This window comes from Pseudomonas putida (assembly GCA_041879295.1).
GTDB classification, from domain to species: Bacteria; Pseudomonadota; Gammaproteobacteria; order Pseudomonadales; family Pseudomonadaceae; genus Aquipseudomonas; species Aquipseudomonas putida_Y.
In genome coordinates this window covers 110,438-221,798 of sequence record CP047153.1, presented here as the reverse complement: position 1 = coordinate 221,798, position 111,361 = coordinate 110,438, and the positions used below count along the sequence as shown (strand labels likewise).

At 56.1% G+C, this 111,361-nt stretch carries 123 protein-coding genes and 2 pseudogenes (1 of these 125 only partly in view); 38 read left to right on the top strand and 87 right to left on the bottom strand.

Annotation, left to right across the window (positions count from 1 at the left end; translation table 11 throughout):
* Window positions 1–8: 8 nt before the first annotated feature.
* The 10 genes and pseudogenes from GST84_27620 to GST84_27575 form a co-directional block, all read right to left on the bottom strand.
* A complete protein-coding gene (locus tag GST84_27620) occupies window positions 9–1,130 on the bottom strand; it encodes a DUF3150 domain-containing protein (GenBank protein ID XGB16070.1) in 1,122 nt (373 codons plus the stop codon).
* Window positions 1,131–1,245: 115 nt separating this feature from the next.
* Window positions 1,246–2,310: an AAA domain-containing protein gene (locus GST84_27615; GenBank protein XGB16069.1), complete on the bottom strand. Its 1,065-nt coding sequence runs from the start codon at window positions 2,308–2,310 to the stop codon at window positions 1,246–1,248.
* A gap of 125 nt (window positions 2,311–2,435) precedes the next feature.
* Window positions 2,436–4,169, bottom strand: coding sequence for a hypothetical protein (locus GST84_27610; GenBank protein ID XGB16068.1), 1,734 nt, complete (start codon window positions 4,167–4,169; stop codon window positions 2,436–2,438).
* A gap of 80 nt (window positions 4,170–4,249) precedes the next feature.
* A complete protein-coding gene (locus tag GST84_27605; protein ID XGB16067.1) occupies window positions 4,250–4,891 on the bottom strand; it encodes a hypothetical protein in 642 nt (213 codons plus the stop codon).
* 14 nt (window positions 4,892–4,905) lie between these two features.
* The gene (locus GST84_27600; GenBank protein ID XGB16066.1) at window positions 4,906–6,837 is read right to left on the bottom strand and encodes a DEAD/DEAH box helicase; all 1,932 of its coding nucleotides are present in this window, start codon (window positions 6,835–6,837) and stop codon (window positions 4,906–4,908) included.
* A gap of 141 nt (window positions 6,838–6,978) precedes the next feature.
* Window positions 6,979–7,443: a hypothetical protein gene (locus GST84_27595; protein ID XGB16065.1), complete on the bottom strand. Its 465-nt coding sequence runs from the start codon at window positions 7,441–7,443 to the stop codon at window positions 6,979–6,981.
* A gap of 306 nt (window positions 7,444–7,749) precedes the next feature.
* Window positions 7,750–9,303 (bottom strand): conjugal transfer protein TraN, encoded by a 1,554-nt coding sequence (locus tag GST84_27590; protein ID XGB16097.1) that lies wholly within the window; start codon window positions 9,301–9,303, stop codon window positions 7,750–7,752.
* 51 nt (window positions 9,304–9,354) lie between these two features.
* Entirely contained in the window at window positions 9,355–10,362 is a 1,008-nt protein-coding gene (locus GST84_27585; protein XGB16096.1) for a hypothetical protein, read from the bottom strand.
* Between the two features lie 149 nt (window positions 10,363–10,511).
* A complete protein-coding gene (locus GST84_27580; protein XGB16064.1) occupies window positions 10,512–10,928 on the bottom strand; it encodes a hypothetical protein in 417 nt (138 codons plus the stop codon).
* 800 nt (window positions 10,929–11,728) lie between these two features.
* Window positions 11,729–12,205 (bottom strand): annotated as a pseudogene (locus GST84_27575) (hypothetical protein).
* Between the two features lie 563 nt (window positions 12,206–12,768).
* Between GST84_27575 and GST84_27570 the strand changes: the two are divergent.
* Window positions 12,769–12,987 (top strand): hypothetical protein, encoded by a 219-nt coding sequence (locus GST84_27570; protein ID XGB16063.1) that lies wholly within the window; start codon window positions 12,769–12,771, stop codon window positions 12,985–12,987.
* Between the two features lie 152 nt (window positions 12,988–13,139).
* On the opposite strand, the gene merR is transcribed toward GST84_27570, so the two are convergent.
* Entirely contained in the window at window positions 13,140–13,559 is a 420-nt protein-coding gene (gene merR / locus GST84_27565; GenBank protein XGB16062.1) for an Hg(II)-responsive transcriptional regulator, read from the bottom strand.
* A 71-nt stretch (window positions 13,560–13,630) separates the two neighbouring features.
* Here merR and merT point away from each other — a divergent pair, with 71 nt between their 5' ends.
* The 8 genes from merT (at window position 13,631) to GST84_27525 (ending at window position 17,776) form a co-directional block, all read left to right on the top strand.
* Window positions 13,631–13,981 (top strand): mercuric ion transporter MerT, encoded by a 351-nt coding sequence (gene merT, locus GST84_27560; protein XGB16061.1) that lies wholly within the window; start codon window positions 13,631–13,633, stop codon window positions 13,979–13,981.
* 13 nt (window positions 13,982–13,994) lie between these two features.
* Window positions 13,995–14,273, top strand: coding sequence for a mercury resistance system periplasmic binding protein MerP (merP, locus tag GST84_27555; GenBank protein ID XGB16060.1), 279 nt, complete (start codon window positions 13,995–13,997; stop codon window positions 14,271–14,273).
* A gap of 12 nt (window positions 14,274–14,285) precedes the next feature.
* Window positions 14,286–14,717 carry an organomercurial transporter MerC gene (merC, locus tag GST84_27550; GenBank protein ID XGB16059.1) on the top strand — a complete coding sequence of 144 codons (432 nt, stop codon included), beginning with the start codon at window positions 14,286–14,288 and terminating at the stop codon, window positions 14,715–14,717.
* A gap of 12 nt (window positions 14,718–14,729) precedes the next feature.
* On the top strand, window positions 14,730–16,412 hold the full coding sequence (merA, locus tag GST84_27545; protein XGB16058.1) for a mercury(II) reductase: 1,683 nt from the start codon (window positions 14,730–14,732) through the stop codon (window positions 16,410–16,412).
* 20 nt (window positions 16,413–16,432) lie between these two features.
* Entirely contained in the window at window positions 16,433–16,849 is a 417-nt protein-coding gene (locus GST84_27540; GenBank protein XGB16057.1) for a hypothetical protein, read from the top strand.
* Entirely contained in the window at window positions 16,849–17,211 is a 363-nt protein-coding gene (merD, locus tag GST84_27535) for a mercuric resistance transcriptional repressor protein MerD (GenBank protein ID XGB16056.1), read from the top strand. Before GST84_27540 ends, merD begins: the two co-directional genes overlap by 1 nt.
* A complete protein-coding gene (merE, locus tag GST84_27530) occupies window positions 17,204–17,440 on the top strand; it encodes a broad-spectrum mercury transporter MerE (GenBank protein XGB16055.1) in 237 nt (78 codons plus the stop codon). Before merD ends, merE begins: the two co-directional genes overlap by 8 nt.
* Window positions 17,441–17,563: 123 nt before the next feature.
* Window positions 17,564–17,776, top strand: a complete 213-nt coding sequence (locus GST84_27525) for a DUF3330 domain-containing protein (protein XGB16054.1) — start codon at window positions 17,564–17,566, stop codon at window positions 17,774–17,776.
* 137 nt (window positions 17,777–17,913) lie between these two features.
* Here GST84_27525 and GST84_27520 read toward each other — a convergent pair whose 3' ends face one another.
* The 3 genes from GST84_27520 to GST84_27510 are packed head-to-tail and all read right to left on the bottom strand — an operon-like array spanning window position 17,914 to window position 21,563.
* Window positions 17,914–20,910: a Tn3 family transposase gene (locus tag GST84_27520; protein XGB16053.1), complete on the bottom strand. Its 2,997-nt coding sequence runs from the start codon at window positions 20,908–20,910 to the stop codon at window positions 17,914–17,916.
* A gap of 3 nt (window positions 20,911–20,913) precedes the next feature.
* Entirely contained in the window at window positions 20,914–21,324 is a 411-nt protein-coding gene (locus tag GST84_27515) for a putative toxin-antitoxin system toxin component, PIN family (protein ID XGB16052.1), read from the bottom strand.
* The gene (locus tag GST84_27510) at window positions 21,324–21,563 is read right to left on the bottom strand and encodes a methionine repressor-like protein (GenBank protein ID XGB16051.1); all 240 of its coding nucleotides are present in this window, start codon (window positions 21,561–21,563) and stop codon (window positions 21,324–21,326) included. Before GST84_27510 ends, GST84_27515 begins: the two co-directional genes overlap by 1 nt.
* Before the next feature lie 201 nt (window positions 21,564–21,764).
* Here GST84_27510 and GST84_27505 point away from each other — a divergent pair, with 201 nt between their 5' ends.
* A complete protein-coding gene (locus GST84_27505) occupies window positions 21,765–22,691 on the top strand; it encodes a recombinase family protein (protein XGB16050.1) in 927 nt (308 codons plus the stop codon).
* Between the two features lie 617 nt (window positions 22,692–23,308).
* Here the strand turns inward: GST84_27505 and GST84_27500 are convergent.
* Entirely contained in the window at window positions 23,309–24,271 is a 963-nt protein-coding gene (locus GST84_27500) for a sel1 repeat family protein (GenBank protein XGB16049.1), read from the bottom strand.
* Window positions 24,272–24,319: 48 nt separating this feature from the next.
* On the opposite strand from GST84_27500, the gene GST84_27495 reads away from it, so the two are divergent.
* From GST84_27495 to GST84_27480, 4 genes are read left to right on the top strand one after another with little or no spacing between them, the layout of a single operon-like run.
* On the top strand, window positions 24,320–24,751 hold the full coding sequence (locus GST84_27495; GenBank protein ID XGB16048.1) for a transglycosylase SLT domain-containing protein: 432 nt from the start codon (window positions 24,320–24,322) through the stop codon (window positions 24,749–24,751).
* Window positions 24,752–25,030, top strand: coding sequence for a hypothetical protein (locus GST84_27490; protein XGB16047.1), 279 nt, complete (start codon window positions 24,752–24,754; stop codon window positions 25,028–25,030).
* 9 nt (window positions 25,031–25,039) lie between these two features.
* The gene (locus GST84_27485; protein XGB16046.1) at window positions 25,040–26,674 is read left to right on the top strand and encodes a type II/IV secretion system protein; all 1,635 of its coding nucleotides are present in this window, start codon (window positions 25,040–25,042) and stop codon (window positions 26,672–26,674) included.
* Entirely contained in the window at window positions 26,607–27,200 is a 594-nt protein-coding gene (locus GST84_27480; GenBank protein XGB16095.1) for a thioredoxin domain-containing protein, read from the top strand. The genes GST84_27485 and GST84_27480 overlap by 68 nt, the downstream gene beginning before the upstream one ends.
* A 192-nt stretch (window positions 27,201–27,392) precedes the next feature.
* On the opposite strand, the gene GST84_27475 is transcribed toward GST84_27480, so the two are convergent.
* From GST84_27475 to GST84_27415, 13 genes are all read right to left on the bottom strand, one after another.
* Window positions 27,393–31,589 (bottom strand): conjugal transfer protein TraG, encoded by a 4,197-nt coding sequence (locus GST84_27475; protein XGB16045.1) that lies wholly within the window; start codon window positions 31,587–31,589, stop codon window positions 27,393–27,395.
* Window positions 31,590–31,598: 9 nt separating this feature from the next.
* A complete protein-coding gene (locus tag GST84_27470; protein XGB16044.1) occupies window positions 31,599–33,050 on the bottom strand; it encodes a conjugal transfer protein in 1,452 nt (483 codons plus the stop codon).
* Window positions 33,050–34,021: a conjugal transfer protein TraF gene (locus GST84_27465; GenBank protein XGB16043.1), complete on the bottom strand. Its 972-nt coding sequence runs from the start codon at window positions 34,019–34,021 to the stop codon at window positions 33,050–33,052. Before GST84_27465 ends, GST84_27470 begins: the two co-directional genes overlap by 1 nt.
* A gap of 29 nt (window positions 34,022–34,050) precedes the next feature.
* Window positions 34,051–34,614 (bottom strand): pilus assembly protein, encoded by a 564-nt coding sequence (locus tag GST84_27460; GenBank protein ID XGB16042.1) that lies wholly within the window; start codon window positions 34,612–34,614, stop codon window positions 34,051–34,053.
* A gap of 4 nt (window positions 34,615–34,618) precedes the next feature.
* Entirely contained in the window at window positions 34,619–35,083 is a 465-nt protein-coding gene (locus tag GST84_27455; GenBank protein XGB16041.1) for a hypothetical protein, read from the bottom strand.
* Between the two features lie 180 nt (window positions 35,084–35,263).
* A complete protein-coding gene (gene traC, locus GST84_27450; GenBank protein ID XGB16040.1) occupies window positions 35,264–37,696 on the bottom strand; it encodes a type IV secretion system protein TraC in 2,433 nt (810 codons plus the stop codon).
* Window positions 37,697–37,808: 112 nt separating this feature from the next.
* A complete protein-coding gene (locus tag GST84_27445; GenBank protein XGB16039.1) occupies window positions 37,809–38,150 on the bottom strand; it encodes a hypothetical protein in 342 nt (113 codons plus the stop codon).
* A gap of 19 nt (window positions 38,151–38,169) precedes the next feature.
* Entirely contained in the window at window positions 38,170–38,778 is a 609-nt protein-coding gene (gene traV, locus GST84_27440) for a type IV conjugative transfer system lipoprotein TraV (GenBank protein XGB16038.1), read from the bottom strand.
* Between the two features lie 14 nt (window positions 38,779–38,792).
* Window positions 38,793–39,995: a conjugal transfer protein TraB gene (locus tag GST84_27435; GenBank protein XGB16037.1), complete on the bottom strand. Its 1,203-nt coding sequence runs from the start codon at window positions 39,993–39,995 to the stop codon at window positions 38,793–38,795.
* A gap of 2 nt (window positions 39,996–39,997) precedes the next feature.
* Window positions 39,998–40,843 (bottom strand): conjugal transfer protein TraK, encoded by an 846-nt coding sequence (locus GST84_27430; protein ID XGB16036.1) that lies wholly within the window; start codon window positions 40,841–40,843, stop codon window positions 39,998–40,000.
* The gene (locus tag GST84_27425) at window positions 40,840–41,472 is read right to left on the bottom strand and encodes a hypothetical protein (protein XGB16035.1); all 633 of its coding nucleotides are present in this window, start codon (window positions 41,470–41,472) and stop codon (window positions 40,840–40,842) included. The genes GST84_27430 and GST84_27425 overlap by 4 nt, the downstream gene beginning before the upstream one ends.
* A gap of 58 nt (window positions 41,473–41,530) precedes the next feature.
* Window positions 41,531–41,815, bottom strand: a complete 285-nt coding sequence (gene traL, locus GST84_27420; protein ID XGB16034.1) for a type IV conjugative transfer system protein TraL — start codon at window positions 41,813–41,815, stop codon at window positions 41,531–41,533.
* Window positions 41,812–42,423 carry an OmpA family protein gene (locus tag GST84_27415; protein ID XGB16033.1) on the bottom strand — a complete coding sequence of 204 codons (612 nt, stop codon included), beginning with the start codon at window positions 42,421–42,423 and terminating at the stop codon, window positions 41,812–41,814. The genes traL and GST84_27415 overlap by 4 nt, the downstream gene beginning before the upstream one ends.
* A gap of 222 nt (window positions 42,424–42,645) precedes the next feature.
* Here GST84_27415 and GST84_27410 point away from each other — a divergent pair, with 222 nt between their 5' ends.
* The 4 genes from GST84_27410 (at window position 42,646) to GST84_27395 (ending at window position 47,528) form a co-directional block, all read left to right on the top strand.
* Window positions 42,646–43,518, top strand: a complete 873-nt coding sequence (locus GST84_27410) for a hypothetical protein (protein XGB16032.1) — start codon at window positions 42,646–42,648, stop codon at window positions 43,516–43,518.
* Between the two features lie 65 nt (window positions 43,519–43,583).
* Entirely contained in the window at window positions 43,584–45,344 is a 1,761-nt protein-coding gene (locus GST84_27405) for a type IV secretion system DNA-binding domain-containing protein (GenBank protein ID XGB16031.1), read from the top strand.
* On the top strand, window positions 45,337–46,611 hold the full coding sequence (locus GST84_27400) for a hypothetical protein (protein XGB16030.1): 1,275 nt from the start codon (window positions 45,337–45,339) through the stop codon (window positions 46,609–46,611). Before GST84_27405 ends, GST84_27400 begins: the two co-directional genes overlap by 8 nt.
* An 11-nt stretch (window positions 46,612–46,622) precedes the next feature.
* A complete protein-coding gene (locus tag GST84_27395) occupies window positions 46,623–47,528 on the top strand; it encodes a hypothetical protein (GenBank protein XGB16029.1) in 906 nt (301 codons plus the stop codon).
* Window positions 47,529–47,574: 46 nt separating this feature from the next.
* Here the strand turns inward: GST84_27395 and GST84_27390 are convergent, their stop codons facing one another.
* From GST84_27390 to ligA, 3 genes are all read right to left on the bottom strand, one after another.
* The gene (locus GST84_27390; protein XGB16028.1) at window positions 47,575–48,114 is read right to left on the bottom strand and encodes a DUF882 domain-containing protein; all 540 of its coding nucleotides are present in this window, start codon (window positions 48,112–48,114) and stop codon (window positions 47,575–47,577) included.
* Between the two features lie 139 nt (window positions 48,115–48,253).
* Window positions 48,254–49,321 carry a toprim domain-containing protein gene (locus tag GST84_27385; protein ID XGB16027.1) on the bottom strand — a complete coding sequence of 356 codons (1,068 nt, stop codon included), beginning with the start codon at window positions 49,319–49,321 and terminating at the stop codon, window positions 48,254–48,256.
* Between the two features lie 60 nt (window positions 49,322–49,381).
* On the bottom strand, window positions 49,382–51,388 hold the full coding sequence (gene ligA, locus GST84_27380) for an NAD-dependent DNA ligase LigA (GenBank protein XGB16026.1): 2,007 nt from the start codon (window positions 51,386–51,388) through the stop codon (window positions 49,382–49,384).
* 122 nt (window positions 51,389–51,510) lie between these two features.
* Between ligA and GST84_27375 the strand changes: the two genes are divergently transcribed.
* Window positions 51,511–52,407, top strand: coding sequence for a recombination-associated protein RdgC (locus GST84_27375; protein ID XGB16025.1), 897 nt, complete (start codon window positions 51,511–51,513; stop codon window positions 52,405–52,407).
* An 80-nt stretch (window positions 52,408–52,487) separates the two neighbouring features.
* Entirely contained in the window at window positions 52,488–52,868 is a 381-nt protein-coding gene (locus GST84_27370; protein ID XGB16024.1) for a hypothetical protein, read from the top strand.
* A 41-nt stretch (window positions 52,869–52,909) separates the two neighbouring features.
* On the opposite strand, the gene GST84_27365 is transcribed toward GST84_27370, so the two are convergent.
* Genes GST84_27365 through GST84_27345 form a run of 5 tightly spaced genes read right to left on the bottom strand, consistent with a single transcriptional unit; the run spans window position 52,910 to window position 56,599 of the window.
* The gene (locus GST84_27365; GenBank protein XGB16023.1) at window positions 52,910–53,305 is read right to left on the bottom strand and encodes a hypothetical protein; all 396 of its coding nucleotides are present in this window, start codon (window positions 53,303–53,305) and stop codon (window positions 52,910–52,912) included.
* A gap of 41 nt (window positions 53,306–53,346) precedes the next feature.
* Window positions 53,347–53,988, bottom strand: coding sequence for a type-F conjugative transfer system pilin assembly protein TrbC (gene trbC, locus GST84_27360; protein ID XGB16094.1), 642 nt, complete (start codon window positions 53,986–53,988; stop codon window positions 53,347–53,349).
* A gap of 37 nt (window positions 53,989–54,025) precedes the next feature.
* Entirely contained in the window at window positions 54,026–55,063 is a 1,038-nt protein-coding gene (locus GST84_27355) for a conjugal transfer protein TraU (protein ID XGB16022.1), read from the bottom strand.
* Window positions 55,060–55,758, bottom strand: a complete 699-nt coding sequence (traW, locus tag GST84_27350) for a type-F conjugative transfer system protein TraW (protein XGB16021.1) — start codon at window positions 55,756–55,758, stop codon at window positions 55,060–55,062. The genes GST84_27355 and traW overlap by 4 nt, the downstream gene beginning before the upstream one ends.
* A gap of 37 nt (window positions 55,759–55,795) precedes the next feature.
* A complete protein-coding gene (locus GST84_27345; protein ID XGB16020.1) occupies window positions 55,796–56,599 on the bottom strand; it encodes a thioredoxin fold domain-containing protein in 804 nt (267 codons plus the stop codon).
* 110 nt (window positions 56,600–56,709) lie between these two features.
* Between GST84_27345 and GST84_27340 the strand changes: the two genes are divergently transcribed.
* Entirely contained in the window at window positions 56,710–57,438 is a 729-nt protein-coding gene (locus GST84_27340) for a hypothetical protein (protein ID XGB16019.1), read from the top strand.
* A 78-nt stretch (window positions 57,439–57,516) separates the two neighbouring features.
* Here the strand turns inward: GST84_27340 and GST84_27335 are convergent, their stop codons facing one another.
* The 4 genes from GST84_27335 to GST84_27320 all read right to left on the bottom strand — a co-directional run bounded on the left by GST84_27335 (window position 57,517) and on the right by GST84_27320 (window position 58,702).
* Complete coding sequence (locus GST84_27335; GenBank protein XGB16018.1) at window positions 57,517–57,780, bottom strand: hypothetical protein; 264 nt, start codon at window positions 57,778–57,780, stop codon at window positions 57,517–57,519.
* A gap of 34 nt (window positions 57,781–57,814) precedes the next feature.
* On the bottom strand, window positions 57,815–58,039 hold the full coding sequence (locus GST84_27330) for a hypothetical protein (GenBank protein ID XGB16017.1): 225 nt from the start codon (window positions 58,037–58,039) through the stop codon (window positions 57,815–57,817).
* A gap of 139 nt (window positions 58,040–58,178) precedes the next feature.
* A complete protein-coding gene (locus tag GST84_27325; protein ID XGB16016.1) occupies window positions 58,179–58,427 on the bottom strand; it encodes a hypothetical protein in 249 nt (82 codons plus the stop codon).
* Window positions 58,428–58,438: 11 nt separating this feature from the next.
* Window positions 58,439–58,702, bottom strand: a complete 264-nt coding sequence (locus tag GST84_27320) for a hypothetical protein (GenBank protein XGB16015.1) — start codon at window positions 58,700–58,702, stop codon at window positions 58,439–58,441.
* 203 nt (window positions 58,703–58,905) lie between these two features.
* Here GST84_27320 and GST84_27315 point away from each other — a divergent pair, with 203 nt between their 5' ends.
* On the top strand, window positions 58,906–59,604 hold the full coding sequence (locus tag GST84_27315) for a hypothetical protein (GenBank protein XGB16014.1): 699 nt from the start codon (window positions 58,906–58,908) through the stop codon (window positions 59,602–59,604).
* A 38-nt stretch (window positions 59,605–59,642) separates the two neighbouring features.
* Here GST84_27315 and GST84_27310 read toward each other — a convergent pair whose 3' ends face one another.
* Window positions 59,643–60,104 (bottom strand): hypothetical protein, encoded by a 462-nt coding sequence (locus GST84_27310; protein ID XGB16013.1) that lies wholly within the window; start codon window positions 60,102–60,104, stop codon window positions 59,643–59,645.
* Window positions 60,105–60,123: 19 nt separating this feature from the next.
* Window positions 60,124–60,987, bottom strand: a complete 864-nt coding sequence (locus GST84_27305; GenBank protein ID XGB16012.1) for a hypothetical protein — start codon at window positions 60,985–60,987, stop codon at window positions 60,124–60,126.
* A gap of 533 nt (window positions 60,988–61,520) precedes the next feature.
* Here GST84_27305 and GST84_27300 point away from each other — a divergent pair.
* Window positions 61,521–62,018: a hypothetical protein gene (locus GST84_27300; protein ID XGB16011.1), complete on the top strand. Its 498-nt coding sequence runs from the start codon at window positions 61,521–61,523 to the stop codon at window positions 62,016–62,018.
* Between the two features lie 49 nt (window positions 62,019–62,067).
* On the opposite strand, the gene GST84_27295 is transcribed toward GST84_27300, so the two are convergent.
* Window positions 62,068–63,126, bottom strand: a complete 1,059-nt coding sequence (locus GST84_27295; protein ID XGB16010.1) for a tyrosine-type recombinase/integrase — start codon at window positions 63,124–63,126, stop codon at window positions 62,068–62,070.
* Between the two features lie 253 nt (window positions 63,127–63,379).
* Between GST84_27295 and GST84_27290 the strand changes: the two genes are divergently transcribed.
* Window positions 63,380–64,237, top strand: a complete 858-nt coding sequence (locus GST84_27290; GenBank protein XGB16009.1) for a hypothetical protein — start codon at window positions 63,380–63,382, stop codon at window positions 64,235–64,237.
* Between the two features lie 95 nt (window positions 64,238–64,332).
* Here the strand turns inward: GST84_27290 and GST84_27285 are convergent, their stop codons facing one another.
* The 5 genes from GST84_27285 to GST84_27265 all read right to left on the bottom strand — a co-directional run bounded on the left by GST84_27285 (window position 64,333) and on the right by GST84_27265 (window position 67,083).
* Window positions 64,333–64,992, bottom strand: a complete 660-nt coding sequence (locus GST84_27285; GenBank protein ID XGB16008.1) for a hypothetical protein — start codon at window positions 64,990–64,992, stop codon at window positions 64,333–64,335.
* 159 nt (window positions 64,993–65,151) lie between these two features.
* Window positions 65,152–65,442 (bottom strand): hypothetical protein, encoded by a 291-nt coding sequence (locus GST84_27280; protein XGB16007.1) that lies wholly within the window; start codon window positions 65,440–65,442, stop codon window positions 65,152–65,154.
* 58 nt (window positions 65,443–65,500) lie between these two features.
* Window positions 65,501–66,016, bottom strand: coding sequence for a hypothetical protein (locus tag GST84_27275; GenBank protein XGB16006.1), 516 nt, complete (start codon window positions 66,014–66,016; stop codon window positions 65,501–65,503).
* Entirely contained in the window at window positions 66,013–66,420 is a 408-nt protein-coding gene (locus GST84_27270; protein ID XGB16005.1) for a hypothetical protein, read from the bottom strand. The genes GST84_27275 and GST84_27270 overlap by 4 nt, the downstream gene beginning before the upstream one ends.
* 201 nt (window positions 66,421–66,621) lie before the next feature.
* Window positions 66,622–67,083: a hypothetical protein gene (locus tag GST84_27265; protein XGB16004.1), complete on the bottom strand. Its 462-nt coding sequence runs from the start codon at window positions 67,081–67,083 to the stop codon at window positions 66,622–66,624.
* 127 nt (window positions 67,084–67,210) lie between these two features.
* Here GST84_27265 and GST84_27260 point away from each other — a divergent pair, with 127 nt between their 5' ends.
* Window positions 67,211–67,786, top strand: coding sequence for a hypothetical protein (locus GST84_27260; GenBank protein ID XGB16003.1), 576 nt, complete (start codon window positions 67,211–67,213; stop codon window positions 67,784–67,786).
* A gap of 96 nt (window positions 67,787–67,882) precedes the next feature.
* Here the strand turns inward: GST84_27260 and GST84_27255 are convergent, their stop codons facing one another.
* The 8 genes from GST84_27255 to GST84_27220 all read right to left on the bottom strand — a co-directional run bounded on the left by GST84_27255 (window position 67,883) and on the right by GST84_27220 (window position 73,536).
* Complete coding sequence (locus tag GST84_27255; protein ID XGB16002.1) at window positions 67,883–68,677, bottom strand: hypothetical protein; 795 nt, start codon at window positions 68,675–68,677, stop codon at window positions 67,883–67,885.
* Between the two features lie 84 nt (window positions 68,678–68,761).
* A complete protein-coding gene (locus GST84_27250; protein XGB16001.1) occupies window positions 68,762–69,271 on the bottom strand; it encodes a hypothetical protein in 510 nt (169 codons plus the stop codon).
* Window positions 69,272–69,877: 606 nt separating this feature from the next.
* A complete protein-coding gene (locus tag GST84_27245) occupies window positions 69,878–70,285 on the bottom strand; it encodes a hypothetical protein (protein XGB16000.1) in 408 nt (135 codons plus the stop codon).
* A gap of 36 nt (window positions 70,286–70,321) precedes the next feature.
* The gene (locus tag GST84_27240) at window positions 70,322–71,014 is read right to left on the bottom strand and encodes a hypothetical protein (protein XGB15999.1); all 693 of its coding nucleotides are present in this window, start codon (window positions 71,012–71,014) and stop codon (window positions 70,322–70,324) included.
* A 1,056-nt stretch (window positions 71,015–72,070) separates the two neighbouring features.
* Window positions 72,071–72,253 (bottom strand): hypothetical protein, encoded by a 183-nt coding sequence (locus tag GST84_27235; GenBank protein ID XGB15998.1) that lies wholly within the window; start codon window positions 72,251–72,253, stop codon window positions 72,071–72,073.
* Between the two features lie 20 nt (window positions 72,254–72,273).
* On the bottom strand, window positions 72,274–72,855 hold the full coding sequence (locus GST84_27230) for a hypothetical protein (GenBank protein XGB15997.1): 582 nt from the start codon (window positions 72,853–72,855) through the stop codon (window positions 72,274–72,276).
* Between the two features lie 137 nt (window positions 72,856–72,992).
* A complete protein-coding gene (locus GST84_27225; protein XGB15996.1) occupies window positions 72,993–73,259 on the bottom strand; it encodes a hypothetical protein in 267 nt (88 codons plus the stop codon).
* A 1-nt stretch (window position 73,260) separates the two neighbouring features.
* Window positions 73,261–73,536, bottom strand: a complete 276-nt coding sequence (locus tag GST84_27220) for a hypothetical protein (GenBank protein XGB15995.1) — start codon at window positions 73,534–73,536, stop codon at window positions 73,261–73,263.
* Between the two features lie 422 nt (window positions 73,537–73,958).
* On the opposite strand from GST84_27220, the gene GST84_27215 reads away from it, so the two are divergent.
* Window positions 73,959–74,396 carry a hypothetical protein gene (locus GST84_27215; protein ID XGB15994.1) on the top strand — a complete coding sequence of 146 codons (438 nt, stop codon included), beginning with the start codon at window positions 73,959–73,961 and terminating at the stop codon, window positions 74,394–74,396.
* Between the two features lie 128 nt (window positions 74,397–74,524).
* On the opposite strand, the gene GST84_27210 is transcribed toward GST84_27215, so the two are convergent.
* The 6 genes from GST84_27210 to GST84_27185 all read right to left on the bottom strand — a co-directional run bounded on the left by GST84_27210 (window position 74,525) and on the right by GST84_27185 (window position 78,276).
* Window positions 74,525–74,782 carry a hypothetical protein gene (locus tag GST84_27210; protein ID XGB16093.1) on the bottom strand — a complete coding sequence of 86 codons (258 nt, stop codon included), beginning with the start codon at window positions 74,780–74,782 and terminating at the stop codon, window positions 74,525–74,527.
* 529 nt (window positions 74,783–75,311) lie between these two features.
* On the bottom strand, window positions 75,312–75,800 hold the full coding sequence (locus tag GST84_27205; GenBank protein ID XGB15993.1) for a hypothetical protein: 489 nt from the start codon (window positions 75,798–75,800) through the stop codon (window positions 75,312–75,314).
* Window positions 75,797–76,489 carry an N-6 DNA methylase gene (locus tag GST84_27200; protein ID XGB15992.1) on the bottom strand — a complete coding sequence of 231 codons (693 nt, stop codon included), beginning with the start codon at window positions 76,487–76,489 and terminating at the stop codon, window positions 75,797–75,799. The genes GST84_27205 and GST84_27200 overlap by 4 nt, the downstream gene beginning before the upstream one ends.
* Before the next feature lie 115 nt (window positions 76,490–76,604).
* Complete coding sequence (locus GST84_27195) at window positions 76,605–77,459, bottom strand: hypothetical protein (GenBank protein XGB15991.1); 855 nt, start codon at window positions 77,457–77,459, stop codon at window positions 76,605–76,607.
* Window positions 77,460–77,564: 105 nt separating this feature from the next.
* Window positions 77,565–77,864: a hypothetical protein gene (locus GST84_27190; GenBank protein XGB15990.1), complete on the bottom strand. Its 300-nt coding sequence runs from the start codon at window positions 77,862–77,864 to the stop codon at window positions 77,565–77,567.
* A gap of 13 nt (window positions 77,865–77,877) precedes the next feature.
* Entirely contained in the window at window positions 77,878–78,276 is a 399-nt protein-coding gene (locus GST84_27185) for a hypothetical protein (GenBank protein XGB15989.1), read from the bottom strand.
* A gap of 210 nt (window positions 78,277–78,486) precedes the next feature.
* Between GST84_27185 and GST84_27180 the strand changes: the two genes are divergently transcribed.
* Window positions 78,487–80,829: an autotransporter domain-containing protein gene (locus GST84_27180; protein ID XGB15988.1), complete on the top strand. Its 2,343-nt coding sequence runs from the start codon at window positions 78,487–78,489 to the stop codon at window positions 80,827–80,829.
* A 112-nt stretch (window positions 80,830–80,941) separates the two neighbouring features.
* Here GST84_27180 and GST84_27175 read toward each other — a convergent pair whose 3' ends face one another.
* Window positions 80,942–81,598, bottom strand: a complete 657-nt coding sequence (locus GST84_27175) for a hypothetical protein (protein XGB15987.1) — start codon at window positions 81,596–81,598, stop codon at window positions 80,942–80,944.
* A gap of 25 nt (window positions 81,599–81,623) precedes the next feature.
* Complete coding sequence (locus tag GST84_27170) at window positions 81,624–81,872, bottom strand: hypothetical protein (protein ID XGB15986.1); 249 nt, start codon at window positions 81,870–81,872, stop codon at window positions 81,624–81,626.
* A gap of 163 nt (window positions 81,873–82,035) precedes the next feature.
* Between GST84_27170 and GST84_27165 the strand changes: the two genes are divergently transcribed.
* From GST84_27165 to GST84_27150, 4 genes are all read left to right on the top strand, one after another.
* Window positions 82,036–82,578, top strand: coding sequence for a peptidase M50 (locus GST84_27165; protein ID XGB16092.1), 543 nt, complete (start codon window positions 82,036–82,038; stop codon window positions 82,576–82,578).
* A 59-nt stretch (window positions 82,579–82,637) separates the two neighbouring features.
* Window positions 82,638–83,051 carry a hypothetical protein gene (locus GST84_27160; GenBank protein XGB15985.1) on the top strand — a complete coding sequence of 138 codons (414 nt, stop codon included), beginning with the start codon at window positions 82,638–82,640 and terminating at the stop codon, window positions 83,049–83,051.
* Between the two features lie 123 nt (window positions 83,052–83,174).
* Window positions 83,175–83,987 carry a hypothetical protein gene (locus GST84_27155; protein ID XGB15984.1) on the top strand — a complete coding sequence of 271 codons (813 nt, stop codon included), beginning with the start codon at window positions 83,175–83,177 and terminating at the stop codon, window positions 83,985–83,987.
* Between the two features lie 152 nt (window positions 83,988–84,139).
* Window positions 84,140–85,126, top strand: coding sequence for a hypothetical protein (locus GST84_27150; GenBank protein XGB15983.1), 987 nt, complete (start codon window positions 84,140–84,142; stop codon window positions 85,124–85,126).
* Between the two features lie 416 nt (window positions 85,127–85,542).
* On the opposite strand, the gene GST84_27145 is transcribed toward GST84_27150, so the two are convergent.
* The 17 genes from GST84_27145 to GST84_27065 form a co-directional block, all read right to left on the bottom strand.
* Window positions 85,543–86,184 (bottom strand): helix-turn-helix domain-containing protein, encoded by a 642-nt coding sequence (locus GST84_27145; GenBank protein ID XGB15982.1) that lies wholly within the window; start codon window positions 86,182–86,184, stop codon window positions 85,543–85,545.
* Window positions 86,185–86,189: 5 nt separating this feature from the next.
* Window positions 86,190–86,984 carry a hypothetical protein gene (locus tag GST84_27140; GenBank protein XGB15981.1) on the bottom strand — a complete coding sequence of 265 codons (795 nt, stop codon included), beginning with the start codon at window positions 86,982–86,984 and terminating at the stop codon, window positions 86,190–86,192.
* Window positions 86,985–87,328: 344 nt separating this feature from the next.
* Entirely contained in the window at window positions 87,329–87,733 is a 405-nt protein-coding gene (locus tag GST84_27135; GenBank protein XGB15980.1) for a hypothetical protein, read from the bottom strand.
* A gap of 10 nt (window positions 87,734–87,743) precedes the next feature.
* Window positions 87,744–87,965 carry a hypothetical protein gene (locus GST84_27130; protein ID XGB16091.1) on the bottom strand — a complete coding sequence of 74 codons (222 nt, stop codon included), beginning with the start codon at window positions 87,963–87,965 and terminating at the stop codon, window positions 87,744–87,746.
* A 479-nt stretch (window positions 87,966–88,444) separates the two neighbouring features.
* A complete protein-coding gene (locus tag GST84_27125; GenBank protein XGB15979.1) occupies window positions 88,445–89,077 on the bottom strand; it encodes a hypothetical protein in 633 nt (210 codons plus the stop codon).
* A gap of 105 nt (window positions 89,078–89,182) precedes the next feature.
* The gene (locus GST84_27120) at window positions 89,183–89,803 is read right to left on the bottom strand and encodes a hypothetical protein (protein XGB15978.1); all 621 of its coding nucleotides are present in this window, start codon (window positions 89,801–89,803) and stop codon (window positions 89,183–89,185) included.
* Complete coding sequence (locus GST84_27115; GenBank protein XGB15977.1) at window positions 89,804–90,049, bottom strand: hypothetical protein; 246 nt, start codon at window positions 90,047–90,049, stop codon at window positions 89,804–89,806. It lies immediately after the preceding gene.
* Between the two features lie 141 nt (window positions 90,050–90,190).
* A complete protein-coding gene (locus GST84_27110) occupies window positions 90,191–90,721 on the bottom strand; it encodes a hypothetical protein (protein XGB15976.1) in 531 nt (176 codons plus the stop codon).
* A gap of 115 nt (window positions 90,722–90,836) precedes the next feature.
* Window positions 90,837–91,778, bottom strand: a complete 942-nt coding sequence (lepB, locus tag GST84_27105; GenBank protein ID XGB15975.1) for a signal peptidase I — start codon at window positions 91,776–91,778, stop codon at window positions 90,837–90,839.
* Window positions 91,775–92,035, bottom strand: a complete 261-nt coding sequence (locus tag GST84_27100) for a hypothetical protein (GenBank protein XGB15974.1) — start codon at window positions 92,033–92,035, stop codon at window positions 91,775–91,777. Before GST84_27100 ends, lepB begins: the two co-directional genes overlap by 4 nt.
* Window positions 92,036–92,037: 2 nt before the next feature.
* Window positions 92,038–92,694, bottom strand: a complete 657-nt coding sequence (locus GST84_27095; protein ID XGB16090.1) for a hypothetical protein — start codon at window positions 92,692–92,694, stop codon at window positions 92,038–92,040.
* A 92-nt stretch (window positions 92,695–92,786) separates the two neighbouring features.
* Window positions 92,787–93,026: a hypothetical protein gene (locus GST84_27090; protein ID XGB15973.1), complete on the bottom strand. Its 240-nt coding sequence runs from the start codon at window positions 93,024–93,026 to the stop codon at window positions 92,787–92,789.
* A 148-nt stretch (window positions 93,027–93,174) separates the two neighbouring features.
* A complete protein-coding gene (locus tag GST84_27085; protein ID XGB15972.1) occupies window positions 93,175–93,423 on the bottom strand; it encodes a hypothetical protein in 249 nt (82 codons plus the stop codon).
* Window positions 93,424–93,743: 320 nt separating this feature from the next.
* Window positions 93,744–94,220 carry a hypothetical protein gene (locus tag GST84_27080; protein XGB15971.1) on the bottom strand — a complete coding sequence of 159 codons (477 nt, stop codon included), beginning with the start codon at window positions 94,218–94,220 and terminating at the stop codon, window positions 93,744–93,746.
* 382 nt (window positions 94,221–94,602) lie between these two features.
* Complete coding sequence (locus tag GST84_27075) at window positions 94,603–94,872, bottom strand: hypothetical protein (protein ID XGB15970.1); 270 nt, start codon at window positions 94,870–94,872, stop codon at window positions 94,603–94,605.
* Window positions 94,873–95,030: 158 nt separating this feature from the next.
* On the bottom strand, window positions 95,031–95,354 hold the full coding sequence (locus GST84_27070; GenBank protein XGB15969.1) for a hypothetical protein: 324 nt from the start codon (window positions 95,352–95,354) through the stop codon (window positions 95,031–95,033).
* Window positions 95,355–95,456: 102 nt separating this feature from the next.
* Window positions 95,457–95,615, bottom strand: a complete 159-nt coding sequence (locus GST84_27065) for a hypothetical protein (GenBank protein XGB15968.1) — start codon at window positions 95,613–95,615, stop codon at window positions 95,457–95,459.
* Window positions 95,616–96,148: 533 nt separating this feature from the next.
* On the opposite strand from GST84_27065, the gene GST84_27060 reads away from it, so the two are divergent.
* The 6 genes from GST84_27060 (at window position 96,149) to GST84_27035 (ending at window position 103,132) form a co-directional block, all read left to right on the top strand.
* On the top strand, window positions 96,149–97,345 hold the full coding sequence (locus tag GST84_27060) for a tyrosine-type recombinase/integrase (GenBank protein ID XGB15967.1): 1,197 nt from the start codon (window positions 96,149–96,151) through the stop codon (window positions 97,343–97,345).
* Window positions 97,335–98,942: a site-specific integrase gene (locus tag GST84_27055; GenBank protein XGB16089.1), complete on the top strand. Its 1,608-nt coding sequence runs from the start codon at window positions 97,335–97,337 to the stop codon at window positions 98,940–98,942. Before GST84_27060 ends, GST84_27055 begins: the two co-directional genes overlap by 11 nt.
* A complete protein-coding gene (locus GST84_27050; protein XGB15966.1) occupies window positions 98,939–101,350 on the top strand; it encodes a hypothetical protein in 2,412 nt (803 codons plus the stop codon). Before GST84_27055 ends, GST84_27050 begins: the two co-directional genes overlap by 4 nt.
* Window positions 101,337–101,696 carry a hypothetical protein gene (locus tag GST84_27045; protein XGB15965.1) on the top strand — a complete coding sequence of 120 codons (360 nt, stop codon included), beginning with the start codon at window positions 101,337–101,339 and terminating at the stop codon, window positions 101,694–101,696. The genes GST84_27050 and GST84_27045 overlap by 14 nt, the downstream gene beginning before the upstream one ends.
* A 514-nt stretch (window positions 101,697–102,210) precedes the next feature.
* Window positions 102,211–102,525, top strand: a complete 315-nt coding sequence (locus GST84_27040; GenBank protein XGB15964.1) for a helix-turn-helix domain-containing protein — start codon at window positions 102,211–102,213, stop codon at window positions 102,523–102,525.
* Between the two features lie 400 nt (window positions 102,526–102,925).
* Window positions 102,926–103,132 (top strand): hypothetical protein, encoded by a 207-nt coding sequence (locus GST84_27035; GenBank protein ID XGB15963.1) that lies wholly within the window; start codon window positions 102,926–102,928, stop codon window positions 103,130–103,132.
* A gap of 41 nt (window positions 103,133–103,173) precedes the next feature.
* Here GST84_27035 and GST84_27030 read toward each other — a convergent pair.
* A protein-coding gene (locus GST84_27030) for an IS3 family transposase (GenBank protein ID XGB15962.1) occupies window positions 103,174–104,324 on the bottom strand; the annotation gives its coding sequence in 2 pieces (ribosomal slippage) (window positions 103,174–104,090 and window positions 104,090–104,324; 1,152 coding nt in all).
* Window positions 104,325–104,474: 150 nt separating this feature from the next.
* Here GST84_27030 and GST84_27025 point away from each other — a divergent pair.
* Window positions 104,475–107,174 (top strand): hypothetical protein, encoded by a 2,700-nt coding sequence (locus GST84_27025; GenBank protein XGB15961.1) that lies wholly within the window; start codon window positions 104,475–104,477, stop codon window positions 107,172–107,174.
* Here the strand turns inward: GST84_27025 and GST84_27020 are convergent.
* The 5 genes and pseudogenes from GST84_27020 to GST84_27000 form a co-directional block, all read right to left on the bottom strand.
* On the bottom strand, window positions 107,107–107,862 hold the full coding sequence (locus tag GST84_27020) for an ATP-binding protein (GenBank protein XGB15960.1): 756 nt from the start codon (window positions 107,860–107,862) through the stop codon (window positions 107,107–107,109). The two genes, GST84_27025 and GST84_27020, sit on opposite strands and share 68 nt — an antisense overlap.
* A 17-nt stretch (window positions 107,863–107,879) precedes the next feature.
* Window positions 107,880–109,396: pseudogene (locus GST84_27015) on the bottom strand (IS21-like element IS1491 family transposase).
* A 222-nt stretch (window positions 109,397–109,618) separates the two neighbouring features.
* Window positions 109,619–110,125, bottom strand: coding sequence for a hypothetical protein (locus GST84_27010; protein ID XGB15959.1), 507 nt, complete (start codon window positions 110,123–110,125; stop codon window positions 109,619–109,621).
* A gap of 112 nt (window positions 110,126–110,237) precedes the next feature.
* Window positions 110,238–110,738, bottom strand: a complete 501-nt coding sequence (locus GST84_27005; GenBank protein XGB16088.1) for a hypothetical protein — start codon at window positions 110,736–110,738, stop codon at window positions 110,238–110,240.
* 55 nt (window positions 110,739–110,793) lie between these two features.
* A protein-coding gene (locus GST84_27000) for a hypothetical protein (protein XGB16087.1) crosses the window boundary here: on the bottom strand, window positions 110,794–111,361 show its 3' portion. 176 nt of this gene lie beyond the right edge of the window; 568 of the gene's 744 nt are visible here — the last part of the coding sequence; the start codon falls outside the window, past its right edge — the gene reads right to left on this strand; it ends in the stop codon at window positions 110,794–110,796.

Here is a 111,361-nt window from a genome sequence, read left to right as displayed (position 1 = left end):
TTTTTGGGTTAGAAGATGAACGGAGCCGATGGTGGCTGCGAGGTGGTGTCCGATGGCACAACCTTTTCAGGCTCTACCAGGGTTTTTTCAGGTTCAGCCGCAAAGAAGAGGTTCTCCTCTGTCTTGCGACCAGTTGGAAGTGGCGGAATCACAGAGACCTCAGGAACGATGGTAACTTCATTTTGTTCTGCTTGAGGATGAATAGTTGCAGATGCTGAGCTACTGAAGAAGACGTTATCGTCAGCAACAGCCGGCGCTGAATCAGAAGCCGATACATTCAAAGGATCAAACTCGGTGGCATGTTCTCCAAGGATTTTTTCAGGATCCATGCAGAAGGACAACAAGCCAGATACTTGGATGTAAGCAACCCCTTCAATGCTCGGTCCGCTCGGAACAGCAGCCAACACCGATGCACACATTTTCTCCAAGTTAGAGAATTTGCTTGAAAGAACGCTCATAGCTTCAGCTTTGTCCTGAACCCGACGGATCAAACCCAGGATTCTCGACGTCGTTTTGCCGTTGCCCTTGCGAGTCCAGGAGCGATTTACATCTTCCGCGATCTCCAAAGCGGCCTGGCCGACTAAGCCTTTAACTTCCGTTTGAAGTGCATCTTCTTCGCCAAAGTAGCTGGTGTTGCTGATACGAATCGCCGAAGTGTCAAAGGTCAACAGTCTTTCGAGCACTTGTGCCTGTGGAGCATGCTGGCGGATCAAATCTGCACGGGATTTACCACCTGGTGTTGTAACCGCGTTTGCAGGAGAGCTAGCCCACTTCTCCACCAGGTCCGGTAAAGTGTTTAGGAAGGAAGCCTTTTCAACCAGATATTTTCCTTTGATCGCATGCAGCACTTTTGCAAGCTCGTCTGCGTGTTGGTTGGGTACAAAGTATCCGCGGATACGATTGTTTACCTTTCGAGAAACCCCTACTTTAAGGATTTCTCGCTTGGCTTCCGATCGGTATTTGTTAACCCAAGCGAATGCGCCCGACGGCAGCATGCGCCCGACCTCGCGGATGAAGTCATCCCCATCTACAGTTTTCTCACCGGTGCTTCCACCAATGATGACGTCAAAAAGCACTACATCCTGAAGGATGCTGATGCCCAATTCATCGGTTTGCTTGGTAGTGCTCATGGTGGTTCTCCTGAAATTGAAAGAGCGGGTCCCTTGCGAAAGACCCAGTGACAGGAGATGCCTCACAGGCACCCATAAACGAAAAAACCCCGGCGAGCCGGGGTATGGTGAAGCGTTAGACTTTTCCGACGATCGTCGACCAGGTGCTCAGGATCGCAGCAGCCTCATCGTGCGGTGCGAAGTCCAGAACTGTCACTTGCAGAGCAAGCTTCTGGCTTTCTTCAGTCGTTTTGCCCATCTGCATGAGGAGCTTGTAGTTCATCGCCCAGTTCAGCACATTACGGGTTGTAATGGTGAAGTTGAAGGCCATCCCCCCTGCCCCAGCATCCTCGTTGAGAGCGATGAAGTTCGCCCGAACTTTGGCTGCCAGGGTTGCCATGGATTTTGCAACCAGTGGATCAGTATTCGTCTGGTCTACAATGAGGTTGGCTTCACGACCCTCCTCCATGTAGGTGCAGAACATCGAATTGAAGCGGTCCATCGTCGCGATGTTCATTTTCTTGGTACCCCTGTAGCCAGTAGCGCTACCGCCTTTGCCGCCAGCAGACCCTTGGCCGTTTGTGTTGCCAGTAGCAGCGATCAAGCATCCAGGAGCAATCGGGATCACTTCGTTGGTCTGATCAAGAAAGATCGGCTTGCCATCCAGAATACCGTTGAGACCCATCTGGATCTGTGGTGGTAACTGATCGAACTCATCCAAGAGCAGGATGGAGTTGGGGGTTTTAGCCCATTGGCACACCTTCCCATAGATCCACTTCATGCCTTCGGGGCCGCACAATTTCCAACTGCCGAAGAGGTCAGAAAGAGTGGTTTCCTCGGAACATTGAACGGTGAAAACCGACCTGCCCGTACGGGACGCAAAGGCCTCGACTAACGTGGTTTTGCCGGCGCCGGTTGGCCCGTAGATGTAGGTCGCTTTCTTGATGGATGCCTTGAAAAAGTCCTGTGGAAGTCCTGCTGAAGCTGCCCAAAGGATCAGGCGCGTAAGCAATTCATCGTCGAAGCTGTAAGGTACGATTTTTGGTGTGAAGCGTGTTTCAGCAAAGATCTTGGTCTGCATTCCATTGAAAAATGGTGCTGTTGTACCGAAAACCTCTGGTGCTAAACGGACTTCAATTGGATTGAGGGTGTCGATTCCAGCGTCGAGTTGCGGGTCGTTGATGTGTTGGAAAGCAGTCATGGTCAAATCCCCAGTAGGCAATGGATGGCCTCTTGCGAAGGCCTGGTACAAGGGGATGCCTAACACGCGAGTAGAAACATAAAAAACCGGACTCCAAGGAGTCCGGCTGGTCTTTCGTTTTGGCTCTATACGATACCCTGCTTCAACGCTGCAAAAACGGCTGTCGCGAGGTCTTTGTCGGATTGTGCCACTCCACAGGCCAAACCCAGGTCAGCGTAGCGTTTATGGTACCCATCACCGATCAGGACGAAGCGTACTTCGATGCCCATCAGCATTGCTTCATCAACGGCTGAACGCAGCACATCGCTATTCCCAGGATCCCCGTCAGTAACCACAATCAGAATTCTGCGGGCCTCCGGTCGATCGATGAGTTTCTTGAGCGCCCAGACCACAGCAAGGTGAGTTTTCGTACCATTTTTGGGCTCAGGGCTGTACCGTTGCAATGTACCGGCCCAGCTCTCTTCAAACCCATGCCATTCACGAACTACTGTGTTGTAGGTAGCAATTCCAAATGGAATGGCCGAGTTATTCAAAACTTCACCTACTGCCACCGAAACCCGGTTGCAAGCTTCCTGTGCTGAGATCCGATCGTCACTCTCATCCTTCTTTGGAATTGGTCCAAATTTATTGTCCATGGAAGAGCTTTCGTCACCCAAAAGGTAGAAACAGGTGTCAATCTCCTCCGCTTGCTTTCTTCTGGTGCAGATTAGGTCGTCTCCCACTGCGTATCGCCAAAGTTTTCGAGTGTTGAGCCTTCCTTCACTTGCAGCCCATACTTCATTTTGGGTGATTGTTTCTATGAGTTCCTCGAAAGTCGCTGAGAGTATTGCAGCTGTCTTCTGAGCGCCAGCCCGAAGAAGGCTACGATTTTCAAATGAGCCACCAGACTTTGAAAGACTCAATTCCTTCATCTCGTTTGAGGCGTCTGGCTGATAGCCTCCCAACCGATTCTGACTCACGCCAGGCAGGCTGGAACAGATGACATCTTCTAACCCTTTTGCATAGCTTCCACAATCAATCTGGCTCGCGTTCAGCACTTGGTTTATGGCGTCGGAGATGTTACCGGGAGTACTGGGTTGGCCATTACTACCTGGTTGCCCCGGAGAACCAGGTTCACCTTGCGGGTTGTGGCTACCAGATCCTTGTTGCGGGGGGCTTTTCTGTTGGTCCTTAGTCAGTTGGAGTAGATCCACAATCTCATTCGCGGCAAGGTTCGCACCCTGAGTGTCTGATGCATTGCAGCCCTTTACAGCAATCGCCTTCACTTGCTCAACCAAAGGTGCACCGAACGTTGCAATAGCCAGTGCGCGATACGCGATAGCGAAGTCCTTCAGGCAGGTTTGTTCAAGGAGCTCACTACGAAGCTCAGTGACCAACCAGGCAACGAGAATTGACTGAGGTGTTTCTTGGCCAGCGACTGGACCGTGAAAAACTCCTCTTTTCACCAGGATCTTTAAGGTGTTGTGAATGTTGGCGTTGGCACCACGAAAGCGGGGCTTTGCCAATAGCTCGCCGCGGGGATCCTCTAGAACGTTCAGCAATGTTCCGGAGATATCTGGCTTCATCACAACAGAAAAGTCCGTGTGCAGGCCGTGACAGAGAATTTCATGGTCGAGTAGACCTTGGATCAGTTCGAGATCTTCATCAGTACCCATGGCAGCGGTCAGAGGCAAGGTCAGGAGTAACCCACCAGCAGCCTTTTGATCCGGGCCAATCGAAGCAGTTTTAATGTTGGCCCAGATGACACGCACCCGTCGCCCCAGCTTGTTCGCTTCCGCGATCAGCAGATGGGTATAGAGGTAAATGTGACGCATCGAGACTTTGGACGTTGCAGGAAGTTGCGCTTGAGCGAGACCCATGGATATCCCCTTCTATTGAATGACGGCATCGGCGATGCTTTTGCCTTACGAAGGGGAATGCTTGACACGTGACTAGAAAATCAATCGTCACCCTGTGGCAGCTCGATACCATGCTTCTGCAATTGGTCACGAAGAGCGCCCTGCAGGTCCTTCATGAGAGCTTTGCCATCGAGGGCTGGGGCTGCAGGCTCAACTGGCGCCGGCGTCTGTGATTGGTGGACCAAGGTGGGTGGTAGGGGCCGGCCGTTGGCTTTGTACCGGGCAATGTAGTCCTCAACAATGTCACGTAGGAGTGCCGACGATGTAAGGCCTGGGTGGGATGACTGCGACATCTCAGCTACGATCGCTTGAAAATCTTCTTCAGTTGTACGGCTTACGCGGGTCGACAATGGCTGATCAGCGCTCTCCCGGCTTGCGAAGTTGATTTTCTCAGCCTGGCCCAGGTAGGGCTCCAGGATCGGGGCCATCAGGTCTCGTACTACCTCGTCATCCACATACTGGTAGCACTGGATTTTAACGGTGCGGCTTAAGAAGCCCACCAGGATGGGAGAGCTCTCGACCGCTTCAAGCAGGCGCAGCTCCGCAACCGCATCATTAGCGTACTTCAAAACGGTTGGCATACTGATGACATACATGCGGCCGACGTCGCGGGCTATGTCCCCGGAGAGTAGTCGCTGGTAAATCGCTACCTTGACAGCGAGCGGTGTTGATTTCGCGGCCAATTTGTCCCCCTGTCCTATTCCTGAGCCGGTATGAGGCCCGCTTTGACTGCGCCAGCCATGATTTCACCATGACTTAGCCGTAAACCGAAGAACAACGGTCGATTGGCACCAGATTGCTTTTCACCCTCTAGGCTCAGATCACCATAGCCGCGACTCTCCGCATCTTTCTCGGCGAGCACGAACCCATCATTGCAGGCTGTCAAAAGTCGCAAGCGCGATGACGCTGACTGTTTGATGGGGCTCGGCAGATACATGATGAAAAACCCACGCCCCCCCTTACGAGCTACCCGACCACGGAGCTGGTGCAACTGAGCCACACCAAAGTGCTCGGGGCTCACTGCAACTAGCAAAGTCAGACCGGGGAAGGTAACGCCTACCTCGATCACAGTGGAGGCGACCAAAAGTTTCAGTTGCCCGGCCTTCATCTTGTTTATGACGTCAGTCTTTTCGTCATCCGTCATTCCCCCATGGACCCGGCCTACGTCGTCTCCCAAGCTCCTCCTGAATCGCTCGTAGGCGGCTTCCACGGCATTGCGAGTTTCAGCCTCACCATTGACGACGGGATAGACGAACGCTGCTTGTCCGCCCTGCTTGATGATCTGCATAACGAGATCATGCAACTTCTGCCTAGCGTTGTGCGTGATGATCCTTGTTACGATCTCCCGCGGTACCGGCGTGGTCCTCAGAATTGAGATTGGCAGGCCTCCGAGCTTGACCAGTGCAACCGTTCTGGGAATCGCGGTTGCCGTTGATTCAAGGAAGTTGGTATGGGGCGCGATGAGCTTCTGCCGTTGCGCCACAGAGAATCGTTGCTGCTCGTCAGCGATGACCAGGTCGAAGACTATCCCCGCTTTTTTGGCGGCAGAAAGCACAGCAGTGGTGCCGACAACGATTCCCGCAGACAGGTCAATATTGGTCTTGCCCACCGGACCGACAACAGTGACAACGGGGATTTCGTAGAAGAGGCTGCTCAACTCGGCCGCCAGTTGCTGCGCCAAGATTTGCCCGGGCGCGATGATGGCAACCTTTGCCCCCGCGAGGTAGCTTGCCGCAGCTGGAACCATGAACGTGAATGACTTGCCCGTACTGACATCACCCGACAGGACACGCTGCATCGGATAGGGCGACCTGAGGTCTGACACGATCTCGTCGATGGCTTGAAGCTGGTCGGCAGACGGCGAGAAAGGAGCACGCCTGATTAAATCAGCAACCTGGACTCGGTCGATTCGGAGGAGGGCTCCTTTCACTGCTGGTCGGTTGCGATGAGCCTCAACGCGATTAACAAGCGCCTGTATGCATACGGCCTTGGCAATCCTCACCGCCTCGTCTCCCTCACGCACTGACAAAGGCGTGTGCAGGTTACGCAGCAAGTCAGCAGGGTCGACAAGGCCTGTCAGCTTCCGGAAGTCATCTTCGTGCATCAGGGCCTGTTCTAGGAGCAGGCAGGCTGCCTCGTTGATGTGTGCCATCGCTGCGGTGATGGCCTCACCAAGAACTTCAGCACTCACCTGATTCTGCTTTCCCTGATAGACGGGCATCACCCGTCCAATCATCGCAGGGGGTATGACCATTGGGTTGGACATGGAGGGACGGCCCTCATAGGTGACCACCTCGCCGTAGGTGTGCACCGTCGCGCCAAAGTCGTACGCCATCCAGGGTTCGATCGAAGGCTTACCAATCAAGCTGATGTGCAGACGCTGACCTCGCCCGTCGACCACTTTGACGAATCCGCGGAACGCCCCTTTGGCCTCTTGCAAGGGCGCACCGGTGCGATCGTAGATCGATCGCTCGATTAGGGTGAGCGCCATGTACGAGGCTTCGCCAGTGTCAGGCAAGGGAAGCACCACAATGGGGTCGTGAAAATCCCTGTATTCCTTCGGTACCGTCAGAAGGCACTCGGGCAGCGATGTGAACCCCAGGCGTGTGAGGCGGCCTATGTCATGCATAATCTGATTTCGCGGTTGATGATCGAATATGAATAGTCACGCGTAACTATAACTCAAGAGAATCAAATAGCACTCGCTTGGTTCCGGTGCCGGCACAAAAAAGCCCTAGACGAATGATGTCGTCTAGGGCTGGGTGGAACATTAGTGGCTGACCCGAGAGTCGCCGGTTTGGCCTGTGATCAAGCGAACCGAATCACCAGGGGCGAAGGTTTCAGCTGGATCTTTTGCCTGGGTGACCGCCTGCAAGCTACCGTCACTGGTCATTTTAACGGTGATCTCGACCCCATCAGCATCGTGGGCTTTTTTGTCGACCGCAGCACCAATGGCGGCGCCAACTGCACCTGCGACGACCATCACGGCCAGTTGTCCCAGACCACCACCGCCATTGCTGCCGGCGATAGCGCCCAAGGCACCACCAGCCATGCCGCCGATTGGCGAGGGCTTCCCATTGATTTTGACATCACGAACAGAGTCGACGACACCGAGTTCAACCTTCATCTTCTGCATGGCAGTTGCTTGGGAGTAATCCCGGTTCGTCATGTTCGAGGCGCAACCAGACATTGCAGCAGTAGTGACGATCAGCAGAGATGCGATAATTTTATTCATAATTTTTATCCTTAAGTCAGTTGTTCGCTTTAATAGTGCGAATTAGAAAGAGCACAGGACGGCGACGGCCGAGACGGTGTGATCCAATCCTGAATGGGTCTTGGGTTAGCTTTACACTCACGGGATGTGCCACACGGGTTTGTAAACGGCGGCGAAAAAAACTGATTGGCAGTTATAGGTCCGTGTAAATCATCTCTTAAGCCCCATTCTCTTTTCCTTCACAAGGCCGTGTATTAATCGGTTGCCCGGACACACCCAGCCAAAAAAAAGCCCCGCTAATTTGCGGGGCTCTAGAGGGTTTCCGTTTTAGTTGTATGTGTTGTCGCTGGCTTTTTGTGAGATGTCATCCTGAATGTTTTTGACCTCAGGAAGAACGGTTGCATTCATGACATCATCTACGAACTCGGAGAGGTCGAGTGCTGAGAAGTCAATTTGCTGGAACTCCTCCACTGTAAATCCGCCACAACTAGGGCTTTCGGGTGTTCCCCAGCCCTTCCCTATCTGTGGCTTGCCCTGTTCGTTGATGATTTTTGCAAGCACAGAGTTGTAGCAGCAGTACGCCTCAGTGGTTTCGAGGCATGCACCAAAGACTTTTTTAGAGCAGTAGCTACCGACCAGGTGACACAGGTTTGCGCCACGATGCATCCCAAGTTGCTGCTCCTCTGGCTCGCAGGACTTGAGCTCCATTACTACTTGAATTGCGACAGCAATCGCAAAGCTGTACGGGTCGAAGTAAAAGCCGCCGCCAAGGCCATAAACAGGGCCACCAAGCATACCTGTGGCAGGGATGGTTCCACCGACGGCATAGCTCAAGCCGTAGACACTGAAGCTAAGTGTTGGCGCAGATGGCGCCGCCGCCCCCAAAGCAGAAGCACCTTGTTTTACCCACTCGACGTTGTTGTACGCAAAGTCATACATGTATTTCGAGCCATAGCTAGCTAGGCCTCCTCCGACAGTAGAGACTGCCTGGCCCATAATGGAGAAGTTGGTTTCAGCTCCGCTACTTTTACCGCAGCAGTTTTTAATACCACCGTACCCTTTTCGGCAGGATTCATCTTCACCGCCAAACAGTTCGCCGTCCGAACCATACACACCGGCTTCACGAGCTGCCTCTTTAGCTGCAACAGCTTTGGCGAAATCGCTATCAGATGGATAGCTGGTGTCCCAGCAGACACCCTCGTAGCAGGAGACTTTCGTGCTGCAATCCTCGGTGGTGGTCGTCTCACCCTTTTTGGTAATACAACTATAGGTGATCTGGGACATAACGCAGCCGATCGGATCGGTACTCTCGATGCACGTCTGGTCGATTTTCTTACAGCCCTTGTCCTCGTATTGCTGGCAGTCGTTCTTTTTGTCAGGGTTGATGCAGGAATAGTCGTCCTTGTATTTCCAGCATGCCTTATAGACCGGCAACCCGTTGATGACCCGGGTTTCCGGTCCCTCAACGCACGTGTGCGACGCGATATAGCACAGCGGGTTTGTAGCGAGTGGGTCGCACTGGCTGGTGTCGAGCTCGTCGCGGATAATCGTATGGGTGTCGTCCAACTGTATGGTGTCGGACGGCTTTGGTGTGGCCGGATTGTCGCAACGATAAGTTCGCTGCTCGACCAGGCACGTGCCGTTCCAAGCGGTGGAAATGCAGGATGTTGAGGTTTGATAACAGCCAGCGACCTTCGAAATGGCGGCACAATAATCAACAGAGTCAGGCTTCACGCATTCGTATGTAGATCTATATCGCCAACAAGCCTTGTAGATTAAGTTGCCCGCAATATTTCGGGTTTCGGCGCCCTCTACGCATGTTTCCCCTGTTTTACGGCAGTCAGCCGCATGGGAGAAGGTTGCAAAAAAAACTAACACCATTAGCGGAATCAGTTTCTTCCAAACGTTTCTAATACTCATCCGTTATAACCCCTACTGAGCGCGAGCATTCAGCGCGCTACATTGATCAGTCCATGTTTCGGTGCAGGGGCCGTTGCACAGCATCCGAGCGTACATTGTGATGTAAGTTTCGCCTCCGCCACCTACAGCTGTGATCGTTTCAAGCTTGTTGACACCAGCCACCAGGTAAGGAATCAGATTGATGTTTGGTTTCGCCCCCCAGCTTTTACCAAGCTCCCGGTTGCGCTGTACTCCATCACCGATGTTAACTTTGCCGTTGCTGAAAAGGGACAGCTCAGTACCGCCATAAGGACCACTGAACAAATAAGTACCGTTGATTTTGATCAGGATGTAGTCGTCGTAGTACACGGATGCGAGCGTAAACTCGGTGAGCATTGTCGGGTCTTTGACTTCGAACTCAAGCGAACGCGGATAAATACCATCGCGCCAGTAGTTGTCACCGATGGAGCCGAACTGAAGCGCATAGGTACCGTTAGAGTTGGCCAGCTTCCAGGAAGTGTACATGTCGGATTGTGTGGTTCCTGGCACAATACCTCCGTTGTCGCATCCTACAATAGGCGGCTCGCAGGCCATGGTGAGGTAACGGTCACACGTGACGTTCTCGATAGCGTTGTGTGTCACATTGCACTGAAAATTTGCCTTTGTGTCGACATCAACGACTTGACCCATTGAGCAATATTTTGCTTCGCTCAAGTTGTACTCGTTGCATACCTCCGTCGAGTAGATGTCCGGGGTGGTTGTGGTTTTGGTACCGCAGTTTTCAGTGATATCGCCTGGCTTGGCATTGTTGATGATTTCACCGATCCCGCTGATGATCGGGTCGTTCTCGTCGACATCAACTTTGACTCGTTCGTAGGGATTCTTTGCCAAGAAGTTGACAGCATCGCATTCTTGGTTCGCGATCTGGTCGGGGCCGTCTGGCTCTGTCTTGCACGTGTTTATCCGTGCGGTACCGACGTTGAATAGTGATGTGCTGCCGAACTGTGAAGACTGCGATGGCGTGTCTGTGTAGAAAGGCATCGCCTTCGCATTGGATGAGCTCACGTTGGAGGAAAGTTTACTGAGGTTTGCCTTGCCGAGCTCTGTCCCCTCAGAGTGTGGATCAGCCACAACTGTGGTTGACAGCACGAGAGCCGCGGCCAAGGTCAGCAGGCCATTGATTCTGGATTTCATTTGGACTGGACCTTGTTGACCTTGGTCGCCGATTGCGGTTCTTGAGTGAACAAACTCGGGTCTGCCGGTGGAGCTCCGTCCTCACAGACGTTCATCCCCCAGCCAACTTCAAGTGGTCCGGACCCCCCATTGACTTTCGGTACCATCTGCTGGGTGAACTGAATGGCTACGCGAGCACAGCCTGGCTGCTTCAACTGCTCTACGACTTTGGCTTCCACCATGATCGGTTCACGGGAATGGGTTTGAGCCATCCAGACGTCAGCCTGGTCACCGGTTAGCTCAGCGGATGCATGTCCGGATTTCACAGCTTCGATCAGAATTTCTTTTGAGGTGTCGGCGTGCGCTGCGAATGGGGCGGCGGCGAGGACGATGAAGGAGGTGCACAGGGACAACAGCTTGGCTCTGAAATGCATTTCGGCTTCCCGGATACTGACAGTATTTTACACGTAAATGTAAGGCACTTTGGTATCGAAATCAATCTGGCAGATTGGATGCCGGCTGAACGCCACTAGCCATCGGGAACGTATCCGCAAGTGATCTGGCGCCGGTTACGCTCAAAGAAGCCCTCAGTTCAGATGATCTGCGGGCTTCTGATTCATAAGCATACGTTTGGTCGGGTTACATGCGCTGATACGCGGGGTAGTTCAGTGGTGAGGGTTTATAGCGAACGTTGTTCATACGATGAGCACTGATCAACCCAAGTTTCCTCGCATTCTGGAGGGCACTGTTGGTGCGCTGTGATATAAACCATCCCATAGCCTGGGCCTTTACCATTGAGAACTTTAATATTTATAACGTTCGAGCCTTCTCGCAAATATGGAATCAAGTCGATATGCTCGCTTGTTTTGAGATTATTGCCAGTCTCTGCTTTGTAGTGGTCGGCGGGATTGTCACTCCACCGAGCATGAGGAGGGCTGTAATTGGTGTCTTGAACCAGCTTAGTGGCATTCGCGTTCCAGCCTCCAAATGCACGGCCGTGTACACCAATAAAGATGCCATTGACTGCAATGCCTACATAGTTGTCGGAATGTATGGCGTTGATGAAGAACTCATCGACACGGTCAAGCCCTGCGATGGAAAAGTTAAAGTCTGCTTCTGTCACTTCATTGATGGCCGTGACGTTATTGACGATCGTCAGGGCAGAGCCGACCAGAGTAAACTGATAGGCGCCATTACTGATCGTTGCGGAGTTTACGGCGATGCCTGATCCTGTGCAGCCTGCGATTGGGGGTTGGCAGGACAGCACAAGGTACTTGTCGCACGATACCGTTTCTAGTGCGTTCTGGGTGACATTGCATTGGAAGTTGGCCTTTGTGTCAACGTCCACAACCTGGCCCATTGAACAGATTTTTTGATCGCTGAGGTTGTACTCGTTGCACACTTCTGTTGAGTAAATGTCTGGCGTAGTAGTCGTCTTCGTGCCGCAGCTCTCAGTGATCTCATCGGGTTTTGCATTATTGATGATTTCGCCAATGCCACTGATTATCGGATCATTTTCGTCGACATCAACTTTAACGCGTTCATATGGGTTCTTTGCTAGGAAGTTTACTGCATCACACTCTTGATTCGCGATCGCATCAGGGCCGTCAGCTTCAGTTTTACAACTATTGATGCGGCTTGTACCAACAGTGAAAAGTGAGCTGCTGCCAAATTGAGAGGATTGCGATGGTGTGTCAGTGTAAAAAGGCATCGATTTAGCGTTAGCTGAAGTCACATTAGAGGAGAGTTTACCTAAAGTTGATTTTCCAAGTTCGGTACCTTCCGAGTGCGGGTCGGCTAAAGCACCAACGGCTACGGCCAATAACCCCGCCAGAGTTAGCACCCGTTGTTTTCCTTTTTTCATCCCATTCACCTTGCTATCGGATGCTGGATGGTGAGGACTTCCTTTCCAGCATGACTGCGACAATGCGGACCCAACAGGCCATCTCGTACCAATCCGCTACCCCTGCCCACGGCCCGGTTGAGATTGCTTGGCCTCTTCATGTACCGCACTTGATTCAATGTCAGATCGGCCTGAGCATTGTCGAAATTTAGAAACGCCGATCGCATGACACATGGTTGCGTACATCGTCTGCGCATGACACATAAGCATAATAGGGGTTTGGGGAGCAACGGAACAGAAAGTGCACTTAAGCCCTGCCATTTCCTCTCAGCGCCATAATCCAGGACCTTCATCTCCATCTCTCCTTGATTCCGTACTTAACTACGGAGATAGAGTCGGCTCGTGGGTAGAAAACCCGAGAGGAGGCTGTTATGAAATACCTAAGACTACTGCTGATAGTTGGTGCGACTCTGCTGTCATCCACCGTATGGGCCGAGAGCGGGAGCGACCGTTCAATCGAGCGAATCGCCGCTATGCGCGACAAGGCTGAGGCGGCCTTGGTGGCGGAAACCGCCAAGAAGATTGAGCAACTGGGGGCCACGGCGGCTGGCCGGGTCGAGGCGCAGCCCGGCTGTCCGCCTGCAAAGTAGAACATGAGCTGCTGATGCAGTACTAACCTGTGGCCTATGCAAGTGCTCCTTTGGCCATTCAGCGGCGCTCAATGAGCGCCGCTGTTTTGCCAAGCGCAAGCCGACCCCGGAGGTGCCTCACGCATCGGGAAATCCTCGGTTAACGCGCGGAGTCAGCGCAGTTCCTTTTCCCCCTGCAGCGAAACGATCAGCGGACAGGAAACCGTCCCGTGGCTCGCACAACAATCGTGAACCAGCCGCGCCAACACCGACTCGATCCGCCGCAGATCCGCGAGTTTCCCCCGCACATCCTCGAGCTTCTGCTCGGCGAGCACGCGCGCTTCGTCGCAGTGAGCGCCGTCATCCAATCGCAACAGCCCGGCCACCTCATCGAGGCTGAAGCCCAGTCGTTGCGCGGATTTGACGAATTTCACCCGGGCCACGTCCGCCTCGCCGTAGCGGCGAATGCTGCCGTAGGGCTTGTCCGGTTCGGGCAACAGCCCCTTGCGTTGATAGAACCGGATGGTTTCCACGTTGACCCCGGCCGCCTTGGCGAAGGCGCCGATGGTCAGGCTTTCCACAGTGTTTTCCATACTGCTTGACTCCGTACTTGACTACGGAAGTAACCTTAAACCATCGCTCACATGCTCGAAAGGAGAAATGCATGTCTGAACCATCAAACGGGCGCGCCCCTCTTGTCGCCGGGGGGCTTGCGGCGATTCTCGCCTCGACTTGCTGTCTTGGGCCGCTGGTTCTGATCGCACTGGGATTCAGCGGGGCCTGGATCGGCAACCTGACCGTGCTGGAACCTTACCGCCCGCTCTTCATCGGTGCGGCGTTAGTCGCGCTGTTCTTCGCCTGGCGACGCATTTTCCGCCCGGCTCAAGTCTGCAAACCGGGTGAGGTCTGCGCCGTGCCCCAGGTACGCACCACCTACAAGCTGCTGTTCGGGCTGGTAACGGCCTTGGTGCTGGTCGCGCTCGGCTTCCCCTACATCCTTCCCTTGTTCTACTGATCAGGAGTCCGCCATGAAAAAACTGCTTGCATCCTTCGCCCTCGCCACCCTAGTCGCCGCACCTGCCTGGGCGGCCACGCAGACCGTCACTCTGGCGGTGCCGGGCATGACCTGCGCCGCTTGCCCGATCACGGTGAAGAAGGCGCTGACCAAGGTCGAGGGCGTGACCAAGGCCGAGGTGAGCTATGAGAACCGCGAGGCCATCGTCACCTTCGATGATGCCAAGACCAATGTCCAGGCGCTGACTAAGGCGACCGAGGACGCCGGCTACCCGTCCAGCGTCAAGCAGTAGGCGGGCATTCCGATGGCAAACCCTTTCAATTTGTTCACGCGGATCGGTGACAAAGCCGGGTCCGTTGGCGTGCTGATTTCTGCCATAGGCTGTGCCTCGTGTTTCCCCGCCCTTGCCGGTCTGGGGGCCGCGATCGGTCTGGGCTTTCTGAGCCAGTGGGAAGGCCTGTTCATCACCACGCTGCTGCCGTTATTTGCCGGGCTGGCCCTGCTCGTCAATGCCCTCGGCGGGTTCAGTCACCGGCAGTGGCGACGCGCTGCGCCTGGCCTGATCGGCCCGGCCCTGGTGCTGATAGCGGTGTATTTGATGCTGGCTCACGGCTGGCGGAGCGGCTGGCTGCTCTATATCGGCCTGGCCCTCATGTTTGGGGTGTCCATCTGGGATCTCGTGTCGCCCGCCCACCGCCGTTGCTCCCCGACGTCCTGTCCGACTCCGCCAAAATGAAGGAATAACACTATGACCAAACTACAAATCGTCGGCATGACCTGCGCCTCCTGTGTCGAGCATGTGAAAGAGGCCTTGGAGAAGATCCCCGGCGTGCATCGGGCGGATGTTTCCTACGCCAGCGGGAAGGCCGAACTGAAGGTCGACGAGGGCGTAAGCCGTGAACAGATGCAGGCCGCCGTCGAGGCCCTGGGGTATCGAGCGGCGTTCGAAGACGCCACGGCACCTACCCGCTCAGGCCTGCTCGACAAGGCGCGGGGCTGGTTGAGCGGCAGCATTGGCGCCGGGAAAGATGGCGACAGGCTCCACGTGGCGGTCATCGGCAGCGGTGGCGCCGCCATGGCGGCCGCGCTCAAGGCGGTGGAAGGCGGTGCGCGCGTCACCCTGATCGAGCGCGGCATCATCGGCGGCACCTGCGTCAACGTTGGCTGCGTGCCCTCCAAGATCATGATTCGCGCCGCGCATGTGGCCCATCTGCGGCGCGAGAGCCCGTTCGACGCCGGACTGTCCACCACGAGCCTGACCGTCCTGCGCGAGCGGTTGCTCGCCCAGCAACAGGGTCGTGTCGACGAACTGCGCCACGCCAAGTACGAAGGCATTCTGGAGAGCACGCCGGCGATCACCCTGGTACGCGGCACCGCCCGTTTCCAGGACGGCCGCACGCTCAGCGTGGAACTGGCCGAGGGCGGCGAGCGCATCGTCGCCTTCGACCGCTGCCTGATCGCCACCGGCGCGAGCCCGGCCGTTCTACCGATTCCCGGACTCAAGGACACCCCGTACTGGACCTCGGACGAGGCGCTGGCGAGCGACACCATTCCTAAGCGGCTCGCCGTGATCGGCTCCTCGGTGGTGGCGGTGGAACTGGCGCAGGCCTTTGCCCGGCTGGGCAGCAAGGTCACGGTCCTGGCACGCAGCACGTTGTTCTTCCGCGAAGATCCGGCCATCGGTGAAGCGCTGACGGCAGCCTTCCGTATGGAGGGCATCGAAGTGCTGGAACACACGCAAGCCAGCCAGGTGTCCCACGTCGACGGCGAGTTCATCCTGAGCACCAATCATGGCGAGCTGCATGCCGACCGACTACTCGTCGCCACCGGCCGCACGCCCAACACCCAAGGCATGAATCTGCAAGGCGCCGGCGTGAAGCTGGACGAACGCGGTGCCATCCAGATCGACTCGGGCATGCGCACCAGTGCCCCGGATATCTATGCGGCCGGCGACTGTACCGACCAGCCGCAGTTCGTCTACGTGGCGGCGGCCGCAGGCACCCGTGCGGCGCTCAACATGACCGGCGGCGAGGCGAAGCTCAATCTCGACGCCATGCCGGCCGTGGTGTTCACCGATCCGCAGGTGGCCACCGTGGGCTACAGCGAAGCGGAGGCGCACCACGCCGGCATCGAGACCGACAGCCGCACCTTGACCCTGGATAACGTGCCACGCGCACTGGCCAACTTCGACACGCGGGGTTTCATCAAGCTGGTCATCGAGGAAGGTAGCGGACGGCTCATCGGCGTGCAGGCGGTGGCCCCGGAGGCGGGCGAACTGATCCAGACCGCCGCCATCGCCATCCGGGCGCGGATGACGGTGCAGGAACTGGCCGACCAGTTGTTCCCCTACCTGACGATGGTCGAGGGGCTGAAGCTCGCGGCGCAAACCTTCGCCAAGGACGTCAAGCAGCTGTCCTGCTGCGCCGGGTAATGAGCGCGCGAGGTTGAAGCATGAACGACACGGCAAGCGATCTCGGCAGTCGCGACAGCCTGCGCAAGACCTGGCAGGTAATCAGCTTATGGGGGCTGCCTGCCGTCGTGGCGACCATAGCGCTTGTTCTGGCGGATCGACGCCCTGCGTTGTTCCTGGCAGCGAGCGCCGCGCTACTCGTGATGGGCGGCGCCTGCCTGGTCAACGCCGCGCGCTGTCGCCGCCTTCACTGCTACATCACCGGGCCGTATTTCCTGATGCTCGCGCTGGGTGCGCTGCTGGCTTATGGGTTTGCCCCAAACGGCGAGTATCACTCCCGGCTGTGGTTGCTCCTGGCACTAGGGGTTACGCCATTGCTCATCTGGCTACCTGAACGCCTAGCCGGAAGGAAATATCTGAGCGCCCTAGTTTGCGGGGAAGACCGGGAGTGTCGGTGATGAATGCCTACACCATATCCAGACTGGCCGAGGACGCGGGCGTCAGCGTGCATGTGGTGCGCGACTATGTGCTGCGTGGCTTGCTGCACCCCGCGCGGCGCACGGAGAGCGGTTACGGCATTTTCGATGAGCGGTCCCTGGCGCGTCTGCGCTTCGTGCGCGCCGCCTTCGAGTCTGGTATCGGGCTCGACGAATTGGCACGGCTCTGCCGGGCGCTCGATGCGGACGATGGCGCCGACTTGATCGGCTGCGTCGAGTGCCTGCTCCGGCTAGTCACGGCACGGCAGGCGGCCTTAGCCGCAGTGGCAACCCAGCTGGCCGGGCTGACTCATTGCGCCGGCGAAGGTTCTGCCTATGCGTAACGCCGATCACGTTGAGTCAAGCAAGGTCTTCCGCTGGCGTGCTTACACCTGGGGCGTGCTCGCCGCGCTCACCTGCCCTTGCCATCTGCCGGTGCTGGCATTGCTGCTTTCGGGGACAGCGGCCGGCGCGTTCGTCAGCGAGCAGTGGAGCCTCGCGACGCTCGTGCTGGCGGTTTTCTTCATCCTCTTCCTGCGAGCGGCATTGCAGGCCTTTCGGAAGCGACCGTGACCCGCTCGGAGCACGGCGCGACCACCACTGCCGAGTTGGGCAGGGAGGCTGCAGGTCGATCGGCGCTCAGTCACGGGGGGAAAGCGTTGCTAGGTTTTCTTGGACGATGGAGGAACCCCCATCATGAACACAAACAACACCTCCACCATCAGCTGCTGCGAATGCTGCAAGGACATTCCCCTTGACGCCGCACTGACGCCGGAAGGTTCCGAGTATGTCGTGCACTTCTGTGGCCTGGAGTGCTATCAGCGTTTCATGTCGCGAGCAGATAAGAGGGCGGCATCCGAGCCTGATCACCCCTGCACACAAAAGGTCAGTACCCGTCAGGACGGCTAATTCGCGCTGCACCGGAAAAGTGGCTCTTGCTGGTCGCAGAAAGCGTGAGCCCGAGGACTCCGTCAGTCGCAATCCGTCTGAGCTGGAAGTGGCATCGAGTGCGGTGCCCGGCCGATTTCGAACCCAGGCCGTTACACCTACTGGTCGTCGTCCGGATTGCGCAGCGGCCGCAGTTCGCCGCGGGTAACCTCTTCCGGCACCGCGAAGGAGTAACGGCCCAGCATGTTGATGTGCTCGTGGATCAGTGGCGAGAGCCGCGCGACATCCTCCTCCAGCACCGGGTAGCCGTGCTGCCTGAGCCGTTCTACGGCCGCCGTCATGTAGAGGGTGTTCCACAGCACGATGATGTTCACCACCAGGCCGAGGGCGCCGAGCTGGTCCTCCTGGCCTTCGCGGTAGCGCTGGCGCAGCTCGCCGCGTTTGCCGTGGAACACGGCGCGGGCCAGGCTGTGGCGGCCTTCGCCCCGGTTCAGCTGGGTCAGGGTGGCGCGGCGCTTGGACTCGTCGTCGATGTAGGTCAGGGTGTGCAAGGTCTTCTCGATGCGACCGAACTCAGCCAGCGCCTGGGCCAGGCGGGTGGGACGATCCCCTGTTTGCAGGGTGCGCATGATGCCGGTGGCCGGCACTCGGCCGAGCTTGAGCGAGCCGGCCAGGCGTAGCAGGTCGTCCCAGTGCTCGGCGATCAGATCGAGCTTGACCGACTGCCGGGCCAGGCCGTTGAGTTTGCCGTAATCCGCCTCCGGGCGCGTGCGCCAGAAACGGGTACCGCCGACGTCGGCCAGGCGCGGGCTGAAGTGGTAGCCGAGCAGGCGGAACAGCCCAAACACCACATCGCTGTAGGCCCCGGTGTCGGTCATGATCTGCGTCGGCTGCAACTCGGTCTGCTGTTCCAGCACCACGGCCAGCAGCACCAGGCTGTCGCGCAGGGTGCCGGGCACGGTGATGGCGTTGAGGCCGGAGAACTGATCGGAAATCAAGTTGTACCAGGTGACGCCCCGGCCGGTGCCGAAATACTTCGGGTTGGGGCCAGCATGCACGGTGCGCACCGGTACCACGAAGCGCATGCCATCGGCGGAGGCGACCTCGCCGCCGCCCCAGACCTGGGCCAGCTCCAGTTGGCTCTGCGCCCCCACCAGAATGGCGTTTGCCACTGACAGCGTGTCGTCACGGATATAGTTCTGGCTGACCCAGGACAGCCGGTCGCGGCGTAGCGCCTGATTGTCGGTGCGGATCAGCGGCTCCAGGCCGGTGTTGCAGGCCCCACCCAGCAGCACCGCGCAGAGGCTGGTGACCAGGTTGTCGGCCCGCGCATTGCGCTCGGACACATGGGTGAAGGCCTCGGCGAAGCCGGTGCGAGCGGCGATTTCCAAGAGGATTTCCGGCAGATCGACACGCGGCATCAGATCAGCCACGGCTGCTCGCAGTTGCAGCAGCGAGTTCGGCTCCTCCAGCTTGTCCAGTGTGCCGAGCGAGAGCTCGGTCTTGCCCTCGGCGTTCTCGCTCAGCTGGATCGCGGGGTTGTCGGGTAGGCGGGCCGCGACCGCCTGCCAGGTCGCATCCAACTCGGCGCTCAGCGCATCCAAGGTGGTGCCGGCGTCAATGGTCAGGCCCAGCGAGCGGCAGATGATCGGCCGCGCCGCCAGCCATTCGGCACCGTCGAGCAGGCCGAGACGCGGGTCGGCATAGCGCCAACTGGGCGAGACGAACACGTCGCGCCGGCGCAGGGCCGTGCGCAGCGCATCGAGCGTGCAGAACACATAGGCGCCCATGTCGAGGGAGCCATCCTCGCGGGTAATGTGCTTCTGCCAAGCCTTGGCCACGATCTCCTGCGGCGCGTCATCCTCCGGTTTCCGGCGGGGCAGGTTCAGCTGCAACCAATCCAGGCCGGCGACCACGCCTTTGCCGGCCGGGCTGAAGCCGAAGCGGATGTGCTTGAGCAGGTCGGGCAGGAAACGGCGCACACTGCGGTAGCGCGCCTCCAGGGCGAGAAAATACACATCGTCAACCGGGCGGATCAGCGCATTGACATCTTCCAGGGCTTTCTCCAGCGAGGCCCTCGGCAGGTCGTTGAACAGCCGGGCGCGCACGTTGTCATCGCTGATTGAGCTGTCCAGCACGACCTTGCACGCGGCGGCGAGCGTCGCCGCCGAGCGATCCAGGTCTTTCAGGCTGCGCATGCGGGCTTTCTTGTCGGCCTTCTCCGCGTTGCTGAACAGGTCGCGTAACAGCGCTTCCAGGACCTCCAGGGCGTCGTCGTGCGCGGTGGCCTCCAGGCACAGGGCGAACGCCACCAGTGTCGCCATCCGCCGCGACGCCGGCAGCCGGTTGATCGCCGTGACCTTGGCGGTGTTGGCGAAGCGAGCCAGGGCCGCGATACGGCTGGGCGGGATGTGCGCCGCCGCTGGCAAGGCGATGCCGATGCCGCGCACGTCATCAAGCCGGCGCAGCGCCCGAATCAGTGCGGGGCCACTGACCATCACCGGGCCGGAGCGCAGTTGATCCAGCCGGGAACTGCGGTTGCCTTCGGCGACCAGCAGCAAGTCCTGTAGCTGCTGCCGTTGCGCCTCGCTCACACTGCGGCCAAGGGTTAGCCAGAGGCGTTCTTCGACCCGGCTGCGCAGTTGGGCGATGAACCGTTCCAGAACGGTGACGCCGGGCAGTAAAACCTTGTGCGTCAGCAACCAGGTCGTCGCCCGATTGAACAACTCGCCAGGACGATCTGTCCCTGTCCAACAGAGCGCATACAGCCAGCGGGCAAGTCGAAAGCCGACGCTGGAATCAGCAAACACCCGATAGCCGTAACGCTCCTGAATCTCGGCGGCATGACGTTGACGTTGGCGGGTTTCGGCATAGGCCAGGATACAAGTTGGATCGGTAATGCCTAACTGGCGACTGAGCGCTTGCAGCACCTCTTGGGGGACGGCTGAAAAGTCGTCGGGAAAAGTGCCCAGGTAGCGGATGCTGGTCAGTTGGGTGGCGTAGCCAAGGCGGTTGTGCTCGCCGCGCAGCGGTAGGAGGATTTTGTGGTCGTCGTCGCTCAGGTGGAAGTAGCGTTCCAGCTCCTCACGACTGGGGGCATCGACATAGCGGCCAAAACCGTCGCGTTGCTCCTGGGTCAGAAAACCGACCGGCATCGATCACAGCACCTCGGCGCAGAACACGGCGGGCGTGACAATCCGCGTGCGTTCGATGTGCCCGCGTTGCAGCAGGCCGGCGCGGCGATCACCGGTCACCAGGTAGTCCGCATCGCCTGCCAGGGCCATGGCCAGCAGAAACGAGTCATCCGGATCATCGGCTTCGACCTCGATGGTCAGACGCTCCAGTACCACAGCCCGTTGCAGGTTATTGATCATGGCTCCCACTTTGGCGGGCTGAAGGATGGCCTGGAGCTTGGGGTAGCGGCTGGCTCGGCGGATTTCATCGAGCTGCATCCGCGAGGTCACTACCTCGAAACGCGCCGCCCGCCAGGCACGGTAGATCGCATCGGGCGCGCCATGCGGCGAGATCAGTGCGCTGAACAGGATGTTGGTATCCAACACGACCCGCATCAGCGCTTACGTGCCCAGTCGAGCGCTTCGTCAACCGCTTCGGTCAGCTCTGCCTCGCTCAGATGGGCATTAGCGGCCTTGGCCTGTTCGGCCGTCAGTTCCAGGATGTGGGCCCGCACCGCCTCTTCAATGAAGCGCGACAGGTCGCCTTTCCGGCCACCGCCCTGGCTGGCCAGAAACATCCGAAGCGACTGGTCGGTGTCGGCCGAGACGGCGACATTCCAGCGAATCGTATTCATGGCGTTCCCCGCTAGTAGGTGTTTGTGTGTTTATACGCCAATCACAAAGGGCTATGCAATGGTTCAAAAAAACCTTCGTTTTGCCGAACTTTAAGTGGACAGGAATCGGCTGGTTAACCTACCTGCGCTACGGTTCAAATAACTGGTACGCTTAATCAAAGTTCAACTATTACTAACGTAGTCGAGTAAACGGTACTTTTGATGAAGATCGGTTATGCGCGGGTGAGCACTCGGGATCAGAACGCCGACCTCCAGGTCGATGCCCTGAAACAGGCCGGGTGCGAACGCATCTATCAAGACATCGCCAGCGGCGCGAAAAGCGCCCGGCCGGAGTTGGACAAGTTGCTAGCCCATGTTCGAGCGGGCGACACCGTGGTGATCTGGAAGCTGGATCGCCTCGGGCGCTCCCTCAAACACCTGGTCGAGCTGGTCGGCGAGCTGGCAGAGCGCAAGGTCGGCTTGCAGAGCCTGAATGACCCAATCGACACCACCCACGCCCAAGGTCGCTTGGTGTTCAACCTGTTTGCCTCGCTGGCCGAGTTCGAGCGCGAGCTGATCCGCGAGCGGACTCAGGCGGGTTTGTCGGCCGCGCGGGCGCGGGGCCGGATCGGTGGCCGTCCCAAGGGCCTCCCAGCCAAGGCCGAGGCCACCTCCATGGCGGCCGAGACGCTGTACCGCGAGGGCCGCCTGAGCGTCAGCGCCATCGGCGAGAAGTTACACATCTCCAAGAGCACGCTGTACAGCTACCTGCGCCATCGTGGTGTTGAGATCGGCGCACACCAGAAGAGCGCCCAGCCGCGAGGTCAGCAACGCAATGTCGCGTCGCCGGCAGAGCCCGCCGCCGAGCAGGTGGCCACCGTCACGCTGCGCCTGGCGGTGGTGAACAACAGCAAGTTCGTTCGCGGCCGGAAACGGGCCAAGGAAAATATCGAGCGCTACTGCTTGGAGCCCTACAGTATGAAACGGCTGGAGTCGGGCAACTACGAACTGGCCATTCCGTATCGGAGCGACGATGAGCTGGACAAGACCGTGCATGACTTGCTGACCGAGATCAGCCAGGAAGCCGACATGCGCAACTGCTTTATCGAAGCCGATGCCTGGGAAGAAGGCTCTGAACGGCGCTGGTAGGGCTTAAGTGCACTTTCTGTTCCATTGCTCCCCAAACCCCTAATACTGTCAGTATTGAAAGCGCTTTTCATGGGATTTCATTAGCGCGAGGGATGATGGATGGTTATGGAGCGATACAGTGCTCTGGAGAATTTTTTGCTGGCAAGCCCTGGGGGTTACCTGGTGCCAATGCTTGTGATGGCATTTGTCGTGCGAATGCTGCCACCTCGATCCCTTGCAGCGTCTCTGCTCAGGGCGGTTGGTGTTTTCAGTCATGAACTCTTCCATTTCGCGGTGGGCTACCTCACAAGGGCTAGGCCCATTGGAATGACCCTGATACCACGGCGAGAAGGACATCAAATCATCCTTGGGTCCGTGGAGTTCGAGCGCCTGACATGGGCGAATGCTTGGGCTACCGCTCTTGCACCCTTGTTAGCTCTGCCAGTCCTCTATGCGCTCGCCTCATGGCGCACCACGAATCAGGTAGGGGGACTGGCTTTTGAGGACCTGGCCTGGTGGATTCTCGCAGGTCCCATTGTCTTGCACTGCTGGCCATCGAGGGCAGACTGGCGGATAGCCCTCATCTCGTGGCCGATAGTGGGGCTAGGTCTGCTATCTACAGCTCTGTACGTATGGACTCACGACTTGTCGTTTCTGTTGGCCTGGAGCAGCGTGGCGTCGTAGTCAGGACGCTTCATGTGTTTGTGTGTCGATAGCCAGTTGGTTGCGAAGCTGGTTGCGTCATTCTGTTCTTTGGCGGTCAGTCCGAAGGACGACATTCCCGCTGAGTTCATGCCCGGTTTTCCCTTGTTCAGACCGACGTAGATCATCCACCAGGATGCGGCCATCTTCACGTTTTGATTCATCCCCTGGCCATTTTTGTACATCGCAGAGAGGATGGCGGGTGCATTCGGTTCGCTTGCTTGCGCTGCCTTCGTCAGCCAGTTGTATGCCTCTTGGTACCCCCCGCGTTCGTAGAGCATCCGCCCAAGTAGGTAGTAGGCTGTCACGTTGCCACGGTTGGCGCCCTCATTTGCCCATGTCCAGGCTTTGTCATGGTCGCCTTTGTTGAGGTAGTAGAGCGACAGGCGGACAGCTGCAAGATCGACAGACGCGTCCTTTACTGACGACTCAAACATCTCCATCGCCTTGGTCTCGTCCTTCGGTACACCGCGGCCAAGCAAAGTAAGTACTGCCAGGTTGTACCGAGCAAGGGGGTAGTCAGAGCTGGCGGCAGAGAAATATGCTGCAGCGGCGGCGCTGTCTTTTTTGACCCCTTCACCGTGATCCAGCAGATAGCCCACTACGTTCTGTGCTCGGCTATTCCCGCCTTGGGCGAGCTCGAAGAGCTTCGGCAGTGCAGCTTTGTCCCCAGCTTTGTAGGCTGCCCAAGTCCGAAGTACTTCGCCACCCTCCCGGGCGGTTGAAAGGAGGCCCTTCATAGCAGTGGAGATGTCTGGGAGGTCGGCGCCCCCTGCTGCTGCTTCGTTGCTGAAGTATGCAGCTGCTGACGTGTCTTGGGCGCTGCTTGCAGCACAGGTGAGGCTCACGAACGCTAGAGGGAGCGCCAACAGGATCGGCAGTCGATTCAGTGAATGCATTAGCGGATACACCTTGTTTATTGGTACGCGTAATGTATTCTCTAGCGCATGAAAAAACTATCCCTCCCTTTTCTCCTGATAGGTGCATTGGCCTGGCTTCCTACGACCTCCCACGCGGACTGCTTCGCCGAGGCGGCTGCGCGATATAGGGTCAGCGAGAAGCTACTCCGCGCCATTCAGGTCACCGAGAACCGACCGGGCAAAGCAGACGTAGTGAGCCAAAAAAATAGCGATGGGACCTGGGATATCGGATTGATGCAGATCAATTCCTCTTGGCTTCCAAAGCTATCGAAATACGGTATTGGTGAGAAGGAGCTGTTAGATCGCTGTGTTAGCGCGAATGTCGGCGCCTGGATCCTAGCAAGTAACATCGCTTCACACGGCCATGTTTGGAAAGCGGTTGGCGCATACAACAGCCCTAATGAGAAAAGTCAGCGGATTTACATTCAGAAAGTCATGAATAACTACGGTGGTTTGTAAATGAAACAGCTATTCAGCAGTTTTTTTGCTGTTCTTCTATTTGGCTGGATTTTGTACACGGTATCCCCGGAGGAACCGTGTGAACGCGTCGAGCGTGGCGCTTTACCGGTCCGAGTTGTTTTTGATGCAGTTCGTTGGGCAGGTACGAACTACCTTAGTACAGATTCGCGTATTGACTTGTTGATTTGGAGCATTGCGGCTGATAAATCCGTGCAAAGTTTCATTTCGCGCTTGTTCTATGGCCCAGAACTCAACTGCACTACCGGCCAGGCTAAATAGGAGCTGACTGTGGCAAAGGAACCAGATCTTTTTATTTACAACTCCCCGGCAGATAAACCGGCGGCAACCTATTTGAACGACTTGTTCAGGATGGCCGCCGAGAATAAAGTCCCGGACATTCACTTCCAGTGGGTTCAAGGTCACGTGCATATTCAGCTACGGCAAGACGGTCAGCTGAGGCATTTTGAAACCGTAGAGCCTGCTATGGGAAAAATGATCGATACGAAAATTCGATCGCGGGCCACCATGGACCTCTCGCAGCATCAAATCCCCCTCGATGGTCGTATCGGATTGCGATACCCGGGACTGGAGTTGGAGGTCCGTGTGAGCTTGGTTCCAAGTCACAATGGGCAAAAAATCGTATGCCGGTTGCTCGACCAAGAAAACGCGTCGATGAGCCTTGACCGAATTCGAATGCCGCCTCTGGTCGAGCACGCATTCCGCGAGATGATCAACGAACCTCAAGGGCTGATCCTTGTCACCGGCCCAACCGGCTCAGGTAAAACCACGACACTGTACGCAGCACTCAATGCCATCAACGACGGTACGCTCAACATCTGTACTATCGAGCATCCGGTTGAGTATGTAGTTAAGGGCTTTGTCCAAATCAACGTAACGCCCCAGCTCAGTTTCGCATTGGGTCTACGGGCCCTGTTGCGTCAGGATCCGGACGTTATTCTGATTGGTGAGATTCGTGACCAGGAAACCGCACAGATTGCCATTCAGGCTGCAAACACCGGCCACTTGGTCTTTGCCACATTGCACTCCAATAGTGCAGCACAAGCTGTACCTCGCATCGTTGATCTTGGGGTCGATGCCCAAACACTTGCGTCTGTACTCATTGGTGTGATTGCTCAGCGACTTGTGCAGACTCTTCGGACTGATATAGAACACGAATGGCTACCTATTAATGACGTAGAGCGCATGTGGTTGAAAAAGAATGGGCTGCCGCCTGTCACAGGCAATATTCCATTTGCGCCTTCGAAAGATTCGTTTTCAGGTAAATGCCCCATCATTGAGCTTATTAGATCAGACAGATCAGTGCGTGCAGCCATTATCGGTGGCGGTGGAGAGATGGCTGTGTTGAACGCTGCTGCACGGCAGAGCCAATTCGACACATTAGGCCAATCCGCTGTGCGGATGGTAACTGATGGCTTGACAACCTTGGGACGGGTACGGACCTTAATTAAAGATGATTCTGTGAAGCCAGCGGTTAGGCGCATCGGTGATGTTCTAATCGCTCAGGGCCTCATTACCTTTACGCAGGCAAATCAGGCAGCTGAACTTCAGCTGCGGTGTACGATTGAAGGCAAGGTCAAAAAGTTCGGGCAAGCCCTCATTGATCTGGCGCTTGTGTCACAAGATGACGTGGTGAACGCTCTTGGTTACACCGAGGGGGCGGTGGAATTTTTGAATGAGTTGGCCGCGACCCGGAAAATCAACTTCAGGGCACTGAAGGATACTGTCGAGCTGTGGCGCACTGAGCGAAATCAAGAGTCAATCTTCGACATGCTCATCGAGCAGAACCTCATCAGCAAGGAAAGTTTATATGAAGAAGTTTATTGCGCGGATGGCTATGGCAGCCCTGCTGGCAACTCCAGTCCTCTCCTTAGCACAGGAGTCGCTGCCGTCGCTGCCGTATAGAGAGGTTGCGGCCCAGGCTGAAGACAGTCACAAGGTCATCGTGTTCTTTTCCTTTGCGTGTCCAGTCTGTGCTTCATACGATCAGACCTTGGCTCGGTGGGCCAAAACGATGCCGCCTGGCTGGTCCGCTGAGTTCCTTCCCGTAGCGGTCCCCGACAAAGCCAATTACATTGCTGCTCGTGCATTTTTTGCTGTCCAGGATGCAGATCCAGCCCGACTCGACGCATTCATGTCGGCGGCCTATACGTTGATCCAGCAGAATGGCATGCCGATGGAGAGCCCTGATACATGGACGAAAGCTGTAGCGATCTCGAACGTTCAGGGGTTCAACGAAGCCTGGCACAACGTCACTCAGCAGCGGCTGGAGAAGGCTTTTGCCAAGCTCCTCACATATGGAGTTGATGCCACACCTTCCATGGTCATCAATGGGAAGTACGTGATCACACCTGACGATGTTTCCGGCGATAGTGCGCTCTACATGAACCTGGCCAACGGCATGATTTCCAAGGTGATGCTGGAGCAATAACCCAGCCCACGGTTGGTTCTGCCAGGAAAGATTGTCAAAACAGGAAACCCCCGTACCCACGGGGGTTTTGCATTTTGGCGGCCAGCCCGGTGCCAGGGATCCTATCTACAAAGAAGAGCTGTACAGTCCGAAGGCGGGCAGCGTTACAAAAAAGAAAGCCCGGCATAGTCGGGCTTTCTTTTTCAGCTGTAGTTAGCTTTTGCCCCCTCTCGTCGTCGGCGGCTTGGCGTCGTCATCACCCTTGTCTTCCGGGGTAACAACGGTGTTTTCCAGGGTCATCACTCGCGTAACGGGTGCCGGCTTCCCTCCTCCACTGAACGGCGACTCGTAAGCATCCGCAGCTCCCATCATGCCTTCACCGTATGGGCTACCTGACCCATTATCTGAGCCGGACAGTTGTGGCTCACCTGCTGAGAGCCCAGCGCTAGCCTGCGATTGGGCACCAGCAGTCATCAAACCAGCACCCGATGCCGTCATCATTTCGCCCGCTTGTAGTTCAGTGTGGGACTCGGCCATGGCTGGTTGCGAACCCATATGGAGTTGACCGGTGTGAGCGGCGGTGGACGCGTGACCAATGGGCTCCATCAGGTTCTGACTAGTCCCCGCGGTCATGAGCCCCTCACCTGGGGCCGCTCTAAGCTCCCCTGCGTGACCTGTGATCGGTGCAGCCTCGACGCCGGTCAGCGCTGCGGCCGCGACGGGCTGGCTGGCTTGTACAGGTGCAGCGTCCTGACGGATTGGTGCCTGTGCCTCGGCGCTGGTCAGCGCTGCGGCCGCCACGGGCTGGCTGGCTTGAACAGGTGCAGCGTCTTGGCGGATCGGTGCGTTGCCCTCCCCCCCGGCGAGCGCTGCCGCTGCTACAGGCTGACTGCTCTGTGCATGGGGCGCCTCCTGTCGTATTGGAGCTGGTGCTGGGGCAGGCGCTTCAGCGTTTGCATTAATTGGTGTGACCAGTGGCTGGCCATGGGCTGCAGCTTGCGTATTTTCGCCCGGGGCAGCCATCAAGTTGCCTGCGTGTCCGCCCAGGGGAGCAAGAGCGTCGGCGCGCGCCGGCATTGGGGTCACAAGCGGCTGACCACTCTGTGCTTGAGGGCCAGGTGTGGCGCCATCACTCTGGAGCATTGAGCGCACACTTGAGCCGGGCTCAAAGCGCTCAGGCTTGCCGTTGGCGGCCACATCAGCATTGTAGTTGTCTGCCATGTGATCGGAAGCGATCATCATCCCTGGAACAACCGAAACGTTGCCAGCAAGCTTGGTGGCGGCTGCGGCCTCGCGGCCAGCAGTCTTCGCAGTAGCTGCAGCGGCTTTCGCAGTTTCAGCAGCTTCTGCCACATGTTCGGCGTTCACGACCCGCGAAGCCTGGCCTTGGCCACGAAGCAGCGCAGGTACCTCGTGCCCAGCTGCATTGACCACGCGTGCAGCCTGAGCAACTTCGGTACCGGCTTCAGCTGCTTTCAAGGCAGTTTCAGCGCTGCGTGCTGCCAGAACCGCTCTTGTCGCTTGAGTCCCTTTGATAGCTGCTCCACCCCATCCTGCGCCTGGCACAAACATAGTCGCTGCCGTAACGGCCATCGCAGTTTTAGGGTTTTCTTGCTCCCATTGCTGCTCGGCCTGGCCTACGCCGACCATGGTGTTCGTGATTGGCTTGACCGACATTGTGTCGCGGATCTGCTCAGGGGAAAGGGTAGTGTCCGCATTTTCGAGTGCTGTTTTACCCGCCCGCATCTGCTCTTGAGCTTTGGCATGGCTGCTTGGCATTTGCGACGATACATAGGTCTCGCGGTCCTCGTAGGAACGGTATGGATCCATTCCAGATGCGACTTCCCTGAGCTCTTGTGGTTGTGGAGCACCAGTAGGGCCGACCTGATTCGGATTGACCCCGGGAACATTGGTCGACGGGTTGCCGATGTTAGCGCGAGAAACCTGACCGGCTGGGTTGTCACTGACCTGGGCTGCTCGCCCACCTACGCCTTGGAATTTGGCCGCATCACCTTCGCTCGGCCCACCCACAACGTTTCCAGTCATAGCCGAAATGACATTCGCGAACTCTGTGTCCGCCCCAATGGACTTGAGGGCCCACAGCTGGGCTGACTCACGAGCGCCAACCATGCCAGTGGATTGCTGGGCATAGCGGGTTTCAAGCTCGGGGAATTTCTTGTTGAATTCACTGCGCTGCGAATCGCTGAGCCCGGCGATTGCCTGATTGAGCGCCTGCATCCCCTGCTGCGATCGGGTGAGATTCCCGCCGGTGGTCTCCTCACTGATCTTCGCGTTTGCGGAAACGCCGGCCTCCGCTGATGTAGCTTGCTGGAAGCGATTGAACGACGATTGGGTGTCGGCGGTGGTTGCACTCAGACGTCGACCCAAGGCGTTTTCAGTTGCGGCTTCTCTGCCAGTGCTATGAGAGAACGTATCAGCAACTGAGGCCTTCCACCCGGACATGTCACTTTCATTTTTGGAGATCTCTGAACCAAACTGGGATGCAATGGTTGAGGCCTGAGACTTGGTCATATCTTTCCCAGTGGCGTTCTGAATGCCAGCAGAAACACCGCCGAAGATACCGCTGAAACCCACCTTCGCGTCGAACGCCTCTTTGAAGGAATTCATCTCCTTCCCAGTGAACCCCAAGGCCTGACCAATGCTATCCCCCAGCTTCATCGCCTGCTGGGAAATATTGCTGTGCTGGCGATCGAGCGATTGCATGCGCTGATCTGTCCAGCTGTCACCGGATTTGTAGGAGGACATTTGGCGCAGTGAGGCCTCGACAGCTGAGGAGCTCTCGCTGCGCTTAGAATGGTCGGAACCGAAGGCACTCTGGGTGGAAGTGCTTAGCGTGTTTTTTAGATCCGCCGTGTTCCAGTTGGCGCCATTGAGTGACAGACCGTTATTTACACTGCCGGAATGTTCTGACTGGTACTGGTTACGGCTTGCCACATCGACATGTGCCCCATTTTTTACAAGATCAGGAGACTGAAGTTTCTCGTCATTGTGGTCGCGCCCCGACCAGCGGCTGGCAAGGCTTACCATGCCGTAAGCAGTCAAGCCAAGCATTGCTGCAGAAATGAGTGGTGTGGCGGCCAGCATATCCGATGCGATACCCAGCCTAGTTGCAAGAACATCGTAATAGACCGCCTTCATGTTGCTCGGTACTAGGCCAGCTTCTGTGAACTCAGTCAGTTTCTCTGCGACATCGTTTTGGATGTACATCTGAATCACAGCGGAAAATGGCAGCCAGGAAGTAGTCCATATCCCGAACCCCAGAAACTTTACATACATCATCAGCGATCCAGCCCCTTTAAACAGGCTGTAAATGATGACGATGGGCGCGAAGCCGAAGAAGAGAATCTGAAGGAAGACCATTGTCGGTGTCATGATCTTTGCAAAGAAACTGCCAGACGCCGCAGCATCGGAGCGGAACTGCTCGTCTTGCTGAGTCAACGATGTCATACAAAGATTGAAGCTGTTTTGATCGGAAACGCTATCTAGACAGTTGTATGTCCCTACTACAGAGTTGTAGAACAGCGCGTTCACCATGAAATCATCAGCGCTTTGAGCGGCAGACCACAGCGAAGGCACCAGGTTGGTAATTGCAGCACTAACATCGTCAGGCGTGTAAGCACTGCCCGAAGGGCTCTTAACCTTCATGCCGGCATTGATCATTTGTTTCGCGGCTGCGGAGGATGGGAACGCATCAACCTTGAGTGCTATCTTGGTCTGTGCTTCCTGGCAAGAAAGAGCGGAGCCTCCAATATTGACGTTATCCCAATAGGTGGTAAGGCCCGTGCCGCGGGAATGGCCTAATACATAAGAAACAATATTTGTGGATTTTTGGAAATCCGCAATGCTGAATGTCGTTGAGCCAGGAACACAGTCGATAATGTATTGTTTCAAGCTGGCCACAAGGTACGGGTCAACATTCTCCACACCCTTGCGCAGTGTAAGAAGCAGTTTCAACGGAGTGACAAAGCCATTCTGAGTGACGGCCATGTAACTCCCTGAGGTGCTTTGGTAGGCTGTGTTGATTTTTTCAAACAGTCCGTACATTGTCGTTGTGAACAAGCTGGCTGGTGCCGCGATTACAAGGGGGACGTTATCAACCTTGTTGACCGTCCCTGTGTAGATATCCTCGATCTTCACATCGGCCTTAATGGTGCAACACGCAACCATCATGGCGAAGCCAAACAGGCCACCCACAGGTCCGTTTGCAGGGATGAACTGTTCCGAAGCGCCTTTCTGAATTACAAACATAATTCCTGAGATCAGCGCAATGAACCCACCAACGAGGTACACGCCAGTCATGAAACCCTTGGCGTTGAATATCATCGCTACGCTGTTGAGCGTATTGTAAAAAGTCGAAACATCACCTAGTACAAATACAGTGAAGTCCATAATATATCCCTAGAGGCCCGGCTTAACAAAGATCGCTGGGTTGCTGGTTAAAATCATCTTAATCCACTGCTCGGTAGCAACAACCCTTGGTTGGAAGTTTGCGTCCTCCGCCCTGATGGCTGCGAGCTCCTGAACGAGCTTGTTAATGTTCTGGTCAACAAAGTCAGGTTTGATGCCTTTAACTCCGTTGAATGTCTGGTTCGCTGCATACAGAGCAGCCTCACCATATTTCAGGGCCAGTTCATTTGCGATGATTGGCGCCATTTGTTCCGCAACACCCTGAATTGCCCCAGGGAATTGCTGTACCTTTCTAATCAAGGCAAGCGCAGGTGTTTTGACAGAGTTGATGAACTGTTTTTGTGCTGCAGTGAAGTCGCAAGAGTTACTGGTGCAGTTTGTAAGCTTGCCTACAATCGAAGTGCTAGCTGTACCACTTGTCGCGCCTTGTGCGTAGCCGAACAGCATTTTGTTGGTGTAGCCCAAGGTGCCATCAAAGCTCAATGTCTTATTGGGGTTGATGCTAGTGCACTTGTTGCGGTCGTACCCGTTGTCGCAATGCAGGAGTTTAAGCGGCGTACTGTTGGAGCTTGAGCCGTTTTTGAAATTCATCAGTGTCAAGGTTGGGCTATAAATTTGACCAACCTTAGGCTTTTCAGAACCGTCAGAGTTTTTCGAGGAGCTGTCCGGCGCAGTCATAACTACTGCGCCAATCATGCTCATCACAACTTCGTTAGCGAGATTGCTGTCAGCTTCGCCAGTGTCGGGGTTACCCAGGTATTGGCCTGATGAGGTGTCGGTAAGGGCTTTCCAAACAGGGTTGCCGCACTCCTCGCAGCTTCCGTCATTGGTGCCTTTGTCAGAACTGCTGTTCGGAGAGCTGAATAGATCTGTCAAACCAGCGAACAGATCAGAGAAGGAGCCAGTTGCTGCCGAGGCCGCCGTCGATGCCTGGTCAACCATCTCTTTTCGAGCTGATGGATCTGTGAACGACTTGACGATGGAGTTCGCCACAGCGCATGTGTTCTTCATCATCTGGTTCAGGGCTTGCAGCTTATTCTGGAAGTCCTGCATCAGCTTGCCCAGAGCCGGGTTGATAGCGTCAATGGCGGCTTTGAACGCAACCCCAACAGCGTTCGCTGCGATTTGGCGGAACAATGCAACCAGGGCGTCTGCGTTGATGAACGAGAATGACCCCGCGAACATATCAATCCCGCCGCAACCGGCCGAGAATCGAGGCGGGTCGAAAGCAACCAGGTTAATGTTACGAACCGGGCTTCGAAGGGCTGCGCCACCGCCTACCATGCCGCCGCGGCTTTGGCTTGTGAAGGCGCCCGCGCTGGTGCTGTTCGACATGAACATGCCGTCAAGCGCATCAGCAAGTCCAGCTGATGCAGGTGCTGAAACCATGGTAAGTGTTGCCACCAGTAATAACGATACCAGCTGTTTCAATATATTCCGCATTATTGCTGCCCCCCTTCGTAGCGGCCTTCCAGTTTGTCCTTCAGGTATTTAACCCACTGCTTTGGATCATCACTCGCACCCTTTTGAGTGTCTTCGTTGGTCAAGACGCCTCGATCATATGTATTGATTTTCTGTGCAATGTCTTTCGGCAATAGATTGTTGCTGTCAGCTGCAATGATGATCCGCTCTGCGAGCTGGTCTTGGGCCATCATCCCTTGCGATACGATGTAGTAGTTGTTCGGAGGAACAACGAGAACTGTAGTTGGCGTGATGCGCAGGTTCAGAATGCTCGCTTGCCCGGTGTTTTTCTCAAATTCCGTTACATTCGGTAGAGGTTTGCCATCCATGGAAATGAATTTCGTGACAAATCCATACTCCTTGGCCAGTTTCTGAACGGTGTTCACTTGAGGTCGGCAGAATTCACACTTCGAATCGAAGAAAACCCACAAGCCGCCCACGGTCGCGACATGTTTTAGTGCCTCAGTTACACCGGCCTGAGCATTCCTCAGGAAGAATGGTTTCGTGTAAGTTGCGATAGGGACTCGGTTGTTCTCGTCCAGGAATGGATCGGCGGCCACAACACGGGTTGTCATCTCTGCATAGCGCTGGGACTTGTCCATGGCCACGCGCTGCGCGTAGAGATACGCCTCAACGTTTTCCTTGCTAGGGTCGTCGATCGCGGCGTCCAACAGCTTCGGCATGTTTTCGCGCAGCCACGAAACAGAAAACGGGTGAACTGTCGGTTCTTTGGAGTCAGGTTTTTCGCTGGGAGCTTTGGGCTCTTGACGGATTAATGGCGGAGGCGGTGCAGTCTCTTTTGGATCTTTGTAGAAAAACCACCCCTCAGCTTTGCGCTCGATGAACCTCGGAGATCCGCTGTCGACATCCGCATAGACAACACTGGGCAAGGCGGCGATAGACAATAGCGCCGATACTAGAATGTTTTTTAGTAATCCTTCACGCGTACGCATACGCTTGAGTCGTTCGAATGGAGCTTTCATCAGATGATGGGCCCTACCTTGCCAATGATCAGCTTCGAATCTAGGAAGCCCCAGTAGCGGCCGTCATAGCTCCTTGGCTCAGTCCCAATGACCAGAATCTTGCCGGCCGGTACTGTCATGACACGGTCGAAATCGCCGGACTTCTTGCCCAGCTTTTCGATAAGGTCCAGCTCACCGATCAGTCGATCGCCGATGTAGGCGACGTTGTTCTTCACGACCAGCTTGTCACCCGGGAGGCCTGCGACCATCTTTCCAACGGTCTTCCCTTCGAAGTGCTCGCCCATGAGGCCGCCTTTCGGCACGAATGCGACGAAATCACCCCGTTTGAGGTCAGCAGGCTGGCCATAAGTGATCATGTACAGGCGCCAGGGCAGGCAACGGACTGACGCAAGATCAACACCGATCCGGTAGTCCTGGCGAAACGTCGTAACGGCCGCAATTGCAACGATGAACGCAGCGGCGATACCTATGAGCGAGTTTCGAAGAAATCGAAGCCGTGCTTTGTCTGTCCGAAGGGTTTTGAGCGGGGACACCAGTCGAGACGCCAGTGCTTTAGAGTTCATGCGATCACTCCAGCTCAAGGCCAAGGTGCTGTGCAACCTGGCCGGTAACGTTCAGCCCCGCGGGTGCGTTTAGGGCTACCGATGAGTTGATCACCAGCACCCCTGAATCTGTGTACCCCTTCAGTACATTTTGAAGTTCTGTCACGAATGCAAGGCCGTCGGCTTGCGCTTGCTCAGGGCTTAAGCCGGCCTTATCGAGAGTACGCTTCATCTGCGCATTGGCGAGCTTGGTGCCATCAACCAGCACTACCTGTGCTCCCGAACTGAGGTTCTGCCCGGCGAAGTGATAAGCCATGAAGCTGGTGAAGCCGGATACAGCGAGAGCCACGAAGGCGCATGTCAGAAAGGAAACCCCTGCAGGTGCTTGCTGGGCTTTGCCACCCTGTGCTGGCTTAGTCCTTACCTGGTCATCATCAGGGCGGATTTGCTCCCCAGGCTGTTGTTGTTGGCTATTCGCTGTATCAGTCATCGTGGCGTTCCCTAGTAGCGGTGGAAAGAGGTAGCGCTCAATGCGCAGTTATTTTTGCAAGCATAACACGTAGCACTACGACCACAGTATCAGTTTGCCGCAATAAAAAGCCCGGCGCATGGCCGGGCTTTTTATTGCAGTGGTGGTGATGGTGCAGGTGCTGACTGCTTGCTGGCCTGATTACGCCGCAGAGCTCTGGCGGGCCATGTAATTGTTCACTGCCTCTACCGCATCGACCCCACGGTCAAGATCATCAAGAATCTCGTTGCGGGCTGCCCCTTTCGAGGAGAACGTCACGTTGTGGAACTCATCCACAACAAGGCGCACGATGCCCCAATCGGTTTCGCTACGCTTGACCATAATCTCGCTGTACTTGCCGGGCATGGTGTGTACCGTCTTCAGCATGTGAGCCCCGTAAGGTTCGATCTTGAACTGCTTGCTGTCGATGGCCGAGTCGATCGATTCGGACTTCTGCTGCAGGATGAACTGCCAGGCCGAGTTTGCGGCGATTGCCTCGGTGTTTTTCGACGCATAGACGTCGCCAATAGCCTGCGTTACTACCAGCACCGCACCATCTTCTTTCCGCGCTTTGCGGTAAGCAGCAACCATGGCCTTGGCCATCATTGGATCGTCGAGCATCTCCCAGGCCTCATCGACGATGAGGATTTTCTTCCGGCCTCGCTCACCCAGCTGCGCCTTGTACATGTCGTGGTTGATGCGCGAGATCAACTGCAGGAGGACCACCTGCTGAAGAGCTGGGCGCCCCTTCAGATCGCTCAGCTCCATGCAGATGAACGCGTTGCTCATGTCCAGGTTGTTCTCACCATCGAACCATTTGGTGTACTGACCACCGGCAAACGGGAACAGCTGGCGGCCCAAGCGCCGGCACTCTTCGTCATCCGATTGATTGATGAACCAGTCTGCAACAGCGGTGATATTTGCGGCGTTGCCGAACTTCTCCCAGGTACTGGTAATGGCCTGCTCGACACGGGACAGCTGGTAATCGTTAAGCGTGTCCTCCGGTGCGGCCATTTTGGCGATGGTGGCTTTGAGGATGTCCATTTCCTCGTGCAAGTCTTCAACATGCGTGAACGGGTTCAGGCATACATCCGACTCAGGCTTGAACTCGATGAATTCGCCACCAACCATCTTGCACAGCTTCAGGTAACTCCGGCCGGCGTCGATCACCCACAATTTTGCGCCTGCAGCGAGGTAGTCGGCGGCGATTTTCTGTGTGAAGAACGACTTGCCAGCGCCGGCCTCAGCAAAAATGATCCCGCTGTAGTTGGTACTCGACTCGTACAGATCAACCAAAGCAGGCTGGCCACGGCGCGTGAGCAGCAGCATTGCCCCACCCATGCCGCTACCTGTCCATTCGCCGAGTATCGGTAGGAACTGACAGGCATGTCGCACTGCCATCGTATGGAAGCGATAGAGGTTCTTGACGCCTTCATTGGACGTATTGAGTGGCAGCAGGTTGTTCCAGAGAGCTTCAAGGATGCGCCTGTCTTCCCGGAGCTCGAAAGCCAGAGAGGTGTAGTAAGCCTGCAGGCCCGCGGACAACTTGTTCAGGCGCTGCTTGTCACGCGAGAACAGGAAAATCGTAAAGTTCACCTCAACGATGATCGCACCCTTGCCGTCGATCTCATGAACCAGGGTGTCGATGCCCTTTTTCTTGTAGCTGAGGATGGGTATCAGGTGAGCTGTGGGCCCAAAGACCTGGTGGTTGATGATCGAGGACGTTTGCTTGACTTCGTCCTTCTTCACGACCTGGTCAGGGTAGTGGATGGTCAGCACCATGTAGTACGGGTCGGTGATCTGGTTCGAAAGCCCGTTCGGGTCGCCGATCATGTGGTTCATGATTGCGAGGCTGGTTTTCTGAGGGAAGTGTTTGACACTCAGCGCTTTCGCATAGTGGGCGCCGTCATTGAAATTGATGGTCGACGGGTCATCGTAGTTGATGGAGTCGCCAGGGTAGTAGACCTGGTCCTTGATCAGTTGATCTTCATCGTAGTGCGACCGAGGAGCATCCCACAGCTTCGTGAGGATTCGCATGAGCACCAGATAGCCAACTGCATCGAGCTGGAACAGATTCAGCGACGCTGCTTTGAGCGCTTCCGTGACCCGGTCGGCCGATTCTTTCGTCGCCGCGATGTCTGCGTCATCGGGGCTATCGGTGCGGCAAGGGAACTTCACGGTCACGATGACGCGCTGACGATTCAGCATCACACCACTCCGCTGAACCAGCGGATTATCAACGCCACCGTTAATCAGGTTGGCGTGCTGGCGTGAGAGAGCCTTGAGAATCGGGTTCAGCGCTGGCTTGCTGTTCAAATAGGCATCGATGTATTCGCCGACATCGGGGCTTTCAAGCATTGCGATCTGAATGTAGGTGCCTGCCGCGAAGTTCATGCTCAGGGCAGACTGAAGCTTGTCGACGGTCGAGGAGCTGGCGCCTGTCAGGGCGTCAGATACAAAACATGCCCCGAGGTAATGTTCATTCCCGTCGGAGCAAAAGAATACTTTTGAGTCGGGGTCGATAGCCCTGACATTGAGTTTTTTTTGAGGGGTGGATGTTCTATCCCCTTTGAGCGTCGCTTTCGAAGCTGCCATTTCACTGTTCGCCATATGTGGTGGTTGAGTAGGCTTGGAAGGCCTGGAGGGCAACCCGCAGGCAGAGCCAGTTGAAAAGGCGCACTAGCGACCTAGTGCGCCTTGAGGGGCGTTACAGCGTTGCGGTGAAGATGTTGGTCAGTACGCCTGGGCCAACGCTTGCAGAGAGCGCTACGGCTACGCCGGTCACAACGGCCATGACCGATTGCTTGACCACGCCGATTGCCAGGCCGGTACCGAGGGCACCCAGGGCAAAGACCTTACCGAGGGAGCCGGTCATCCAACCGTCGAGGCTGGTGACGATCTCGGTGAAGGTGGAGTCGGAGCCGGCGGTCACGTCGACGGCGACAGCCAGACCGACCACAGCCATGCTCACCAGGGCACGTTTGTCGATTTTCTTGAATGGAGCAGCGGCTACTGCGGTGGTTTCGATTTGTGCGATTTGTGCGGTCATTGTGTAGCTCCCAGTGTTATCAGTTCAGATTGATGTCAGTTGTGGATGGGATTGCGGACGACGTAACTTGCGGTCCGTAATTGGTTGGTTCTGCAGCAACGTTTTCCGATTTAGGGGCGGCAACATTGACTGGCGGTACAGCGGTTAACTCAAGGTGAGGAACAACCATGCCTTGGCCTGAGTATTCGGATTTTCCGAACGACCAAGTGCGTGGCTGAATCTCGGTAAAGAGGTAGGACGGAAAGTGCAAATCGTCCTTGCTGTCGATCCACGGAGCGATCCAGATGCGCATGACTTGGGCTGGAACTCGAACCGGTCGAGCAAGATCCGCAACAGCTGGCCCTGGCACACCATTGGATACCTTGAGGTTATGCTCAGAGCCGGCAGTCTTTCCCATGTCGTCACCGTACTTTACGTTCGGTGCCTTCTGACCAATTGGCATATCGCTGTCGGTCAGCGCTGGGCTCTGTTCTGTGGACTTGTAAACAGCCATTGGCGACTTACAAATGATGCCTTGCGGCATGCCTGGGCATGAGAACTCGTCATCGCCGGCGGTATTCAACCAGGACGAACAACCACTCAGAAGAGCAATAGGCAACAGCGCTGCGACTAATGCAGTACGTTTCATATGATTACCTTTCATCATTTCAGTTCGATCCCTTTCACCAGCATGATCGTAACTTTGCGGCCGGCGTCGATCTCAACTACCGGAGTCATTTCGCGAGCCATCTCCATGTAGAATTTGGCAATTTCATTCGCGGAAGTAGAGAACCCTTTAGCAACACCAGTTTGCAGAATGGTCGATGTGTCAGCGCTTTGGGTTTGAGTGGTGCTGCTGTCACCCAGGCTCAACTGCGGGATTGTTTGTGGTGTCATGCCCTGTGCGAGGCCCGAGAGACCGCCGGCAACCAAAGTTTTGGCAATCATCTGGCCCTGCTTGGACACGAGTCGACCACGCATACCGACCCGCCCGTCCTCGCCAACGATGTAACCTTCCATCTTCCCTTCGATGATCTTTCCGTCTTTGCGTACGCAAGAGAAAGATTCTGTCCGGAGCATAGCGCGCTCACTGGAAAGAACACCGTAGCCAGAAGCGAGCGCAAAACATTCTTTAACATCGACGCTGTACTTGTTTGGCAGTACGGCGTCAGACTTGATTCGCATGGTCGTCGGCACAGGGTTTTTCTGCGTTGTGGAGCTGGTTGGCGCGTCCATACCGTTCAGCAGCACACCTTCGAAGAACGAACCGGCTGGCATCGCCGGGGTCGGCTTCTCTGCCTGCTTCGGGGCCTCATTCCGGGCCGTTTGGGTACCGCCAGTGACCCGCAGGGTTGCTACCTTCGGTTTCGGCTCTTGCAGGGCTTCACCAGTGCCAGCTGCGCTTTCATAGCCTGGCAACGCAGCATTCAGAGCTGGAGCGGTACCGCCCTTGCTAAGCTCCAGTTTGTCCATCCGATCACCCAAGCGCTTCAGCTCGCGAAGCGTGTCCTGGGTAACAGGGTCAGGCCGTTGCCCCCGCAGTCGTTCTTCTTCAAGGGCGCGTAGGCGATCATCTTTGCGATCTTGCTCCATCTGCTTGAGCGATTGGCCGATCTCTTTAAAACGTTTGTCCTGTAAAGCCAATTTAGCCATGATCTGCTCAGGAGTATTATTATCTCCACGAGGCAAGAGCAGCTTGGTGTCGGAAGTGCCTTCGGTTTTCGTATTGTTCTTGGGCTTGTCATTGCCAACAATTACAGAGCCGACAATCATCAAGAAGCCTAAAAGGCCAATAATTGCAATTGTCGATCGAACGCCTGGGCTAAGATCTTGCCACTTATCTTTCAGCTGGTCTTTGATAGCCATGCTTAATTCCCCGTAGCCGACTTATCAGAGACGATGAACACATCAGTGGTCATGCCGGCACGTAGGGTGGCTGTCGGGAAGAAAGACACAGCGCGGACACCATCGCTGTAGAACGTACCTTCATCAAGATCGACGTCGGTTTTGGACGTTCCTTGCAGGCTGTAACGATAAATATCGTACTCTGGGCCGGAGTAACGAACTTTTGGATAGGCAATTACGTTGCCAATGTTCGCGGCCGACGCAGGCAACAGACCTTCACTGAAGCCTTCAGGGGTTTTGCCGAGAGCTGCTTCTCGCAACACGTAACGAATAGTATCGGTGTAGTTGTTGCTGTCGGGCGCATGGTTCTCGGACGCATGACCGCCAGTTTCCACCATCGGCTTGTCCAGTTGCAGCGTAATGGTCTGCTGTGGGAGCTCCTTCGGAATCAGGGTCAAAGAAATGACCGGGTCGTTTGGATTAGAACCAGTCACGTACAGTGCGACTGGCTTATCCTTCGTCTTCATCGTCGCATAAAGCGATTGGCCGATCGTACTGATATCCAAATCATCAGGTTGCTGGTCGACTGCTTTAGGCGAAGCGAACGGAGTGGAAATCCGGTTCGGCAAGATGTTCGAAACGTAAATAACTTCGTTACGGTCCGAGCTCACGCGAACTACCTGGGTGCGCGAATCAGATTCGGCGCCAGGCATAACGCCCAAGCCAGGCAGAGGCTGCGCTTCGACAGGTTTGACTCGTTTTGCTGCCGTAGGAACAGGCGGCAATTTTACTTCCGCCATCCCATCAGCCCATGAGATGGATGCATGGATGGTGGCCAGCACGACTAGAGCAATGGCTGAGCGTTTCACTGAAGCGCCTCCTTGGTTGGTTCTGCTGGCTTAGGCGGGTGAGACTGAAGCCACTTGAGTGTTTTTGGGGTGCTGCCTGGGTAGTGGTCCATACCCGTGATCCAAGGGCGGCCCGCACGCATCTCGATGACGTACTCGACCACTTGGTAGTCCGGTTTGGGCTTGCCGGTTGCGCTGCGAGACTCCATCGAACCGAGAATGAAAACCTTCTTCGTCTCCTTCTCGTAGCTGATGTCAGTGGCGTTCCAGGACACAGAACCAGCATTCGTTGCGAACACGGGGTCGTTGGCCAACACGAACATCTTCTTGCGCACGTCTGCGTAGATCTTCGGATCAACGAAGGCGCTAACAGAGTCGGCAATGAAATTCACGTTCTTGGGCGTGACATTGCCCATCAAAGTCGAGGCATAAAGGCCAAAGGACTTGATGTACTCGTCGTCCGCGTTGTTCCAGCCAACCTTCACGGCCTTGTCCAGGTTCGGCGGCACCAAACGTGTGGTTTCGTGCTGCCCCATTTGGTTGAAAGTGAGCAGCAGGACCGATACCGAAAGGCACGCGATCGACAAGGTCTGGAAGTTTCTGAGACTTTTCAGCCCTTCCATCGTGTTCTGCATTTTCTTGATCTTCATTGCGGCCTCAAAGCGCTATCGAATACATAACGCGTACAAATAAAGTCGTTCGAAAGCTTTAGTAGAAGTAGTCGCGCTTCGAAGAGTCGTCGTAGTGTTTATTCAGCCCCATGACGCCTGCCTCGTAGCAGAGGTGATGCAGAATGCCGTCCAGTGCACCGCTCTTGAAACGCTTAAACCGCTTTACTGCGTACCAGCCGCCGGCGAGGGAAGCGATGGTTGCCCAGCCCCCCAGTGCGATACCTGCGCCCAGGCAGCCAATGAAGATCGCAGCCTCATCGATTTCCCAAAAAAGTAATTGCGTCTGACTGTCAACGTAGCGCGGGATATCGATCTCCTTCACAGAGGTTTCCCCGCAGCTTTAACGATGTCGACCTCGACCCGACGGTTCATCGAGCTATCGGAGCTAGATACAGGGTCACGCTTGCCCCGGCCGTAAACCTTGATGTTTTTCTTCTTAACACCGTGCCGAACCAGGTAACGCGCAGCTTCGATGGCGCGGTTCTCGGACAGGCGCTGGTTGTAAATCGCCTCGCCCACTTCGTCCGCATAACCGATCAGGGTGATGGTGCTGCCGACGCGAAGTGCGTCAGCGATGACGTTGGTCAGCGGCCACCAGCCCGTAGGCATGCTCTTGTCGAAGTCAAAGTAGAGCGTGGTCCGCGTGTGACGGGCCTCCTCGGCGATCTTTGCATCTTCTGCATCGAGCAGAGCCTCTTCTGCCGGCATCAGGGCCCGAGGCCTGGCTGGCTCAGTCACCGTCCAGACCGGAGATTCGGCTTTCTTCTGGGTGTCGCGAATGGATTCAACAAGCGCGTGCCCTGCATGCGCGGGCTCAATCGCAACGCCGTAGCTGTCTGGAACCACTACCTGTCGCACATCAACGGCACCCGCGGTGCTTGCTGAGAGCGCAAGCGACGCAAGCAGAATGGCTCTGTTCAAGGTGATCATAGGATACTCGTTGGTTTGGAATGCTAAATAACACGTAGCGATAATACAGATAGTTGGCTTTTTGTTGCAACCGTCCTCTTGTGGCGCCTAAAATATAGCGACGTGTTACGTATTGCAAACGCTTTTGGCGATTTCGCGGTCTAGCCCCACCACCTTATCAGCAGCTGTGCTTCATACCCCTGCATTAGGTATTCCCTCTTTGCAGAGTCGTAGGAGTCAAAAATGCAAACCAGAACAGACGCAGCAACCCACCAAAGCTCGGCCAACGGCGAATCGCTGTGGGCCAGCCAGGGCCAGGCCGCGGCTTCTATTGGCCTGGAGGTGTGGAACAAGGTTGAGAAGACCAATCCTGATGAGACCAAGTCCTTCAACAAGGGTGGTTTCCAGGGGACCGCGATCGCGCCCATCTATCAGATCAAGCGTGCTACTGAGGTTTTCGGACCTTTTGGACTTGGCTGGGGTGTCGAGCTGATCAGTGAAGCGTACGTGGACGGGAAACCGTTCGTGTTGGATGGCCAGGTTGTTGGTAAAGAAGTCATTCACAAGGTGTACGTCGAGCTGTGGTACCTGCAACAGGGATTCCGCGGTTCAGTGAAGCAGTTCGGCGCGACCACCTACATCACGCGAGATTCCTACGGAATCATCAGTAGTGATGAGGATCACGCCAAGAAAAGTCTCACAGACGCGACCTCAAAATGCCTTTCGTTGCTCGGCTTCAGTGCCGATGTCTTCACTGGCAAATTCGATGACACCAAGTATGTCGAGGGTCTCCGCGAGGAAGCCCAGCATGGCCAGGTAAACGAATCAGCTGCAGACACAACCAGCGCAGCCAGGACTGCTCAAGCAGATACCCAGCAGCAGTTGGCTACGCAAACTGCCGAAAAAACGCGGTTCCAGCAGTACAAAGACCAACTCAAGCAGATCGCTGATAAAGGCCAGGCCGTAAACAACGTACCAGGCGTTCGGGCCACCATCGAACAGGACAAGCTCCTGACGCAGATGGAAATCCAATCGCTTTTGCAATCGCCGCTGCTGCGCTTACCCGCAGCAGAGAACGACAATGCGCAGGCTTCCAAGTCGAGCGTTTTCCTCTAACCCCCCATAACCCGGGCGCCTCATGGTGCTCGGGTTTTTTTGTGCGTAGCTAAAGGCTCACCTCCATGAGTATGGATCAGATACTTCGCTCGAAAATCGGTGGCTTCAAAGACACCCTGGCACTGAGTTCGATCGGTGCTGGTGGACTTCTGACATCGCCTTTTTTCAGCTCTGTGCCGGCCACCCTCCCCCTCGCCATGGGGGCTGCGGGTGCGGCGTACGTGGGCAACCGTGTCTTTGATTTCTGGAAGAACCAGCTCCTCCTTGAGTCGAAGATCAATATCCGCTCGGCTACCGATCTGGCGCACGGAGATGGCTTGCTGCTTGGCTTCACCACCGACACGGGACAGCCTGTCCGTGTCCCTGATGAAGACTTCATGCGACATGGATTTATCCTGGGTCAGTCCGGTGTCGGTAAGACCGTTCTGGGCAAGCTGATGATGTTCCAGCAGATCCAGCGTGGCGGCGGCCTGACGTTCATCGACGGCAAGATGAATGCGGACGACATTCAAACGATCTACCAGTACTGCGTCTGGGCGGGCCGCGAGCAGGATCTGCTGATTCTGAACCCGGGTAACCCATCACTCAGCAACACCTACAACCCCATCCTCAGGGGTGACCCTGATGAGATCGCCGCCCGCATCCTGTCCATCATTCCCTCTACCGAGAATAACCCTGGCGCTGACCACTACAAACAGTCTGCGAACCAAGGTATCACCACCCTCGTAGCGGCAATGCAAGCTGCTGGCCTCGCTTACAACTTCATCGACTTCACGATCCTGTTGATGAACCACAAAGCGATCGAGGAGCTGGAAACACTGCTTAAGAAGACCCAGCCTCACAACCCGGCGACCAAGAACTTCTCCCTGTTCCTTGAACAATACAAGATCGGCGGAAAGCCGGGCATGGAGAACGTGGTCGACATCAAGCGGATGAAGGAAACGTTCGGCGGTCTTGCCGGCCGGATGTACTTGTTCGGTACGGGGAAATTCGGTGACGTGATGAACACCTACGCCCCCGAGATCGACCTGTTCGAAGCAATCCGGGCGAAGAAGATCATCTACGTCGCTCTCCCGACGATGGGTAAAAACGAAGCCGCCTCCAACTTCGGCAAGATGTTCCTGGGCGACCTGCGTACGGCTATCTCGTGGATCCAGGCGCTGCCTGAAGAGGACCGGCCTAACCCCCCGCATTTCAATTTCATGGATGAGCTGGGGAGTTACGCCGTTCAGTCGCTAGCACGCCCCTTTGAACAGGGGCGCAGCGCGCAGATGGCACTGTTCCCCGCAGCCCAGACCTTGGCCAACCTGGATGTGGTTTCCCCTGACTTCAAAGAGATGGTCATCGGTAACACCTGGACCAAGATCTTTTTCAAGATCGGTACCCAGGCCACGGCCGTTGAGTGTGCAGACCTCATCGGCATGAAAATCGGTATCACGAAGTCATTGAGCGGTACGCAGAACGAAAGCAGTAGCACCCCCCTTCTCAATGTGGCGCCAGAGGGTGGCACCGGTGCTGCCGCCGGCATATCAGTCGGTGAGCGAGAGCAGGAGGAGTACAAGGTCTCGCCGGATGACCTCAAAGCGCTCGGTAAGGGGGAATGCATCATCCAGTACGGCGGAGACCAGATCTTCAACGTCCGGGTGCCGATGATCAGCATCGACAGAAAGCTGCAGAAAGAAATCGGCCCTATTCGAATCAACCACTTCCGCAGGCCGTCCGTTAAGGGTGCGGACTTCTTCAAGAATAGTGACAAGTACCTGGGTGGCAGCGGGCTGCCCACTGGTGGGCGGAAGAAACAACAGGAGCAGCTGAGAGATGAGTAACGTAGAACCTAAGGGCGCTCATGTTGTGCCCGGGCATACCCTTGTGCTCGATGAGAGCACTGAGGGCCAGGGGCAACTGATCAGGGAGGTGATTCAGCGACGCATTGCAGCCGGCGCTGCGGTCTTCGTGGTCGGCTCATCGGTCGATGAATCACTTTTGGGAGCGATGATCGGCGCCAGCACTGCAGTTGGCCGGGGAGCTGATCTGCTCATCGTGAATCCTAGTAGTCCCGCCTTGAGCCATACCTACAACCCGGTGCTGCACACAGCACCTACCAAGGTCGCGAGCCATGTCTTGAATTTCCTCGCGGATCAGGATGCGACGGCAGGTCACGATTCAACCCCAACCGCAGCTCTTGTTCGTGCGATTGTGTCCTCGCTGCAGCTCGCTGGCCTGCCCTACTCGTACCTTGATCTGGGTATGTTCGTGATGAAGCCTGACGCTATTTCAGCGCTGATCGAACACATGGCCACTGCATACCCTCGTTCAGTGCAGCTGGGAGCCCTGCAGCAGGCCTGCAAGGCCTTTCAGGATGATGATGGCGACATCTGTGCGGTAAAGCTGAAAGGACGCTTCTCGGGCCTCGCTGGGAGCATGTGCATGCTCGGCGCCGGTAGAGCGGGTGAAGTGTTCAACAGCTACCAGCCTGACGTCGTGCTGCACGAGGCGCTGGTAACACGAAAGATCGTGTATCTCGCAATTCCCTACATTGGCCGAGGCCAGGCTGCGTCCAATCTCCGCCGCATCGTGATCTCGAACCTGGCGGATGCTGTTCTGCGGTCGATCGGTGAGCCTGGTGCACCCACTGCGCTGGCTGTGTTCACTGATCCAGGTGGTTGCAATGACCCGAGCATCGAGCAGCTGCTCTCGCCAGAGACTGAGCAGGTGATGAGCGTATGGGTTGCAGCTGGTTCGCTCGACGATCTTGGGCGTGAGTCTCTGGATCTGCGCGAGGCCTGCCTGAGTCGAGCTCGCAACCTGGTTCTGTTCAAACCTCAATCCGAGTCGGCAACGCAGGTCTATTCCCAGCTGTTGCCTACGGAGCCTGAGCAAGCCCAGGGCACAGGGGATGTGATGCAAAAACTCTTGTCGATGGGCACCACCGACTACGCGATTGTTTCCGGCGAGCACCAGGTGACCTGGGCGAGTGTAGCCACCCCGGGTGAAGTGAGGTTCGCTACAGCGGCCGACATCAGACGGCCGGCCAGGCGCCAGCATGCCCGGATGGCTGGCGCAGACCAATTCACGCAAACAGTTCCGGTTTAAGGGTGGTGCCAATGAACGAATTCACTGATATGCCCCTGGGCAACGAGGAAGAAAACGATGTCTTCGGATCTGAGCTTCTATCTGACGATTCTGGCGGTCTTTCTGATCCTGGCGATGTTCGTAACTGGCTTGAGAGCTTTGATAGCGCCAATCTTTTCGAAGGTCTTGACGCCTTCGATCTTGATAACGCTGCAGACGATGCTCAAGTGGATTTTCTGGGGACTGACGAAACTGTGGTCGAGTCATATCCTTTTGCTGAAGAACTTGGGCTCGCCGCACTCAATAATCTATCGAACCTTGGAGCGCAAAGACGAAAACTGAAGAAGGATGAGCTGCGCCGGCTTGATGAAGAGGATTTCGAGGACGGCGTAACGCGTCTCGCGTTTCGCATCATCAAGGCCAACGTCGAAGCCTTGTTCGCGAAGAAGCTACCGACCGACGTGTACGTTACGGCTGCGCAGTGGGTGTTCGGGCCTACCCTTGGCGACTGGGCATTTGATAAGTGCTGTGAGGTGCTTGGAGCTCGCAAGGACGTCATACGCCTGCGGATCCACTACGAGTTCTGGCGTCGCTGGTACGTGTTCCCAGTTGAGTTCCCTTTCATGATCGACCCAGTGCCAGAAGCTGTTGCGGATGAGATCTTCATCCTGGCCGGTGATGAAGGGTTCGATCTTGCCCGGGTCGCGTGGGGACAACCTGGTATCCGATCGGCCGACCTCCTTGCACTGGCATCTCGCGGCAATGTCACCGAGGCTTACCGCTCGGCCCTGGAGCGGCTATCTGATCGATACATGTTGAGTCAGCAGAATGATTGCTGGTATCTCACCGGCCGTAACCCAGCACTGAGGGCCGTGGACCTGGCCCTGCTCCCTCACAAACCCCTCGTCAACCAGATCTCTTGGTCCAGCATGTTCTGAGCATGCTCAGTGGCAGCCAGGCTCTCAATCGAGCGAGAGCCTGGCGCTACCCCCGCCAGACCCTCAAATTTCCGTCGTCCACGTGAATGAAATTTCGGCCTGGATACACGCCCACGCCGCCGCCCTCAAGGTATAGGGCTAGTCGTCGAAGGTAGTCTACTGGCACGCCTGGCACTGTGAGGTCGCAGGCGCCACCTCTTAGGTGCGCAGAGTGCTTTTTGCCGCCCACCTTCTTGTTGGTCGACTCTTCGCGATACCCTGAAAGCACAATGATGGGCTTCGTTATCCCGTGAATTTTGAACCAACCTTGAATTCCTGCGACGATGTCTAGGAGCACAGGACTCATCTGCACAGCCTTGCCCGTGTGAACATCGCGCATCAGTCGGCACACGGGGTCGTAGCCGGACCAATCGAGTCGACCTTTGCTGTAATAAACCTTGTCGACCTCCTCCCATTGCCCGGGTTTGACCTCACGCTTCAACCAGAGACGTCTCGGCTGATCCCAGAAGGTGCTTGCGCTTGAGAGCAGCGGCGCTGATGAAGCAGCCAAGCCGAGGGCATAGTGCAGGAATGTTCGACGGTCCAAAGGGGGGGGCTCCACTTCTCTGAGCGGTGATTTTATCACCCATATCGGCGTATGTGTACGCGTTATGAATCTGTGGTTTCAACGAGTCGCTTTGTAACAAGCCAAAAAAAACCCGGCTGCGAGAGCCGGGTGTGGTGGGTTAGTTTAAGAGCCCGCGCATGTGCTTGAGCTGCTCGTTTAAGTCGCCGACCCGGTTGGGTGGATTGAAGGTACCAAGGTTGGCTTCAAGAGCCTCTAGTACTGGCTTGAGGTTCTCTGCAGCCTTGAAGCCCGGCTTATCAGGATCGAGCGCCTGAAGTACGTTCTTCTTGGCCATCATGTTGAACCATTCAGGCTCCCAATTCTCGCAACCAGGTAGCGCAAAGATCGTCCTTTTAGAGCCCATTTCGACGGCAGATAACATGTCGATCGGGCCTTCGACGATCATGAACTCACTCTCAGAGCCTTCCCAAATCCAAGGAGATTTTCCGCCGTAACGCATGGCCTTCTTCTCCCCTTCTTTGGGTTCACGCATAAGCCTGAACTCTGCAGCACAGTGCGATTGCGACCGAAACCACAGTGGCCGAAATGCACAGGCTGGCGCCTTCTTTTCGGGGTTCCACAGGCCAGCTTTCACCATCAGTTCCTGCCCTGCGACCTCAGTCAAGAAGCCCTTGGCTTCCATTGGGTTGTTCGGGATGGTGATCAGGATGCCTCGATTGCAGGCCTCTCGTGCTACACCCTCGGATATACCCCGGCCAGCAAAGTACTTCAGGGCGTCATTCGACGGATAATTGCGAGCTTCGGCGACCCGTTGCAATACCAGCGCAAGAGCACTGTCATCGCGTTGGATCGCGTCCATGGGCTTAGGCGGAACATAATGCTTCAGCAGCTCCACATCGGCGCCCATCAGATCCAGACCAGCCTCCCGATGAGATTTTTCCCAGTAGAACGCCGCCGCAGCGACCACATCACCTTGCTCACCGCATGAGTAGCAGAGCCACCCGCCGTTTTTCACGCTGATTTTCACCGAGTGAAGGGAAGAAGCTCCGCACGCTGGATTTGGACAGATGTTGTACCGAATTGCACCTGCTGATGGTCTCGCTTTCGCACCGAGCATGTGCTCGAAGAACCAGTCGAGCGGGACGTTATCTCGCACATACTCAAAGTCGACTTCATAGGCGACTCCATTAGCATCGCGCTTGTATGGTCCATTAGTTACTGACATTTTCTGGTTCTCCAGATGAAAACTTAATGCTCTGTGATGCTTCACGCCGGCCTGTAATACTCAGCCCGCGGCGGCGGCCAATAGCCGGGCTTCATCCCACACATCGATGTTCAGGTCCTTGGCGGCTTCGAGTTTCGAGCCTGCTGCCTCGCCGGCAACGACGAAGCTGGTTTTGCTTGAAACCTTGCTTGAGACCTTCCCACCGGCTCCTTCGACCAGAGCTTTGGCAGCCTCTCGGCTGAGGGTTGGAAAAGTGCCGGTGAGGACGATAACCTTCCCTTTCAGCGAGGCCCCGCCGATGGCAGCGAAGTCGTTGGGTGTGGTGATCGTGGCCAGCCGATCTGCCTCAGCACCGAGAGTAGAATCCTCGAAGAATCGGGTGATGTTGGTGGCGGTACCATCCCCAACATCCGCGATGGCCAGCAGTTGCGCGTAAGTCGCTGCGCGGAATGCTGACCAGGAACCGAACTGCGCCGCCAGAGCTTTGCTGGTGGCCTCGCCGACACCCTCGATCCCCAGCGAGAAAATGAATCGCGGAAGGTCCGGAGCTTTCGAGTCTTCAATGCCCGCGACCAGGTTCTTCGCGGAGACCGGCCCAAACCCAGGAAGCGGTGCGATGACCTTGTCGTTCAGACTGTACAAGTCGGAAGGCATGCTGATCAGGCCTGCGGCGATCAGAGTTGAGACCGACTTGTCGCCCAGGTTGTCGATGTTCATTCCCAGCCGAGACGCGAAGTGAGCGATCTTGCCCTGCTTCTGTGCCGGGCATTTGATGCCACCTGGGCAATGCAGCTCGACGGCGCCCTGCAGGCGAACGAGGGGGCTACCACATGACGGGCACTCTTTCGGCATCACATAGTGGGAAAGGGTCTCATCGCCGATCGAGGGCACTGTCCGAACGATCTCCGGTACCACATCGCCCGCTCGGCGAACGATGACGGTGCTACCGACCTTGATACCCTTGGCCTCGATCTGATCGGCGTTGTGGAGGTTGGCGCTGGATACCACTACGCCACCGATGCGCACAGGCTTGAGCTTTGCCACAGGGGTCGCAGGCCCCGTTCGGCCGATCTGCACCACAATGTCTTCGACGATGGAGACGGCCTCCTCTGCTGGGAACTTGGACGCAATGGCGAATCGGGGGGTGCGATTGTTCCAGCCAAGGCGTTCTTGGTCGGCAAGGGAGTTGACCTTGAATACGACGCCGTCGATGGCTACTGGGAGGTTGTGGCGATTCGCACCCACCGCATCGTAGAACCCTTTGATGCCATCCCAGCCGTGGACCACGGTCGTTTCCGGGGCAATGCTGAATCCGAGCTCCAGCAAGCCCTCAATGATCTTCCACTGTTTGGTTGCCTTGAACGCAGGGGTGCCGTCGAGCTCTTGGGCGCCATACGCGTAGAAAGACAGTCTCCTGGACGCAGTTACTTTGGGGTCCAGCTGGCGCATGCTGCCGGCGGCGCCGTTGCGGGGGTTGGCGAGGGTCTTGAATCCCTGGCTCTTGAGGCGCTCATTCACGAACTCAAAATCGCTATTCAGCATGACGACCTCGCCACGAACCTCCAGATCAATGGCCGTAGGGAGGGTCAGGGGCAAGTTCAGGATGGTTTTGGCCTGTGCCGTTACATCCTCACCGGTCGTACCATCCCCGCGGGTGACTGCGCGAACCAGAACGCCAGCCAAGTAACGAGCCGAAAGCGCTAAGCCGTCGTACTTCAGTTCAGCGGTGAACTCGATGTCCGCCGGCTGTGACAGCTCATCCACCACAGAGCTTGCAAATGCCCGGGCCTCTTCCTCGTTCATGGCGTCTTTGAGCGACAGCATTGGGACATCGTGTTGTGCTTGGATGAACTCTTCCAGAACCCGGCCACCGACCCGCTGCGTTGGTGAGTCAGCGGTAGCCAGATCTGGATACGCAGCTTCCAGTTGCTCCAGTTCACGAAACAGGAGGTTGAATTCTCCGTCCGGGATCGTCGGGGCATCGAGTCGGTGGTACGCATCCATGTGTCCAGCGACCTCTGCACGGAGTTGAAGAAGGCGTTGCTCAACCTGGGCGAATTCAGACATGGTTTTTCCACTGGCAGGATAGGTGTGTGCATGATAATAAATCTGCCAGTATTATGCGTACATGTTTCTTTTTCGTGCGCCAAATTGTGCTGGCGGTAAGCCGGCCAGGAGTGAGTTGCATAATGTTTTCGAACCTTCACCTCTACCGGATTACTGAGCCCTGGGGCTTGTCTACGGCCGAGCTTGCGAAACGTCTGGAAAAAAGGGCATTCACTCCCTGTACGGGTAGCGTCATCAAAACCCAGGGTTGGGTGGAGCCCCGGGTTGGCGGTGGCCTCGTGTTCGAGGTGCAGAAGCAGATCCTGCTAAATCTGTGCTTTGAAGAAAAGAAGGTACCCGAGCCTGTATTGCAGCGACACGTGGCGAAGAAGGCGGCCAAGATGCTCTCCGAGAAGGGCTACAAGCCGAGCCGGGACCAGCTCAAGGCGATGAAGGAAGAGGCGTTTATCGAGCTCTTGCCCAGGGCATTCGAGTCACAGAGCACGGAGAAGGTGTGGATCGATACTGCGGCGGGCCTGATCGGCATCGACTGTGGCTCACCGGCGAAAGCCGATGATGTCGTCACTCAAATACATGACGCCATCGATATCCCTGCATCACTGATTCGAACCTCGATGGACCCCTCCTCTGCGATGGCCACCTGGTTGATGAACAACGAATCCCCCGACGAATTCACGGTCGACCGTGAGGTCAACCTGCAGGGGCTGGACCTTGAAAAATCTAAGGTGGGCTACGCCTCGATCAGCCTGGAGCGCGAGGAGATCCGACAGCACCTCCTCGAAGGTCGGCGCCCCGTACGGTTGGCCATGACGTTCAATGAAGAGGTGTCCTTCGTGCTGACTGACAAGTCGACACTCAAGCGCATTGTCTTCCTCGAAAACGTGAACAAAGAGATTCCCGATGAGGAGGATGAGGAGGCAGCATTCGGCGCGATGTTTCTGACTTACGCCGGCGTGCTGGCAAAGCTCGTGCCCGCTCTCATGGAAGCGCTCGGCGGTGAGGAGGCTGCACAGGGATAATCCGATTTGTAGTCGCGTGATGTGCATTACCGGGTACTAGGCGAACGCAAGGCTTAGCCAATCACCCCGGGAGAATGACCATGAAGCTGACTATCGACACCGATGTTTGCAAACGCAAAGTTCAAGCTCTGTCGCTTGAACTCGCTCTGTTCATCAGCGCGTGCTGCATGCGCTTGAAACTGCTCTTTGAGATTGCTGTGATGCTGGCAAAGGCCGGTTATTACAGGATGTTCTTCTCGCAGATCTACACCACCAGCAACATCGATGTAGACGGCTTCCGTAACGTGTTCGAGCTCGAAGGGTATCCCAGCGTCACGCCAGGCCATGTGCGTTTGCACTATCGCCAGACGGTAAACGGTCACGAGAAGGCTCGCACCAGCATGCTGGTTACTGTGCAGGAATGGGATGCAGTGGCCCGCCGTGTGGCATTCGGTTCTGGGCGCTTGGCTCAAGCTGATTAACGTTTTACAGCACCCGGCCTCACCTGAGGCCGGGTTTTTTATTACTCGCCGTACAGCGCGTCCCACGCCTCTTGGACTGCTTCGTCCGAGGCGTCGCTGAGCTCATCCAGGCTGACGTCCGCATACCCGCTGGCATGCAGCAGAGCGTCGGCGTCTGACGGTGAAAGCCCTCGGCAAATTCTGTGAATTTCTTCGCACCGGCCATAGTTCCACGCCTCATAAACCTGCGCGTTCCAGGTGATGCCCTTTTCGACGTGCTCGACCAGGTCGCGGGTCATGACATAGCGCCCCTGGAAGTAGATGCAGGAATTCAACGCGCAAGCCGATAGTTCGCCCGGGCCTTCTCCCCGACGCTTCGCAATCTCCAAATCAGCCCAGGAGCTCAGGTTGAGTTTGAAGCCTGGCTCCCAAGCAATGGTGGTCAGTTCGGTTTGCATAGTTTCTCCAGAAGCCCGGCGCGATGCCGGGCTCGATCATGTCAGTGGACGGTGCCAGGGGCTTGTTGTTTGTAGATCTTCTGCAACCTGGCCTCGGCAAGCTTCGCGATCTCAGGCTGCGCACGGAGGCGGATGGTATCCAGGGCCAGCATGGCGCTGATGTCGCCGGTGATCGACGTGAAGGTGGCATCTGGTGAGCAGCCATCGTCCAGAACGGACTCTGCTTCTGCAGAAGCCACAACGAACGTAGGTACCGATTCGACTTTGAAGGCCTTGAACAGATTGGGGTTGATCTCCCACGGCACGCCGGCCTTATTCACCTCCAGCGCAGCCTGTTTGGTCTGCATTTGAGAGCCGTTCTTGAACCCTCTCACGACCATGACGGCACCGGTTTCGCGGGCTTGTTGCGCCAGTCGCTCAAGCTTGTCCTTGGGCATCGAGAACGACACGAAGATGATGAAGTCGTTCGCGCCATGGCTAACCTTCTTCCCGTCCTTGGCAGCGTTAAATCGGGCAATCACGTCGTCGAGCGATTCGGTCTTAGTGGGCGCTGGGGCCTTGATGACCGGCACCGTGGCCTTGAACGTGCCCGCCTTCACCGGATCAATCTTCCCGTTCAGGGCTGCACTACGAGATGCCGCCTGCTCCTGCATGATCTTCTGGATAGCTTCGTTGGAAGGCATTTCCAGCTGCTGAGACACGGCAGGCACGGCGAAGAAACTAGTTGCTAAGAGTAGCGCCGCCGCAGCAGTCGCGTTTACGGAAAATGCCATAGCCAAAGTCCTTGTAACCTGGGAGAGGGAACTCAGTGTTTGATTCGGTCAAAATGGTCGACCGCCCGATTGGGGAGCAGCACTTGCCTGCGATTTTTGCGGTCTCAGGCTTGGGGTAGAGGCGAGTCAGCTTGTACTGCCGCTTGTCCATGATGATCTGCGGGTAGTAGCCACACATGGCGTCCCCTCCCATTGCTGCCCACTGGGTGCCAGCAGCGTGCAGTTTTGCGAGAATGCGCGTGGTTTGCAGTCTGGCGGTTTGCTCCATGCTCAGGTGGGCCTCGTTACGGCCGGTCAGCGGGTACATGTGGCCGTACGACCCGGCTGCCCAGAAGATCGTCGACAGTGGAAAGCCCGCGGCGGCGGCAACGGCATCGGCGGACATGGCCCCGATCGCCAGCATGCTTCCGAACGGGAATGCGTATGGTGTCAGGATGCCGGCGAGCTCGTCGTCGTTGTGGGTGGGGTCTGCGAAAGACATCCAGGGGACGTCGATACCACGGTTGTCCATGCAGGTATCGTCCAGGATGGCGCCCATCACATACATGGCCGGGTTGATGTAGAAGTTGACCTGCATGAACGAGTCTCGGGTACTACCAATACCGCTGCTCTGATCGTCAGAGATATAGCCGAAGGCATCGGCGTTCACGCCTACATTGACCTTCACCCCACCAAGCAAAGGGAAGCACCCTGGCACCGTGGTAACGTCGGTCATCATGTCGAACTCCCAGAACGAGGTGGGAATGCCGACCTTGGGCGGATTGTCACACGTGCAGAACGCGCTTTTGTTGCCACTGTCGAAGTCTTCCTGGCCATCGGAGATGAGCTCCGTGGAACCGAAAAGCTTGATCGGGAACATGCAGGACCAGCAGACGTCCGAAATCAGGTTCGGGAATTTGCCGGTGCACACGCCTTCATCAGCAGAGCTGACCGTACTGAGCAGGGCCGTGGCCACAAAGCCCAGGGCCATAAGCAGTTTCTTCATAGCTTCAACTCCTCAATCTGGAGTTCCCTACCCTTCTGGGTCAGGACCGCGGGAACGCGCTCGATCCCGAACTTCTTCGTGAGGATTCCCATCTGGTCGAAGTAGACCGGGCGGCCCCACTCTCGATCGAGCTTCAGGAACGAGCCCGCTACCAGCACGACTTTGTCCCGGGGGTGCTCGTCCGTGCGCTTCTTGGCGTACTGCAGCTGCTTCGGGTCGCGAGCGTCGATGAAGATGATCGCTTTGCTGAGGGTGATGTGGTCCAGCGGGTTGATGCGAGTGCCCGCCGGCACCAGGATGTTGCCCAGATGATCTTTGACGGTTTCAGGGTACGTGTAGGTCGGGTCGTACATCCTGATCTGTGGCTCAACGACGGGGCCAATGCCGGGTAGCGGCTTGGGGTTTTCTGCTCCGGCCAACTGCTTGTCGCGGTAGTCGTTCCAGAACTTGTCGAGTTCGCCTTTCTTGTCCATCGCTTTCAACCGACCTTGGATCATGTCGATTGCATCCTGCTCCTGGATCTCCCAGGTGTTTCCGTATTTGCCGAGCTCTTCGGCATGAACAGTGGATGACGCGAGGTAGAGGGCGGTAAGGAAAGCGGATGCGCATAAGCTGCTTAGCTTCATCACAACTCCAATGAGAATGCCCAGCCCGGGGCTCATGATGATCAGGTGATCAGAAACCAACGTGGCCATCGAAATGGCCACGTGGAGAAGACTGTCGGAGGGGGGATCAGGAACCGCCGTTGAGGAAGTTTTCCAGGCGCTCAAGTGGTACCAGACCCGGCAGCTTTCGGCCGTCTTCGCTCACCATTGCTGGGGTGCCTTGGAAGCCGATGCTTTCAGCCAGCGCGATGTTGCGCTCGATAGGGTTGTCGCATTTTTTGGCCGGTGGCTGGGTGCCGTGCGCCAGAGCTTCCCATGCTGCTGCACGGCCCGCTTCAGGCAAGCACCAGACCGATTCAGCTTTGGCGCGAGCCTGAGGGTGCAGCGAGTCCAGCGGGTACATGAAGGTGTAGATCGTGACGTTGTCGAGCTTGGCCAGGACGTCCGATTCCAGGGTTTTGCAGAACGGGCAGTCAGGGTCAGAGAACAGGTAGAGCTTGCGGGAGCCGTTGCCCTTCACGCGAGTGAACGCGTCGGCCAGCGGAAACTTCGATACGTCGATCTTCTCAGCAGCTGCTCGCTTGGGTGCCGTCAGGTCCTTGCGGGTCTGCATGTCGTAGACGCTGCCGAACAACAGGTAGCGACCTGTGGCATCGGTGTAGGCAATGTTCTTGCCCATGGTGATTTCGTAGAGGCCATCGATCGGCGCCCGCTCCACGTTGGTGAAGTTGGTGGAGGGGTATTTGCCCTTGAGCGTGTTGAGCACGGTCATGATCTCGATGTCTGCCGCTGGCGCCGCCGCCGCAGCCGCAGCTGCTGGAGCGGAGGCTGCGACAGGGGCCTGAGCCACCTCGGGTGCAGGCGACTCGGCCTGGGCGAATGCAGCCAGCGAGCAACTGGCGAGAGCGAGAGCGACAGCGAGCTTTTTCATCGGTTACCTCAGATTTAGAAATGGTGTATGTAGAATTATGTGTACGTGTAACCATATACTAGCAACACCGACAACGCGTGACTATACGCAGCGAGTATTAAAAGAGAGTTATGGATACCGCAAAGCCGCCTTCTCACCCGTTGCAGCAACTGCACCACGCCTATCACGCCATCAACGAGCGCTTCTTTTCCGGGGCATTGCCTGGCTGCGAAATCAGATTTTCGACACGCCAGGGATCCGAAGGCCATTACCGGCCTGGCGCTCTCCCGAGCGGGGAGCTCTGCCCGGCGCTGGACCAAATTGCCATTGGGGCGCACCTGTCGAGCAGCAAAATGATCGAGTCGCTGGCGCATCAGGTTTGTCATCAGTACCGCCAGCACTCCGGACAGCCCCCGCGGCGGGCCTACCACGACCAGGTCTGGGCCGAGAAAATGGTTGAGATCGGTCTGCAGCCGTCCAGTACCGGCCTACCTGGTGGCCGGATGACCGGGCAGAAGGTGTCGCACTACCTACTCGAAGGCGGTGGCCTGAGCCTCCTCATCCGCGAGCTTCACGATCAGGGGCTGGATATCAATCTGGCGGGTGCTGCCATGCCTGCTGGTGCTGGCCGCCGAAGCTCGAACAAAAAAGCCTGGGCCAGGACGAAATACACGTGTGCTGGCTGCAACAAATCTGTGCTCGGCGGCGACCAGTACAACCTGGTGTGCGGTGATTGCCAGCTGCCGCTAACGCCTGAGGTATCTACTGCGGGAGCGATCGAGGGCGAAGGCGTCGAGATGCCGGCGGAGGGAGGAGCAGTGCCTACGGCGCCCGGATCTTGGGTGCAGTCGGTAGCATAAGAAAACCCCCGAACCAATAGTCCGAGGGCTGGTGAAGCAGTTATGCAGAGCTGGAGAGCTCGCAAGAATCCAGCCGACTCAAGTCCGGCGTGCATCCTCTGTTACGTTGGTTTCTGGAATCGGAATTCCGTAGTGGTCGGCATCGTGGTACACGGCAGAGTTCGGATTGAGGAATGAAAGATCGTCTACGACCCAGCGTCCGCCATTGGTACCACCAGAGAGGAAGCAGCAGCGGCTGCCGGCAGGGACTTCTACTTTGTAAACACTGCGTCCGACTTTGAATTCGACTTCGGCAGCATTGATGGTCTTGCCCATTTTTGCGATAGGGGTGCGGGTGCTCATGTGTGTCTCCTGAAAGGCGTTGTTAGCTGGCAAATCAATAAGTGAACAGGTCACCCGCGGATCCATGGCCGTTGTTGAACTTCGTTTCGCGGGGTACCTCGAACCAGCTGAATCCGTCCCAGACCTCCAGCATTTCGCCTGACACACGTGCTTTGAAGTAGCGGCCACCCAGTTTAGGGTGGTAGGCGTAGATGCCCGCCCCTTTCATCAGGTGATCCTCGATTTTCTTCTGTGCTTGAACTGCGGTGAGAGTGGCCATTGCCTGCTCCATTCATGTGAGGTGTGCCAAGGCACTTGTCTTGCCGTAAGGCGTTGAACTTGCCTTGGGGAATGCGCCTCATGCGCCTATAAATCCGCATCAAAAAACCCGGCGCATGGCCGGGTTGGATGGAGCGTTTCTAAGCTTGTAGCTGGTAGCTACCAGTTACCTTGGTGCCACGCATGGCGCTGTAGTAATTGACGCGATCGATAAAGGGGATGGCCTTCAACGCGGTTGAACTGAAGCCATGGGTTGAACGTATGGTCTCAATGGTGTCACCAGTTGAGAGCTCCCAGAGGAAGATAGTCCCCCCATTGGCATGTACCGCTGCTTTCCGCGTGATCTGCGCGCCCTTCATAAGCCGCGAGGCTTCAATGATCGGATGCATACCGCCACCCTTCACTTAGCTTTTGCGTTGGCGACGAACGATTCGAGCTCCTTGAGGGTCGACCCGAAATTTACTTTCTCGCACAGCACTTCGATCTCTTGGGTCGACAGGGGCGTGAGCTGACCGGAATTGCTTGCGATATCAAGCAGGCCCGGAGCAGCTGACGCCCCACTTCGGAGGAACTCCTGGTAGTGGCGAAGTGCGGCGAGGATCGTACCTTGCTCACGGTCAGCGACCAGAACTGCAGTTTGATTTGCTTGGATTTGCTTGGACATACTGATCTCCTGGAAAAGCAGGTCTATGCGGGTGACCTGGTCTCCGGAGATGGTGTGCATCGAGCTATAAAGCTGCCCCGGTTTGAGACGGTGGTTGTGATTCAGTGGTGTATACGCGTTCGGCCAGGCCGGCGATCGCCCGGCAAGGCAAAGCTCGGCGGCGGTGCTTAAGTTAAGGAAGTGCCCAAAATTTCAGCAGCATCATGGCCCAGGAAAAGCTGATCACCCGAATAACCGAGATCGCTGAGTCGCTCAACGAGCGCCAGCGTGCCTACCTCGTGGTGGCGTATGACGAAGATCAGCGGGCCGAGCAGGCGAATTCTGGGCCAGGCTCTGCGCCAGCGAGCCAATGGCGGTGGCTGGAATATGGTCCTGACGGTCGGGTCCGAAGAATGACGTACGATGGCCCGTTACGGTACGCGCTCGCGGAGATGAAACTGGTCGGTCATGGCGCCGGCTCAACGTGGCATTCCCTGGAAAGCCGCGGCTTGCTGAACACGGATCACCGGCTGATCGGTTTGGGCGATCTCATGTCTCTTTATGTCAGGCTTACAACTGATGGCAGGAGGGTCGCCAGAGTGCTGAAAGGCTTGCCTATGCAAAAACCAAAAATTGACCCTGCCAGCAAGCCGATGTCGCTCACTGCCCTGCGCATTCTTTACCAGGGGCAACAGCAGCCAAACGAATTCTTGGACCCATTTGAGCCATGGATCGGGCAAAGTTATTACCCTCCTCTCCTGGTCGTGCTTGGCATTGCCCGAGGACTAGCAAACAGGGGGCTTCTGGTGGCCGATAAGCGAAAACTGAGCTTTAAAATTTCCGCTGCGGGCCAGGCCGTCGACATCGAGGGAGCCGAGAATTGGCAGCCGTTCCTTAGGCCGGCCTATGGTGAACCTGATTAGAACGACAAGTGCCTTGAGCTAAGAGCGCTCATAGCCTGCTATTCCTGGCTGCGATCATTGGCCACTGGCTTGACTGGCTTGCTGATGAACTTGTGGGCTGCGCAATCTGGGACTTTCGGTGTGATAGCGGAGAGAGCAGTCATTTCCTGCTCTATCCAACTGAACACCGCAGGAAGATCGAGGCCGCCCCGCTCACGTGTCGCATGGTGAAAAGTGGCGTACGCTTCATGGTCGATTGGCTCATAGTCGGTTAGCCGGTTATCAAGAGCCTCGGCCCACGACTTAGAAAATGGGGCTCGAAAGTAAACCAGCAGGGCAACCACAAGGCTGGTGCCTACTACCAAAAGTGGGTCCTGTTTCATGATGACTCCGACAATGATGGCAGTGGAAATAGAGGCGAGAAGGCTTGCCATCATGGACGGTGGAAGGGTCCCGTTCTGCATGTCCAGCGCACACCTCCTTATGTCCATTAGCTTTTTCTTTCGGGTTTCAAAGTTCATGCTTTCTCTCATCAGTCATTCAGTTTGCTGCTGGGGCTATCAGCTGTAATTTCGCCGCCTCGGCTTCGTACTCGGCAAGCGCTTTGGCGTACATATCAGGGTGCTGCTTGTCGAAGCCGGGCATGTGTTCAGTTTCCACCCACTGACCGCGGATTTGGCTTTTAGCGAGCCAGGGTCTCTTGCTGCCGGCCGGCTGGGTCCATGCGGTGACGCCTATTCCGAACGATGCGATTTGCTTGGCCGTGATGAATCCCTGCTTACGCATCAGGACCACCACTTTCAGTGCCGATTCTTTCCATGGCGTGAGTCGAACCGGGGCTGGAACTCCAGCCGGCAAGGAGGTTACGATGGCCGGTACACGGCAGCGCACTGAGGGCCACCAATCGAACATACGTTCATCAGAGCCTGCGCTGCCCTCTGCATAAAAGAGCCGATGATCAAGTCCGAACGTGTGCACGTAGCCTTGTGCTGTCCATGACTCATATGGGCAGAGTACTTTGACTCCAAGCCGACGGAGCATCTTGGCAATGCCAGCACTGGCATCGGTGATTTTGCTGACGATGACCAGGCGGTGATCTGGGCCCGGACTTTCCCAAAAGTCGTCGCCTTGATTGGGAAGGATCTGTTCAGCGACCTTGGCATTCAGCGAGAGCTTTGCCTGGACACCGATCTGGCGGCCGTCGTCGTTGACCACCAGCACATCGAACCCTGCAGCCTCTGGATAACACGTCCATCCTTTGATCTGGTTGAACTCTTTGATGAATACTTCGCAGAGCGTCGACTCTTTGCTGATGGTTGGAGGCTTGGCTCGGCTTATAGGCTGCATGATGAGCTCGGTGTGTTCCCGGCGTTGCTGCTGGTCGTGTGAGAGTATGGTGGCCATCGTTGTCCCTATTGGGTTGAGGCGGAAGTCGCGCTCGCGCGGTCAATAACTCGTACCTATACGCCACATGATTCTGAATGCATGCATTCAGTTTGTCCATTCCGATACTGTGAGTATCTCGCGGGTCGAGTGGAGGGTAGTTAGGCACTCCCTCTGGCCTCGATACCCAACGGAAACGGCGTATTTACGGGCTTTCTGGCGCTCTGACCGCTCGTTCGCATATTTTTATAGTTCCATGTTGCATTGCCAGCGAAACCAGTGTTTAATAGGCCCCATGTAGGCGAACAAGCCTCAACCGACCCAATCTCCTGAAAGGCTGGGAAAATCAACCGAAAGGTTGAACTTGCGACCACAAGGCCCGCTACTTCGTAGTGGGCCTTGTGGTTTCTGGCGTTCGTGAATCAGGCGCGTCTCACCCGCTGGGCCTGGGCCTAGATGCTATAACACGAACACATACACCGACTGTATCTAAATGCTATCCTGCTCAGGTTGGCCATGCGGCCGACCAATAATCCCCACTAGGAGCACAGGATATGAGCATGAGCGAGAAGCAAGTCACGGTGGAGGTCAACGGTGTAGGGGTGGGTTCTCTCTCGATGGAGAAGTACCAGGAGATGCGAAGCCGCGTGCGGCGAGATCCTCGGACGTACGTCAAAGCCCTGATCGTTGTGATGGGCGCCTTGACTCGAACCCTGCGCGGAGCCCTTGCAGCCTTGCCAACGGCCGTTTTCGCTTTAGTGCTGCTTGCGACATTGTTGGAGCCCGAAGCAGTCACCAGAGCACTTTTTGCGTTGCAGTCTGCTAGTCCTGCTGAGATCACTGCGGGGTTGACCAAAATCATTGAGGTGGCGCGATACCTGCTAGTTCCTATGATTGGCCTCTTCACATTGTTCTCGGCCTTCCGTGAAGTGCGGGACGCCTACTATGAGGATGTTTGCCGCGAAGTCCGCATCGCTCTGAATGCCTCTGCCGTTGGCCACGTGCACATCAGCGTGTGCGACGTGGAGGCCGAGGCTCCTCAGTCCGCGTAAGCGTCTGCTGCCCTTTGGGCGGAGGTGGTCACGCCTCTGCCTAGCCCACTTACTCCCCTTGTTCTGTGCCTTTGATGGTCTGCCGCCACAGCTTCCAGGACTCATAAAGCCTCTCGGCCGACACGGGCTGTGCAAAGCCCATCCACTCCGCCACCAGGGCCGGCGTTTCCCCTCTTTCGAACAGCTCAGCCGCAAACGTATTACGCAGGGTCTGCGGGCTAGCTCGATGCTCAGGATCGCGAATGGCCTTCACCCCAGACTCGACGATCACGGCCTCGGTGATCCGGTTCACCGTCGACGGGTTGATCGAGGTGATTTTGCGACCGTTCTTGATCACCGGCGTGATGTCGCTGGGGAATACCAGGTCGCCCTCGGTACCGGCCTGCTGGCGGATGTGCAACCAGGTGGCCAGCGCCCGGGCGGCGTAGTCAAACGGCTTGGTCCGGTGCTCGAACTTCGAATCCGCATAGGAAAGGGTGATCCATGGGGCGGCTTGCGGGGTGATGCAATTAACAGTCAGGCCGACGATGTCCTGCACCTTGAGCCCGGCCCCCACGCACAGACCCACCATCGCCCGATCCCGCGCCTCGCGCCACCGCCCCCGCTCGTTCTGTGCCGTCAGCGGCGCCACCAGGTGATTGGCCAGCAGCTCGGCTTCCTGGGGCCGCAGAAAGCTGGTAGGCAGGTTGCCGTCGACATCCTTCCATTTGACCCCTTCAGCCCTCAACGCCTGCGCCGCCGGGTTGAGGAAACCTGGCTCTTCCTTTTCCTTGAACAGGTCGGCCAACACTCGTTGTATTAGCTTGCGGTACCGGTCGCGCTGCGGCCTATTGTTAACTCGCTTTTCGTTCTTCTCGATCTCAGGGGTTAGGCTATCAAGGAAGTCTGAAATATCGCTTGCATCCACTTCGTCTAATTTAATGCTCTTTTGCTCAATCCAGTCGACAAACCGGCCCCACTGCGAGCGATAGACCTCCGCGGACGATATTCGAATGCGGGCTGAGGTTCCTCTGCCCGCTTGCTGGCTGATCCAGTGGTCGAATGTCTCCTTAGGCCGTTCATTCCAAGAAGGACTGTCAGGTTTGAAGAGGTCTTCAGTAGCGCTCATGGGCGACTCCGGAGGTACAGGATGGACGGGAGCTAGGTCGGCCTGCTCTGACTGTTAATTGCATGTCGGTGAAGTGTAGTGGAGAACATTTGTACTCGCCTGGTTTTTTCACTGACAGAATGGGGGCGTGCCTGGCGCCGGCTTTGCGGGCCGAGAGGGACCGGCGGCTTCAAGAGCACAGAACAAGGGAGGGGGGTATTCGTGCGTGTGTGGCATCCCTGAGGGCAAGTTCAACTACTTTCAGGAGTTCGCCATGAACAACGTATCGCTCATCAGCTTCATCAACCTGCTGCACAGCGCCTCCCACGTGCAGCTGACGCTGCCCGGGCTTACCACGCGCTGCACTGCGGAGGTCGAGCAATCAGGTTCGACAGTCATCCTGCTTCGCCTGTTGTGGTCGAGCAACTGCGAGACGCTGATCACTGCTGAGGCACTGTCGGCTGGCCGCTGGGTCGACGACACGTTCCACTGCCTGGATGCTCACGGCCGCGAGGTCACGCTGCAATTACTGCAGACGACAACAATCAAACCCGACTGCAGCACGCCGAACGAGCTCGATGCCTTGCTCCGTGAGCTGTTGCTGGAAGCTAATCGCCGTGGGTCCTCTCCAACCAACATGCAAAATGCCCTGCAGGTAGCTGTTTGGGAAGGTTCGAAGTCAGTCCGACGGTTGCTCTTCCCGCAGATGCTTGCAACGCTGAACACCGTCCAGGAAACACTCACCAAAGCCGCGCAACTCGGCGTATGGGACTGGGCCTCGATGCCGCAACTGCGTGACCAGGTCACGGCTGCGCTCGCGGCTGATTACGGTACCGAGGTCACCTGGAGTCCGGATTGCGTCTACGACCACCTGGACAGCAGTGAGATCCTCGATTTCTTCGCGGATCTTCGCAAACGCACCGACACTCTCGATGAAGAATCCGAGCTGGTATGGCGAGTCTTGGTCATGGCGGTCAACCTTCTGGAGAAAAAGCAGCTCCACGAGTTGCTCCAGGGCCTGCGTCAACGACTGGAAGACATGAACGACGACATGCGCCAGCTCTGCTCTCTGCCTGTCGCTGATTTGCTGCGGCTGATCGCAGACCCTGAGGCTGATGCCGAGGAGGTATAACGCTCTACCCGCCCCGACCATGTGTCGGGGCTTTTCTTTGGGCAAAAGAAAACCGCCAGTCCGAAGACCAGCGGCGGATGGAGCGTTCGTAGGTGCTATGCCGACTTCAGCACATAGCGTTTCTGCGGAATGAGCACTGTTTCTTCGACGACGTTCAGGCTCAGCATGTCGATGAAGGTTGAGCGGATACTGTCACAAGCATTGTCAAATGCCTCGACGACCTCTACTCGGTTCGCGAGCTGGTCCAGAGACCATTCGTTGAAGTCTTCATCCTGGTCCAACGCCTGGCCAGAGACACGAAGCGTTTTGGGTGGATGCTGGAAGTTTAAACGACCTGCATCACCCTCGGCGCCACAGCGACCGCAGCGATTGTTACCTTCGGTACAGGCTTGGTAATTGCGCTGAGAGCAGCTTTTGCAGTAGGACTGATAGCCGGTGGATTCCCATTGGCTTTTCATGAGCACCAGATACCCGCTCGATCGGCCATTACTGCTGATGGTGAACTCGCCATTCATTTCCACGACGAAGTCCTCGATCACCAGAGACAAGTCATCCCAGTAGTCGACATTGAGCAGCTCAAAGGCCTTCTCTGTCTGCTCCCGATCCAGGCCAAGGGCATGGATCTTCACGCAGTGAGCGTAGCTCGTGGCGCGGTTCCAAGAGTTCATGGTGTCATAGCGATAATGGCCAGCCAGGAAGCTGATCATCGCTTGACGATCGGTGCGGTCCACTGCTGCTTTTTGAAAATGTTGCATTGGGAAATCTCCTGTTGGCTGTATAACCGGAGATGTGCAACACAGAGCGGTAAATCCGGGCAATGGCGCGATCGGGGATCATGGACCTGGGAAGATCGAGTGCTGCAACGGCGAGTTGGCCCGCTGGGTTAGCCCACCCGCCTGGCAACGGTCTGGGCATCACCAAAACTGCGTGATAGGCCGGGTCTCAAAATTGTCGATGGCTTCCTTGTGCTGCTGGTAATGCTGCTCGTACATCTTGATGTTGAGGCGGCAGAACTCTTCCAGCTCAGGCTCGGGTAACCGCGGCGAAAATAGAATCACTGGCCGCTGGTCCTGATCAGCGAACTGTAGGGTGCCGTCAGGGAACATCACCTGAGGTATCCCGCCCAATAGCATCTCCACTTTGGTAATGAACGGGGTGATCTTGGACTGGTCGGGCGCGAAAATGTGCATCACTTGATCGGTCATAGCGGTTATCTCCTAGGTCAATGGAACTGGGGTGCGATTAGGTCCTCTGGTCCCTACATCACACCAGCTTCAGATGGGGTCTTTTAGGGTCGCCTATACGGACCTGCAGCGCCGGCTGCATGTGCATTACGTCAAAACCCATGGACTTGAACCACATAGGGTTCATCAACGTGCGTTTCTCGGTGGGGAGTTCGAAAAAACCGTTGTCCTCGGACCAGAATCGGCCGCTCACTGGATGAACCAGGTCAAGCTCACAAGTGCCGTCGGGATAGGTGCACACCACAAGCTCCCAGGACGGATCGGGGGGGACTGGCCATTGGTAGTCCTCCGGCGCAAGGCGCTTTCGAATTCCCCCGTCACAGCGGCCGGACAACCCATAGACGAATGCACGGACATGCCACATCAAGATCGGGCGGTCTCGCTCAGTCCACCCTGCACATGCGTACTTGAATGCCTGGCGAACCAACGGCCTTGGTAGGCCCCACTGAAAGCACGCGAGGCCCTTCTGATACATATCTTCAAAGTCGAGGTTGGGATAGCCTGCGTCGTCTGCTGCACGTTCCAAGTAGTTCATGCTTCGCGCACCTCCGGGCGATATGCAGACCCTCCGAGACGGTACTCGTCCACCTTGGCCAGCGCGTCTGCCGCTGGGCGCTCGACCAGGGTTTGTATTTCCCCATCGGTGTACAGGCAGCCGGTGATATCCATCACGAGTGCAGCGCCGGCAAGGTCGATTGCAAGGATGTGGGTGTAGTTTTGGTGGCCTGCCAGGCTATTTTCCCCTTGCGTGAAATCTCGACTGATCGGCCCTTTAACAACCCCGCGGTACGGCTCTGGAACTGTCTCGGGCCATCCGTCGCAGAAGAATGACTCGACGAATTTCTGCAGGCCGATTCCGAGCTCGGCAGCAAAGCGTTTGATGCCGTCGATCGATGATCCATCCCACGACCATTCTTCAATCAGATTCCGATTGCACATGCTGGGTCCCTCCCTAAGGCTCCGGCGCCATTGTGTGTTTGCAGCAATTGAGTCATGCATCTTAGAGCATATCGATACTTAACGCGTAAACATAAGGCTAGTTTTCTTTGTACACCATGTTCATCTGGGGCCAGCAGTGAAGCACGCTCATCCTGCGGGCGAAAAAAAACCCGGCAAATGCCGGGCTGTGGGGTTACCTGCTCACGCTTGCGGCGCCAGCAGTAGCTCAAGGTGTTGTCGATCACTTGCGACCATCGACTCGACACCCCGCAAAATAGCTGCAGAGAGCGCTTTTCCAGCGATTTGCTGCGAGTTTGCGTTACCGTTGAGCTGCTCTTGGGTGCAGCACTCATAGGCCTGGAGAATTGACCGGAGATTGCCTAGGGAGAGCCGGCCGACGATGGCATCCAGCACGATGGCAACAGGAGAACCACACACCTGAGTCGCTTTAGCTACAGCGCTCGCTGTGTCAGGTGCAGGATCAGCAGTGATGCCCTGGGCAGCGCCCAAAATCGCATTCAACTGATCAGTGACCAAGTGCAAGAGCTCGTTGTAGCTATCCCCATCAGGAGGTAATACTTTGTCGTTGAGGTCTCGGGCGTGCGCGTTGACGGCACTGAGAAGGCTTTCCACCGCTTGTAGGGAGCTTTTTGGATCGTTCATGAGGGGCACCAGGTAGTTGGTTGTTTAACTGACTTCAGGGGATGCTCCACACAGCCCTACAATCCACCTTCTACATGCCTGTGGGACATCTCCTTGCATCATGAAAAGCCTTTCTAGGAGAGACCCTATGCAATTCCAACCAGCGTTTGAGCAAATGCGTGCCATCGTTGAGGCTGATGACTGCCTTCTGCGTGGATTCAAACAAGACTTTTACCAGTTTGACCTGCTCCACCTCACCAAAACTGGGACGGTCGGCGGTCGATACGTTTGGGTCATCCGCGAAAACGGCACACACCTGGCTTCACTCGGCCTGCATCCCAAGCTCACTGAGTTTGTGGAATGCGCGCTCGACATGAAGGAGGCACTGCAGGTTTTCGAAATCACCCTGCTGAAGGATGGTGCTGCGACGATTAAACCTATCTCCGTGGAGATGGGGCGTGACCTGTTACGGCACCAGCAATACAAGTTCGAGGGACGGCACATCAAACGAGGCGGCCGCCTCGTTGCGCTGGTTGACATCGAGGTGCTGTACAACCGAGGCCAATACGGCGGTACCGTCACCTTCTCCTTCGAATCAACACCGAGCAGGGATGAAGAAACTGACTTCAAGCAAATCGCCCTGTGCCTATTCCAGCAGAAAGCGCAAAGCTTGTTTGCCTGTATGGACCACGTGACTTTCCAGACGCGCAATCTTGCTGCATGAGGTACCAACGCAATACCCCACCGCTGGCCACCTAGGTCAGCGGTTTTTTGTGCCCGAAAAAAAACCGGCCTCAAGGGCCGGTCGGTAGCGTTGCCTTCAGCGTGCAGCGAGCATTGCCATACGGCTCCGCTCCTTGCGTTCAAGCAATTGCTGGCTGTTGTACGGCCCAACCTCCTGGACGCCGCCCAGGTCATCGAGGTGCACCAGGTAATTTAAGTAATCATCACCAGGATTCGACCATAGGTGCCTCAGCCGCTCGTGGTTGAGCACATGTGCCTTGAACTCCTCTCGACTCAATTCACCACGGCCGAGGGCGACCTGCAGTTTCGAATACGCCAGGTAGTCTGGGCGCCAGCTTAAAGGGATAGCGCACAACGCGTGATGTACGCGATCCGAATCGGGCCATACCGGGGGAATGGTCGTCAGTTGTGCCATGGTTAGGCCCACCTCTTCTGCCGGTGCAGCGATGGGCGAGAGTTCGAACCTTGTCACATCGAACCAAGCATGGCCGGTCGCCGAATAAGCACCCGCGCTGATCGGTGACGCTGGTGCGCAACTATAGACCAGCCAGCTCTGGCAGCCAGCCCACTGTCGGATGAATCTCACCATTAGGGTGCCGTCGGCAACAGGCTTCCGCCAGATGCAAGCACGCAGGTGGTAATCGATATTGTAGGGCGCCAGGTCCGCAGGTAGATCAGCGTCGACAACAGTATCGAACACCTCAAACCCACTGGCGCCGATTCGCGCCAGGTAGCTGGCCCCCTCGGCGATTTCAAAGGCAGGGTCGAAGTGGAGCACGCCGGCAAGTGCCGTCTCCCCTCCTCCGGTTAGGCGAAACACAATGCGGCCGCGAGGCTTGTAGCTGTGGTTGAACTGTACGGTAGTGGTCATTTGTATACCCTCATCTTGGTCTGAGGGAATGCTTTGCAGCGCCCAATAAAAAACCCACCGCGAACGGTGGGTCAGGTGGAACGTTCAAGAACTGAGCAGGTAGTCCCCTGCGATGACAGCATTCGTAGCCAGGCCCTGCGAAGGGATTTCGACACGCTTGGTGCCGTCATCGATCAGCTCAACGAGTGTGGCGGCAAGTTTACGCACGATGACATTGTCGACCGTTTTGACTGGTACCGAGTGGCCCTTGTCCTGGAGCAGGATTTTGTAGCCGGTATCGTCGGAGTTGTGGGTAATCACCAGAAATCCATGCAGCTTGCTCGTGTTTACATTTACCTGCAGCGCAGGGCGGCGGGCGAGCCGAGATTCATCGTCGCAGTCACGCAACAGGATGAAGTCGGGGTTAGCGCCGGCATCGAGCAGCATCTGCCAGATGGTGCGATCGTTGTCGGGGACGCGAAGGACTTCCACCAGTTCGATCAGGCGCAAGAGACGTCGCGAGCGAATCGACTCACGGTCGATCGGCAGCTTCGACTGGTTGAAATCGTCACTGGTGTCCAGCTGAATGGCGGCGTTTACGGTTTGGGTTTGCATTGCATGACTCTCCTGAAAGGTAAGCCAGGTGTTGCGAAGACCTGGTACCGCAGGAATGCGTCACACGGGTGTGGAAGGCGGCAGGCGGGGCGGCTTTATCATTTTCACGATAGTTTGAATTTTTTTCAGGCTTTCTGAACCGGGCACAGGTATGGTGCGCCGGCTTGCATGTGGACCTGCAATTCAAGAGGCCCTTGGGTGGTTATGTCCTCTGCTCGGTAACCCGAGAATCTCGATGTTCCGAGGATGAGATACCCCCTTCGACACGGTGTTTAGACCGTGCCGGTTTGCTGCATTCGTTGGGCCACCTGGGCCTCTTCTGGAATGCACCACGTGCGTTCTGAAAGCGCTGAAGTGCCGGTTAGGCGTTGGAAGATTGGCCTTCCTGAAACGGAGGTCAACGATTATGAAGCGTATGCTGAATATTCTGAGCCACGTACTGACCATCTACCGGCTTTTATCGGCCGTGTGGGGGTTGATGCGTGACCACTGTGATGCGGTCTAAACGCCCGTCCAGTGTTGAGATGTAAAAAGGCCACCCGAGCGTAAGCAGAGGTGGCCTTTCTGTTTCCGGAGTGCAACTCAGGAAGGCAGGCCGGGTACGACTTACGAAGGTGCGTACCAGCGACGTTCGATGTTCAGCTGATGCTCACGCTCGTAGACACTCACGGTTCCAGCATGCTCATGTCGACCGCCCTCGTACTGGTCCGGATCGCTATCCAAAAGCTCATCGAGTATTCCCTTGACCCTGAGAGCGTGAGCTGCGCGCTTTGCTTTGATCGCCTTGCACACGTCTACAAAATCGGGATCAGCTTCCCCATGGCGGCGGTAGGAAGCCGCCATCTTTTGAAAGATCTGCATGTGCTGGTCATCCAGGTTACGCAGGCCATTGGCATCCATGGGGTAGGCAGCGCCGGCGTACATGGCCATCGCGAACGACTGAAGAAAGCCCGCGGCCGCATAGTCGCTGTCGACCAACACTGCCCGGTGGGTGGCGAATGGAGATTCTGTCATCTGTAGAGATCCTGGAAGGTGGCGTGAGGTCGATGATTACCAGCCGGCATAGTGGGACACGAGGTGGCCCCAGTCAGCGAGAGCCGAGTTATCGCGCAGGATGGTCAGCGCCTCGGCAGCGAGAATTTTCGTTGGGCAACCGCCGGTGAGGAACACGTTGTCCTTACCTTGGTTGTACAGATGCATAAGGCTCAGAGTCATCACCCTCTGAAGCGGGGTCATGGCCCTATACGCCTTACGCATCGCAGTTAGCTTTTCCGGGATCTCAGCGTAGTCCCTTGCCCAATCACACCCCTTGGGCCGGAGACTGTAATGATCGCCTATAGCCTGGAACGGCTTGTTGTGGCGCTCAAAGCACCCATGCAGCTGATACTTCTCAACGATAGCCCAGGCGGCCTCGCCGAAAATGCGTGCCCGCTCATCTGAACCCTTGAAAGAAGGCAGCTCAGCCCCGCACACGATCGCCAGGGCAGCATATTCCGCATAGTCCAGGCTCGGGATCTTGTCGACCAGGTCCACCAACGTATATCCAGGAAAGCGCCCGGCTGCGAAGGTAGGGTTAACCGCAGCATATGCTGCGAGGGCTGCGGGCTTCTGCGAGTGGTGGATATAGCCGTGACTGGCCGTTCCCACATCACTCAGCGACCACGTGCTCAGTGCACCTTGGTGGACGCCGAAGGCGGTCAACAGCTCTGTGGCTTTCACGTGATAGTGGGCTGCATCAAACATCGTTCGTCCTCTGAAACAGTTGATTGCAAAGCTTGTGGTGGATGGGGTTCTGCACCGCCAGATCTGCGGCTATGCATTCCTCTGCCAGGTTCGGCCTCGCTTCATCACTGCAACCCTAGAACGTCGGTGTGGGCTTCGCAACCCCTAGAAATATGGCCGAACAAGGCTAAATCGCAGGCACAAAAAAAGCCGCCTGAGAATGGGCGGCTTTCTTAGGCCAAATGAGCTGAGAGGATCATCTGGCATGCGCGTACTGAAACGGTCGAACCTCAAAATAATATCCGAATTGCAATCTAGTGGGCAACCTGACCTGCCCCACCTTTTCACTAATGAAAAACCCGACCACTAGGGCCGGGTCTGTGCTGCGTTTGGAGATGATCCAGCCTAAGCCGGCAGATACTTGACCTCGGTCTCCGACCTCACCAGCTCTTGGATCACTGGGCACGTGGAAAGGCCGGTATTGACCATGTATTTCGCTGCACTCAACAGGTAACGTCGCTCTGCCAGGTACTCGCAAGGCTCAAGACCGTTGGCTCCATGACATTCGGAGAGGAAGCATTGGTAGAACACGACCTCACGCATGTCAGGGTCAGATTTGAACTTCGGTTTCACACCTACGACACGTGCTAGGTGGAATCCTGTTGGGATCACCGAAGCCCCGTGGGCAGCAGTAAGGGTTTGCAGCATGGTGGCCCCCTGGGCATTGCCTGTGATTGCGATCAAGCTTCTGAACAGGTATCTAAGCGGCTACATAGGGCACGCCAGTAACGGGCATCCTGCATCGACTCCCTCCTCATACGGCGGTATTCGGGCCTATAGCGGTGCGGTTCTGTACGAGCGGAGAGCGAGTTTTCCTTTGCCATTCGTAGACAGAAATTCAACTTGAACAGGGCATGTGCTTTCGGTCGGGTTGACTGCTGTGTTGTTGCGGTGGTCATTGGAATTGCTCCTTTGATTTTTGGCCTAGTGCGTGGAGATGGCGCACATCGATCACCACGCAAGCAGCTCGGCCGCGGGCCAAAAAAAAGCCCGACTAGGTCGGGCGTGGGTGTAGCGTTAAGCGGTCTGGTAGATCAGTTCCGCCGGGTAGACGAAGACCTGAAGTTTTCCCTGCAGACATGACAGCTCATACACCTGCTTCGCTGGTGTCCGGCCGGGGCCTGGCAGATGACGTTTTCCGACTTCAGACCAGCCCAAGCGTTTCAGTTCAGCAACCTTCTGCTCCTGGTAATGCGACATTGATGGATCCCCCTTCGTGATCACAGTCGACCAGCTGGTTCCATCTCACCAAAAATCCCGAACTCAACAAGCGTGCTGAATGCGATTTCGAGGGCCGGCTTTTGGTGGGCGAGATCCAATGCTCTCTCCCCTGCAGCTTTCCCTTTCTCCGCCTGCCAATCACACAGGAAGTCGGAGAACCGACGGTATCTGTGGAAGTCGATAAACCGGTCGAAGCAGACCTCTTCTGAGGCTGCCAGGGCGGTCATCGCCGTGAGCAGATCTTCAAATGCAGGGAGTTCACTACGTTTCAATGTGCCATCAGCTAAGAGCTGGTCGACCGTGGCTTCAAAGCGTTGCTGGTGTTCTTCCAGGCTACCGCTCACGATCCGAAGCGCGTGATCCTTCGCGACAAACTGATTTCGCCCATCGCGGTGATAGCGCGGATCGAACTCAGCGAAGCTGGTCTGCTTGAGTGAAAGCCCAGAGGTGACTCCCTCACGATCTGTTTCGATGTTCAGGCGATCAACGAATGGGGTCGACCACCGGATGCCGGTCAGCCCCTGGCGACCAGTCTGGACCATCACCATCATTCCATCAGTCAGTTCAAGTGTTGCGAGCATGAGTGTGTCCCCTTAGAACGTTGATCAAGTCCAGGGGGATGAGTCACATGAACCACGAAACTCACCAATTTTGTCTGATCGGGCACACTCCCGGGGCACCGAAAAAAACCCGGCACGTGGCCGGGTTGGGTGTAGCTTTAGGATACAGAGGGCCTGGGAGCGATAGCAGGCTCACAAGCGCGGACCACCACTTCGTAAACCAGCTTCGGCCGAGGGCAGTTCCACTGGTTTTTGAAGAAGACCCCGTTGGCGTTGTGACACCCATAGCTGGCCGTCAGTCCATCGAGCTTGCCGAGCTCCTCCAAACGCTTAGTCAGGTCGAAGGCTCTCTTACCGGTGACATGCCAGAAGCCACGCCTGGCCACCGTTTCCCGCATTTCCTGCTCAGTCTTGGATACAGCCATTTCAGCACCCCTTCCCGGCCGCAATCTGGCGCTTAACAGGCACCTTGTAGGCGTAGTGGGTGACCACGTCGCAGCGCCGCATTCCACGTCGAAGCATGTTGAGTGCAGGCTGATGCTCACGAGTATGGAGGCAGTAGCGTGTGCCACCCTCTAGTCGACGGAGCTCGCCCATTTCATGATTGATCAGCGCAATGTTCAGCTCATCCTGCAGCTGTTCCCGCTCCGGGCCTGTGGCGTTATTGACGCGATTCTGCAGAGTTTCGATGATAAGGCTCATGGTGCTCCCCATAGGTGTTGGTCTAGTTCTGGGATATGCATCACAGGCAACTGGAACAGCACCAATCGAGGAGATCCCATGGCTTGGGATGTTGAGGTAGACGCTAGCGAACGAGCGCCAGGCTCATTGAAACCGGTAGATGATCTTCTCTGTTTTGCAGAGGGGGCATCGCTTGGCGATCCTCACCACCTCGCCAGAATACTCCCGTGTCACGATACGCCCAGGATGGCCGCGCAATCTGCAGATTGCTCTCCTGAATTTCTGATACAACCCACTCATCAAACGACAACCGTGCCCGCACTTTATGGATGGCACAATCGTATCATGTACAGCCCGACTGCCGGCGGTGCACCTCATTGACGACGTATCATCAAGGTCCAAAAATGGGGCCTCGAACACTGCCCTCCTTCGAGACTCAACCCATGCAAGCAAAAGCGAAGATCGACCGCGCAGCTCTTGAGGCAATAGCCGAATCAACCCGCCGCGGGCTGTTGCTTCTTGTCGACAAACCCGGTTCTACCTTCAATGGTTTTCCGCGAGGAACCTGCGGTCCTGCCTCGGACATCCTAGGTCGACTCATCAAAGAACAACTCGGTGCTGATGGTGTGTATGTGTGGGCTGAAGACCATCCGAACCTAAAAAGGGAGCAGTCTCACGCCTGGTTCGAGGTCGACGGGTTCATTATCGACCTCACCTATGATCAATTCCCAGATACCGGGCTTACAGGTTGGGTCTTCGATCAGGGCAACGAGTGGCACGCCAAGTTCGCCGAGCAGGAACGTCGGCAGGGCTTCTGTCCTCCCAGCGGCTGGCCTGAATATCCACTCGATGGTTATGCCGCCGCTAAATCACAGATCTGAACAGGCAGGTCCCGGTACGGTCCACATGCACTGGTCCCAGGCGAAAAAAAACCCGGTCTAGTGACCGGGTCATGTGCAGCGTTTGGAGCGCGAGCATCAAGCTGGCGCTAAAGCCTGAAGTGCAGCAGTCATGCCGACTCCAAGATTTGTTCACCGGAGTGACAAGTCGAGAGATCGATCTCTACTGGCTTTTGGTCAGATTTTGCGGTCACCACGAAGGTGCACGCGCTGTCCTGTTCACCGGCGGCAATGTGGCTGCGGAAGTACCGGTCTGCGACGGCCTGGGCTGCCGCATGGTGATCCCCCTCAACCTCAACATCAGCACTCCAAGTAACGAGATACTGCCGTTCACCGCCAGCTTCAAGTTCAGTTGTGCCTCCGGCCAAGTGGAAGTGACTCTGCAGTTCAGCGATCGGCTGACGTGCGCTGACAACCTCGACGTCAGAATGTCTGATGAATCCCGAGAACCAGAAGCTGGACGCATCCACATTTAGACAGCCGGCCTTCAGTAACACATCGTTGTCGCAGCCGATCTCCTCCGCCTCTTCAGTGCCAGGAGCGTACTGATGGAATGAAGCAGTGCTGTCAAACGTCTCCACTTTGTGAAGCCCATTCTCTTTAACCAGTCGAGCTAGATTGATGATGCGTTGAGTTGCAGCCAGATCGATGCTGAAGGATGCAAATTCTGGCGTATCTTCTGCGCCGTTGGTGGCGCGGGTTTCAACGATATAGGCCTTTGCGGTGCTGGACGAATTCATAGCGATACCCTCAGGTGTGTTGGTCTAGTGAAGGGAGATGCATCACAGCCAACATGAACCGAGGACCCCAAGGACTGAGACGCCCCGCAATGCGGCGTTGCCCCACTGAATGACGCCAAAAAGAAAACCCCGTCGCTAGGACGGGGTTTGATGGGGGTTAACGGCGATGAGAGCAGATGCTCTTCAAGGCCCTGTCGACCAGGTCACCTTCGTAACTCAAGATGACCTCCACGTTGCTGCACGAGCGCTGGGAAGGTCCCAGAGCACGTGCTGCGATCAGGTAACCGTTGGGGTCCACTTGCGATGCAGCGCCGAACAGAACCGCATTATCGACCACTGCGCGGAGAACATCCCCGGCGCCATCGTCTTCGGTCCAACTGGGTGACACGGTGTTGCGAGCACTGACCTGGTTACCGCATACACGGAAGTGCTCAAAGCGCCCGGGGGCATTTTGAATCGAGACCGAGTCGCAGCCTTCAAATTTACCCACGTAGATGACCGGCCGTGTGGCGCCGTTGATGCGAGCTACGGTGGACATTTTTGAGGCAGCAACCGACAGAACAGCATCTGAAGCCTCCGAAGCACTTGCCGCATGCGGTAGCACCTGGAAGGCTAAAGCCGCGGCGATCGTGTACCAGCGTTTCATGAGGCGACCTCAAGTTTCGGAATTGAATTTTGACGTGAACGCATCAGCGTCGGAGAGGTTGCGTGCAAGATCTGCTGCTTGGGGTCCGAGCTGAGCGTATCACCAAGGAGCACTATGATCTCCCCGATTTCGACTCTATGAATGGCACAATTCGCGGCCAGCTGAATCGCAACCATGCGAGCGCAAATGCCATCGATATCGCATGCGTGAAAAAGCCATTGCTGGAGCTCCCCAGGACCTTTCGTTTCGAGCAGGTAGTTTGCTTTTGCCAACAGCATAACTCCACTGCCACAAGCCGGATCTGAGTAAGCTTTGAGATCACCGGCGCGAGGCAGGTCGATGTCACCATCGCTCATCCTGACCATCAGGCTTGCCAATGACCAGGGCGTGAAGAACTGCCCCAGCATTTGCTTGCCGCCATGGCTGGCCAGCTCTTCGTAGAGTGGGCCTAAAATGTCCTTGAACGGTTCTTCATTGGCCACCGCCTGATCGTACAGCGTGATAACTCGTCCTATTTTACCGCGGACATCATCAGGTATGGGATACCAGGGCTGAAACCCCCAAAGCTCCATCACTGCCCCTAGGAAAAATCGAAACATCTCCGCCGGCGGATACCGGTGGCCATCACACAGTGCTTCTGCCAGTGGCTTGATGGTGGGTGGTACCGCGCGTGCTAGTTTGCTTGCCATGGGCAATCTCCAGAGAGGTTGGTCGTATGCATTGGGATGCATCACAGCGACCTACAACGCCGGCCGGCGCCTGGGCATAAAAAAACCGCTCCGGTTAGGGAGCGGTTGCGTAGCGTTAATCAGCGGACTCTTCCGGATCAGCAACGTCCGGAATGGAATCACGCGGCACCCATGTCCAGGTTGCGACAAATGCGCCATCTTCACACAGCGTTACCTGGGCATCTTCATTGACCTGCAGATCATCATTGGCGATGTTGTCCAGCGCCCATGAACGGTACCGGTCCTTGAGAGCGTTCGAGTCCACTGCCTGCTGATCCGGCTCTTCTTGCGCCAGCAGTTTCTTTTGAGCGAGCTCATCGAGCAACTGAGCAGAGGGAGCGCACTGCGACAGACCGAAGTGAACTCCCTGGAGCCCGTAGCGTTTGGAAAACTCTTCTGCCGTCATCTTGGCCAGCACCTTCTCGATGCAATCACTGCACAGACCGTGACCAGCATCTTGATTGCCCCATTGCCGACCTGTGGTACGAGCACCACAGCACGGGCACAACAAGCGCACTGGGGCATCAAGATGCCCGGTCAGGTCGACTTGTGCATATGGAACATCACGGAGCTCACAGTAGGCTTTCTCATCGCCATCGGCGTCATACAGGCCCAATGTGCACTCATCCCACTCCTCAGGTTCAGCGATGGACACCTCGATCGAAAGAAGCAGGTATTGACCGTTGCAGAACTCCTTCCGCAAAGCCATGCAACCGCCTCCGGTGTGATAAACCTCGAAGCCATACGCCTGTACGGGGTCAACAACAGTTGTTCCGCACGGTGAAAAGTAGGGGTTGCGAATCTCCACGTCGTTGAACATGAAAGCCATCTCCGACGGTGAATACGGCCGCTTGAGTTCCTCGCCATTCGGCAGGACCTCGGTCATGACCATTTCTTTGGTATCAGCTGCGTTGTTTGCAATTACGTCCATGGTGCTGCGCCTCTTTGGGTAGTCATCTTGGTCTGAGATGAAGCACAGCCAGCTGTAACGACAGGCAAAAAAAAGCCGCCCCATAGGGAGCGGCGGTACAGCGGTTTAGATTCGAGCAGAGACCTGGTAACCCTTGCCTCCTTCAGCCTGCGTCACGCCGGCTTCAAGAGTGATGGTCACATCTTGCAGTCCTGCATTCTTGAACATACTCGCCACAGTTTCGGCTACCGGCTGCATTTCAAACGGCAAGACGGTGAACCAAGCTTTCGAAAACTTGCACCATCGGCACCCGTATCCAGCGAACCAGCCATTCTCGCGATTTCCAGGAACCGGATCAGGCATTTCCAGAATCTTGTTGATGCGGGTGGCAAAGGCTTCCGGGAATTCCTTCAGAACTGAAGACATAGGAACCTCTCGATCAAGCGGCTTGGTTGTGCTGTTGCTGTTGCTGGCGCTTGCCCAGCTCATTAAGGGTGTCCAGTTTTGCGATGAATCGCTCAGCCGCAGTGGTGCTGGCCAACTCAGAGACCGACTCATAACGGTTCATTCCGCCTGAATAGTCCTTTCGGCCCTCACAGGATCGGTAGAGCACTTTGAGCACTCGATCTGAACCTAGATGAACCATCAGATAGAGATGATCGCTGTGCAGGATCACCTCCCCCATGACTGCGTTCCCGCCTTTACACGACCGAATTTCGTAGCTCGTTTCTGGAAGCTTCAAACGGCCGGCGATCTCTTTGAGCAATCGCTTGCCAGAGCGGTGAAGGGTTTCTTTGGTGATGCGTTTTTCGAGCAGCGCTTTAGGGATTTGCAGCATGACGTTTCTCCACAGGGAATGACGGTCTCTTGCGAAGACCTGGTGACGGGAGATGCGCAACACAGGCATGCAAAACAATCGCGGCCCTTTCCAAGAGCACTCAACAATCCATAACACGTATGTATATTTCTATTGATTTGCTTTCAATCCTGACAGTATTATCCGGCCATCCAATTGATATCACCTAACAAGGTCAGGACGAATCAGCCCATGCACAACAATGCAACCCCCTTCAAGCCACGTCTCTCCCTGCTTGTCGCCTCCATCGCACTGGCCATGAACGCTGGCACTGCGCATGCCGCTTACGCCGGCATTGATGTCTACGCACCAACGCTGGGCTCCTCCAGTACCACCTATGATTCGCACATCGGCGGCTCTGGTGATGGCTCCACCCTGGTTGGCGCCCAGTTCAACCCGAGCACCGAAACTACCGAGGCCTTCAAGTGGACCTTGCTGGGTGGCAAGCAACTGCTGGCCAGCCTTGGGACCAATGCCGCCGCCTACGCTGTGTCGAACGAAGCTGACGTCATCGTCGGTAGCTCTGTCGACAGCGTCACGGACAACGAAACCGCCGTGTACTGGAACAACGCCGGCATTCACAAGCTGGACTTCCTGAACGGCGGTGCCGAAGCTGAAGCACGCGCCGTTTCGGCTGATGGCAGCGTCATCGCCGGTTCTGCCGACGACGGTCTGACCGGCAACCGATCGGCAGTAACCTGGGACCTGGCTGGCGCTGTGACTCAGCTGGGCTACCTGAACGACGGCACCTACAGCTACGCCATGGGCATCAGCGCTGACGGCAAGGTGGTGGTGGGGTACGCACAGAACGGCGCCGGCAATGGTGATATCGCCACTCGATGGGTGGGCGGCGGTAGCGCCGAGAGCCTCGGCACCTTGGAGGGTGGTACGCAATCCATCGCCACGGCGACCAGTGCCGATGGCACTTACATCGTCGGTGCGAGTGACTCTTCGCTCGCCCTGAGCGAAGCTATGATCTGGTCCGAGCTGTCCGGCATGAAGGGCTTGGGCTTGCTGGCCGACGGTACCCTGTCCAAGGCTGAAGGCGTCTCCGCCAACGGCGCCGTGGTCGTCGGTATCGCGGACACCACTGGCAGTGTCTTCTCCGGCTTCCGCTGGACCGCTGAGACCGGCATGCAGTCGCTGGTCGAATGGCTGCAGGATAACGACCCTTCCTACACTCTCCTGGCCAACAACACCCTGAACTCCGCCACTGCGGTATCTGCAGATGGCAACACCGTCTTCGGCCTGGGCTTCCTGAATGGTCGCTCGCAGCCGTTCGTAGCGCGTTCCTACGGCCCAATCTCCGAGCCTGTGGTCACTACCCCACCGGTGGTAACCACTCCGCCTGAAGAGACCATTCCAGAGGTGACCCCTCCCGTCGTCACCCCGCCTGTTACTGACCCAACGCCGCCAAGCACCGGTGGCTCCTCCAATGCAGGGGACACTTCTACTGGCGGCAGCGATGCAGGCACGGGCACCGGCGCCGGTGGTACCGAAACCGGTGCGGGTACCGGTGGCACTGGGGGCACTGACACGGGTACTGGTGGTACCGGTGGAACTGGCACTGGCGCGGGTGGCGCTGAGGCTACCACTCCACCGACTGGCGTGATCGGTTTGCTGGACCTCGGCGACTCGTTGCAGAATGCGACCCTGTACGCGCAAGCCATGCAGAATCAGCTGCAAGGCTTCGTCCAGGACCAACTGTCCTGCTCGACATTCGACACCAGCGGCATCTGTGTCAGCGTCAGCAGCCAGATGACTCATCACTCGGGTACTGTCCAGGGTGACAACGTGTACGGCGGTGTTACCGCTGCATATCGACTGACTCCTGACCTGGTTGCCGGCATCGGCTACCAAGGCCCGAGCACCTCGCTCAAGATCAACGATGACCGCGTCGAGGGTGATACCAACACGATCGGTGCTTTCGTCGAGTACGGTAACCGTCTGCGCAAAGGCGTATTCGCCCGGGGCGCCGTGGCTGTTTCCGAAGGCGATGCCACCATCAAGCGCTCTTACAAAACCGGTGCCGGCGACGTCGAGTCGAAAGGCAAGGCCGATGTCAGCCAGCGTGCCGTATCCGGCCAGGTCGGCTACGTCTTCATCCTGCAGGACAACATCGCTGTCATGCCTTTCCTGGGCTTGGACTACCTCAACACCAAGCTGGATAGCTACACCGAGACCAGCGGCTCCTTCCCGGCGCACTTCGATAAGCGGACCGAAGAAAACATCTACGGTACCGCGGGCCTGGATGCCAGCATGAACCTGGCAAATAAGGCCATCGTCTCGGCGAACATCAAGCACGTCAGCCGCCTGAACAACTCGCAAGACGATCTGACCGGTGATGTGATGGGTGTGTCGCGCTTCGACATGAAGCAAGACACCACTGAGCGCTGGAACGAAGTGGGCGTTGGCCTGCAGGTTGCCGGCCCGTTCAAGGCCTCCCGCGTGGGCATCACCTACGGCCACCGCTTCGGCAGCGACAAAGCCGTTGCCTCGGACGTCGCTACGCTGTCCCTGTCGGTCGGTTTCTAATCGGAAACTGGTACACCAAGCGCCCCACTCAGTAGTGGGGCGTTTTTGTTTGTGGGCGGTTATCGGCAGGCAAAAAAAAGCCACTCCGAAGAGTGGCCGGGGATCATTGGTGTTAGGCAGCAGGCTGCTTGTTCTGTTGCTCCCACCAAGCGCGGAAGCTGGTTACCAGAGAGCAGCCATTGTCCTCAGGCAAGGCGATTACCGCCTTGTTCTGGAGACTGATTGCATGCTCTGGCTCACCATCACGTGAACAGTGGTAGAGCTTGAAGGTGTTACGTGTATCGAGCTGGAAGCAGCACAGAGTGCCCTTCGGCCGTTTGTAATAGACCCGGCAGAAACCCGAGTCAACGGAGTGGAAGGCCAGCTGTTCAACTGCTGGAACTTCAGCGGGAGGGAGCAGGCTGTTGCGATGCTCAACGAGCAGCACACGCAAGGCTTCCAAGTTGAGGGAGCGCTTAACTCCATCAGGGAACAGTTCGTCGCCAAACAAAGCGACCAAATCTGCCTCCAAACTCTCTTTTACCAAGTGGCAGTCTACCTGGTCCCAGGCACGACAATTGATCCATTCTCGCTTTTGCACAGGCGTTTCATTTTCATCAACGTAACCACGCTGATCAGCCATAGCCTCAGCTACTTTGACGCAGGCTTCAGCGTGGCTGGTAGCATGCACATAATCACTGTAGGTACCTTCATCCTCCTGAACCCAGTTCAGAGTAACAGCGTAAAGGTCAACGGCAGGTTGATTAACTCTTACTTTGGTGTCGCTCATGTTTAGTTTCCTTGATTAATTAGAGTTAGCCAGCGAGCTTCATATCTTGCTGAAGCGCAGTTTTGCCTTCATTGAAAGCGTTTAAGAGTTCCGGGATATCAGACAGGAGTGCATGAGGGGTTTCAGACGCCCCCCAGCCATATCCCCAGGCAGCATCCTTTGCATCTTGAAATGCATTGGCTGCTAGTTGAGTGGTTTCCGGCGATTTCATGAGTAGTACGGCTAACGCCCATTGAGATCGAGCGTAAGCCGCAAGCTGAAAACAGGTATTCATACGTTCACCACAGTAGTTTCATAACTATCTGTAATGACGCACACGGACCTGTATTGTAGTTGTACTGCGCAGTACACAGGCCAGGACAAATATCCGGATATTGACTTGAAGGTTTTGAAGCTTTGCTAAAGAATTACTGCATCATGTTCTAGGAATGAAAACCATGCTGCCTGACGCACTGGTAACCATCGGGATGTTCGCCATCGCCTTTTTCGTCATTTGGCTGATGCTGGTGTTCTTGCTCTTGATCCACGAAGCCGGGCATCTAATACCGATGCAGCGGTTTGGTATCAAGCCAGACAAACTCATTATTGGTGGATACAAGCTTTTCTCGTTCCGAAAATCCGGGATCATTCATGAAATTGGTCTGATTCCGCTGTGGGCATATGTGGTCAGCTCCGACTATGAAAAGGCGCCCTCAGACCGCCGGGCGATCATCGCTGCGGGCGGCCCTCTCATCTCACTGGCGACCGGCCTGCTGTTCTTCGGGATTAACTACGTCACGCCGAACTGGCCGACGCTTGTCGCGGCCCAGGGCTCGATCCTCCTGGCGGCGACTAACATCATCCCCCTGCCTCCAATGGACGGGTGGACGATCGTCGAGTATTTCTTGAACCGCCGCGGTATCTACTTTGATGACAGGAACAGGCGGCTCCTCATGGGCGTAGGGTTGGCGACCATAATTGCTATCACCCTCGCCCTCTAGAATTACAGAACTCTGCTCTTCATCTCCTGGTGCAAGTTCAACCCACCAGGAGATGACTCATGACCACTACTTCCCTCGACTGCACCTCACGGCTCCCAGCTGTGCGCCCAGGCTTCTTCGAGGAGGCCTTCCAGAGCTACAACGTACCGCCGAGAATCCGCGCATTTGCAGAAGCTTTCTGCATCCGCTTTGACGTTCGCGGCATCTGCGACCCGGCCTATTGTGCAAACTCTGCAGCCCTTAAGCTGAAGATCGGTGATGGTTGCGGGACCTTCGATCACGAGAAAGAACCCGTCGAGAACGGCATCCCCCTGATCGGTGAGCAACTGCTGTTCTCATACAGCACCTGCATCCAACGAGCAGAGCCAGGCACTACCGCCGACGTCATCAACAGCATGGTGAAAGCTGCTCTGGCGGGGGCAACCGTTGAGGAGCTCTTGCCACCGCCAGCAGCACCCGCTGCTACAAGCTGAACACACCCAAACCGCCTTTCGAGGCGGTTTTTTTTCGTCGATCAAATGCAGTTATTGCTTTTAGATACAGACGGCGTATGTGTTCATGTATTATTCACGCGCTAAAACCATGAAGGATCAACCATGCTCACGAGCCAGCCCCAGCAAGGCATTTCTTCTCCCGCCCACCTGCCGGCCGGCAGCACCTCAGCGGTTAAGTGGTTCTCCCAGGTCACTGTCGAGCTTTCGTATTGGCACGGGAATCAGAGACTGAAAAACCTCGATCAGTTCGAATGGCATGGTGATGCCGTGATGGCGCCAGCGCTGACCCACGCTCAAAGCAAATGTGATTTCTACCAGATCGACGAATCGTCCTCCCTTGAGCTGTGGGCGTTCCGCTCCCAGTGGCAAGTTGCGAAGGTTCGTGAGGGCGCCGACCAGCACTGGTCGTTTGCGGACAGCCTCGACCATGACGTGACAAGGGTCTTGGTCAGCCATCATCCAGTCTGGTCATCAAAACACGGGAAGATGTCCCCTCCTGACACCTGGCCAGGGTTCACCGCTACATTCCGGAAAATCATTTCGGTCGACGCTAGCCGGTCAACCGCTGAACTGGGAGGCTTGGTCACTGCGGCTCTGTGCGTCATCGAGCAAGGTCCTGAAGCTCTGGGGCTCGCGATTACCGATGGTGGAATTCGAGACCTGACTATTACACGCGTCGGAGCAAACACCCGTAGTGCTGGTTGCGAGTTGTTGATGGTGACGGGGGCAATCGCGGTGGCCATGTCACCCTACCAGGCTGAGCCCGGCTTTGACCAACTGGAAGCAGCCGTCCGCAGCTCAGTCGGCATCAAGCTATCCCTCGTCGACGGAGTCACTGCCTCGGGGCACCTCGATGCTGGGCAGCGCTCGACAATCTGGGTAGTCGAAGGACAAAATACACTAAATAATACCTAGCGCGTATGCGTACGCGTTATGTAATATTGCCGCGCCGGACAGATAGATACCCTGTCCGAATGGCTGGTGTCGGCAAATCTGGGTTATGCGCAGGTGTCAGTCATCTCTCTTAGCAAGTTCAACGATTTCTGACCCTTCAGGAGGGCACCGCCATGACCACAACCGTCGAAAACAGCAGCAGCGAACACCAGTTGGATCTGGATTTCCGCATGATCATCACCACTGGCAACATCAAAAAAGCGATGGAAAAGGGTGATGGCAAGAAGCGGTTCACCGCAGGCGACCTCTGGAACATAGCGCCAGGTACTATCCAGGTCATCCCGGGGTACAACGTAAGAGAGCGAAATGCTGACTACTTGGCCAACGTTCAGAAACTGAAGCAATCCATCAAGGACAACGGATTCAAGAAAGACTCGGCTCTCTCGGTCATCATCCGTCGCGATGAGAATGGAGAGCAGTCAATTTGTCTGAAGCGTGGCCATCAGCGTCTTGAAGCCACGATGGAATTGGTCGCCGAAGGTGAAAGCATCCCGACCGTCCCTTGCATCATTGCTGCAGATGATTGTTCCGAAGAGGACATGACTGCAGACCTTGTGCTCAGCAACAATGGTTCACCGCTTAGCCCATATGCAACAGCAGTTGTTTGCAAACGCATGACCCGCTTCCATCCCGATGACCATTCCGCGATCGCCAAAAAACTGAATCTCTGGCCCGCCCAGGTTTCGGACTACCTCTTGATGATCAACGGACCTATCGAGATCAGGAACTACGTCCGCGACGGAGTGGTTTCCTTCACGCTGGCTGTTCAGATCCTTCAAGAGCATGGCCCCAAAGCTCTGCAAGTGATCGAGCAAGGCCTTGCCCGCTCAGCTGCTGCAGGCGGCAAAACCGAAAAGCTCAGGCCAAGGTTTGTTCCAGGCAAGGTCATCAAGAAGGCAATTACCCAAGCAGCTCCAACGATGAAAACAGCCATCGAAAACATTAGACAGGATAAGGGCTATTCGCAGTTGAGCCCGGAGAATCAACAGAAGCTTGAGGAGATCCTGCAGCAATTCCGCCTGGCGGAAGAGGAAGAGGAAAAACTGAACGTGAACCCGTCTACTGAGCAACAGCTCGACCTCAAAGACACTGAGGAATAACCATGCCTTCCAGGCTGCCCCTACACTCGATGTAGGGGCTTTTTTTTGCCTACCGGAAAATGGCCTTCAACCTCGTCCTCCAAGTTGTATGCACCTCGTGCCGCTTCATTTCCCCGAAAGCTGACCACTCAAGCTGCACCGAACCGGATGAGCCCGTGCACATGATCGTGAATCGAGTGAACGATGCGCATGCCTCACAGGCAGCAAGCCCAGCCAGCTCGAAGCGATCGCCCGGCTGAGGTGTGACCTCCCCCCTCACCAACTCTCCGTTCAAACTACGCCGGCATTGGCCGCAGTCGACTGCGAAGCGGGCCAATTGAGTACCATCTGAAAAGACGATCGGGAGGCGAAGGTGCAAAGGCCTCACCTGCCGCCACCGGCTGATCGCTCCGTCAATTGTTGAAGTGCTACCAACCTCAATACTGCTTGCCACTGACACGGCCCTCATCGATCGCCTGCATGTACACCTGGACCCAACCTGGAATCCGCCGCTGCCCTCTTTCCCAATAGCCTACTGCGGCGTACGCCCATCCCAGTGCATCGGCCAGTTGTGTTTGTGTCCACCCTAGAACCTCGGCCCTGATGCGCCTGATGTCTGCACCGGCCAGGCTCGGTGCGTCGCCGACCAGCTCACCTTGCACTGCAGCTTGGAAGAGCGATCGAGCTGCAGCCGGTATATGGCCCCCTTTCTCCCATTTCGATACCAGCCCGGGTGACACGGACAGCATCGAGGCTATAGCTGCCTGAGTCAGGCCTGCTGCATGGCGCTGGAGGGCAAGATCAGTGTGCACGGTTTGGGTGAACTGGATCTGGTGCTCAGTGGCCATGTCGTCGCGATAGCATTGCGCTGCTCGCTTTGCGCGGGAACGGCCGTGGTAGGCCAAGTCGCGAAAATGGCGATCGGCGACAAACTTCCCATCCTTCATCAGTCGAACGCGCCAGCCGGCATCAGAAGGCTTCGATGGGCGGTTGTCCCGGGTAATGCCCTGCATGCTGGAGTCAGCGATGCGCCTGACAGCCGATACTTCGATGCCAGGTGCGGACGTGGAGGTATCCATAAGCCTCAATCATCCAGGGAGTCGTTCTGATCTGACTCTTGGGCATCATCATCACCCAGGAACAGCCCATTGCTGGAGAGCAGACCACCACCCAGAACGAGAGCTGACGTAACCGCCAGTGCCGGCACCCCATCCGACTCCCCTGCGTCAGCATTGGCGCCCTTCGGCCGCGGCTTCACCGGAATCGGGATACTCGCTGCCGCAGTTGCCGTAGGAGCTTGAAGTGTCAGGGGGGCATCAGGACGCTTTTGAGGTACCGGCTTTGGTAGAGGATTGCCCCGATCTGGCATGAGTAGTGGCACATCATCGTCCAGATTTATCGTGACCTCACTGGCCTGCGCTTTCTCCAGGCTTTTGAAAAACTCATCAGACCGCGCCATCAATTTGCGGAACTGCTTGTCGGTCATGAGTTCCCGCCGGCGCAGCCCACCCATGTTCCGGATGGTGTCTGTAGTGATGGCGTACAGGGCATCTTGAAGCTCAGTGCGCACCTGGTGCGTCATGTATTCACACTTCAAGGACAGTACTTGTTCCGCTCGGCCAACCTGGGTCTCCAGTTTCTCAAGCGCCTGAAGCTGGCGCTGGATCCGCAGTTCTGCCACTTGTGCCGTGGTTCTGGACCGGTTGAACCAGTACCAAGCACCGAGGAGGAAAAGGGCCCCCGCGGATGCAGCCAGGTACGTAGGCAGTTCGCTCGAAGGAGGGTCTGGCACAAGATTTAAACTGAACGAGTCGGCTGAGACCAGGGACAGTGAGAGCACCCCTGACAGAGACAAAAGCAATGGTCGTTTCGCAGTCATATCGGGCTCCAACGCTGACAGCATCAATAGGCATATTTGATACATAACGCGTACGCGTACACGTATAGTATCGCCTTGGATTTAATTGTCACGCTGAAAGAATGAGCTGCCAGGGTTTCCCCTACGGATGACCTATTTTCGGGGTGCAGCTGGAGTACTGCTGATACGGCCGGCAGCGGAAGCGCATGGGCACCCAGGCTCTTGCAAGGATGGTCAACAGCTGTGGCCGATGGGTAGGAGTGAACTTTTCTGTGAAACGCCGCCCCGCTTCACAAAAAAAATGACCAGGCGCCGATCAAAACGGGGCCTGGTATGTCATCTATTTTGTGAACCTACACCTGGCATTACATCTGATCGAGCTTGAATGAACTGGCGCCAGCCACGAGGTCACTTCCTAGGTTGCCGAGGATCGTATCCTGAGAAACGGCTACACCGTGGCCCCTGACGCCGCCTGTGCTAACCCAGTAGACCTTGCCTGTGCCAGCCTCCACCACGCGCTTGTGGAGCTGCACCGAATAGCTGAAAAGCCGCTCACCTGGTTGATAGTCGGCCGTTTCCAGGTAGGCGTAAAGCTTGTAGCCGCCATCCAACTTCACAATCTGCTCTGGCAAGTGGGATGAAATCGTCTCCTTGACCAGGTCCTGAGGGATTTCATTGGCATTGGAAGAAAGCACAAGCTCGACAGCAGAGGCACTGCAAGCGCCGAATGCCGCGATGGCGAAGATGGCCAGTTTTGTCAGTCTGATCATGGGGGCTTACTCAAACAGGGTCGTTTTGGGTTGATGCGTGAGTGGCGCAATCTGCTGGAGAGATGACCTCCCCGCGTAGGTGCAACATCATCGCGTAGATAGCGACATCGAGCGGGTCTCCTTTCTCGACGTGCTCGCGCAGTTCTCTCGATAGGAAATCAGCAGGGCATGTATCGCCTTCATTCCAGCCAGCACGGCCTTTCGCCCGGCTCCTGGCCATCTTCACCTTCATGCTGAGCGCGATGGCGTCGACGGCCGCATCATCGAGCTCTGTCTCACTGAGCTGGTAGGGGGCGTTGTAAATACGAACAACAACGGCCGATCGATCAGGCACCAGTACCCGGACTTGCACCTCACCGACCTCTTCCAAGGCCGCGTGCACGCCACCGGGGTTCTCCCGATGAGCTACCCGGAGCGCATCCAGCCAGATCTGTTCTGTTGCCATGTCGCTGCCGGCTGCGCCTGCAGGCGCAGAGGCCTGGTTCTTCGCGTTGGCCAGAAACAACACGGTATTGCATGCAGGGCAAGGGGTCATCTCGTTATGGCCAATAATGGCCCCCTGGCTCGCCAGGAAGCCATATCCAGCGCATTGAACCGCCCCCCTTACTACCGCGCAGCAAGGGGTGTCGGATGGAGCTGGCCCTGGAAACGCTCCTGAGTCTTGGTGCGCTATTGAGTTCTCTACTTGCACGAATTCACCTGAGGCACCGATCAGAGGAACACCGAAGTGCTGTCCGCTGGGGGTTGTGCTTGGAATGGTTGGACTGCCGGCGATTCACCCGTCGACACTGGAGTCGATGACAGAAGCGCAGACGCTTCCTGCCGGGCTTGGTGGATGACTGCGGGATTGATTGCCTTCCAGTAGCAATAGGCTGATCGGGAGTTCTCGTGCATGGAAAGGTCACGCTTGCGCATCAAATGCTCGATCTCCGAAACCACCCAGTGGCCAGCGCCAAATGCGTGCTCCTTGCCACCGATCCAGTACTGAGCATCAGTGATCTTGAAGAGCATCTCGAAGACGGCCAGCGCCGCAACCGCCACTGGATCAGTCCTGCCCTTCAGGTGAGCCATGATCGGACCGAGAGAGCGTATATGGCCCAGGCGGAGCGAATTGGCCCAGGAAACTGCACGAGTGTGGCCCACCAGCTGGGGCAAGCTGATCTGATAGAAGCCCTTTGCTTGGGGCTTCACCAGGTCGCGGATATGGGCGCTACAATCCCCGCAGAGAGTGCTATTGGCGTAGAGGCGATCCTGCCGGCGCCCGCCCATCCCCGGAGAGGAAAAGCTGAACAGATCAACATGCCCACAAAGGCACTTGGTTGGAGCAGTAATGTGAGCCGCCATAGACACCTCCAGAAAATGCACCGGCGACAACCGCCAGAATCTTTCCGAAGCATAACACGTATGTATAATATTGGCGTTAGCGAATGCTGTGAAAATTCCCCTTTCCTAGGCCGCCGGCAGCAGCGATAGGATCAGGGGACCAAGCTCCTTGGACGTGTAGGCACCAGAGATAGCCATCTTGACACGAAACGGGATGGGTCTACGCCCTGTGCGGATCTGAATGAAATCCTCCAGGGACAGGCCGATACGGGACGCTTGCTCACTGTCACTCAGCCCCGAGATCGCTGCCAAACCATCGAAGAAGGCACTGACCAGGTCTGGTGATCCGCCGGCGTCCAGGCGATCGAAGAAACCATACACCAATGTCTCGCGGACCACCTGTGACTGTTGATTGGCCGCCTCCACTGCCTCTCGAATTGGCTCTGGCAATGCTGCGAGCAGAGTCGACAAGGTCACCTCCACACCCATCGCGCCCAGCGTGCGTATGCGCGCTGGAGGCGGCAAGGGGCGCATGTGCACTCGGCATTGGCGGATCATGGAGATGCTGATGCCAATTTCTTTGCTAAGCCGGGTATCCGCCCAGCCCTGCTCGTCGCGGAACTGGTCCATCAGCTGGGCCCAGGCAACATTGCTCAAACCGCTATCCGCCGATTCGAAAAAGAGATTGCGAGAGCTCATATTGGCTGACGCTTCGGGACTGCTGCCCCCTTCATGAAGGTCGAACATCTATTTGCTTCCGTTAGCATCTGCAGCAGCCTGGTCATCCAGCTCCACAGGAGCGGCCACGTAGGCGCGAATGATGAGGAGCAGCGCTCCACCGACAAGGCAAAGGAATACTCCCTTGAAAATCAGCTTGGGGGAGATCTCCACCAGGCCGGCGCCAACAGCCATGGTAGCCAGCAGGCCCATGACTACGACGACAAGAGCAACCACGACGCGAATGATCAGAGAGTGTGAGGAACGGCTATCCATGACTAGAGCCCTATCGATACGTAACGTGTACTGATAATACTGGATGAGCATAGATCAGCACAACGTCACGTGCGACCCCATGGAACCCATACTTCCGAGCGCAAAAAAAACCCGGGCACTTGGCCCGGGCATACAGCTGGTTTACAAACTGGCCATCCCATGCGGGATGATTGGCGAGGTAACGGTATGCAGTCCGAAACCGTTGCCCTCGATGCTTACCGAAGCAGTCTTGATGCGTATAGCACCCAGAATACCGACATCGGAATTGGAGACGATACGCTCCTGGCCAGTCTGCGTGACCGAAACAGGTTCGAAATCGGCGCCCATGTCATTGGCCAGCAACTGATTGATGCGTTTAGCCATTTCGGATGCAGCCTCGTCGGCAAGACCTTCTGCCGAAGCGGAGTCAAAGCAGATACCGATCACCTCTGCATCCGCACCAGACTCCTCGTCGTCCTGGGACAACACGACGTGGGCCGTGGCCTTCAGTTCACTGGAGCTCACCACCTCGGCGATGACTGTCGATCGATACGCTTGCTCAAGCTCAGCGAGCTCAGCGTCACGTACCGTTCCTGCAGGGTACGATCCCACCTGGTGCAGCAGGTGACCGCGGGAATCGACTGCAGCTGCTGCGAGTTGGGCGTATTTGATTGCTGTGTTATGGAAGTTCATGCGTTTCTCTCCTGAAAGGTGGGTGCAAGGCCTTGCGTTGCCTTACAAGCAGGTAATGAGAAACACGGCGTTGTATTCTTGCGTCGGTCCATGACAGGCGCTCCTTGGTTGCGAATCAGCGAGTTACTCGGCTTATATCCAATTTGCCGCTAGTGAAATCAAGATCAAAAATGGCACGACCTATGATTTCCTTATCCGTGACAAACCCCCAGTAACGGCTGTCCAGGCTATTGGGTCGATTGTCACCCAGTACGAAATAAGAATCGGCAGGAACAGTACATGCCAAGCCTGACAGATTTCTCTCACAACCGGGAATAGCAGGAAAATCAGTACTTACACCAAAGTCACTGATACCAGGGTCTTTGATCGTGCCGATTTGTAAGTCGTGAATATTCTCCAGCGCATAATCGACCTGCTTGAGCTTCCCGCTAGCTTCATCTTCGTAAGCATATGGCTTCTCGCCCACATGTACCGCCGGTACATTATTAATGGCCAATACACCGCCTTGATAAGTGATGTGGTCACCTGGCACTCCCACCACACGCTTGATGTAAGGCTTAGACGGATCGAGTGGGAATCGGAAAACCAGAACATCGCCAAATTTCGGGGGTCGACCTTGCGTGATTGGCTTCGGAACGAATGGCAATCTCATCCCGTAGGTGAACTTATCGACTACAACGACACTCCCCACCCCAAGCGTGGGGCGCATCGATGACGACGGAACAAGGTATGGTTCGGCGACAAAGGATCGGAATAGGAGCAGGAAAACGGCAACAGGCGTCAACTCCACCAGAAAGGCCACCACGCCTTGCGTGTAGTGATGCCGGCCCCTAGCTCCCCGATACCGTTCATAGACCCAGAACGGCAGGCCAAGGACTGCTGCAGTCGCGAGCAATGTCGCCATGTCCAAAAATGTGCAAAGCAAAATGTAGGGGCCGAGCACCGCGGCGGCGCACCCTAGGGAGTAAATCCAGGCTGGCCCGTGGGCCTGATACTTTTTGCGACAGAGCGCCGGAGCAGCTACGGTCAAGCCAACTCCGATCAAAAACAGGCTCATAAGTATTTGCCCATCTTTTTATGGTAACGATAGATAGCCAAGCGGCTTATGAACAGAGCAAAAAAGATACCGCCCACTGCCCAGCCAACCACCTTGACCCAGAAGCCGTAGCTGTAGGCAGGGGTGACTTTGAACTTCTCCAGGAGGAATTCAATTAAGGATCCAACCGTCCACAAGAGCGCTGCAACCACCCATCCGTTCATGAGGAGTTGGATATTGTACTTCACGCCTTTAGGCTGCTTCTGTGTAGCGAGCATGTTTACTCCGCGGCTATGAACGACCACCCTGCCCGGCTTAGCGCGCATTTGTATCCGCTCAGCGGCTTGATCAACAGAGTTGACTCAAGTGACGCAGCGATACAATCAAAGTGATAGCTGTAATATGAAGAGAGCTTTTCCACGTCCGCACTAAGGGCTCGCCAGTATGGCTCGTAATGCCGGCTGCCTAGAACGGGTGCAGTATTTTCGTATTGGAGAGGAAACGGCTGCAGGGTAAGAAGCGCCAACCGGCATTTCGAACGAAGCCAGGTACATGAAACTTCGACGATAGACTGACTCAGCTCTGACGACCTGAATTTATCGCGAACTTCCAGCCGGGTTATAACAAAGACGCTGCCAGCTTCCAGCACAGCGCCGAAGTCCTGATGGCAGGTCCTGACCAGCTCGTGAACCAGCGCCTGGACGGCCTCGCTGACCAGATCGCAAGCATCAGCCAAGGAGTATCGCTTCCCCTCTCCACTGGACAACAAAACCCCGTCCAGGATAGCGACCGGAACAGCCTCTGACTTCAATAGGAGCCAGGCTGTAACCAGTCGCACTTCACACACCGCAGAGCCATCAAATACATCCCCTGAAAGGCTCAGCTCCACGGTATAGCCACCTGCGAGCTCCACGCGCTCAACCACCCCGCGATGCATCGGAATCTCGCTGTAGAAGCCGGTATCGATCAGGCTTCGCACATACGGACGGCACCGAGTGATTTGCGTCAGGCTGGCAGACATGGTGCAGCTCAGCGCAGACCGGCGCCAGCACGAGCCTGCTCAGCTTTGGCTTTTTTACGATCGGCCATTTTCATCAGCTGTACGAAGAGCACTGCCATCACCAGGACCGCGATCAGCACGAAAGCGAGTGTGGGGGTGATGTGGCCAATCTTTGCCCACACAAACACGAAAGCCGCGAGTGCTAAGGCTGCCGGCACTTGGCCAACAATGTTCAACGTCCGCATGGCCCAGAATTGGATTTGCTGCATCTCAAGCTCCTAGATTTGATCTATAACACGTACGCATAATACTGGATGAATCAAAATACTTCTAGCCATTCGATGTCATGATGCCGCCACAAAAAAGGCCTCAGTTCACAGATATGAACCGAGGCCTTGGCCATCGACCAGGACAGGCTTACAGCGGGATGAAGATCGAGTAGAAACACACGGCCAGTGCGGCTGCGCAGAGGGCCGAGCACAGCCAGATCAGGATATTGACATCGCGCAGCGAACGGTCAGCAAAGCCCTGAATGGCCTGGACCTGCTCAGGGCCAGAGGCGTTTTTCACAGTGAAAAGAGCTTTGCGGCGGTTGATAGCGATCGAAATGATTACGGCCAGCACCACAACGGCGATACGAGCGAGCATGTCGGTAGTGATTGTCATAGCGGTTCCTCAGGTTGGGTTGGATACAGAACAGGTAGTACGATTTGACTGGCGAGAGGTGGCATCACGGCCGCCCCCCTTGTTGAGACATGGTTTTGATGGCTGCTAATACTGGGTCCCTGGGGCCGGTATCCTCGCCCTCGCAATGGGTCCGGTGCTCACCTGGCTTGATCAGGCAGTACCGCCCCACCGGCTTAGCTGCTGCTACCTCGAAGCCACGCTGGGCCCAAGGTTTGAACAGGATCAGGCCGACAGCAGCAACAGCGCAGACAGTGGCAACGGCAGCTATAGCGATGCGCAGAGAGAAGAATCGCCCTCGACTATTCACCGACAGTAAGCTCCACCCCGGTCGACAGGCTGATCATCTGAACTGCAAGGTCTGGGTTTATCAGCCCTTTGGAGGCGAGCCCCCTGATCTGGCCGGAGAAGAACTGCACGAAGAATCGTTGCGAGGCGTGCACGCTTTGCTCAGCAGCACCGTGCTCCTTCACCTGGTCACGGCGCTCGATGGCAGCGGCGGCTGAGGTAGCGATAGCGTTGGCCAAGTCCGCAGCTCCGGCCTCACCTCGGGACGGCAGCCTCGTCACGTCAAGCTGCGCAAGGACATCATGCGGGAGATGCAAGCTCGAAAAACCCTCACCGTACCACCCGTCATACACCGACACCCCGTGCTCGTCGGTGGCCAGCACAGTGAAAAAACGAGAGAGCTGGTGGTGCTGATCGTCACCAACAGCAAGCTTGGGTGGGTTGGCCACCTCGTAGCCGGCGCCGACCTCGAATTCGAGTGTGTTGGCCAAATTGAACGCTCCTATCGGTTCCAAGAAATTACCAGGTACAAGAATACATAACGCGTACGCATACGGCTATAGAGTCGGTGCAAATCTGCCAGCCTCTTGCCGCTCATTGCCCGCAAGCAGCGCCTGGGAGGACACGGCGGCACCGAAAATCAGAACCAAAAAAAGACCCACCATCTAGGATGGTGGGTCGGATTTAGCGTTACTTTATAGGTAGCTCTGCTGAGCGTTTATTTGGATTGCAGCGGCTTGCTGTTTTGGTCTGCACCGTACTTCACGCGCCTGAACTCATCTTTGATGGCAGCTACAGCCCCCATCAATGGCGCGAAGAAGATTCGTGGTGCCTGCCTTGCAGCGTTAGCGAACTCAGACCCAAATGATTGATTCATTCAGCAAACTCCTTGATTGCCCGGGCTGCCCCAATGCAAATAAAGACGAAGAAAAGACCAGCATCTACAAGCACAATGGCATGTTCGAGAAGCCCGAGAATTAGCAAGGTGAAATCGCTTATCCCAAACTTAGCCAAGTATTGGACCAAATGGTTGAGCAAGACTGCTGGCACCATGATGATCAAGAAGATGATAGTACCGACGAAGCCATGGGCTCCGAAGTGAGCGATCGGGCTCCACCAAGGTTTTTTGTGCGTTTTGGACATCTGTTACTCCTGAAAGGACCTGGGGCGGTCGTTGAGAAATCCCATAGGCCTTCTTGCGGTAGACCTAGCCCCTGGAGATGCGTAACGCGGGTCTGTAATCGGCAGGCACAAAAAAGCCAGGCATAGCCTGGCTGGGTTGATGGGTGGACACATCTCGATCAGCTCTGCCGGGCCTGCCGCAGCCGACCTGGTGTGAATTTGCCTGAGAACGAGAAGCCGAGATCCCTAACTCTCTCACGGACCTTCAGCTTGTTGGATTTGTCACCCCGCTCCTTGTGGAGCTCGACATGCTCTGCCTCCACCTGGAGTAAGAATTCGACGTCCTTCTGACACAGCTCCAAGGACTGCTCCAGTTTTTTTCGGTCCGAAAATTTCTTTCCGATCAGAGCGGCCGAGGCAGCAGCCAGGACAGTACTGGTGACAGCTGCAAATGCATTTATCAAAGCGGATTGAACTGCAGGATCGTTGATTGCGAGAAGCATGATGGCCCCCTGAAAGTTAACTTGCTCCAAGGGGATGCTTCACAGAAACCAGTAAACCACAGGCACAAAAAACCCGCTCGATCGGCGGGTTCTTTGTGAAGGTCAGTGCTTGGGGGTGGTCTTGGTTGAGCGGTCGCCTCCGCCGGCCTTGGCCATTTCAGCCTTGATGGCTTTATAAGCACCCACCAGAGGCGCAAAATAGATGCGCGGAGCCTGTTTTGCAGCACTCAGAAATTCAGAAGTAAAAGTCATCGATTTCATGTTCGCCCCCTCTCTGGGAAAACTAGTGACTAATGTATAGCAAATTAGGTTGACGGCATCAAGCGCCTGAAACAATTTCATCGAGCAAAGAAAAACCCGATTCGCCTAAGCGAACCGGGTTTGAGTAGCGTTTAAGGCGGCACCTCACCAATCAGATCAGTAAAGCCAGTGATCCAGTTTGGAATTTCTCGGGTTCCGCGCAAACCGCCTCGTCCATGCTGGCTTGAGCTGATCGCGACGGAAAGTTAACCACGTTATTGCGGGATGACATGAGTGCCCGCCCTATTTCCTCACCCACTGAAACAAACTTAGGAAAGCAGACGCTCTGACCACATATTTCATGACCAATCGTTTCAGAAACCCCATCGGTTAACCCTGCAGGAATGCCTTTGAGCCTTTCATGTTCCGCTTTAGTAAAGAGCCTGCTGAGTCCTAGATTTTCGGGATGCAATATGAAGGGTTCGGTACTTCTGCCCTTCTTGTAGCCCGTCTTATGGTATATGTTCGAAAACGTTGCAGAGGTGGTGATACCGATGCCGAACGTACCTTGCTGCGAAATCCGAATGATCCGCACTGCTTCCAGCGGCCTCAGGCCGTATCTGCTGGTGGAGGGGGTTCCTGTGATACTAGCAAACCTCTGGGCAGAGGATTTGCTTCACAGATCGCGTCTCAACACCGTCGAGAACTACCTACGTGACATTGCGATCGCGTATGAGTGGGCTCTCAGCCGGGACTCCCCACTGGAAACGAAGCTTGAGCGCTTGGCGGTGTTCAGTTCAACGGAACTGACATCGCTGGCCGAGCGCCTCTGCTCCACCAGAGGCGGTGCGGCAGCGAGCCAATCGACTTGTACCCGTCGACTTGAAGCAGTCAAGTCATTCATCGATTTTTCCTTCGAGCACTACGTTGAGCTCAACCGGCTAGGCCTACTGGAGCAAAGCCAAGCGGAAAAAAATAAAGCCAAAAACCTACGAAATCTTCAAAAAAAGGTCATCAAGATTGCGCGGCAATCAGAACCGCCAATGCCTGCAACCCCACTTGATTCCGAGAGTCAAGCGTTATTCAAAGGCGTACTCCGTCCAGCTGACCTTAGAAATCCGTTCCACAACGAACAGCTTCAGGTCCGCAACTACTGCCTGTTTCTGGTCATGCTGGAGACACTTGCCAGACGTGGCGAGGTTGTACTGATTGAGTTGGACGACCTTGATCTAGGGCCCTCTCCAACCATTCGCATAAAGCGTCCCAGCGATATCAACAGGGAGCGGAGACAGGACGGGGCTAGTCTCAAGACACGCGGTCGGATAGTCCCCATTACCGCGTCGGTAGCCGCGATACTGAACGAATATATTTCCGATCATCGCCACAAACTGATCAAACCTAAAAGACCCTGTACAGCCCTATTCGTGAGTTCCCGTGATGGAAGGCGGTTGTCTGCGCGAACCGTAAACACCATTCTTCGTACCGTTGCAGCCAGCCTCGGTCTGCCAAACTTTTCAACACGGATTCACCCGCATGGTTTGAGAGCTACAGGAGCAAATATAGCTCGCAAAAAACTTGAAAAAAGCGGCGCTGCCAACATCAATGTAACAGATGCCCTGGCGTATCTGGGCGGATGGAGCCCGAACAGCGATAGCATGCAAAAATACTCTCGACAAGCTATATCAGATCGCCTCGGAGAAATACTTAGGATATCTGACAGAACACTTCCGGCGGAGAAAACTGATGATTAGTTCGCCGACTGAATTGACCGAAAAAATCGAAAGTAGATTCGGCATCGAGACAGACGACTTTCCTTTCAGGGTGCAATCTACCTTTGGTCAGACCATAACGCTTCGCAACGATACTGCATGGCTTGAAAATCTAAACATTGAAATTATTGGGTGCGGTCCGATGAATATTGCCTGGGGCCACCCGCTTCACAAAAATCTGTTTGTGGAGTGGCTTCTCAGAGGATGGTTCATAGATCGAATCCAAACCCATATTGACCTTAGGCCGCTGATCCTGGTGCAGCGAATACTAGCCGCGCATCAGTTTCCGGGCAAGGATGCAGAAACCATTGGGGATCGACTCTCAACCTTTGCTGCACGCGAATGCATCCACCTGAAAACGTCCGGTCGTAATGACGAGTTAGTTGCCCTCCGAGTTTTCTATCGGTGGTGCCTAGACGAAGAAATTTCAGGATTCAATGAGCATGACAGTCTTGAGCTTTCTCAGTTGGCTGTAAAGGCGTTTGATAACAAGCACCTGGTCACGATGCGAGACGATGACTTCGGGCCCTTTACTCGGGTACAGCTGACGCACATTGAAATGAATATTTCCACAAGTGAGCATGTATCGCACATCCAGCGGACCATGTTTCTCCTGTGCCGTGATTGGGGAATTCGTCCAATCCAGCTGGCTCTTATGCAGATCACAGACTTTGGCATTGACGAAATTGGAGCTTTCGTCATGGTGCCAAGTGTGAAAGGGATTCGACGCTCAAGGCTTAGGAGGCACCCCAGTAATTTGAAGAAACGCTACATCTCCAAAGATACGGCAGAAGCTGTTCAGCAACAGTGCGTTTTGGCCGAGCACCAATGCAAGGCTGCATCAGGGGCAATTGAAAAGCTATGCTTAATGCATGGCATCAGCGTCCCTGAACTTCCAATTCCGTTGTTTCCTGCACCTTTCAGATCTATAACTCGTCTCCTGCGGTATCTAACCAATCCCAAATTGACTCCTTTTACTCTACATCAAGATAATCATCGTTTGAGCTATGAGCTCAGATCGCTTACTTGGGAACTCCAGTTACTTGACCCGCACAAAACCGCTAATGAAAGCGCATCTTTTATGCGTATTTCCGCGTACCGGCTTCGCAGAACCAAAGCAACCTCCATGGTCCTTTCTGGGGCGTCTCCGGACGAAGTCGCGGAAGCTCTCGACCATATAAATCTGAACTCGATAAAGCATTATTTCCGCTACAACCTTGAACTCCAAGAGTTCATTAACACCACTCACATGGCGAGCCCGAAAATCAATGCAGCAGTTAAAATGTGGTGTGGAAAGTTTATGGAGGAAACTGCTGACAGATCTGCATTATCACCTATAAGCAGCTTGGGATTATGCAGCTCAAAAAAACCATGCCCTTTTCACCCTACAGTTACTTGCTATGCGTGCCCTAAATTCAGGCCCAGCCGCCACGCAGACCATGAAGCTGCTCTAGCTGACATCACTAGATTTAAACAAATGCTGGGAAGCTCTTCTAGTGGCGCCATGGTCCAACAAGTCGAAGCAGCTATACACGGCGCCAAGTCGGTTCTTATCGCCGTAAAGGAGCTGAAAAATTGAGCGTTTCAATGGTCGTTCTTGATAAACGTTATGAGCTTGCACGCCAACAGTTCAATGACCTCAAATCGAGTGGCCTCGTGTCCGGAGATTTTGAGGGTAAGGTATGGCAATACAGATCGAGTAATATCCCATTTACGTCACTCGGCTCTGTGCAAAAACGACATGAAGATCAACCCGCTCTTCCGACAGTGACGGGAAAGCTCGCTCGCTGTTTCATAGCCCATGAAATGCTTAGGCGTCCGTCGGCCACCTTGGTCATCGGACGAATGGCAGCGGTCAGAAGGCTCTCAGCCGTAATGCTTAACTCTGACATCAAATGGAGCGACATAACACGCAAGGTTTTTGACACCACCGTGGACTCAATGAGGCAAGATCATTCTGAAGCCACGGTGTATCATCGAGCGAACGCCCTTAAGGCTTTTCTAAATTTCCTCAACAACTTCAGCATAACCAACAGTGGGGTACCGCTTCGGTTCCTTGATAGATTCATCAAGTGGAAGACTGGCGTACCTAACCCGACACACAGCAACTTTGAGCTCACCTCTGAACAATTCAGACACAGAGAAGAAACCCTATTCTCTCCTGACTTACACGAGGGCATCGCGAAAGCCCGATGCCTTATAAAAAATGATCCAAGCCTTGAGCCAATCAATGGCTTCGACAGAGTACGTCTAGAAGCGACTTGTTTCGGCATGGCGCTCGGCTTGAGGGTGGGTGAAATCACAAACTTGCCGAAAAATTGCCTCTTTCAGGACCATGATACTCATACAACTTTCGTGCGGGTCCCTGTTGAGAAAAATCTTATACCAGCCGCCGTACCAGTCGCAGATTTATGGAGCACTCCACTCACAGAAGCCTTTGAATATTTACAAGCATTTTGCCATGATGCAAGAGAGCGGGCCCTTGATATCGAAGCAAATGGTTTCTCCTTTGTAGATAAAGCACTCACCATCTACCGAGAAAAAAACCCATTAGAGCCCGGAGCTATAGATCAGCTCACATCGCTGGACCTAACCGTAGAGCACCACTACTTTGTTGACGAATTAACGAGTTGCTTTGAGATATCAGCCAAAGAGCTTTGCAGCGGCGGGCGATATTACGGCTGCGCCGTTGAACTTCCTAGAATAACAGCAGCACGCTTTGCGGTTTGGATAGACGAACGAATACTTAGGTGGGACTGGTCTAAATACCTGAATGGTTACAAAAAGAGTCGCTACAGCGTTTCGGTGCTAGACATCGGGGTTCACACCAAGTCATCGAAATCGTCGGTAAATAAATGCAAGTGGTTTAATGACGAGCTTCGAGTATTTCTTAAGGGGATGGTCAAATGCGGGCTCTTCAAGCCTGGTGCCCTGCCCTCATACGTGCAGCTGTTCGATATTAAAAGAGAGTGGGCCCGCATTAGAAAACTCATGCTGTCTAGAAGAGGGATGGGAGCGGGGGTTCCCTCTCTGGCCATAGACATCAGATTATTCAAGCGGGCTCTAGAAAAAAGGTACAGATCCCATTTGCAACGCCACTTTGACGAACAATTTTCGATGCCCGATGACGGAGAAGAAGCACCTTATAGCGCAAAATTTACGACTAAGGGCCACCCTAACAAACTCAGCGACAATTTGATTGTTATCTGGGAGAACCAATTTAATACGGTCTCACAGCAAGGTATTATCCCGCGCCCGCTTTCCAGGGCGGACCTTTACAACTACCTTTCTACCAATTCGTCAAAAACTACGATTTTTCAACGCCTTGATCTGAGGGACCGGAACGGGAAGATATTTTCCATCACCCCCCACCAGATCCGCCGCTGGGTTACCACGGCCATCCTACGCGCCGGCCCCTCTGAGACAGCGGTAGACCTCTGGATGGGGCGTACGCCACGCCAGAGCCGTCACTATGACTATCGCACGGCTAAAGAACGGGCAGAATATGTAAGATCTTTATACTTGACCGATCACCCACCCGAAGACTTTTTGGGAAAATTAGTCATCCGATGGCGGGAGGAGCAAGTCGCTGATGTTCTAATTGAAGAAATGATCATCCAGAAGCTGAGCATTTTAAATCTAACACCATGGGGCGGATGCTCACGTGAGTTGTACATCAGCCCTTGTGATAGAGGCCTCATGTGCGTCAGAGGGTTCGGCACGGAAGCGGGGTGCAAATCCTTTCATCTCAACCCAGAAGATCTAGAAGCAAAGGCCGCCATTGAGACTTTACTAACAGAATATGAGCGAATTATGAAGGTGATTTCTGAGAACCGAATTGATATAACAGCTAGTATCGAGGCTGAACTCGACAGCACCCATGAATTCGATCAGCATGTGTTGTTTGTTTGCGATATGGTTAAGAGCTGCAAGGCAGCTTTAAATGCATATAAAAATCAAAATAGGTGTCATCGTGAAGCAGGATAAAAAATGGAAGGAGCTTGCGAGGTCTATTCTTGCTGATTATAAGGAGGGTCGGATTACGGGGCCGCTCACACAAGGTGGGCTTGCTCAAAAAACCGCTGTCAGTCGCCAAACTCTCTGGAGGGATCAGGAAATCCGGGCTTTATATGCTGATACCCACTCATATCTCTTAGATGTAAAAAAGGCAGGACGAAAGGATAGAGATGCCAGGATTTTCGCTCTCGAAACGCAGCTCGAAAAAGCGAAGGTCGAGAATAATCGATTGATTCAGACGATTGTAAAAGCCGCACAACTCATGACAGAGGACGCTATTGACCCTAGGCGGTACTTCGACGACGCCACGTCCTAGCAAGAGGCCTATTCTCGTCGGTAAAGCTCTTTGAAGTCACACCGGCTCAGGCAATCGGTGCTGTTAGGCTGGCAATAGCGCCGGCCGTTCTGAACCGTGTAACACCTGTGCAAGCCATCCTCGCTTTCATGGATAGCCTCCAGAGGCTCCATTGACCACCCCCCGCTACCATTCATCCATCCAGGGGTGACAATTCGGAGGGATAGCGCAGCTGTTCCGCCTGCGGCCATTCGAGTGAAATGCTCAAGCCCCCGCATGTCCTCCAGAAAGAAGACTTCGACACACGTGTCCTCTCCCCGGGCTCTCGTAACCGTGATGTGGAGCCAGGGCGATGAAAGCCGTTGCTCTACGAAGTGCCAAGCCTGCTGATCCTCCGCCAGCCAGGCGTGGGAGCGATCCACCTCTGCCCATCGGTTGGTGATAAACATTCCAGCGTCCTCTCAAATGAACAGCATACATTGTAGTCATATACTGTTCGCGGGTGCCTCATCTTTCCTTTTGCGGAAGATGCAAAGTGGAACTGAAAAGCGCCTTTGGTCGGGTACTGCAATGGGTGAGAGTCAAGCGAAAGCTTACGCAGGAGGATTTCGCAACGGTCAGCAGCCGTACCTATATCAGTACGCTGGAAAGAGGAAGGTACGTACCCACGATTGAGAAGCTTGACTCCATAGCTCCGGTCCTAGCCGTGCACCCTGTCACACTTTTAGTAGGTAGCTATGCTCTGAAGGAAAATCGATCGGTAGCGGATTTGCTCAAGCAGGTGGCGATGGAAGCCGAACAGCTAGATCTTGGTGCTAGCCTTTCCCAGCCAAAACCGCCCTCCCCGTAGAACTGATGGCAATGCGAACATGGGGTTGGACTCGCTGGTTGTTAACCACTTTTTTGACCTGTAAAGCACTATGGTTAACACATCAAAAAAGTGGTTAACACGTCGCGCTTGACGCCACAGAGCAGGTACAAGAAAGCTCAGCCCCCATCACTACGATACTGCTTTCAATTCCGCCGCGGCGTAGTAGAGCGTTATACAAAAGAGTAAGAAGCGAACCTTGAATGGCAGTGGAGCCGCTGCTTTACGAGGCCCTTCGAGCGCTACGGAGCGTCGAGAAGCTCTAGATATGGGCTTGCGCGGCTCTGACTGCTGGCGAAAATTCTCGATAGCGTGGTGATGAATGTCCAGTTGATGGAAACCGACAGCCTGGCCGAACCAATGCACTGACGCTGGAGCACAAATGCCCATTCCGCCCAAAATTCTGTTTCCCGATCATCCTGCCTACACCGAGGCAATTGATGCCATGCGGCGGTATCACGTAGCTCAAGAAACAGGCGCACCCGCAGTCGAAGTGGAAAGGTTACGCTTGATTGCAGAGTCTCTGTTTCAAGCTGTAACCGATTATCAAATGAAAGCCCTAGGTATTGGCGGCGGAACTACTCATTGATCAACAGGTGCTCGGTAGCTGTTTGAATCGCCCCTGGTTTCCTAGACACTCTCCAAGCTCAGGAAATAGCGTTTCTCATATTCTATTGGAGACAGCTGCATAGCACTGCTGTGTCGGCGTTTAGGGTTATAGAACATTTCGATGTAATCGAAAATATCACTTCGGGCTTCTTCACGGGTTGTGTAGATCTTTCGTCGGATTCGCTCCCGCTTCAAAAGCTGGAAAAAGCTCTCGGCTACGGCATTGTCGTGGCAGTTTCCCCGCCGGCTCATGCTGCTGATTACATTGTTAGCCTTCAAGAAGCTTTGCCAATCTGAGCTACTGAACTGACTACCTTGATCTGAGTGAATCATCACTTGCTGCTGTGGCTTGCGTCGCCACACAGCCATCAACATTGCGTCGATAGCCAGGTCGCTGCACATCCTTGGCTTCATTGACCAACCAATTACTTGGCGTGAGAACAGATCCAGCACTACCGCCAGATAGAGCCATCCTTCATAGGTGCGGATGTAAGTGATATCTGTCACCCAGACCTTGTTCGGCTCACTGACCTTGAACTGCCGCGCGAGGTGGTTGGGCGAGGCCACTGTTGGTTTTCCACCGTAAAACCCTGGACGCCGCCGATAGCCCGTTTGCGAACGCAGCCCCTCCGCCTGCATCAAGCGCCCGACTCGATTTCGTCCGCATTCCTCTCCCAGCTCACGTAGGTCATCGTGAATTTTGCGGTAGCCGTATACACCTCCGCTTTCTAGCCAAGCGTGTTTGATCAAGCCAAGCAGACGTTGATCTTCTTTTGCTCGGGCAGATTGAGGCTCGGCCAGCCAGGCGTAGTAGCCGCTGGGGTGCACCTTGAGGGTTTGGCAAAGGCGCCGCACCGGGTAATCAGTCGAGTGCTTCTTGATGAAGGCGTACTTCAGCCGCACTCCTTGGCAAAGTACGCGGCGGCCTTTTTTAAGATGTCTCGCTCTTCCGTCACGCGCTTGAGTTCAGCGCGCAGCTTGCGCAGTTCGGCCTGCTGATCGTCGTCTTGCTGACGCTGCTCTTGGGGCTTGCTGTAGACCTTGATCCAGGCGTAAAGGCTATGCACGGACATGCCCAGGCGCTGGGCGACATCGGCGACGGGTTTGCCTTTCTCGGTCACTTGCTTGACCGCTTCGATCTTGAATTCTTCGGGGTAACGCTGACGACTCATGGCACCTCCTATTTGGGCCTCATTATGAGGCTTGGAGGTGTCTACGAAACTAGGGGCGATTCAGTTACACCACGCTGAATGGCAGCTTTCAACCCTAAATCTCAGCAGGATAGAATCAGGCTTGGGCACCGGATGAGGCGTCGGTAAGACATGAGTGAATGTGCAAATTTGACGGTGCACGAGATTGTTGAACGGACGCTTTGGTACGAAATCCCAAACGGTCGAGCCAAGCTGTCTCAAGTCGAGCTGCATGAGCGGAACGAACCTCTTCTCATTCTCGGGGAAGCGGGAATGGGAAAGTCACATCTGCTCGAATGGCTTGCAACCGCTCCCGGCTATGCACGCTGCACCGCTCGCCAACTGATCAATCGTCATGACCCGAGAACACTACTGGGCGACGCCAAGACGCTGGTGATTGATGCACTTGATGAGGTAAACGCTCAACAAGAAGGTGATGCGGTGGACTTAGTGCTACGCCAGCTTGGAAGACTTGGCTACCCGCACTTCGTGCTATCGTGCCGTGTCGCGGACTGGCGCAGCGCCACTGGGATAGAGGCTATTCGTGAGCAGTATCCAGAGGAGCCGCTTGAGCTGCATCTAGAGCCCTTTGATGAAGATGATGCAACAATCTTTCTAAGTGTCTCCCTTGGGGTCGAGAGCGCCAGAACGGTGGTCGAGCATTTCAACGCGCGCGGGCTCAACGGGCTACTTGGCAATCCACAGACCCTCAAACTCATCTCCACTGTCGCCGGATCGGGAAAGCTGCCGGAGACACGTAGCGAGCTCTTCAGTCGAGCAGTTGAGGTTTTGCGCGTCGAGCACCGGGATGCGAAGGCCCACATCCAGCTCGCACGAGAAACAGGTCTTGACACCGCAGGCGCTGCCTTTGCTGGTTTGATTCTTACTGGCAGCGAAGTCATCGTTCGAGCATCCGCAGCCAACTCCGCTGAAGGCGAGGTGCAGCTCGCCGATATTTCTCGCCTTCCTGACGGAGAGTTCATAGGGGAAATGCTTGGCACACGGTTATTCAAAGCCGATGGTGCCGATCGGTTTGGCTATGTGCATCGTCGTGTCGGCGAATATCTCGGGGCTCAATGGCTCGTGAAACAGGCTGACACCCCGCAAAAACGCAGGCGCCTGCTTTCAATGTTTCACAGCCATGGACTCGTGCCGGCAAGTTTACGTGGCATTCATGCGTGGCTTGCTCATGAGCCAGCTCTTGCTCAAGCGGTAATCTCCACTGATCCGATGGGCGTGATCGAATATGGTGATGCAGACGATCTCACCGTCGAGCAGGCTCGCTCGCTACTTGCCGCACTAGAGGTACTGGCTACCGACAATCCTCGTTTTCGGGCTTGGCAACCTTATTCGTTACGTGGCATCACACAACCCGAGCTCATTGGAGACATACGGCGACTGATTACAGCGCCGGACACGCCATTTGGTCTATGCCTCCTTCTGCTCGAAGCAGTAAAAGGTCAAAAGATTGCTTCACAGTTAACAGTTGATTTGCGAAGGATAATTCTCGAACCAAAGATCATTTTCGCGATCCGGAGAGCCGCAGGTGATGCTCTTTCCGAAATAGATGGTGAGGATGATTGGTCGACTATCCTGCACGCGCTACACGGCTATGAAGATGAACTTTCGACTCGACTAGCCATCGAGCTGATTGATGAGATTGGTTACGAGCGTGTAGACGACAGACTTATCGTCGATCTAGTGGTCGCTCACGCCCTCAATAACAGCAGTACGATTGGGGTACTGTTAGGCCTAAAAATGCGGCTTCCTGACTCTAGGATTGAAGGGATACTTGACCGCTTAGCCGTAGCAGCAGAAACACTTGGCAAGCGGTACGACCGTCCCGGAAATGACGTCTTAACTGATTTGGCATATCACCTGACCGCACGTCGCGTAGAAACCGGTGGCGTCACCGCCGAAAAGCTCTGGTCTTGGCTAGAACCATTTGATGCTAGCGCCGGATATCACCGCGAATCTCGCCAGCAGCTCGAGATCCTCATACGCCGCGAAGATCGTTTACGCCAGGCCGTACAGCGATATGTACTACTCGAACGACCCAGTCATCACAATCTTTGGCAATTAGCCTGGCGGTTGAGAGAGCGGTCATCCGCTTTTGCGCCGAACGCCGCTGATGTGATTGCGTTACTCGAGACGCTTGATCACTCGGATCACAGCGATGAACGTTGGCGCCATTTGGTTCAGCTCACTCCGCATGACGAACAGAATGGCTCTGAGGTTCGTGCAGTCGCAAGACGCTTCGCTGCGCACTCCACTGAGCTAATGGAGTGGGTCGAAAATCTTGTTGCGCCGGTTTTGTCAGAGTGGCAGACCAAGCAAGATGAAAGGGAGCGCGCTCGCCGAGCAAAGCAAACAGCTGCGCACGCACGACAGCGAAACGATTATGCGCTTCATCTCGATGAAATGCGCTCAGGCGACTACGGCACTGTCATCGCCCCTGCTAAAGCCTATCTCAAGCTGTTTAATGACATTGGAGACGATGTGCCAGCTCACAAGCGCGTCGCTCAATGGCTTGGAGACGATATCGGGGAGGTGGCGCATGTAGGGTTTGAAGCCTTCATGGTACTCAAACCAGCCAATCCCACGGCGCACGACATTGCGGAAAGCCTTGCACAAGGTGCGGATTCCACGCCATCCGGCCACCCAGTCCGCTCTCATCTGGCCAGGCATTCCAGGGCCATCTGGCCACCTGTTCCACGGCCATCCGGCCGGGCAGTCGGAGCGCAGCGACGCAGGGGTGGCATTGTTAGTCCGGGTTGGCTGGCGTCGTCAATTTCTGCGTCCGTTTGCGCATTGATTCACCCTTCAGATTGATCCGGTAAGCGTTGTGCACCAGGCGGTCGAGGATAGCGTCGGCCAGGGTCGGATCGCCGATCAGTTCGTGCCAGTTGTCCACCGGCATCTGGCTGGTAACGATGGTCGAGCGCTGGCCGTAGCGGTCGTCCAGTAGCTCCAGCATGTCGCGCCGCTGTTCGGCGGTGAACGGGGCCAAGCCCCAGTCATCGAGGATCAGCAGGTCGGTCTTGGCGTAGCTGCTCATCAGCTTGGCGAAGCGCCCGTCGCCATGGGCCAGACCCAGTTCTTCCAGCAAACGCGGCAAGCGCAGGTAACGCACGCTGTAGCCTTCTCGGCAGGCCTGGTGGGCCAGGGCGCAGGCCAGCCAGGTTTTACCGACACCGGTGGGGCCGCCGATGATCAGGTTGAGGCCGTCGCGTAGCCACTGGCCGCCGCTCAGTTGCAGGATCAGCGCCTTATCCAGCCCGCGCGGGCTGCGGTAGTCGATGTCTTCGAGGCAGGCGTTGTGCTTGAGCCGGGCCTGGCGCAGGCGGCTGCTCAGGCGCTTGTCGTCGCGTTCAGTCAGCTCGCGGTCGACCAGCAGGCCGAGGCGTTCCTCGAAGCTCAGGCTGTCGATGTCCGGGGTTTTCAGTTGTTCGTTCAGCGCCTTGAGCATGCCGTGCAGGCGCAGGGTTTGCAGCTTGTCCAGGGTCGGATGGGGCAGCATGGTGGGATTCCTTGTGTTCAGTGGTAGTAGCCGGGGCCGCGCAGGTTGGCGTGGTCGTCCGGCAGCAGGGGCAGGTGCTGCTGGGCCAGCGGCAGGTTCTCCAGCCCCTGGCGCAGGATCGATTCGAGGCTCTTGTAGCTGCACGTGCCGAGGCTGATGGCGCGACGGCAGGCCAACTCCAGGCGCACTTCGCCGTGGGTTTTGCCCAGGCGCAGGATGCCCAGGCAGGCCCGGTAGCCCTGCTGCGGATGGATGCGCCGTTCGAGGATGTGCCGGATCACGCCGGCGGTGTTCGGCCCGGTCTGCTCGGCCCAGCGGATCAGCCGTTGTGGCGTCCACTCGGCATGCTCGCGATGGCTCTTGGGCATGTGCTCGGCCTGCGTGCTGTGCCGGCCCTTGTGCATTGAGCGCAGGTGGCTGGCCACTCGCTGGTTGGCGTGGAAACACTCGACGGTGCGCGCCGTCAGGCGCACCTCCAGCTGCTTCTTCACCAGTTGATACGGCACCGAGTAGTAATGCCCATCGACCTCGACGTGGTAGTCGATGTGCACCCGCGCTTTCTTCCACTCGGCGTAGACGTAGGGTTGCTCCGGCAGGGGGGCGCAGCGCCGGACGATCCAGGCTGTCGAAGGCCGTCTGGCGCGAGCCCGGCAGCTTCTTGAACGGGCGTTGGTTGAGCCGCTCCAGCAACACGGAGATGGCGCTGTTGAGTTCGTCCAAGGAGAAGAACTGACGGTTGCGCAGGGCCGCGAGGATCCAACGCTCGACCACCTGCACGCCGACTTCGGCCTTGGCCTTGTCGCGCGGTTTGCGTGCCCGCGCCGGCACCACCGCCACTCCGTAGTGCTCGGCAAGGTCGCGGTAGCTGGGGTTGATGTCCGGCTCGTAACGATGGGCCTTGCTCACCGCGCTGCGCAGGTTGTCCGGCACCACGATCTCCGGCACGCCGCCGAGGAAGGCGAAGCAACGGGTATGCGAGCCTAGCCAGTCCGGCAGCTGCTGCGACCAGGTGGCTTCGGCGAAGGTGTAGCTGGACGCGCCGAGCACCGCGACGAACACCTGCGCCTGGCGGATCTCGCCGCTGTGGCGGTCGATAACCGGCACCGTCTGGCCGGCATAGTCGACGAACAGCTTCTCGCCGACGCGGTGCTCCTGACGCATCACCACGTCCAGCTTGCCCTGCCAGGCCCGGTAGTGCTCACAGAACCAGCTGTACTGAAAGCCCTGCGGCTGGCTCAGGCGGTACTCCTGCCAGAGCAGCGCCAGGGTCACCCCGGGGCGGCGCAGTTCGGCATGCACCCATGCCCAATCGGGTAAAGGCCGCTTCTCGCTGGCAACCGCCGGGGCCGGCGGGAACAGTTGCTGCTCCAACTCGGCATCGGACAACGAACAGGGCCAACTGAGACCACTGGCGGCAAAACGATTGAGGGTAGTCGCCGACGGTGACACGACCGACCTGCACGCTGACCGCAATCTGGCGAGCTGATAGTCCGACCTCGAACTTGAGACGTAGTACTTCGCGAATCTTACGCATGGATAAACGCTCCACGACGACCTCTCTGCTTCGAAAAAGAGGTCGATGGTAGTGAAGAAATCCTGCGTAGCTGCCTGCCCGGTTGAGTGGCCGGATGGCCGTGGAATCAGTGGCCGGATGCGCGTGGAATGGGTGGCCGGATCAGCGTGGAATCGGTGGTCAGATGCTCATGGAATGGGCAGATGACCGTGGAATCCGCAGCGGTGGGGTTTGGGTGAATCGTTATGCCGCTTCCGGCTGAAGGCTTCGTTTGTCCACAAAGATCTCCTGCACGAGCTGAACTCGGTCAGGATTCTGCTGCGCGAATTGAGCAAGAGCGGCGCCCGGGCTACCACCACCACAGCGGAACGTCTGGAGCCCATCTTCGTTTGGCATCGAGTAGACCAGCAAGAACGCGGTGTCCTCGTGATAGCGGTTGGCTGCGTAGTCGACAGCTTTCCCTGTCAGACCGGCCATTTCAACAACCCACTGCAGGGTTTGAGCTCGAACCTCAAGCTCGATCATCGCCTCCTCGCCAGTGCGGGGGAACTGAGCCTGCGACAAATCGCGGCCCATGTAGGCTGTCTTCGCTTTTTCGAACTGACTGAGCACAAGATGTGCGAAATCACCGAACTGGAACGCCAGCTTGGCCCGCAGAAGGTCCAATGGCTGATAGAAGTCAGGAGCTTTCCAATCAGCTGGTACACGGCCTTCAGTGGAGACTGCTACTGCTTGGTTTGGGTTAGTCATGGTGCGGCACCTCATGTGCGTTAAGTTTGTAGGTGGAGATGGCCCACACGGACATGTATGACGTGAGGCCTCTCCCCTGCCGCTGGGTGCATGGTGCCGGCATGCAAAAGGCTCACGCCGCTTGCACGTCCAGGATATGTAGATCTGCAGGGACGCTCACGACATCCCCAAGCCACCGCCGTACGGCGTCCCTCTGAGTGGCGACTGGGCAGCCAGGCTCAGCGCTCATCATGAAACCAAATGCCTTGAAGCTCGCTTCACGCATGGCCCATTCCAAGCATCGTCCGCTCAGATCTTCGACGAACACGGTCTGGTAGGAATGGTCTGTTCTGCAACGACCAAGCAAGCCCGGTGCGGTAGCCCGGGCGAGTAGCGCCGAAGCGCCGGCGGCGAGCTCAACGCCATTCTCATCGGTTACCACCCAATCCCAGTGGTTCGCCGCGACGACGTCACGCAGGCTGAGCTGGGGCTGTGAGAGGTGCGATTTGGCCATGTCGAGCGCATGCTGCGCATTGGCTGCAGCGAACAGTTCGCCGGTGACGACTCGGAATGCTTTCAGGCGGAAAGTGTCCGCGGCATCGGGGTATTGCTGGGTAGGTTCGGTATGACGCATGGTGGGCTCTACGCAAATTGCTTCAGTGGTAATGGGCGCTTTCATAACCGCCACCTCAGCCAACACCTGCTCGCACCATCCGTACCTTCACCCCTCGCTGCTCGAAAGCCTTGGCTACGCGCCCTTGGCGATCGTCTTGGCCATCGCCGAAGACGATGGCGTGAGTCACCCCGCCTGGCAGGGTGTCGGGGGTCGGATGCCTAGTCACCGAGGCCAACGGGACATTCAATTTCTTGCTTATCAGCTGGCGGTAGCGCTCACCCGTGATTGAGCAGTCAATGACGACCTGGTTCACCTGGTGATCAATGATGAGCTTGGCGATCCGGTCAGCTTGAGCAGTGTCGATCGCGGGGCCCGGGGTGCTAATGAACAGCTTTGAGATGACCTGGGCCGCAGCCTTATCAGCCTCTCGGATGAAAGCCAGGAGCTGACCGCAAGCATTGCAGCTGTATAGGGCCGTCCGCCTGACCATGCTGTTGTGCCTTTTGGTCGATAACCGGAATGTTCTACCTTCACACCCGCACTGGTACAGGAACTCCCTCTTCACCGATCTCGATGTGTCAAGCTGGTGACATCTGTCGGCCTGGACCTTGAACACCTCAACCATAATCTGAGTCCATTCG

What these genes read in the sequence shown, in the direction of transcription:
- GST84_27570 (XGB16063.1), top strand. Translation starts at nt 12,769, where the DNA reads ATGAAATACCTAAGACTACTGCTGATAGTTGGTGCGACTCTGCTGTCA.
- GST84_27065 (XGB15968.1), bottom strand. Translation starts at nt 95,615, where the DNA reads ATGAAATCGATGACTTTTACTTCTGAATTTCTGAGTGCTGCAAAACAG.
- GST84_27610 (XGB16068.1), bottom strand. Translation starts at nt 4,169, where the DNA reads ATGGGTCTCGCTCAAGCGCAACTTCCTGCAACGTCCAAAGTCTCGATG.
- GST84_27250 (XGB16001.1), bottom strand. Translation starts at nt 69,271, where the DNA reads ATGCAAACCCAAACCGTAAACGCCGCCATTCAGCTGGACACCAGTGAC.
- merP (XGB16060.1), top strand. Translation starts at nt 13,995, where the DNA reads ATGAAAAAACTGCTTGCATCCTTCGCCCTCGCCACCCTAGTCGCCGCA.
- GST84_27140 (XGB15981.1), bottom strand. Translation starts at nt 86,984, where the DNA reads ATGACTGCGAAACGACCATTGCTTTTGTCTCTGTCAGGGGTGCTCTCA.
- GST84_27145 (XGB15982.1), bottom strand. Translation starts at nt 86,184, where the DNA reads ATGGATACCTCCACGTCCGCACCTGGCATCGAAGTATCGGCTGTCAGG.
- GST84_27265 (XGB16004.1), bottom strand. Translation starts at nt 67,083, where the DNA reads ATGAACGATCCAAAAAGCTCCCTACAAGCGGTGGAAAGCCTTCTCAGT.
- GST84_27385 (XGB16027.1), bottom strand. Translation starts at nt 49,321, where the DNA reads ATGTCAGTAACTAATGGACCATACAAGCGCGATGCTAATGGAGTCGCC.
- GST84_27300 (XGB16011.1), top strand. Translation starts at nt 61,521, where the DNA reads ATGAGCATGAGCGAGAAGCAAGTCACGGTGGAGGTCAACGGTGTAGGG.
- GST84_27540 (XGB16057.1), top strand. Translation starts at nt 16,433, where the DNA reads ATGAACGACACGGCAAGCGATCTCGGCAGTCGCGACAGCCTGCGCAAG.
- GST84_27315 (XGB16014.1), top strand. Translation starts at nt 58,906, where the DNA reads ATGGCCCAGGAAAAGCTGATCACCCGAATAACCGAGATCGCTGAGTCG.
- GST84_27155 (XGB15984.1), top strand. Translation starts at nt 83,175, where the DNA reads ATGCTCACGAGCCAGCCCCAGCAAGGCATTTCTTCTCCCGCCCACCTG.
- GST84_27090 (XGB15973.1), bottom strand. Translation starts at nt 93,026, where the DNA reads ATGCAGCAAATCCAATTCTGGGCCATGCGGACGTTGAACATTGTTGGC.
- GST84_27060 (XGB15967.1), top strand. Translation starts at nt 96,149, where the DNA reads ATGCCGAACGTACCTTGCTGCGAAATCCGAATGATCCGCACTGCTTCC.
- GST84_27110 (XGB15976.1), bottom strand. Translation starts at nt 90,721, where the DNA reads ATGAACTTCCATAACACAGCAATCAAATACGCCCAACTCGCAGCAGCT.
- ligA (XGB16026.1), bottom strand. Translation starts at nt 51,388, where the DNA reads ATGTCTGAATTCGCCCAGGTTGAGCAACGCCTTCTTCAACTCCGTGCA.
- GST84_27135 (XGB15980.1), bottom strand. Translation starts at nt 87,733, where the DNA reads ATGATCAGACTGACAAAACTGGCCATCTTCGCCATCGCGGCATTCGGC.
- trbC (XGB16094.1), bottom strand. Translation starts at nt 53,988, where the DNA reads ATGCCTTCCAACGAAGCTATCCAGAAGATCATGCAGGAGCAGGCGGCA.
- GST84_27175 (XGB15987.1), bottom strand. Translation starts at nt 81,598, where the DNA reads ATGAGCGACACCAAAGTAAGAGTTAATCAACCTGCCGTTGACCTTTAC.
- GST84_27525 (XGB16054.1), top strand. Translation starts at nt 17,564, where the DNA reads ATGAACACAAACAACACCTCCACCATCAGCTGCTGCGAATGCTGCAAG.
- GST84_27165 (XGB16092.1), top strand. Translation starts at nt 82,036, where the DNA reads ATGCTGCCTGACGCACTGGTAACCATCGGGATGTTCGCCATCGCCTTT.
- GST84_27270 (XGB16005.1), bottom strand. Translation starts at nt 66,420, where the DNA reads ATGTGCAATCGGAATCTGATTGAAGAATGGTCGTGGGATGGATCATCG.
- GST84_27405 (XGB16031.1), top strand. Translation starts at nt 43,584, where the DNA reads ATGAGTATGGATCAGATACTTCGCTCGAAAATCGGTGGCTTCAAAGAC.
- merR (XGB16062.1), bottom strand. Translation starts at nt 13,559, where the DNA reads ATGGAAAACACTGTGGAAAGCCTGACCATCGGCGCCTTCGCCAAGGCG.
- merT (XGB16061.1), top strand. Translation starts at nt 13,631, where the DNA reads ATGTCTGAACCATCAAACGGGCGCGCCCCTCTTGTCGCCGGGGGGCTT.
- GST84_27620 (XGB16070.1), bottom strand. Translation starts at nt 1,130, where the DNA reads ATGAGCACTACCAAGCAAACCGATGAATTGGGCATCAGCATCCTTCAG.
- GST84_27285 (XGB16008.1), bottom strand. Translation starts at nt 64,992, where the DNA reads ATGCAACATTTTCAAAAAGCAGCAGTGGACCGCACCGATCGTCAAGCG.
- GST84_27395 (XGB16029.1), top strand. Translation starts at nt 46,623, where the DNA reads ATGAACGAATTCACTGATATGCCCCTGGGCAACGAGGAAGAAAACGAT.
- GST84_27115 (XGB15977.1), bottom strand. Translation starts at nt 90,049, where the DNA reads ATGGATAGCCGTTCCTCACACTCTCTGATCATTCGCGTCGTGGTTGCT.
- traW (XGB16021.1), bottom strand. Translation starts at nt 55,758, where the DNA reads ATGGCCACGTTGGTTTCTGATCACCTGATCATCATGAGCCCCGGGCTG.
- GST84_27020 (XGB15960.1), bottom strand. Translation starts at nt 107,862, where the DNA reads ATGCTGCCCCATCCGACCCTGGACAAGCTGCAAACCCTGCGCCTGCAC.
- GST84_27600 (XGB16066.1), bottom strand. Translation starts at nt 6,837, where the DNA reads ATGCATGACATAGGCCGCCTCACACGCCTGGGGTTCACATCGCTGCCC.
- GST84_27370 (XGB16024.1), top strand. Translation starts at nt 52,488, where the DNA reads ATGAAGCTGACTATCGACACCGATGTTTGCAAACGCAAAGTTCAAGCT.
- GST84_27375 (XGB16025.1), top strand. Translation starts at nt 51,511, where the DNA reads ATGTTTTCGAACCTTCACCTCTACCGGATTACTGAGCCCTGGGGCTTG.
- GST84_27580 (XGB16064.1), bottom strand. Translation starts at nt 10,928, where the DNA reads ATGCATTTCAGAGCCAAGCTGTTGTCCCTGTGCACCTCCTTCATCGTC.
- GST84_27120 (XGB15978.1), bottom strand. Translation starts at nt 89,803, where the DNA reads ATGTTCGACCTTCATGAAGGGGGCAGCAGTCCCGAAGCGTCAGCCAAT.
- GST84_27365 (XGB16023.1), bottom strand. Translation starts at nt 53,305, where the DNA reads ATGCAAACCGAACTGACCACCATTGCTTGGGAGCCAGGCTTCAAACTC.
- GST84_27445 (XGB16039.1), bottom strand. Translation starts at nt 38,150, where the DNA reads ATGACCGCACAAATCGCACAAATCGAAACCACCGCAGTAGCCGCTGCT.
- GST84_27195 (XGB15991.1), bottom strand. Translation starts at nt 77,459, where the DNA reads ATGGACGTAATTGCAAACAACGCAGCTGATACCAAAGAAATGGTCATG.
- GST84_27615 (XGB16069.1), bottom strand. Translation starts at nt 2,310, where the DNA reads ATGACTGCTTTCCAACACATCAACGACCCGCAACTCGACGCTGGAATC.
- GST84_27245 (XGB16000.1), bottom strand. Translation starts at nt 70,285, where the DNA reads ATGACAGAATCTCCATTCGCCACCCACCGGGCAGTGTTGGTCGACAGC.
- GST84_27310 (XGB16013.1), bottom strand. Translation starts at nt 60,104, where the DNA reads ATGAACTTTGAAACCCGAAAGAAAAAGCTAATGGACATAAGGAGGTGT.
- GST84_27520 (XGB16053.1), bottom strand. Translation starts at nt 20,910, where the DNA reads ATGCCGGTCGGTTTTCTGACCCAGGAGCAACGCGACGGTTTTGGCCGC.
- GST84_27185 (XGB15989.1), bottom strand. Translation starts at nt 78,276, where the DNA reads ATGCTGCAAATCCCTAAAGCGCTGCTCGAAAAACGCATCACCAAAGAA.
- GST84_27595 (XGB16065.1), bottom strand. Translation starts at nt 7,443, where the DNA reads ATGAATAAAATTATCGCATCTCTGCTGATCGTCACTACTGCTGCAATG.
- GST84_27005 (XGB16088.1), bottom strand. Translation starts at nt 110,738, where the DNA reads ATGCGTCATACCGAACCTACCCAGCAATACCCCGATGCCGCGGACACT.
- GST84_27190 (XGB15990.1), bottom strand. Translation starts at nt 77,864, where the DNA reads ATGTCTTCAGTTCTGAAGGAATTCCCGGAAGCCTTTGCCACCCGCATC.
- GST84_27330 (XGB16017.1), bottom strand. Translation starts at nt 58,039, where the DNA reads ATGGCCACTCTCACCGCAGTTCAAGCACAGAAGAAAATCGAGGATCAC.
- GST84_27320 (XGB16015.1), bottom strand. Translation starts at nt 58,702, where the DNA reads ATGTCCAAGCAAATCCAAGCAAATCAAACTGCAGTTCTGGTCGCTGAC.
- GST84_27470 (XGB16044.1), bottom strand. Translation starts at nt 33,050, where the DNA reads ATGCGGAATATATTGAAACAGCTGGTATCGTTATTACTGGTGGCAACA.
- GST84_27255 (XGB16002.1), bottom strand. Translation starts at nt 68,677, where the DNA reads ATGACCACTACCGTACAGTTCAACCACAGCTACAAGCCTCGCGGCCGC.
- lepB (XGB15975.1), bottom strand. Translation starts at nt 91,778, where the DNA reads ATGAGCCTGTTTTTGATCGGAGTTGGCTTGACCGTAGCTGCTCCGGCG.
- GST84_27205 (XGB15993.1), bottom strand. Translation starts at nt 75,800, where the DNA reads ATGAAACGCTGGTACACGATCGCCGCGGCTTTAGCCTTCCAGGTGCTA.
- GST84_27335 (XGB16018.1), bottom strand. Translation starts at nt 57,780, where the DNA reads ATGAGCACCCGCACCCCTATCGCAAAAATGGGCAAGACCATCAATGCT.
- GST84_27035 (XGB15963.1), top strand. Translation starts at nt 102,926, where the DNA reads ATGCCCATTCCGCCCAAAATTCTGTTTCCCGATCATCCTGCCTACACC.
- GST84_27505 (XGB16050.1), top strand. Translation starts at nt 21,765, where the DNA reads ATGAAGATCGGTTATGCGCGGGTGAGCACTCGGGATCAGAACGCCGAC.
- GST84_27490 (XGB16047.1), top strand. Translation starts at nt 24,752, where the DNA reads ATGAAACAGCTATTCAGCAGTTTTTTTGCTGTTCTTCTATTTGGCTGG.
- GST84_27425 (XGB16035.1), bottom strand. Translation starts at nt 41,472, where the DNA reads ATGAAGATCAAGAAAATGCAGAACACGATGGAAGGGCTGAAAAGTCTC.
- GST84_27460 (XGB16042.1), bottom strand. Translation starts at nt 34,614, where the DNA reads ATGAACTCTAAAGCACTGGCGTCTCGACTGGTGTCCCCGCTCAAAACC.
- traV (XGB16038.1), bottom strand. Translation starts at nt 38,778, where the DNA reads ATGAAACGTACTGCATTAGTCGCAGCGCTGTTGCCTATTGCTCTTCTG.
- GST84_27070 (XGB15969.1), bottom strand. Translation starts at nt 95,354, where the DNA reads ATGCTTCTCGCAATCAACGATCCTGCAGTTCAATCCGCTTTGATAAAT.
- merC (XGB16059.1), top strand. Translation starts at nt 14,286, where the DNA reads ATGGCAAACCCTTTCAATTTGTTCACGCGGATCGGTGACAAAGCCGGG.
- GST84_27585 (XGB16096.1), bottom strand. Translation starts at nt 10,362, where the DNA reads ATGCCTTTCTACACAGACACGCCATCGCAGTCTTCACAGTTCGGCAGC.
- GST84_27295 (XGB16010.1), bottom strand. Translation starts at nt 63,126, where the DNA reads ATGAGCGCTACTGAAGACCTCTTCAAACCTGACAGTCCTTCTTGGAAT.
- GST84_27180 (XGB15988.1), top strand. Translation starts at nt 78,487, where the DNA reads ATGCACAACAATGCAACCCCCTTCAAGCCACGTCTCTCCCTGCTTGTC.
- GST84_27400 (XGB16030.1), top strand. Translation starts at nt 45,337, where the DNA reads ATGAGTAACGTAGAACCTAAGGGCGCTCATGTTGTGCCCGGGCATACC.
- GST84_27075 (XGB15970.1), bottom strand. Translation starts at nt 94,872, where the DNA reads ATGTCCAAAACGCACAAAAAACCTTGGTGGAGCCCGATCGCTCACTTC.
- GST84_27010 (XGB15959.1), bottom strand. Translation starts at nt 110,125, where the DNA reads ATGACTAACCCAAACCAAGCAGTAGCAGTCTCCACTGAAGGCCGTGTA.
- GST84_27260 (XGB16003.1), top strand. Translation starts at nt 67,211, where the DNA reads ATGCAATTCCAACCAGCGTTTGAGCAAATGCGTGCCATCGTTGAGGCT.
- GST84_27480 (XGB16095.1), top strand. Translation starts at nt 26,607, where the DNA reads ATGGCAGCCCTGCTGGCAACTCCAGTCCTCTCCTTAGCACAGGAGTCG.
- merE (XGB16055.1), top strand. Translation starts at nt 17,204, where the DNA reads ATGCGTAACGCCGATCACGTTGAGTCAAGCAAGGTCTTCCGCTGGCGT.
- GST84_27235 (XGB15998.1), bottom strand. Translation starts at nt 72,253, where the DNA reads ATGTCGCATTACCAGGAGCAGAAGGTTGCTGAACTGAAACGCTTGGGC.
- GST84_27590 (XGB16097.1), bottom strand. Translation starts at nt 9,303, where the DNA reads ATGGTGTTAGTTTTTTTTGCAACCTTCTCCCATGCGGCTGACTGCCGT.
- GST84_27465 (XGB16043.1), bottom strand. Translation starts at nt 34,021, where the DNA reads ATGCGTACGCGTGAAGGATTACTAAAAAACATTCTAGTATCGGCGCTA.
- GST84_27220 (XGB15995.1), bottom strand. Translation starts at nt 73,536, where the DNA reads ATGAGCCTTATCATCGAAACTCTGCAGAATCGCGTCAATAACGCCACA.
- GST84_27495 (XGB16048.1), top strand. Translation starts at nt 24,320, where the DNA reads ATGAAAAAACTATCCCTCCCTTTTCTCCTGATAGGTGCATTGGCCTGG.
- traC (XGB16040.1), bottom strand. Translation starts at nt 37,696, where the DNA reads ATGGCAGCTTCGAAAGCGACGCTCAAAGGGGATAGAACATCCACCCCT.
- GST84_27125 (XGB15979.1), bottom strand. Translation starts at nt 89,077, where the DNA reads ATGGCGGCTCACATTACTGCTCCAACCAAGTGCCTTTGTGGGCATGTT.
- GST84_27230 (XGB15997.1), bottom strand. Translation starts at nt 72,855, where the DNA reads ATGCTCGCAACACTTGAACTGACTGATGGAATGATGGTGATGGTCCAG.
- GST84_27085 (XGB15972.1), bottom strand. Translation starts at nt 93,423, where the DNA reads ATGACAATCACTACCGACATGCTCGCTCGTATCGCCGTTGTGGTGCTG.
- GST84_27225 (XGB15996.1), bottom strand. Translation starts at nt 73,259, where the DNA reads ATGGCTGTATCCAAGACTGAGCAGGAAATGCGGGAAACGGTGGCCAGG.
- GST84_27510 (XGB16051.1), bottom strand. Translation starts at nt 21,563, where the DNA reads ATGAATACGATTCGCTGGAATGTCGCCGTCTCGGCCGACACCGACCAG.
- GST84_27415 (XGB16033.1), bottom strand. Translation starts at nt 42,423, where the DNA reads ATGATCACCTTGAACAGAGCCATTCTGCTTGCGTCGCTTGCGCTCTCA.
- GST84_27025 (XGB15961.1), top strand. Translation starts at nt 104,475, where the DNA reads ATGAGTGAATGTGCAAATTTGACGGTGCACGAGATTGTTGAACGGACG.
- GST84_27275 (XGB16006.1), bottom strand. Translation starts at nt 66,016, where the DNA reads ATGAACTACTTGGAACGTGCAGCAGACGACGCAGGCTATCCCAACCTC.
- GST84_27280 (XGB16007.1), bottom strand. Translation starts at nt 65,442, where the DNA reads ATGACCGATCAAGTGATGCACATTTTCGCGCCCGACCAGTCCAAGATC.
- GST84_27325 (XGB16016.1), bottom strand. Translation starts at nt 58,427, where the DNA reads ATGCATCCGATCATTGAAGCCTCGCGGCTTATGAAGGGCGCGCAGATC.
- GST84_27095 (XGB16090.1), bottom strand. Translation starts at nt 92,694, where the DNA reads ATGCATCGCGGGGTGGTTGAGCGCGTGGAGCTCGCAGGTGGCTATACC.
- GST84_27160 (XGB15985.1), top strand. Translation starts at nt 82,638, where the DNA reads ATGACCACTACTTCCCTCGACTGCACCTCACGGCTCCCAGCTGTGCGC.
- merA (XGB16058.1), top strand. Translation starts at nt 14,730, where the DNA reads ATGACCAAACTACAAATCGTCGGCATGACCTGCGCCTCCTGTGTCGAG.
- GST84_27410 (XGB16032.1), top strand. Translation starts at nt 42,646, where the DNA reads ATGCAAACCAGAACAGACGCAGCAACCCACCAAAGCTCGGCCAACGGC.
- merD (XGB16056.1), top strand. Translation starts at nt 16,849, where the DNA reads ATGAATGCCTACACCATATCCAGACTGGCCGAGGACGCGGGCGTCAGC.
- GST84_27100 (XGB15974.1), bottom strand. Translation starts at nt 92,035, where the DNA reads ATGCTCGCTACACAGAAGCAGCCTAAAGGCGTGAAGTACAATATCCAA.
- GST84_27305 (XGB16012.1), bottom strand. Translation starts at nt 60,987, where the DNA reads ATGGCCACCATACTCTCACACGACCAGCAGCAACGCCGGGAACACACC.
- GST84_27435 (XGB16037.1), bottom strand. Translation starts at nt 39,995, where the DNA reads ATGGCTATCAAAGACCAGCTGAAAGATAAGTGGCAAGATCTTAGCCCA.
- GST84_27455 (XGB16041.1), bottom strand. Translation starts at nt 35,083, where the DNA reads ATGACTGATACAGCGAATAGCCAACAACAACAGCCTGGGGAGCAAATC.
- GST84_27130 (XGB16091.1), bottom strand. Translation starts at nt 87,965, where the DNA reads ATGAAGGTGAAGATGGCCAGGAGCCGGGCGAAAGGCCGTGCTGGCTGG.
- GST84_27215 (XGB15994.1), top strand. Translation starts at nt 73,959, where the DNA reads ATGCAAGCAAAAGCGAAGATCGACCGCGCAGCTCTTGAGGCAATAGCC.
- GST84_27355 (XGB16022.1), bottom strand. Translation starts at nt 55,063, where the DNA reads ATGAAGAAACTGCTTATGGCCCTGGGCTTTGTGGCCACGGCCCTGCTC.
- GST84_27340 (XGB16019.1), top strand. Translation starts at nt 56,710, where the DNA reads ATGGATACCGCAAAGCCGCCTTCTCACCCGTTGCAGCAACTGCACCAC.
- GST84_27290 (XGB16009.1), top strand. Translation starts at nt 63,380, where the DNA reads ATGAACAACGTATCGCTCATCAGCTTCATCAACCTGCTGCACAGCGCC.
- GST84_27240 (XGB15999.1), bottom strand. Translation starts at nt 71,014, where the DNA reads ATGTTTGATGCAGCCCACTATCACGTGAAAGCCACAGAGCTGTTGACC.
- GST84_27515 (XGB16052.1), bottom strand. Translation starts at nt 21,324, where the DNA reads ATGCGGGTCGTGTTGGATACCAACATCCTGTTCAGCGCACTGATCTCG.
- GST84_27170 (XGB15986.1), bottom strand. Translation starts at nt 81,872, where the DNA reads ATGAATACCTGTTTTCAGCTTGCGGCTTACGCTCGATCTCAATGGGCG.
- GST84_27150 (XGB15983.1), top strand. Translation starts at nt 84,140, where the DNA reads ATGACCACAACCGTCGAAAACAGCAGCAGCGAACACCAGTTGGATCTG.
- GST84_27475 (XGB16045.1), bottom strand. Translation starts at nt 31,589, where the DNA reads ATGGACTTCACTGTATTTGTACTAGGTGATGTTTCGACTTTTTACAAT.
- GST84_27200 (XGB15992.1), bottom strand. Translation starts at nt 76,489, where the DNA reads ATGGCAAGCAAACTAGCACGCGCGGTACCACCCACCATCAAGCCACTG.
- GST84_27345 (XGB16020.1), bottom strand. Translation starts at nt 56,599, where the DNA reads ATGAAAAAGCTCGCTGTCGCTCTCGCTCTCGCCAGTTGCTCGCTGGCT.
- GST84_27500 (XGB16049.1), bottom strand. Translation starts at nt 24,271, where the DNA reads ATGCATTCACTGAATCGACTGCCGATCCTGTTGGCGCTCCCTCTAGCG.